The 100,666-nt window shown below is 29.5% G+C and carries 93 protein-coding genes, 4 tRNA genes, 1 pseudogene and 1 riboswitch (1 of these 99 cut by a window edge); of the genes and pseudogenes, 50 read left to right on the top strand and 48 right to left on the bottom strand.

Annotated features, from left to right (window positions below; all coding sequences use genetic code 11):
* Positions 1-1,256: phage tail-like protein (locus tag Q4586_RS09760; RefSeq protein WP_497007943.1), on the bottom strand; the 1,256-nt coding region annotated here is incomplete at its 3' end.
* Positions 1,257-1,931: 675 nt separating this feature from the next.
* Between Q4586_RS09760 and Q4586_RS14010 the strand changes: the two genes are divergently transcribed.
* Positions 1,932-2,030, top strand: a complete 99-nt coding sequence (locus tag Q4586_RS14010) for a DUF2520 domain-containing protein (protein ID WP_367997992.1) — start codon at positions 1,932-1,934, stop codon at positions 2,028-2,030.
* A gap of 420 nt (positions 2,031-2,450) precedes the next feature.
* On the opposite strand, the gene Q4586_RS09755 is transcribed toward Q4586_RS14010, so the two are convergent.
* Positions 2,451-3,329 carry a neutral zinc metallopeptidase gene (locus Q4586_RS09755; protein ID WP_141677659.1) on the bottom strand — a complete coding sequence of 293 codons (879 nt, stop codon included), beginning with the start codon at positions 3,327-3,329 and terminating at the stop codon, positions 2,451-2,453.
* A 1,357-nt stretch (positions 3,330-4,686) separates the two neighbouring features.
* On the opposite strand from Q4586_RS09755, the gene Q4586_RS09750 reads away from it, so the two are divergent.
* The 6 genes from Q4586_RS09750 to Q4586_RS09725 all read left to right on the top strand — a co-directional run bounded on the left by Q4586_RS09750 (position 4,687) and on the right by Q4586_RS09725 (position 10,094).
* Positions 4,687-6,138, top strand: a complete 1,452-nt coding sequence (locus Q4586_RS09750; RefSeq protein WP_303528681.1) for a site-specific integrase — start codon at positions 4,687-4,689, stop codon at positions 6,136-6,138.
* Between the two features lie 173 nt (positions 6,139-6,311).
* The gene (locus tag Q4586_RS09745) at positions 6,312-7,340 is read left to right on the top strand and encodes an RteC domain-containing protein (RefSeq protein ID WP_303528679.1); all 1,029 of its coding nucleotides are present in this window, start codon (positions 6,312-6,314) and stop codon (positions 7,338-7,340) included.
* A 98-nt stretch (positions 7,341-7,438) separates the two neighbouring features.
* Complete coding sequence (locus Q4586_RS09740) at positions 7,439-7,717, top strand: helix-turn-helix domain-containing protein (RefSeq protein WP_303528677.1); 279 nt, start codon at positions 7,439-7,441, stop codon at positions 7,715-7,717.
* Positions 7,718-7,723: 6 nt separating this feature from the next.
* Positions 7,724-8,992 carry a DUF3987 domain-containing protein gene (locus Q4586_RS09735; protein ID WP_303528675.1) on the top strand — a complete coding sequence of 423 codons (1,269 nt, stop codon included), beginning with the start codon at positions 7,724-7,726 and terminating at the stop codon, positions 8,990-8,992.
* Positions 8,993-9,512: 520 nt separating this feature from the next.
* On the top strand, positions 9,513-9,806 hold the full coding sequence (locus Q4586_RS09730; RefSeq protein ID WP_303528674.1) for a hypothetical protein: 294 nt from the start codon (positions 9,513-9,515) through the stop codon (positions 9,804-9,806).
* 3 nt (positions 9,807-9,809) lie between these two features.
* Positions 9,810-10,094, top strand: coding sequence for a hypothetical protein (locus Q4586_RS09725; protein WP_303528673.1), 285 nt, complete (start codon positions 9,810-9,812; stop codon positions 10,092-10,094).
* A 60-nt stretch (positions 10,095-10,154) separates the two neighbouring features.
* Here the strand turns inward: Q4586_RS09725 and Q4586_RS09720 are convergent, their stop codons facing one another.
* The gene (locus tag Q4586_RS09720; RefSeq protein ID WP_303528672.1) at positions 10,155-10,508 is read right to left on the bottom strand and encodes a DUF7222 domain-containing protein; all 354 of its coding nucleotides are present in this window, start codon (positions 10,506-10,508) and stop codon (positions 10,155-10,157) included.
* 684 nt (positions 10,509-11,192) lie between these two features.
* Between Q4586_RS09720 and Q4586_RS09715 the strand changes: the two genes are divergently transcribed.
* Both Q4586_RS09715 and Q4586_RS09710 read left to right on the top strand, forming a co-directional pair.
* Positions 11,193-11,615 carry a hypothetical protein gene (locus tag Q4586_RS09715; RefSeq protein WP_303528671.1) on the top strand — a complete coding sequence of 141 codons (423 nt, stop codon included), beginning with the start codon at positions 11,193-11,195 and terminating at the stop codon, positions 11,613-11,615.
* A gap of 352 nt (positions 11,616-11,967) precedes the next feature.
* Positions 11,968-16,542, top strand: a complete 4,575-nt coding sequence (locus Q4586_RS09710; RefSeq protein ID WP_303528668.1) for a sacsin N-terminal ATP-binding-like domain-containing protein — start codon at positions 11,968-11,970, stop codon at positions 16,540-16,542.
* Between the two features lie 5 nt (positions 16,543-16,547).
* Here Q4586_RS09710 and Q4586_RS09705 read toward each other — a convergent pair whose 3' ends face one another.
* From Q4586_RS09705 to Q4586_RS09675, 7 genes are all read right to left on the bottom strand, one after another.
* Positions 16,548-18,053 carry a hypothetical protein gene (locus Q4586_RS09705; protein ID WP_303528666.1) on the bottom strand — a complete coding sequence of 502 codons (1,506 nt, stop codon included), beginning with the start codon at positions 18,051-18,053 and terminating at the stop codon, positions 16,548-16,550.
* 46 nt (positions 18,054-18,099) lie between these two features.
* Positions 18,100-19,959 (bottom strand): DUF2075 domain-containing protein, encoded by a 1,860-nt coding sequence (locus Q4586_RS09700; RefSeq protein WP_303528665.1) that lies wholly within the window; start codon positions 19,957-19,959, stop codon positions 18,100-18,102.
* The gene (locus Q4586_RS09695; protein ID WP_303528663.1) at positions 19,956-20,285 is read right to left on the bottom strand and encodes a nucleotide pyrophosphohydrolase; all 330 of its coding nucleotides are present in this window, start codon (positions 20,283-20,285) and stop codon (positions 19,956-19,958) included. The genes Q4586_RS09700 and Q4586_RS09695 overlap by 4 nt, the downstream gene beginning before the upstream one ends.
* 2 nt (positions 20,286-20,287) lie before the next feature.
* Positions 20,288-22,255 carry a tetratricopeptide repeat protein gene (locus tag Q4586_RS09690; protein ID WP_303528661.1) on the bottom strand — a complete coding sequence of 656 codons (1,968 nt, stop codon included), beginning with the start codon at positions 22,253-22,255 and terminating at the stop codon, positions 20,288-20,290.
* Positions 22,256-22,420: 165 nt separating this feature from the next.
* A complete protein-coding gene (locus Q4586_RS09685; protein ID WP_303528659.1) occupies positions 22,421-23,206 on the bottom strand; it encodes an ImmA/IrrE family metallo-endopeptidase in 786 nt (261 codons plus the stop codon).
* Positions 23,199-23,543 carry a hypothetical protein gene (locus Q4586_RS09680; protein WP_303528657.1) on the bottom strand — a complete coding sequence of 115 codons (345 nt, stop codon included), beginning with the start codon at positions 23,541-23,543 and terminating at the stop codon, positions 23,199-23,201. The genes Q4586_RS09685 and Q4586_RS09680 overlap by 8 nt, the downstream gene beginning before the upstream one ends.
* Positions 23,533-24,216, bottom strand: coding sequence for an RNA polymerase subunit sigma (locus tag Q4586_RS09675; RefSeq protein WP_303528655.1), 684 nt, complete (start codon positions 24,214-24,216; stop codon positions 23,533-23,535). The genes Q4586_RS09680 and Q4586_RS09675 overlap by 11 nt, the downstream gene beginning before the upstream one ends.
* Before the next feature lie 174 nt (positions 24,217-24,390).
* Between Q4586_RS09675 and Q4586_RS09670 the strand changes: the two genes are divergently transcribed.
* The 4 genes from Q4586_RS09670 to Q4586_RS09655 all read left to right on the top strand — a co-directional run bounded on the left by Q4586_RS09670 (position 24,391) and on the right by Q4586_RS09655 (position 26,900).
* A complete protein-coding gene (locus tag Q4586_RS09670) occupies positions 24,391-24,564 on the top strand; it encodes a hypothetical protein (protein WP_303528653.1) in 174 nt (57 codons plus the stop codon).
* A gap of 74 nt (positions 24,565-24,638) precedes the next feature.
* Entirely contained in the window at positions 24,639-24,794 is a 156-nt protein-coding gene (locus tag Q4586_RS09665) for a hypothetical protein (RefSeq protein WP_303528652.1), read from the top strand.
* A 68-nt stretch (positions 24,795-24,862) separates the two neighbouring features.
* The gene (locus Q4586_RS09660) at positions 24,863-26,113 is read left to right on the top strand and encodes a hypothetical protein (protein ID WP_303528651.1); all 1,251 of its coding nucleotides are present in this window, start codon (positions 24,863-24,865) and stop codon (positions 26,111-26,113) included.
* Positions 26,114-26,648: 535 nt separating this feature from the next.
* Positions 26,649-26,900 carry a helix-turn-helix domain-containing protein gene (locus Q4586_RS09655; RefSeq protein WP_303528649.1) on the top strand — a complete coding sequence of 84 codons (252 nt, stop codon included), beginning with the start codon at positions 26,649-26,651 and terminating at the stop codon, positions 26,898-26,900.
* A gap of 152 nt (positions 26,901-27,052) precedes the next feature.
* Here the strand turns inward: Q4586_RS09655 and Q4586_RS09650 are convergent.
* The 4 genes from Q4586_RS09650 to Q4586_RS09635 all read right to left on the bottom strand — a co-directional run bounded on the left by Q4586_RS09650 (position 27,053) and on the right by Q4586_RS09635 (position 29,472).
* Positions 27,053-27,126: transfer RNA gene (locus tag Q4586_RS09650), tRNA-Arg, on the bottom strand.
* Between the two features lie 29 nt (positions 27,127-27,155).
* A tRNA-Pro gene (locus Q4586_RS09645) sits at positions 27,156-27,230 on the bottom strand.
* Between the two features lie 15 nt (positions 27,231-27,245).
* Positions 27,246-27,329, bottom strand: a tRNA-Ser gene (locus Q4586_RS09640).
* Positions 27,330-27,429: 100 nt separating this feature from the next.
* Positions 27,430-29,472 (bottom strand): HD family phosphohydrolase, encoded by a 2,043-nt coding sequence (locus Q4586_RS09635; protein WP_068703627.1) that lies wholly within the window; start codon positions 29,470-29,472, stop codon positions 27,430-27,432.
* A gap of 105 nt (positions 29,473-29,577) precedes the next feature.
* On the opposite strand from Q4586_RS09635, the gene Q4586_RS09630 reads away from it, so the two are divergent.
* Both Q4586_RS09630 and Q4586_RS09625 read left to right on the top strand, forming a co-directional pair.
* A complete protein-coding gene (locus tag Q4586_RS09630) occupies positions 29,578-30,753 on the top strand; it encodes an acetyl-CoA C-acyltransferase (RefSeq protein ID WP_068703625.1) in 1,176 nt (391 codons plus the stop codon).
* A gap of 16 nt (positions 30,754-30,769) precedes the next feature.
* The gene (locus tag Q4586_RS09625) at positions 30,770-31,540 is read left to right on the top strand and encodes a C40 family peptidase (RefSeq protein WP_068703623.1); all 771 of its coding nucleotides are present in this window, start codon (positions 30,770-30,772) and stop codon (positions 31,538-31,540) included.
* An 82-nt stretch (positions 31,541-31,622) separates the two neighbouring features.
* On the opposite strand, the gene Q4586_RS09620 is transcribed toward Q4586_RS09625, so the two are convergent.
* Together Q4586_RS09620 and gyrA are read right to left on the bottom strand one after the other, a co-directional pair.
* A complete protein-coding gene (locus Q4586_RS09620; protein WP_303528645.1) occupies positions 31,623-32,858 on the bottom strand; it encodes a tetratricopeptide repeat protein in 1,236 nt (411 codons plus the stop codon).
* 23 nt (positions 32,859-32,881) lie between these two features.
* Positions 32,882-35,383: a DNA gyrase subunit A gene (gyrA, locus tag Q4586_RS09615; protein ID WP_303528644.1), complete on the bottom strand. Its 2,502-nt coding sequence runs from the start codon at positions 35,381-35,383 to the stop codon at positions 32,882-32,884.
* 307 nt (positions 35,384-35,690) lie between these two features.
* Between gyrA and Q4586_RS09610 the strand changes: the two genes are divergently transcribed.
* Both Q4586_RS09610 and Q4586_RS09605 read left to right on the top strand, forming a co-directional pair.
* A complete protein-coding gene (locus tag Q4586_RS09610) occupies positions 35,691-38,240 on the top strand; it encodes an ATP-dependent Clp protease ATP-binding subunit (RefSeq protein ID WP_068703617.1) in 2,550 nt (849 codons plus the stop codon).
* Between the two features lie 176 nt (positions 38,241-38,416).
* A complete protein-coding gene (locus tag Q4586_RS09605) occupies positions 38,417-39,802 on the top strand; it encodes a TlpA family protein disulfide reductase (protein WP_303528643.1) in 1,386 nt (461 codons plus the stop codon).
* Positions 39,803-39,859: 57 nt separating this feature from the next.
* On the opposite strand, the gene Q4586_RS09600 is transcribed toward Q4586_RS09605, so the two are convergent.
* Both Q4586_RS09600 and Q4586_RS09595 read right to left on the bottom strand, forming a co-directional pair.
* Positions 39,860-40,660: a TIGR00266 family protein gene (locus Q4586_RS09600; RefSeq protein ID WP_303528642.1), complete on the bottom strand. Its 801-nt coding sequence runs from the start codon at positions 40,658-40,660 to the stop codon at positions 39,860-39,862.
* 48 nt (positions 40,661-40,708) lie between these two features.
* Positions 40,709-41,164 (bottom strand): DUF4442 domain-containing protein, encoded by a 456-nt coding sequence (locus tag Q4586_RS09595; protein ID WP_303528641.1) that lies wholly within the window; start codon positions 41,162-41,164, stop codon positions 40,709-40,711.
* 154 nt (positions 41,165-41,318) lie between these two features.
* Here Q4586_RS09595 and Q4586_RS09590 point away from each other — a divergent pair, with 154 nt between their 5' ends.
* From Q4586_RS09590 to Q4586_RS09565, 6 genes and pseudogenes are all read left to right on the top strand, one after another.
* Entirely contained in the window at positions 41,319-41,747 is a 429-nt protein-coding gene (locus tag Q4586_RS09590) for a DUF4870 domain-containing protein (RefSeq protein ID WP_303528640.1), read from the top strand.
* Between the two features lie 18 nt (positions 41,748-41,765).
* Positions 41,766-42,110, top strand: a complete 345-nt coding sequence (locus Q4586_RS09585; RefSeq protein WP_303528639.1) for a PadR family transcriptional regulator — start codon at positions 41,766-41,768, stop codon at positions 42,108-42,110.
* On the top strand, positions 42,103-44,070 hold the full coding sequence (locus tag Q4586_RS09580) for a PspC domain-containing protein (RefSeq protein WP_303528638.1): 1,968 nt from the start codon (positions 42,103-42,105) through the stop codon (positions 44,068-44,070). The genes Q4586_RS09585 and Q4586_RS09580 overlap by 8 nt, the downstream gene beginning before the upstream one ends.
* A gap of 9 nt (positions 44,071-44,079) precedes the next feature.
* A complete protein-coding gene (locus Q4586_RS09575; protein WP_245662324.1) occupies positions 44,080-44,586 on the top strand; it encodes a nuclear transport factor 2 family protein in 507 nt (168 codons plus the stop codon).
* A 217-nt stretch (positions 44,587-44,803) separates the two neighbouring features.
* Positions 44,804-44,995, top strand: a riboswitch (cobalamin riboswitch).
* Positions 44,996-45,183: 188 nt separating this feature from the next.
* Positions 45,184-47,498 (top strand): annotated as a pseudogene (gene metE, locus Q4586_RS09570) (5-methyltetrahydropteroyltriglutamate--homocysteine S-methyltransferase).
* Positions 47,499-47,561: 63 nt separating this feature from the next.
* Positions 47,562-47,948: an acyl-CoA thioesterase gene (locus Q4586_RS09565; RefSeq protein ID WP_068703607.1), complete on the top strand. Its 387-nt coding sequence runs from the start codon at positions 47,562-47,564 to the stop codon at positions 47,946-47,948.
* 46 nt (positions 47,949-47,994) lie between these two features.
* Here the strand turns inward: Q4586_RS09565 and Q4586_RS09560 are convergent, their stop codons facing one another.
* Positions 47,995-48,282, bottom strand: coding sequence for a hypothetical protein (locus tag Q4586_RS09560; protein WP_068703989.1), 288 nt, complete (start codon positions 48,280-48,282; stop codon positions 47,995-47,997).
* Positions 48,283-48,519: 237 nt separating this feature from the next.
* Here Q4586_RS09560 and Q4586_RS09555 point away from each other — a divergent pair, with 237 nt between their 5' ends.
* From Q4586_RS09555 to Q4586_RS09540, 4 genes are all read left to right on the top strand, one after another.
* Complete coding sequence (locus tag Q4586_RS09555; RefSeq protein WP_068703605.1) at positions 48,520-49,185, top strand: M15 family metallopeptidase; 666 nt, start codon at positions 48,520-48,522, stop codon at positions 49,183-49,185.
* A 96-nt stretch (positions 49,186-49,281) separates the two neighbouring features.
* Positions 49,282-49,959, top strand: a complete 678-nt coding sequence (locus tag Q4586_RS09550; RefSeq protein WP_068703603.1) for a hypothetical protein — start codon at positions 49,282-49,284, stop codon at positions 49,957-49,959.
* Positions 49,960-50,100: 141 nt separating this feature from the next.
* Entirely contained in the window at positions 50,101-51,096 is a 996-nt protein-coding gene (gene pdhA / locus Q4586_RS09545) for a pyruvate dehydrogenase (acetyl-transferring) E1 component subunit alpha (RefSeq protein ID WP_068703601.1), read from the top strand.
* A 3-nt stretch (positions 51,097-51,099) separates the two neighbouring features.
* The gene (locus Q4586_RS09540; RefSeq protein ID WP_303528633.1) at positions 51,100-52,734 is read left to right on the top strand and encodes a pyruvate dehydrogenase complex dihydrolipoamide acetyltransferase; all 1,635 of its coding nucleotides are present in this window, start codon (positions 51,100-51,102) and stop codon (positions 52,732-52,734) included.
* 53 nt (positions 52,735-52,787) lie between these two features.
* Here the strand turns inward: Q4586_RS09540 and Q4586_RS09535 are convergent, their stop codons facing one another.
* Genes Q4586_RS09535 through aroC form a run of 3 tightly spaced genes read right to left on the bottom strand, consistent with a single transcriptional unit; the run spans position 52,788 to position 54,990 of the window.
* On the bottom strand, positions 52,788-53,348 hold the full coding sequence (locus Q4586_RS09535) for a DinB family protein (protein ID WP_245662323.1): 561 nt from the start codon (positions 53,346-53,348) through the stop codon (positions 52,788-52,790).
* A gap of 37 nt (positions 53,349-53,385) precedes the next feature.
* Positions 53,386-53,919 (bottom strand): Crp/Fnr family transcriptional regulator, encoded by a 534-nt coding sequence (locus Q4586_RS09530; RefSeq protein ID WP_303528631.1) that lies wholly within the window; start codon positions 53,917-53,919, stop codon positions 53,386-53,388.
* 9 nt (positions 53,920-53,928) lie between these two features.
* Positions 53,929-54,990, bottom strand: coding sequence for a chorismate synthase (aroC, locus tag Q4586_RS09525; RefSeq protein ID WP_303528629.1), 1,062 nt, complete (start codon positions 54,988-54,990; stop codon positions 53,929-53,931).
* A gap of 321 nt (positions 54,991-55,311) precedes the next feature.
* Between aroC and Q4586_RS09520 the strand changes: the two genes are divergently transcribed.
* Positions 55,312-55,396, top strand: a tRNA-Ser gene (locus Q4586_RS09520).
* Positions 55,397-55,553: 157 nt separating this feature from the next.
* Here Q4586_RS09520 and Q4586_RS09515 read toward each other — a convergent pair.
* From Q4586_RS09515 to Q4586_RS09495, 5 genes are all read right to left on the bottom strand, one after another.
* Complete coding sequence (locus tag Q4586_RS09515; RefSeq protein ID WP_303528628.1) at positions 55,554-56,114, bottom strand: phosphatase PAP2 family protein; 561 nt, start codon at positions 56,112-56,114, stop codon at positions 55,554-55,556.
* A 1-nt stretch (position 56,115) separates the two neighbouring features.
* Complete coding sequence (locus Q4586_RS09510; protein ID WP_068703589.1) at positions 56,116-57,162, bottom strand: peptidylprolyl isomerase; 1,047 nt, start codon at positions 57,160-57,162, stop codon at positions 56,116-56,118.
* Positions 57,163-57,251: 89 nt separating this feature from the next.
* Positions 57,252-57,977 (bottom strand): BamJ family beta-barrel-assembly machinery protein, encoded by a 726-nt coding sequence (gene bamJ, locus Q4586_RS09505; protein ID WP_068703587.1) that lies wholly within the window; start codon positions 57,975-57,977, stop codon positions 57,252-57,254.
* Positions 57,978-57,990: 13 nt separating this feature from the next.
* Complete coding sequence (gene gldI, locus Q4586_RS09500) at positions 57,991-58,515, bottom strand: gliding motility-associated peptidyl-prolyl isomerase GldI (RefSeq protein ID WP_303528627.1); 525 nt, start codon at positions 58,513-58,515, stop codon at positions 57,991-57,993.
* A complete protein-coding gene (locus tag Q4586_RS09495; RefSeq protein WP_303528626.1) occupies positions 58,505-59,533 on the bottom strand; it encodes a DHH family phosphoesterase in 1,029 nt (342 codons plus the stop codon). Before Q4586_RS09495 ends, gldI begins: the two co-directional genes overlap by 11 nt.
* A 108-nt stretch (positions 59,534-59,641) precedes the next feature.
* On the opposite strand from Q4586_RS09495, the gene Q4586_RS09490 reads away from it, so the two are divergent.
* Both Q4586_RS09490 and Q4586_RS09485 read left to right on the top strand, forming a co-directional pair.
* Positions 59,642-60,061, top strand: coding sequence for a nucleoside-diphosphate kinase (locus tag Q4586_RS09490; RefSeq protein ID WP_068703581.1), 420 nt, complete (start codon positions 59,642-59,644; stop codon positions 60,059-60,061).
* A gap of 178 nt (positions 60,062-60,239) precedes the next feature.
* Positions 60,240-61,058 (top strand): DUF5694 domain-containing protein, encoded by an 819-nt coding sequence (locus Q4586_RS09485; RefSeq protein ID WP_303528624.1) that lies wholly within the window; start codon positions 60,240-60,242, stop codon positions 61,056-61,058.
* Between the two features lie 139 nt (positions 61,059-61,197).
* Here the strand turns inward: Q4586_RS09485 and Q4586_RS09480 are convergent, their stop codons facing one another.
* Positions 61,198-61,494 (bottom strand): DciA family protein, encoded by a 297-nt coding sequence (locus Q4586_RS09480; protein WP_068703577.1) that lies wholly within the window; start codon positions 61,492-61,494, stop codon positions 61,198-61,200.
* A 3-nt stretch (positions 61,495-61,497) separates the two neighbouring features.
* Positions 61,498-62,580: a DNA replication/repair protein RecF gene (gene recF, locus Q4586_RS09475; RefSeq protein WP_303528621.1), complete on the bottom strand. Its 1,083-nt coding sequence runs from the start codon at positions 62,578-62,580 to the stop codon at positions 61,498-61,500.
* 114 nt (positions 62,581-62,694) lie between these two features.
* On the opposite strand from recF, the gene Q4586_RS09470 reads away from it, so the two are divergent.
* The 8 genes from Q4586_RS09470 to Q4586_RS09435 all read left to right on the top strand — a co-directional run bounded on the left by Q4586_RS09470 (position 62,695) and on the right by Q4586_RS09435 (position 70,122).
* Positions 62,695-63,477: a tetratricopeptide repeat protein gene (locus Q4586_RS09470; RefSeq protein WP_068703573.1), complete on the top strand. Its 783-nt coding sequence runs from the start codon at positions 62,695-62,697 to the stop codon at positions 63,475-63,477.
* Positions 63,477-63,983 carry a 6,7-dimethyl-8-ribityllumazine synthase gene (gene ribH, locus Q4586_RS09465; protein ID WP_068703571.1) on the top strand — a complete coding sequence of 169 codons (507 nt, stop codon included), beginning with the start codon at positions 63,477-63,479 and terminating at the stop codon, positions 63,981-63,983. The genes Q4586_RS09470 and ribH overlap by 1 nt, the downstream gene beginning before the upstream one ends.
* A gap of 175 nt (positions 63,984-64,158) precedes the next feature.
* On the top strand, positions 64,159-64,443 hold the full coding sequence (locus tag Q4586_RS09460) for a riboflavin synthase subunit beta (RefSeq protein WP_303528618.1): 285 nt from the start codon (positions 64,159-64,161) through the stop codon (positions 64,441-64,443).
* Positions 64,443-66,296: a DNA mismatch repair endonuclease MutL gene (gene mutL, locus Q4586_RS09455; protein WP_068703567.1), complete on the top strand. Its 1,854-nt coding sequence runs from the start codon at positions 64,443-64,445 to the stop codon at positions 66,294-66,296. Before Q4586_RS09460 ends, mutL begins: the two co-directional genes overlap by 1 nt.
* An 11-nt stretch (positions 66,297-66,307) precedes the next feature.
* Entirely contained in the window at positions 66,308-67,033 is a 726-nt protein-coding gene (locus Q4586_RS09450) for a rhomboid family intramembrane serine protease (protein ID WP_303528614.1), read from the top strand.
* A 40-nt stretch (positions 67,034-67,073) separates the two neighbouring features.
* Positions 67,074-67,931 (top strand): rhomboid family intramembrane serine protease, encoded by an 858-nt coding sequence (locus Q4586_RS09445; protein WP_303528612.1) that lies wholly within the window; start codon positions 67,074-67,076, stop codon positions 67,929-67,931.
* A gap of 4 nt (positions 67,932-67,935) precedes the next feature.
* Complete coding sequence (locus Q4586_RS09440; RefSeq protein ID WP_068703561.1) at positions 67,936-68,952, top strand: endonuclease/exonuclease/phosphatase family protein; 1,017 nt, start codon at positions 67,936-67,938, stop codon at positions 68,950-68,952.
* Between the two features lie 30 nt (positions 68,953-68,982).
* Complete coding sequence (locus Q4586_RS09435; RefSeq protein ID WP_303528609.1) at positions 68,983-70,122, top strand: geranylgeranyl reductase family protein; 1,140 nt, start codon at positions 68,983-68,985, stop codon at positions 70,120-70,122.
* Positions 70,123-70,186: 64 nt separating this feature from the next.
* On the opposite strand, the gene Q4586_RS09430 is transcribed toward Q4586_RS09435, so the two are convergent.
* Genes Q4586_RS09430 through Q4586_RS09415 form a run of 4 tightly spaced genes read right to left on the bottom strand, consistent with a single transcriptional unit; the run spans position 70,187 to position 73,112 of the window.
* The gene (locus tag Q4586_RS09430; RefSeq protein WP_303528607.1) at positions 70,187-71,821 is read right to left on the bottom strand and encodes an ABC transporter substrate-binding protein; all 1,635 of its coding nucleotides are present in this window, start codon (positions 71,819-71,821) and stop codon (positions 70,187-70,189) included.
* Positions 71,778-72,290 (bottom strand): PaaI family thioesterase, encoded by a 513-nt coding sequence (locus Q4586_RS09425; RefSeq protein WP_303528606.1) that lies wholly within the window; start codon positions 72,288-72,290, stop codon positions 71,778-71,780. The genes Q4586_RS09430 and Q4586_RS09425 overlap by 44 nt, the downstream gene beginning before the upstream one ends.
* Positions 72,291-72,300: 10 nt before the next feature.
* Entirely contained in the window at positions 72,301-72,618 is a 318-nt protein-coding gene (locus Q4586_RS09420; RefSeq protein WP_068703555.1) for an antibiotic biosynthesis monooxygenase family protein, read from the bottom strand.
* Positions 72,615-73,112 carry a GNAT family N-acetyltransferase gene (locus Q4586_RS09415; protein ID WP_303528603.1) on the bottom strand — a complete coding sequence of 166 codons (498 nt, stop codon included), beginning with the start codon at positions 73,110-73,112 and terminating at the stop codon, positions 72,615-72,617. Before Q4586_RS09415 ends, Q4586_RS09420 begins: the two co-directional genes overlap by 4 nt.
* A gap of 127 nt (positions 73,113-73,239) precedes the next feature.
* Between Q4586_RS09415 and mtaB the strand changes: the two genes are divergently transcribed.
* The 4 genes from mtaB (at position 73,240) to Q4586_RS09395 (ending at position 77,037) form a co-directional block, all read left to right on the top strand.
* Positions 73,240-74,574 carry a tRNA (N(6)-L-threonylcarbamoyladenosine(37)-C(2))-methylthiotransferase MtaB gene (gene mtaB, locus Q4586_RS09410; RefSeq protein ID WP_303528601.1) on the top strand — a complete coding sequence of 445 codons (1,335 nt, stop codon included), beginning with the start codon at positions 73,240-73,242 and terminating at the stop codon, positions 74,572-74,574.
* Positions 74,575-74,613: 39 nt separating this feature from the next.
* The gene (locus Q4586_RS09405; protein WP_303528599.1) at positions 74,614-75,351 is read left to right on the top strand and encodes a DUF6438 domain-containing protein; all 738 of its coding nucleotides are present in this window, start codon (positions 74,614-74,616) and stop codon (positions 75,349-75,351) included.
* Positions 75,351-76,016, top strand: a complete 666-nt coding sequence (locus Q4586_RS09400) for an alpha/beta fold hydrolase (RefSeq protein WP_303528598.1) — start codon at positions 75,351-75,353, stop codon at positions 76,014-76,016. Before Q4586_RS09405 ends, Q4586_RS09400 begins: the two co-directional genes overlap by 1 nt.
* A gap of 121 nt (positions 76,017-76,137) precedes the next feature.
* A complete protein-coding gene (locus Q4586_RS09395; RefSeq protein WP_068703545.1) occupies positions 76,138-77,037 on the top strand; it encodes a lytic transglycosylase domain-containing protein in 900 nt (299 codons plus the stop codon).
* A gap of 219 nt (positions 77,038-77,256) precedes the next feature.
* Here Q4586_RS09395 and Q4586_RS09390 read toward each other — a convergent pair whose 3' ends face one another.
* Both Q4586_RS09390 and Q4586_RS09385 read right to left on the bottom strand, forming a co-directional pair.
* The gene (locus tag Q4586_RS09390; protein ID WP_068703542.1) at positions 77,257-77,454 is read right to left on the bottom strand and encodes a YwbE family protein; all 198 of its coding nucleotides are present in this window, start codon (positions 77,452-77,454) and stop codon (positions 77,257-77,259) included.
* An 88-nt stretch (positions 77,455-77,542) separates the two neighbouring features.
* On the bottom strand, positions 77,543-77,734 hold the full coding sequence (locus tag Q4586_RS09385) for a cold-shock protein (RefSeq protein WP_068703540.1): 192 nt from the start codon (positions 77,732-77,734) through the stop codon (positions 77,543-77,545).
* Between the two features lie 170 nt (positions 77,735-77,904).
* Between Q4586_RS09385 and Q4586_RS09380 the strand changes: the two genes are divergently transcribed.
* Positions 77,905-78,480, top strand: a complete 576-nt coding sequence (locus Q4586_RS09380; RefSeq protein WP_068703538.1) for a helix-turn-helix domain-containing protein — start codon at positions 77,905-77,907, stop codon at positions 78,478-78,480.
* On the opposite strand, the gene Q4586_RS09375 is transcribed toward Q4586_RS09380, so the two are convergent.
* From Q4586_RS09375 to nadC, 10 genes are all read right to left on the bottom strand, one after another.
* Positions 78,473-79,165: a phosphonatase-like hydrolase gene (locus tag Q4586_RS09375; RefSeq protein WP_303528595.1), complete on the bottom strand. Its 693-nt coding sequence runs from the start codon at positions 79,163-79,165 to the stop codon at positions 78,473-78,475. The genes Q4586_RS09380 and Q4586_RS09375 overlap by 8 nt on opposite strands.
* On the bottom strand, positions 79,165-80,322 hold the full coding sequence (locus tag Q4586_RS09370; protein WP_303528593.1) for a TIGR03364 family FAD-dependent oxidoreductase: 1,158 nt from the start codon (positions 80,320-80,322) through the stop codon (positions 79,165-79,167). The genes Q4586_RS09375 and Q4586_RS09370 overlap by 1 nt, the downstream gene beginning before the upstream one ends.
* Entirely contained in the window at positions 80,312-81,574 is a 1,263-nt protein-coding gene (locus tag Q4586_RS09365; protein WP_303528592.1) for a DUF5690 family protein, read from the bottom strand. Before Q4586_RS09365 ends, Q4586_RS09370 begins: the two co-directional genes overlap by 11 nt.
* Positions 81,575-81,642: 68 nt before the next feature.
* On the bottom strand, positions 81,643-84,480 hold the full coding sequence (locus Q4586_RS09360; protein WP_303528590.1) for a TonB-dependent receptor: 2,838 nt from the start codon (positions 84,478-84,480) through the stop codon (positions 81,643-81,645).
* Between the two features lie 185 nt (positions 84,481-84,665).
* Positions 84,666-85,358, bottom strand: a complete 693-nt coding sequence (gene folE / locus Q4586_RS09355; protein ID WP_068703525.1) for a GTP cyclohydrolase I FolE — start codon at positions 85,356-85,358, stop codon at positions 84,666-84,668.
* Positions 85,359-85,402: 44 nt separating this feature from the next.
* Positions 85,403-87,073 carry a histidine--tRNA ligase gene (gene hisS, locus Q4586_RS09350; protein WP_303528588.1) on the bottom strand — a complete coding sequence of 557 codons (1,671 nt, stop codon included), beginning with the start codon at positions 87,071-87,073 and terminating at the stop codon, positions 85,403-85,405.
* A gap of 162 nt (positions 87,074-87,235) precedes the next feature.
* Positions 87,236-88,165, bottom strand: coding sequence for a YihY/virulence factor BrkB family protein (locus tag Q4586_RS09345; protein ID WP_303528586.1), 930 nt, complete (start codon positions 88,163-88,165; stop codon positions 87,236-87,238).
* On the bottom strand, positions 88,162-88,731 hold the full coding sequence (locus tag Q4586_RS09340) for a pentapeptide repeat-containing protein (protein ID WP_303528585.1): 570 nt from the start codon (positions 88,729-88,731) through the stop codon (positions 88,162-88,164). The genes Q4586_RS09345 and Q4586_RS09340 overlap by 4 nt, the downstream gene beginning before the upstream one ends.
* Positions 88,731-90,836 carry a M3 family metallopeptidase gene (locus tag Q4586_RS09335; protein ID WP_303528584.1) on the bottom strand — a complete coding sequence of 702 codons (2,106 nt, stop codon included), beginning with the start codon at positions 90,834-90,836 and terminating at the stop codon, positions 88,731-88,733. Before Q4586_RS09335 ends, Q4586_RS09340 begins: the two co-directional genes overlap by 1 nt.
* Before the next feature lie 15 nt (positions 90,837-90,851).
* Positions 90,852-91,712, bottom strand: a complete 861-nt coding sequence (gene nadC, locus Q4586_RS09330; RefSeq protein ID WP_068703512.1) for a carboxylating nicotinate-nucleotide diphosphorylase — start codon at positions 91,710-91,712, stop codon at positions 90,852-90,854.
* 94 nt (positions 91,713-91,806) lie between these two features.
* Between nadC and rlmH the strand changes: the two genes are divergently transcribed.
* Both rlmH and Q4586_RS09320 read left to right on the top strand, forming a co-directional pair.
* Entirely contained in the window at positions 91,807-92,280 is a 474-nt protein-coding gene (gene rlmH, locus Q4586_RS09325; RefSeq protein ID WP_271406507.1) for a 23S rRNA (pseudouridine(1915)-N(3))-methyltransferase RlmH, read from the top strand.
* A 91-nt stretch (positions 92,281-92,371) separates the two neighbouring features.
* Positions 92,372-93,214 (top strand): coiled-coil domain-containing protein, encoded by an 843-nt coding sequence (locus Q4586_RS09320; protein ID WP_303528583.1) that lies wholly within the window; start codon positions 92,372-92,374, stop codon positions 93,212-93,214.
* Positions 93,215-93,282: 68 nt separating this feature from the next.
* Here Q4586_RS09320 and Q4586_RS09315 read toward each other — a convergent pair whose 3' ends face one another.
* Positions 93,283-94,065 carry a helix-turn-helix domain-containing protein gene (locus tag Q4586_RS09315; RefSeq protein ID WP_303528581.1) on the bottom strand — a complete coding sequence of 261 codons (783 nt, stop codon included), beginning with the start codon at positions 94,063-94,065 and terminating at the stop codon, positions 93,283-93,285.
* Between the two features lie 176 nt (positions 94,066-94,241).
* On the opposite strand from Q4586_RS09315, the gene Q4586_RS09310 reads away from it, so the two are divergent.
* The 5 genes from Q4586_RS09310 to Q4586_RS09290 all read left to right on the top strand — a co-directional run bounded on the left by Q4586_RS09310 (position 94,242) and on the right by Q4586_RS09290 (position 98,576).
* Entirely contained in the window at positions 94,242-94,820 is a 579-nt protein-coding gene (locus tag Q4586_RS09310; RefSeq protein ID WP_068703504.1) for a non-canonical purine NTP diphosphatase, read from the top strand.
* Complete coding sequence (locus tag Q4586_RS09305; RefSeq protein ID WP_068703501.1) at positions 94,821-95,849, top strand: FecCD family ABC transporter permease; 1,029 nt, start codon at positions 94,821-94,823, stop codon at positions 95,847-95,849.
* 2 nt (positions 95,850-95,851) lie between these two features.
* Entirely contained in the window at positions 95,852-96,649 is a 798-nt protein-coding gene (locus Q4586_RS09300; RefSeq protein ID WP_303528578.1) for an ABC transporter ATP-binding protein, read from the top strand.
* A gap of 55 nt (positions 96,650-96,704) precedes the next feature.
* Entirely contained in the window at positions 96,705-97,754 is a 1,050-nt protein-coding gene (locus Q4586_RS09295) for a M28 family metallopeptidase (RefSeq protein WP_303528577.1), read from the top strand.
* A 105-nt stretch (positions 97,755-97,859) separates the two neighbouring features.
* The gene (locus tag Q4586_RS09290; protein ID WP_303528576.1) at positions 97,860-98,576 is read left to right on the top strand and encodes a 3-ketoacyl-ACP reductase; all 717 of its coding nucleotides are present in this window, start codon (positions 97,860-97,862) and stop codon (positions 98,574-98,576) included.
* A 47-nt stretch (positions 98,577-98,623) separates the two neighbouring features.
* On the opposite strand, the gene moeB is transcribed toward Q4586_RS09290, so the two are convergent.
* A complete protein-coding gene (gene moeB, locus Q4586_RS09285; RefSeq protein ID WP_303528575.1) occupies positions 98,624-99,679 on the bottom strand; it encodes a HesA/MoeB/ThiF family protein in 1,056 nt (351 codons plus the stop codon).
* Positions 99,679-100,666, bottom strand: the 3' portion of a protein-coding gene (thiH, locus tag Q4586_RS09280) for a 2-iminoacetate synthase ThiH (RefSeq protein WP_303528574.1). It continues 134 nt past the right edge of the window; 988 of the gene's 1,122 nt are visible here — the last part of the coding sequence; its start codon lies off the right edge, out of view; the stop codon is at positions 99,679-99,681. Before thiH ends, moeB begins: the two co-directional genes overlap by 1 nt.

The raw sequence follows: 100,666 nt of genomic DNA, 5'->3' as shown, positions 1-100,666 counted from the left end.
AAATCTCCATCAACTCCCTCTGTTGTTGGAATAACATTTCCGTTTAGTATTGTTTTTCCTGAAGCACCTACAGCTCCCACCAAACTTACACCAACTCCCCATGAACCTGATACTTTTGGTCCATAAAACATATTTGTTGATGTGTTTACATAAAAATCTCCGTCAACTCCTTCTGTTGTTGGAATAACATTTCCGTTTAGTATTGTTTTTCCTGAAGCACCTACAGCTCCTATCAAACTTATACCAACTCCCCATTGACCAGCTCTCTTAGGCCCGAAAATTTCATTTGTAGTGGTATTAATGTAAAAATCATTGTCTCCACCTACTCCTCTTCCTGGGTTACCTATTCCGTTTAAAACTGTTTTTCCTTTTTTTCCTACTGGCCCAACTAAACTTGTTCCTAAACCCCATTGACCAGCTCTTTTAGGTCCGAAAATTTCATTTGTAGTGGTATTAATGTAAAAATCATTGTCTCCACCTACTCCTCTTCCAGGGTTACCTATTCCGTTTAAAACTGTTTTTCCTTTTTTGCCTGTTGGACCAACTAAGCTTGTTCCTAAACCCCATTGACCAGCTCTTTTAGGCCCGAAAATTTCATTTGTAGTAGTATTAATGTAAAAATCATTGTCTCCACCTACTCCTCTTCCTGGGTTACCTATTCCGTTTAAAACTGTTTTTCCATCCGCTCCATCTACACCTTTTTCTGTGACACTTATCCATATACTTCCATTCGAACTATATAAATTACCATTATCAACATCAATATACAAATTACCTGACAAAGGATTAATTGCATTAACTATAGGGCTACCCGCTCCAGTTAACACTTCATTTCTATTCAATAATGAAGACAAATCAACAGTTGCTGTACCTCCATTTTCAATTTCTATTGTTAAAATATTAGAATTATTTAAAAAAAAAGACGTTATCATCTGATTATCAGAGTGCGTTGTTATAAGATTTAAAACCTTATCTATATCAACTAATCTATTCCATTTATTTTCTGCCCAATAATAAAAACCTTTACCAGAAACTGTATTCGTATTATAAACTAATAAACTTTCTTCAACTACTTGGCTAGTTATAGGTGCTGTGGTATTTAAATCATCAATATTAACCCTGGGTATTAATACACCTTTATTATTTGAAGTAATTTCTAATTGGGATGATTCACTAGGTGTTAAAGTTCCTATTCCTACTTGAGAAAATATGTTTACACTTACCATAAACATTAATAATATAATTTTCTTTTTCATCTGTTATTTTTTTTGGGGGTTAAATATTTTCATCTTTTTTTATTAATAATATATCTAGTTTTTTAACTTTATATCAAAAAACAGAGCCTGCTATCAAATACACTTACTTTTTCTTTTCTCTATAAATATATAAATTACCAAATCAAAAAACAAACAAAAACACTAATAATCAACCTATTAAGAATAAAATAGATTTTATAAGATTGAAAATACTTTTTTATGGGAATGATGATTTCTCTCAATTCTAACTCTTTTTTAAAACAATATCTCACTTCTTTCAACCTAACGTTTTAATTTTTACATTCACTGTAAATATCATCCGCATCAAAATATTCTGATAAAAAAATTGAAATAAAAAAACTATTAATCTTCCGACTGATTAGATTTATTTGAATATTTGTGATGCTGTTTTGTGTATTAAACTGGCTGTTTACTATCTACAACTAAAATAGTTTAGATTTACAAAACTATTTTTTTATAAACACTTCAGGTAGAGATTTATTAAACTTATCAAAAAGTAAAAGCAAAAAAAGTATTTTTATTTACTGCAACGTTTTGCTATAAATATAATAGAAGTAAATTTTAATGAAGTTCCGTTTTATTTAGAAGTCGAAAAAAAAATGGATTTTTAAATTTTTCAAAAATTAGCGAAATCAATAGGAAAAAACATATGCTATTAATTCTGAGCAACGAAAAAAATTAAATGTTGCTACTGTTTTTGCAAACAATTTCATCAATACTATGTATCAAATTAGTGCAAGTTTTTATACTTAACATAATATATCTTTTGAAATTTTACATCTACTAATTAAAGAAACAACATATAAAATTATTATCTAAAACCCAGAAAATAGAAGTGATAAAAAACAATTTAAAATCATTTAGATTTATTAAATTGTAAGTTCAAGTAATAAGTGCAACAGATAAATTTATCAACTTATTTTAAAACAAATCTAAGAAAAATGAAAAAAGCTGTAAAGAACCATTTTCATAAGTTAACACTTTTATTTTTAATTTAGACGGTGTTTTAACGAACGGTTTACTAGTAGTATAAATCATTATTTTACATTTCATTGACTATCTTCCTTTAAATAAAGGGTATGACTTCATTAAAACCGATTATTGTATAATAAAAAAGAGAGGCATTAAACCCCTCTTTAAAATCATCAACCTTTTTTATTTTATTTATATTTTTTAGTTATTACCTAACTTAGCATATTCTTCTTCTGAAATTTTACCTGTATAAATATCATTTAACTCTTCTATTTTAGTTAACATAAATTCATGTAATTTTTCATCTATTTTTTTAGGTTTTTGCTCACCACTAGGTCTTAACTTACCTGGAAGAATATAACTATTATAGTAGTAAAAAAAGTTATAATCAAGGTTTGCGTTTGATAAAGCTCCGTTATTTGCTAATAACCATCCTAACCTTACTGAAGAACGTCTTTGTGCAGCTGTACCATGAGAAGACCCATTAGCCCCTGCTATAGATTGCGCAAAGTTATACGCAGGAATAACGTCAGACCAATTAGTGGTATAACTTCTTCTTAAAAAATATCCTGCAAAACCGTCAGCTTCTAATTCTGTATTAGAAGCACCTGTTACAGAAGGGTATCCTTGTCTAAACTGAATTTGATGTGCTACTTCATGTGCTACAATATATGCTACCGCAGATCTTCCGTAATTTAATGCACCGCTTAACATTTCTTCACCCCAAATAATATAATTGTTTGGAGGCCCATAAGAAAGCGCATTAAATGTACCACTTCCTGCAGCAAAGTAAAGAGGAACATTAGCTATTCCAAAAAGGTTTGACGCTTTATTATTTTGTTGTTTTAAAAAATTTGTTTCACTTGCGTTTACAAGCGTATTTGACCAATAAGAATTAGGCCCAAATTGAGATACCGTTGCACAGTTATGCGTTGTATTATGACTACCTAACTCACTTGGTAAAATACCTGATTCTGGAGCAATAGCATTTAAACTTAAGTCTTTTTCTACTTCTTGTTTATCACAACTTTGTAACGAAACCAAAATGGCTAACGTTATTAATTTAATAAATTGTTTCATTGTTTTCATTATTTGAAGGGTTTGAAGGTTGATTTTGTATTAAACGTCTATAATTATATATTATTGTTTACATCAAAATAAAAAAAACAACAAACCTAATTTATTAACAAAAAAAACAGAAATTTCATAAAAAAAACATCTTTAAACTACACAATAATTAATTATACGCATTTATATAAAACGTTACGCTTTTTGTTCACATTGTTTAATTGTATATTTAAAACAAAAACTATGCTTAAAAGAACCTTATTTTTTTACAAATAAATGCTCGTTAACTACCAAAAATGAATAATTACTAATTAAAACACCTATAAAAACGACTACCGTACCTATTGAAGATATTGTTTTTTTGGTAATTGAAAATCAAGAATTGTATATCTCAATTCCAACAATATCAAAACTAAGTAATAACAACGTAAGTGTAATTTTTTGCAACAACAAACACATACCTCAAAGCATGCTTTTAAATTTAGAAAGTCATCATATACAACATCAACATTTTAAAATCAAATTAATGCTTCTGAGCCTTTAAAAAAACAACTATGGCAACAAATTATAAAAGCTAAAATTAATAATCAGGCTGCGGTTTTAGAAATTTTAAACAAAAACAATAATCCTTTAAAATATTATGCTTCTAAAGTTTTAAGTGGTGATACTGATAATAGAGAAGCTGTTGCGGCAGCTTATTATTGGAAACATATTTTTGATTTTAAAAGAGAACGTAACGGAAACTACCTTAATTTTTTTTTAAACTACGAATGCTTCAAGTAAAGCTATTACATCTTTACAAGAAGCATTTTTTATTCACGATACATCACTTTAAAAACATGATAATTAGAAGTTAACAGCACAACTAATATCGTTTTTTCTAATTTTTAATCTTATCACAATAAGGTTATATGCCGTAGATGAAAATCTTAAGTCCTGCTTCGGTAGGACTTTTTTTTATAAAAATATAATCTTGTAAAACTGCATTAAACTTGTTATTGTTAAATTTTAAAGATTAAAGGGTGTACCTGATGTATAAATAGGGTGCCTAAAAGTGTACCTTAAAAGATGTTATTTGATTAATAAGTTGTTGTAATTAAATAATGAAGAAAAACTATAAAACACACTACAAGCATTACAAAACATAGGAAAACAAAAAAAGCCTCACTAATTAAAGTGAAGCTTTAAGTGAGCCCGATAGGATTCGAATATAAAACCCCAATAAGTTACATTAAATCAACACACCCCAATTAAATAAAGAGATAAAGAATTATTACTGTAAAAAGATTTAAAATAATCTAAAATTAAAAAACATTTTCGTACCAATTTTCGTACCAATTACTTACCTTTACATTATTCAAAAAAGCATATGGCAAAGATTACATATCAGTACAGAAGCACTAAAGAAACAGGAAATTTAACCTTAAGACTAACTCACGGTAAAGAAATAGATCTAAAGACCTCCTCTCCCATACAATCTAAAAAAGAATATTGGTTTAAAAGAACTACTAAAAGTGGAAAAACTAAAACTACACATATTCAACCAGAAAAAATATCAAATACACTTAAAGGTGCAACAAAACACAAACAGGAATTAATAAAACTAAAAAACAACATAGCAAACAAATTTATTAGTGACTACAACAAGGGAAAACCAATAGAGATTGAATGGTTTAAAAAAACAATTTTAGAATTTTCTTCAACTTTAGACACAAAAGACAAAATAAATGAAGTGCTTACTGTTAAAAAAAATAAACTAGAAAAAAAGAAGCAAAAAAAAGAAAGAATTAATAATGCCAATCTATTAACTTCTGCTGTTAAAAAAATGTTTATAAGACATGCAACCAACAAAAGTGAATTAGCTAAGTACAAAGTAACACTTAAACTTCTTTTAGAATTTCAAGAAGATCGTAACCAAATATTTAAAATTGTTGATTTAAACCAAGACTTTGCCAATCTTTACAAGAATTGGGGTTTTTTAGAAATGCGCTATCAAAAATCATATGTTAATGCACAATTAAAAAAGTTAAGAGCTTCAGCAGTTTATGCATATACAAATGATGAAAATAATATCATAAGCATTAGTAAAACCCTCAGAACTTTCAAAATGTTTAAAAATGTTTACAAAGGTAAAACCGTTAACACTTTAAATTACGATGAATTAGATAAAATTGACAACAAAGTAATCAAAGAAGAAAAACTACAAGACGCAAAAAAAGCAATACTAATAGGTTGCGAAACTGGATTACGATACTCTGATCAAAATAAATTAGTAGATGATAATATTAAAGAAACCGAAGGAATAAAATATTGGACATTCCGAACAGATAAAACTAATGCTGTAGTTCAGATTACTATTACCGACAGAATAAAATATTTAATTCAAAAATATGGTTTACCTAAAACTGACTACCCAACAAATGGAGTTAAATTAAATAAAGATATAAAGGAGGTCTGTAAACTCGCTAATATTGATGAAAACACAAAAGGGAGTCGAGCGCTTGTTTTAGAGGTTAAGAGTAAAAAAGTGATAAGAAATATTTTAGATAATTATCCAAAACATGAATTAATAACATCAAGAACTTTCAGGCGTTCATTTGCAACAAATTACTATGGAAAAATAGATACTTCTTTAATTATGTCTATAACTGGACATTCTACTGAAACACAATTAAGAGCTTACATCAATAATAATGATGAAACAAATATTAAGCGCACTAAAGAGCAGTCGGATACATTTCATGCAAAAAGAGATTTTGAAAAACAACAAGAGAAACGAAACCCAATCATGAAAATAATTAAAAACGGATCTAACGATTAATTACCCCATTTAAAAAACCATTATTAATATAAATTCATTATCTAAACAACAGAATTGCTATACAAGAGAGTATCGTTTTTATAAAAATTTACAAAACAAATATTTAGTATAATTCCATACTTTATTCATTAATAATAAAATAAATTGCATCTCGATAAAATTTCAACTTAAATATGAAGAAAAGAATTGACGGAGAATCATTAGAAAATTTAATTACAAATATTTTATTTGATATTGATAATTCATTACGTGCGAAAATATCAGATTACAAATTAGATCTAAGTACATTAACCAGTGAAGAAAAAAAATTGAAATATATAGATGATGAGAAATCAAACATAAGAAAATCTTTAAAGGAGACAGTATATAAAACTAGAGCAACAATAGATAAATATGCGGAATACCTTTCAAAAAAACCATTAAAAACTAGCTTAAGAAGAGCAGCTATAGACAATTTCATATACACTTCAATAGTTCTTTACGATAAAAACGAGTCAACTATCAATTTTATGAATAGTTATGATTACAAGAGGCAGCGCAAACTAGATATTATAAACAGTTTAGTAAAAAGAGCTTCGCTTTTAGAGTTCAATTCTTTTTTATCAGATGAAATTAACAAAATTGAACAAAAAGATTTTAAAAAAATAGATTCTGACAACAATAAATTAAATTGGTTAGGAACTCCTACCGAACTAATTGAATTATGTAAAGCTCTTGTTGTCAATAAGAGTATTAAAGGAACACAAAAAGAAATAATTAGAAATTTTTCTGGGGTCTTAAACGTTGATATAAAAGATCCTAAATCTCCACTACAACGTTTAGTTAAACGCTATGATAAAACAATATTTTTAGATAAATTAACTTCAAATTTAAAAGAGTTTGAAACTGAATTTGAAGCTAATCTTTTTTTATCAGATGAAATTGAACAAAAAGATTTCAAAAAAACAGATTCTGACAACAATAAATTAAATTGGTTAGGAACACCTATCGAACTAATTGAATTATGTGTAGCTCTTTTTGTTAATAAAAGTATTAAAGAAACACAAAAAGATATAATTAGAAATTTTATCATCTTCTTAAACGTTGATTTAAAAGACCTCAAAGAAACACTACAATGTTTAGCTAACCGTTCTGAAAAAACAATGTTTTTAGATAAATTAACTTCAAATCTAAAAGCATTTTATTATGAAAATTTAGCTTAACAAAAAATTATTTTTAGATACTAACTAGTTAGTATCCTGCCTACACGAACTAAAGCTTGCAATTTTGCCAAAGTATTTAAACTTAAAATATTTCAAAAATGCAAAAAGTACAATTAGTGGGTATAACCCCAGAAGAGCACAACTTACCAATCTTTAATTACATCGATAAAAAGTTTGATGAATTAAAAAAGCTTTTCCAACCAAAGGAACCAACCAAGTATCTGACACGTCAAGAGGTAGCAGAAATGCTATCAGTGGATATTTCTAGTGTTCATAATATGAGCAAAAAAGGAATCTTACAAAAATACCAGATTTCTGGTAGAATTCTTTACATTAGATCTGAAGTAGAAAGTTCAATTATTAAACTAAAAAAATAATTGGCTATGAAAAACTTAACACCTAACACCCAAAAGGCAAATCACTCTTTTCCAATAGAAATATTTCCAAATAGTATTCAGGAATTGATTAAAGATGCTGAAAATACAGAAGGACATAATCCAGACTATCTGAGCGCTGGAATTTTATCTAACGTAGCAACTGCAATGGGATCTAATTTCATACTAGACAATGGTTCCTATAAAAGTCAACCTATCTTATGGTTAGTTATTGTAGGACAATCTGGAGGTGGTAAAACTCATCCATTAAATTTTGCAAAAAAACCAATTGAAGAAAAAGACAAACAGAATTATTCAGTTTTTCAAACCTCAATGAAAAAATATAATGCAAGTGATGACAAAAAAGATAATAAACCTAATTATGTGAAATCAATTTTAAGTGACTTTACTCCAGAAAAACTTGCTGAAAATCTACAGCATAACGAAAAAGGAATATTAATATTTAAAGATGAACTCATTGGATGGATAAATAGTTTTGATCAATATAGAAAAGGTGCTGACCAACAACTGTACTTAGAATTATTCAACGGAGGAACTTTGTCTGTAGACAGGGTATCAAAACCATCAATAAGAGTAGAAAAAACTAATGTAAATGTTTTAGGAGGAATTCAACCTTCTGCATTGAAAGATATGGCTAAGAAAAATAGGAATGATGATGGTTTTTTAGCTCGATTCCTATTCGTTTATCCAACAAAGTCTAAACCTACTTTATTCTCTGGAAACAAAATACAATCTAAACACTCAGACGGCTATAGAAAATTTATTCACGATATCTACAATGCTGATAATCTAAACTTAAAAGCTTCTTCGAGTCAAATCAAAGTTTATCAAAAATGGCAACACAAAAAAGTTAAACTATATCATAATGATGGTTCTCAATCTAAAATACAAGCAAAATTGGAAACTTATGTTTGGCGTTTAGCATTAATTATAGAAATAATGGAGCAAACTAACTCTAACAAGTTTACAAATACAATATCCGATACAAGTATCGAGAAAGCAATAAAGCTTGCTGAATACTTTAGAATGACTGCAATTAAAGTGTACGATCAAATCTCACCTTCGAGTCCTTTAGATAGTTTACCAAAGAACAAAGCTGATCTCTACAAAGCTTTACCTAAAAAATTCAAAAGAAGCGAAGTATTACCCAAAATGGAAGAACATAATATTAAAGGAGGTACAATAAATCGTTTTTTAAGCAACAACGAACTTTTTATAAGATTAGATGGTAATGGAAACTATGAGAAAAGGGTATAGTGCGTTGACCATGTTTACCATAGTTGACCAAAACCGAAAAAGGCTACAACCCTTACCATCATTGATATTAACCAACATTACCACGTTTACCTCAACTGTATAAAAAACTAAAAAAAAGAATTAAAAAAAAAGAATAATATCCGAAGAAAAACACATGAGAATGTACAGTATTACTGAGGGTGTTTTAGTAAAAACAAATACTAACAAATAATTATTTCAAACAAAGGAAACCACTAAATGGAAATTTAAATCAATTGGACAAGAAAAATTGAAGATGTCAAAAATCGGGGGGTTCTTAAGTTATTATAAGAAAGAAAAGGGCTTCCCGATTTTTTTAATCTCAATCGCAGTGAGGGGTGCAAATGTGTTTTTTAAAATAAAAATCAAGATTTAAAAAATTATAAAACAGATTAGAAGAATTTAAAATTTTCGGCTATTTATTTGAGTTTAGTCTACCTACCATTTTACAAATATCAAAATGTAATTTCCATTTGAAAGAATAATTAATAATAAAAGAATCATGTTAAATACAAAAGAACAAAAAGTGGATTTATACCACAAAAAAACGAATCAATTACATTTTGAAATAATCTTTGCCGAGGTTATTAAAGCAAGAAACATTAAAGGTCATTCAATTTATCTAACAAACGAATTGGAATACGAATTATTTAAAAAAGATCCACTTGCATATTGCAATGCTGTTTTTAAAAAAGAAAAACCTAGCATATTCTATGAACTTGATTTATTCCACGCTCGCTTACTGCATAGAATCAAACCAAATTATATAAAATTACTAAAGCTCAAAGGTTATTAAATTATGATAGACTTCTGTGAAAAAATAGAAATGAACAAACATGTAAGAGAATTTACAAAAGAAATACATTGGCGAAAATTTATATATGTTTTTGAAGAAGCGATGAAATTTATACCAAACTCTCACAATAACACATTCGATTTTCAAAAAATACAATATATTAAATATGAAAAAAATCCTTTGGAATACATTGGATCCTTTAATTCAAGAGACAAATATTTAATATACTTTAAAATTTGGATTTATCAATTAGGAACTGCTCTTATTGAATATAATCACAATGGTTAACTTTACATAAAGAATAAAAGCAACAAGAAACGATTACCATTTCTTGTTGTTTTTTCTTTTTCATCTCTCCAAAAAAGATATAATTTCACTCATCATATTCTCCCATGCAAACCATGATAACCAATTAAAATAATTGGTTTCGTCTGTTTGACTTGGTTTGTTTTCTAGTTTTCCGCATTCATGTTCGAATTCTTCTAACATTTGTAATATTGGTAGATGATGCTTTTTTGCAAAAGCTACAGTATCCACATAATAAATCATACCAGATACAGATCCGCTGTTTGCTGTGTAATAATCTTGTGGATAATCTTTTATTAATGTCCATTCTACATCTCCTTGTTTTAGTAATTCCTTGTGAAAATTTGGAAATGTACTGTGATTTTCTAAAAAGTTTTTCTTTGTTAAGTTACTCATAATGTGTTTTTTATTATTCAACTATAAGGTTGTACTCAACAGAAAAAGACTCTCCATTTTACTTTTTAAGGAATAAAAGTCAATATGTAATTCCTTACATACTGACTTTAAATTTACTCGTAATTACGTTTTCTTATCCAGATAAATGCTAACTGACATCCGTCGCTAATAATTCTGGAAATTAATTCATTAGAATAATCTCTTTGTTCCATAATATTTGTTTTAATATTTCTATAAATAAGGTGAAAGTTAAAAATTTTAGATATCAGAGATCATGTTGTTTAGAGCGATTCATTGAGCCAATAACTCTTTGTAACCTATTCCTGTATTCTTCAGTTTATGTATACTAAGTATAGCTATTATATTCAATAGACATCTTCAAACATAAACGATAAAACAAAAAACCAGCTTTTCTTTAGTAAGGGTAAAACGGAATTTAATTTATTATATTCAATATGTAATAATAAAAACAAACATTAAACTCATACCGTTTTTCCTTTAACGATTATAACTAGCTAGCCAACAACATAGACTTTCTCATATTTAAATTCTAAATAAAAAAATAACAGTTAGTAACTAACTACTAACCTTTCCAAACATTTAAAAACCCTCAACTTTGCATTAGTTTAAATAACTAAATATTAAAAGATGAAAGAAAAATTAGACATGCGAGTACAGAAAAGAATGAGAAATAGTTTAACCAAATTTTTATGGAGAGAATTCCTAAATGGAAACTTTGATTTAATCAATTTACATCCATTCGACATATATGAGAATTGTAAGTTTACAGTTAGTATGAAGGTTTTGAATGAGTTTATTAGTAATTTTAGAATGAGACTTAGAGATTATTACATCGACTCTCAAATTGGTAATGATGGAAGCGATGAAAATTATATTAGAATAACTTTTTTTATCGAAAGATATTTTGATGAATCGAAATATTTTAAAATGAACAAAAAGGAATTAAGCTCACTTATTTACACATTTGAAAATGATATCTGTGGTGAAAAGGGCGAGAACTTTATTTCCGACCCCATCTTACGTGCAACCGTTTACATTTATTACTTATCTAGATTTGTAGAGGTTGAAAAATTCATTTGTGACTGATAATTAATTGGAAGTATGGGATTCTATACGAATTTTAACTACTCTTTCTTAAACTAAGAAAAAAATAAACCAACCTAAATAGGTTGGTTTGCTTTATTTAATGTAAGACATTTCGTCTTGTTCGCATCCAGATAAATAATAGCTGACATCCATCGCTAATCATTCTGGAAATTAACTCATTGCTATAATCTCTTTGTTCCATAATTATTATTTTTATTGTTCTATAGGTAAGGGTTTATTGATAAAGAAAAGACTTATAACAAATTAACTATGGAGATAATTCTAGTTTTTATTAATAAGTAATTATGTAATATAATACCAAATCATTTTACTATTTTAGAAGCAAAAAGAAATGCAAGAAAAAGAAAAAAGAAAATTTACTGAAGATATCCAAAACTTAATTAATGCAAATTACAATACCTATAAACATATAAGTAGAATTGAAGCAGATTTTAGAACAGAAAAAGGTACAACAAAGTCTTACAATGGTAGACAGGTTTTTGAGATGCTACAAAATGCAGATGACGCAAACACCGATATTGTTCGCATAAATTTAGATAGAGAAAATCACACACTATCTATTTCTAATAACGGGACTCCATTCACTGTAGAAGAAGGTATAGCTTCTTTAATGGTTGCTAGTACATCAAGTAAGAAAAAAGAATTTATAGGTAATAAAGGTTTAGGGTTTCGTTCTATTTTAAATTGGGTATCTGAAGTAAAAATTAGAACAAAGAAAGAAGTGGTTGTTTTTTCCGAAAAGATAGCAAAAGAAGAATTTAAAAAACTACCAATAAATTTTCAAGAAGAATTAATTCTCAATAATCAAAATCGTTTAAGAGATAACGAAGTACCTTTCGCCATACTTTCAATTCCCAGAGTATATCCAAACGAAGAAAATTCACAATTTGAGACTACTATAGAATTGATTTTTAAAGAAGAGGTTGATGGTCAGAAAATTATAGAAAAAATCGAAGAGCAATTAAGATTATTAGCACCAGAAATCTTATTGTTTTTAAACCACATAGATGGCATTAATATTATTGACAGTTCAGGTCTTTTGACAAAAAACATTATTAGAACAAACAATGAAGATCTTAATAAGATAACAATTAATGATTCAACATGGAACATTGAAGATTCTGGAGAAGTATTTTATAAAACAGTAAATGACAAAGACCAATATTTTAATTATAAAATTGCTTGGCAAGATAATTTAAGTGATCTAAAATCAGAATTATTCACATACTTCCCAACGCAAGAATATACTCATCTTCCATTTTTAATTCATGCCACTTTTGATTTAGATCCTTCTAGAAACTATTTAAATCCCTCTAAAGAAAATGAAGATTTATTATCAGAGATAGCAAAAGGAATTGGAAAAATAGCTGAAAGTAAAATTATAAGTGAAACTAGTGACTGGAGAGCTTACGAGTTTTTGTCTCCTAAAAGAATGAGTGATAATATTCAATTAGTGAAATTTTATCAAGATTTAGAAAAATTAAGAAATACGTTAGAAATTTACCCATGTGTAGATGGATATTATTGTAAATTAGAAGAAGCAATATATTATGGTAATGAACTTTCAGAATGGGTAATCAGTAATGATCTACAAAAACACTTTTCAAATCTCTTAATTCCAATTGATATAAATGCTAAAGTAAATACGAATCAAGAATATACTTTTGACGGTTGGTTAGAAATAATGAATCTAATAAAAGATAGGATTCCAAAGGTTACTCAAAGAGCATTATTAATTAAAATTCTAACGGCTGACTCTTTTATAAGAATTCATAATTCAGAAATAAAGTTACCTCTACTTATTGGAAAAAAAGAGATTTCCTTTACCGAAAAAACTCAAGTCTTCACAATAAAAAAAGAACATATTGAAGCTTATAAAATACAAGAATATGTAGATATTGCTTTTATGTCTAGCGATTTACTAGAAGAGCTGTTAAAAGTTTTTAACGACGAAATCACCAATATTTGGAATGGAACAGAAGATAAATCTAGACCTTTAAAAAAAATTATATCCAAAATAGTAAATATTGGCTCTAATGATATTACGGATGTAATTAGAAATATAGTTTCTTCCGCAGATAATCAAATGAAAGATGCTGAAAATGAAAAGCGTAATGATATTGCCATTGGCTTAGTTGAATCACTCTTTTCAATTTATCAAGAGAATCCACTGAGAAGAAATACTATTAGTCAAAATATACCTTTATTGAATAAAAATCTAGATTTAGTATCGGCAAAAGATCTATATTTAGGAAGTGACTATCATTCTGGAGTATCAACTTCAATTGTTTTTAAAGATATTCTAATTGATCAAGATTATTTAGTTGGCAATGATTTTTGGCAACTAGAAGAAGGTGGATATGAGTATTTAGAAAACTTTTTTAGCTGGCTAGGTGTTAATAGAATTACTAAAATCAACTCTAAATATGAAGAGTTGAATAGAGATCAAAATGATAATTACACTGACTTTGTTTTTAGTAAAATAGGGTCTCCTGAAAACAACTCTCATAAAAAATATTCAGTACTTGAAATCACCAATTTTGAAAAGATTTGTTCAAATTCAAGTTTTAGTTTAGAAGTATTAATAGCATGGCTTATTATAGATTCAAATTTATCAGATCAATTAGAAATAAATAACCACAACAATACTTTTAGTTATTCATACTACAATAAAGTAACACCCGTATACAACAACCCATCTTTTATCTATTATCAAATAAAAGAACTTTATCTTAAAAAACTTGACTCTAAGTTTATAGTTGATCTTGATTTTGCTAAAGAACTTGGGTATAACTCTATTGATTTTGATCATCAAATCTTTATAGAATTGGATATCCAAAAGGACAAAATTACTCCAATTTTAAATCAATTAAATATTAGTATTTCCTTTAACGATTTAGAACCTAAAGATGTATATGAAATCTTAAATAGACTATCCAAAATAGACTTAGAAAAGAAAGACGTTAGAAAATTATACGACTTGGCATTTAAATTCTTCAAATCGAAAGATACTTTAGATTTCTCTAAATATAAAAAAGACTACAGACTTTTAGCGAAAAGAAAGGGTAAGAAAGAATTCATCGAACTGGATAACGTATATTATAGTGATAACGCTACCCTACCATCTAAAATATCTGAAGAATTTTGGGTATTTGATTTCCCAACAAGACTTGGTGAAACTCAAATATCAAGATTTTTTGGTATAAAAACATTTAAAGAAATCGATATAAAGATTAAGTCAGACTCCATTCAAGAAAGTAATATATCTGATGAATTTCAAGAATGGTTCTCAAAAATTAAACCCTATATTTTAACTTATCGTATAAGCTCAATAAAAAAATCTAATTTAAAAACTGAATCTGATGAACTGAAAAATGTTGAAATAAGTATTGTTTCCTCATTAACCTATATTATTAAAGAAGGTGATGAAAAACAATTATTATCTGGTGAAGTACTTCCGAAAGAAAATGGCAAAGGATACTATCTATGTGTTCAAGAAAATACAAGTCTTGATATCATAAAAGATACACCTAACATTTGTGAAGCTTTTTCAGAAATACTATGTATGCTTTTTAAAGTAAATGAGCATAAAGATGATTACAGAGTAATTTTTAAAGACAAAAAAAAATTATTGGACACAAAGTATTTAATTAATATAAAGTCATTAAATGACTATTATAATATAGCCTTGGAATTATTAGGTGTTTCTAAAGATGAAATTAATTTTTGGTCAAAAATTTATAAAAATAAAAGTTTATCTTTCTCTAATTTCATTAAAGACAGTGATGAATTAAATGAATTGATTCTAAAAGATTTAAATTTTAACATTTCTAAAAAGCATAAAAATATTGATTATCAAAACTTAGATAATGAAAAAGGAATTTCGTTTTTAAATAGTTTAGTAGATAATTTGGATATTCCACTAACTGAAATATTCTCTAGAGATTCTCAAGGAATTTTAGCTTATCACTTAAGCCGTTTTGAAACCACCTTAATGGATTATGAGAACTTTTTCAACTCCTGCTTATGGAAAAAATTAAACAAAGATATAAGCAATCAGAAACACCTTATTTTATATCAAGAAATTTATGGAAACTTACATAATTCAGAAAAAATACAAAAGATTTTTCATCAAAAAAAATTTGAGTTAAAAGTTGATTATCTTTATATATTAAAGAATGTGGTAAAAAGAGAATTAGATATAGAAATAAATACTAGTAACAAGTTTCAAATTACAATTAAACCACAATACATAAAAATTTTAAAAGATAATAATTTAGAAGAGGTTGATTTAGAAAATGCAGAATTAAGGAGTTTACTATATTTTAATGGAAATGAAGATACTGTTAGAGAAATAGCGGTACTTAAAAATAAAGCTGATGAAGATTCCGAAGAAAATCCATCGGAGAAATTGACTGGACAATTAATCTTTAGTAGTACAAAAAAGGTTATTCCAAAATTATCTAATTCTAATGGTAGATCTGGGAGTTGGAATCATAGCAAGAAAGATATAAATCGTAATAAAAAAGCAGGTAGAAAAGCTGAAGAAAGAGTTTTTAATTCTTTATTAGAAAGCAAAGAGATAGAAGATGTTAAATGGGTTTCTAGTTTTTCCAATACTTCTGACAAATCTGACACGAAACACTATGACATTCGATACAAAACTGTGAATAGCAATAATTGGAAATATTTAGAAGTAAAATCATTTAATGGCTCTAACTTTCATTTAAGTAAATCTGAAAAAGAAGAAGGTTTTAGACGAGGTAAGGATTATGAAATAGCTTTAGTAATGGGAGAAGAAATTCATATTCTTCAAGATTATTTTAGGCAAGATATTGATTTTGAAAATAATAGTCTGTTTTATGCAACTCCTGCAGATTATTTAATAACGTTAAAAATAGAATAATAATATTATTTTCCAAATTTTCTAAATCCAGAAATAAATTGATAAATTAAATAACCTAAAACTATTTTGTTTGTAAAATCTAAAACTATCGAAAAAGGTTGCAATAGATCTTTAGAAACCATAAAATTACTTTTATGAGTAATATCTAAAAAGGAAAAATAGTTTGCTACCAAATTCCAATTAATAGATTCTCCAAATAGTAAGTTTAGTGAATTTAAATAAAGTAAATAGATAAAAATTGAAATAGGAATCAATAAAAATAAAGCTCTGAATGGTGAAATTCCATGTCTATTGGTTAATTTATTTAGAAATAAAATAGCTTTATCTAATCGGCTTACATCACTTACATTATTTAATGCATTGTAGGAAATACTTTTCATTTTTTGAGCTTCATAAGTATTACCTGTTTTAAGTAATGCCATTCTTAATTGAAGAAAAATTTCATACTGGTCTTTGTAATAAAAATCTTTCTTTTGATTTGGATAATGAATATTTTCTAATGATTGGAAACTCTTAAAATTGGTACTTGTTTTCGGAAATGTTGTAGAAGTAAATTTAATATTAGATAATGAGGATTTAAAAAATGAGACTAATTTATATTGATCTAATTGTACATTGTCAAACCAAGTATTCTCTAAATTCGATTCATGAATTTCAAATTTACCTTCTTTATTAATAGGTTCAATTTGATAAAATTTAAATTCATTTTGTGGAGAAAAATTATGAACAAATATTTCGTTAATTTTTGACTCTTCAATTTTAACTATTTCTGAAGGATTACCTTTTAAGGTTAGAGTATTAAGTCTTAAATTCTTGATTAAGGCAGTATCGTAAGCAATTGAGGTCTTAAAATTTAAACTAATATTTAGATTTAATAACTCTAATTCTTTTTCAGAAGGAATATAAGATATCTTGTAATTGGATATCATCTCTTCTCTCCTTCTAATCAAACCTCTCTTGGTTAAATTATCAATATTAAATAAATTAGAAAAAAAGTTAACCTGCTCACAAGAATTTATATTAAATGATGTTTTTATTTTAAAAATATTTTTCTCAACTTTAAAAATAGTTTTCCATAGTTCAGGAAAAATATTTTCTTTCGTAAAAGAAACATTTAATTTTTTTAAATTTTCTATAAAGTAACTTCCTAAACTGTTTCTTATATCTAAATTTATTTGTGGAGTTTGGGCACTTGTAAAATGCTTATTATAGCAACTGAAAAAAGATAAATGAATATTCTTAGTAATAAGTCCTGTACTAAAAGAATCAATATAGCAACCTCTAAACGATATTTGTGGTATTCCTATAACTTTTTCTGATGTAGTTATTGAAACTTCACTATTGAAAATACACTTATTAAAACTGAGTAGATTATTCTTTAAAGCACTAACTTTTGCTTTACTCCCAAAGGTCGAAGTTGGATCTATAATAATTCTTACAGGTGAATTATAAACTTTTCCTTCAATCAAATTATTCTCAAAAGCGTCAATTTCAATATGTGATAATCCCATAATTTAATTTTTAACTAAAAATAACACTTTAACCTTCATAACTTTATTAACTATTCAGAGCTTCCCTAAAATAACTGTTAGTTTCTGGATCAGTACAATAAATATAACAACCTTTCATACCTCTTGTCATTAATGTTCTATAGGTATTTTTAATAATAGCTTTAATTAGTGGCTTCCAGTGTTCAGAATTCTCTCTCATACCCTTTTTCCATCCAAAAAGCGTTCTATCCATTTTAGAACGAGCTGAAGGATTTACCAAAACTTCACCGTCACGAATTATTAAATCGTCTCCAATTATTACACCTACGTAATCAAGTTCTAATCCTTGTGCTGTATGAATACAACCAATTTCTGTAACAGATTCTGGTTCAATAATCCATTTACCACCATAATCCCTCATATTCCACTTCATATCAAAACCAAACTCATCAGCATTAAAATCATATAAATCTGGACTTTTATCACTCACCCAATCCCAACAATATCCTGCAACTAAACGAGCTTTATTGTTTATTTTATTCTTTTCATAAATTTCATTTTGAAGAGCTTTAGGTGTATCAAAAACTTTAAAATCAAATTCGTAATCTAATGATTCAAAATCATAATTAGCAGTTTCTCTTATTTTTAAAATATTATCTAACCAAGCTAAATATCCATCAGAACCGTTGCATCTAAATTGAGATTCTAATTTTAATCTATGCACTTTAATACCAAGTTCACTTGCAAATTGTTCAATTAAATGTATCTCACCATAATCTGCTGTCGAAACTTTTTGGTTTGCGTCTATAAAAAATACAGAACTTAAACTCGCTTTTAAAAGTTCTTGAATTTGATCATAAGATTGAGCGTCATACCTATTTTTTTTCATCAATCTATGAGCTTCATCTATAATTAGAGTATTGATAGTATTTTCTGGAACACGAGTAAAAGAACCAGAGCCTAAAAATAGGCTACGTAATTCTATCATTCTCTTTGTTCCTCTCAATTTCTCAAGAAAAACATCTCTTGGTGCAGAAGTTTTTGTTACGTATTGAGACATTTTACCTCTTCTATTTAGCTCTACAAGAAGATTTATGGCAACAACCGATTTCCCAGTCCCAGGCCCTCCTTCAACAATTAATACATTTTTATTCTCCTCGTTAGAGTTTAAAGCTAACTGCAAAGCCGTTTCGTAAACAACCTTTTGGTCATCTATCATTACAAACTCCATATTACCTTTAATCATGTTTTTTAGACTATCGGCAAGACTTTTAGTAGGTTTAATTTTACCATTATCAATTCTAAACATGATGTTTGAATCATCACCTTGCTTTATGTATGTCTTAATAAATGCTCTTAATTTAATAGCATCAGGTTTAAGAAAAACAGGAGCTTTCTTTAAATAATATGAATAGAAATCATTGGTAATATTTTCATCAGGATCATAATTGTGCAAATAAGCACAAGGATAAAGAGAAATAGATTCTTCGTCCACTGTCGCATTAAAAGAAGATAAAAGCGCTGAATACGACCAAGCCTGATAAGAAGGATGACTTGTTTCAGACTCACCATGTTGAAAACGTGTTTTAACAATACCATCTTTTTTGGTTAATTCTGCTTTTTGCCACTGCTTCAGCTCAATTATAATAACATTTTCCTTTTCAGCGTCCTTGCCCGTAATAATAAAATCCACACGTTTAGAAGTTTGTGGTAAATGATATTCTATGGAGATACCACAATCAACTGGTATCTCTGGGTCACTAACAACTCTTTCCATATAACTTAAGGAGTTCTGAAAAGACCTTATTTCGTTTGGAGACACTTTATTTCCTGTTTTCTCAAAAATATGTTTTGTAACTATATTCCCAATATCGTTAGACAAAATATCATTACTGAATTCGATTTTGGTTTTATTATATATTATCATAATTCTGTATACTTTTTCGAAGTTCCTTTTGCTTTTGAAACAGGATATTTCTCACTATTTTTTTTAATTTTTTCTAAAACAATTTCTTTAACATCAAAATCAAATTTTTCAGCAAGTAGAAATGCATAAGCAAAGACATCTGCCAATTCTTCTTTTATATTATCTATTTTTGCATCTTGGTGTTTTTTCCATAAAAACTCCTCTAAAAGCTCTCCTGCTTCAATATTTATAGCTAATGCTAAATCTTTTGGATTATGGAATTGTTCCCAATCTCTTTCGTTTCTAAATTTTAATAACTCCGTTGTTATTTTTTCTATATCTCCCATATTTAGAACTTTAAAAATTTAGTTGCTAATTCATATTCTTTATCAAAAGGCATTTGTAATTGTTGTAGCATTTCTGGAATAGCTAATGCCCAACTTACATAGTAATAAGCTAAAGTTTTATATCCAGAAAAACTACTATTTTCAATTGAAGGTATACAGTAGTTATTTTCATTAGGATCTATTCCCTGTGTTCCAATCGTTGCTATTTCAAAAGCTATTTTTTTAATTGTTTCTTTAGATAATGGTTTAAAGTATTTTAAAGCATCACTCATGTACATTGCAACAGCAGTATTTATTTCCTCTGAAGAATTCTCTTCGAGAAACTTTTTCATTTTACGCTCATTTTCAGGATTATTACTATTTAATCCTAAAGGATCATTTTGAATTTCATCCATAACAGAATCTATAGTTTTATTTCTGTATTCAGATTCTGGCACTAATTCGTAATAATCATCAAGATTTAAATCTTCTCCCCAATGTTTTATAAGTTCATATTCTTCAGCAGGTGCTTTATCAAACCTATATTCTTTAAACTCTGAATACATTTCATTTGCTCTGCTTAATTCATTCTTAGTTGGATTAAATTGATCTAATAAATCTACTTTATATAATTCTTTGAAATGTAAAGCGTTTATTAAATTGAAGATTTTAGATATAGAAAGAATACTTTTAGGAGTATTATCAACGATGTTTTTATCTGTGGTTGCTTGAATACCTTCTTGTATTAAAGATAATAGTGACAAAAACTGTGTTGGTTTTATCTCGTCCCAGTTTTTGTAGATTCTATCTTCTATAAATAAGTCTATTGGAGTATTAAAAATTTGACTATTTATTCCATTAAAAAGAGCTGTAAAATAATTATTAATATTTTCTTCAGAGACTCCTTTTTTCTTTAACTTTAAAATATCCTTATTAAACTTAGAAATAAAAAGAGATTTATTAGTGTCATTGCTTGTAAACAGTTCATTTAATCCTTCTTCCCTTGCTTCTAATACTAATTCTAAATGAGCTAATTCATGTAAAATCAAATGATTTACACCAATATAATTTGACTTGTGTTTTATCAAATGATAATTTCTATTGTAATTTTCAGCAAACTCAATTTTGGCAGTAGGCATAATAGACTCATCAACCTCAACTTTTATTTCTTTTTCAGATAAATAAGAAAGTTTTGCAGTATACTCCTCTACTATTTTATTGGAGCTCGAAGTTGAATTTAATTTAGTTGCCGAATCAATTGCTAAATTAAAAGAACTAGAATAAAGTTGTTTGTCAGCTTGCTTCTTTATTTTTGAAATAGCTGTTAAAGTTAATTCAAAGGCTTTTTTGTAATCTTCATCTTCATACGCTACTAAACCAAGACCATAATATGTGTTAGGATAATTATTGTCGGATTTTAAAGCTCTATTAAAATAAACCAGCGCTTCTTTTTTATTACCTAAGTGCATTAAATTAGCTCCAATATTATTTAGAGTAATGCAATCGTTAGGTTTTAGTACTAATACTTGATCATAATATTTCATAGCAGTTTCAATATCATTTTGATATTTTGCTAAAATATTACCCATCATCAATAATGCCCATTCGTTTTTAGAATTCCATCTTAATGAATATATTAAGGAATTTATTGCTTCTTCTTGGTTTCCTAATTCAGAGCAGATTTGACCATGAATTCTATGATATTCTGAATTTTCAGAATTTAATTCCAGTAATTTTTCCGCTAAAATTTTAGCTTCTTCAAAATTAGATTTTTCACAAAGAGAGATTAATTTCTGATAATCTTTGCTTTCCGATTCAATCTTAATATTATCGATTGTTATTTCTACAAAATTATCCTTAAATTTTATAATTGGCTTAATATTACCAACTGAATAAAACTTTTCTAATTCAATTTTCAAGCTCTCTTTGTTTTTCTCAATATTTGGAAAAAGAGTATAAATAAAATCGTTTAATTGATGAATTATTGTCATTGTACTTTTTTTTCTTCTGCTTTTAGATCTCTTTTTAAAACGGAATATACTGTAATTCAAATTTACTTCTAAAAAAATGATCTATAAAATTTCAGCTTAGAAATTCAGCTTTATTTTAAAGAATATTTTAACATAGGTGTCATTTTGCTTTTATTATTGGAAAAATTAATCTTCCCAAAAAATACTTAAAGCAGAACATTTATATGTTATACAGTGTTCATAAAATGTTTTCTGAAGGTCTTCATTTCTGACAAACTTGAAGCAATCAATAGCCCAGACTTTATCACTCTTGAAAATTTCTATTTTAATGTTTTTGAAATACTCACCCATGATCGTTTCTTCTGGAACTATATCGTCATTTATTAAATGTTTATATGGAAAATCATCACTATAATGCTTCCATTTAATTCTATTGTTCTTAGCGAAAACTATCATTAAGGGATGATGCCCAATATCAGAATATCTAAATGCACAAGCAGTCCTACTGACTTTGTATTGAGTTCTTAAATATTCAATCAATTCAAAATTAAATTTTTTCTTAAAAATATCTTTAGCATATCTCTCTTCAGGCATAAGTAAACAACTAGCAAAATAATCAGCTTGTCTTTCTATTTTATTAAATTGACTTTTATTTGTTTTAGATTGATGAGGTTCTAATAACCCATTCTTTAACCCTATCCTATGTGCATCAATAAAATAATGTCCCATTTCATGAGCTAATGTAAACCTACCTCTATCTGAATCTTTTTTATTGCCCATATCTAAATTAATATGAATGTAAAAACAACCAGCATCAAAGAAAGTCATTCCATCAAATGTATTTTTACCATAATTATCATAAAACACATTTAGTCCTTCATCTTCAATTATTTTTTCCAATGGAGTTGTTTTTATATCATACTGTAAAGCAATAAATTCAGCTAAACTTTTAATGTGAGACCATTTAGTCATTGTTAGGTTTCTTCTTATGTTTAGCTATCATTTTATCAATGATATGCTGAGGCAATCCAGATTGTCCTTTTCTTGCTACCATCTTTAGTTCACCAATATCGTTATCTAAATCAAATTTTTTAAAACTTAATATTTTAGTCTCAGATTTATATGTTCCATTAATGATTGCTTTTGCATCTATAGTGGCATTTGATAATTTGTATGGATAATCTTCAAACAGTTTATCAAATCTATCCAAATGTAAGTCGATAATTGGATATAAAAACCCAAGCGAAGTGAGCCAATCATTTAAGTTAGAATTGTCGATTTTTCCTTTATGCTTTTTACTAATTGCCATTTAATTGTTTTAAGTAATTGTCAATATGAGAATAAGCTTCATTTTTATAAACTCTAACCGAGTTTTGAGTTAAATCTAATTGTTCTCTTAGTTTTTTAGAAACTGAACGAGGAATATTTTTTCCTTGTTGTTTATAAGCTTTGTATGTGAGGTATATAATTTTATGCTTGGAAGATATACCATTAAATGCGCCTTCTAAAATTTCAAGTCTCATTCTAAGTTCTCTTTTCGCCTCTGGATTTTCAGTAGATGTAAAATTTGTAAGGTCATCAAGATTTTCTATAACTGCTAAATCCTCTTCCTCACTTGGCTCTATACAAGTGTTTTTATCTTTTAAAACAACTAATTGAGTGTAAAGAATTCTTGTTAACCACTTAACGATTCCTTTTTCATGTGTTTTCGAATTAATCTTCTTTAGATTAAAAGATTTTGCATACCTCCATACTCTATTGAAAGTGCAATGAGCTATTTCAAGAGCAACAATTTCACTATAGTTAAACCGTGAGGAATACACTTCAGCTTTTTTTATCATTATTGTTTCAAATCGTGAACAAAATTCAATAAAGGCTTTTTCAGCTTCGTTTGGAAAATCATTTTTCCATGAAATGTATTCAAGTAACTCCGTACTTAACACATTTGTAAAATCAATTTCTTTTTCAGTTTCTTTTTTCATCTATATACCAAAAAGCGTTACCTAACGGAATTAGTATGTTAGCGAGAAGTATACGCTTAATATTCAAATGTATAAATAATAGAGCATGAAATCAAAAAACTATACTAAATATATTCGGTTAAGTTTCTCCGACCGTGATGTGGAGAAAGTAATATTAATATAAACCATAAAGTTATGGCTACAAATCCGCCAAATGATAACAGTAGAATAGGTGCTGTTAAAAAACGTTCTCAAGTGTTTAATCCAAAGATTGGTAAATGGATCAAAAGAGATAAAGATTCTGGACGATTTATGGATGTTAAACAGTCTGATGATAAACCTTTCAAAGGCATTAGAAAAGAAAAGTGATAATACAGCTTAAAAATGGATTCGTCTAAATTTCTTGGTCGTAAATTAAGAAATGTAATTTAAAATATATGTTTATGAATAACATTACTTTTTCAAAAGATAAAGTGAGTTTATGCAGAAAAAACAAATGTATTAATGTTAAAGGTGATATTGCTCAAGCAATCACTTTTAGCATTGCTATTTTATTTGTTGTTTCAAGTGTAGCATCTTTAATCAAAGCCTCAGAATAGAGGTTAATAAAACTGATAGCCTCTTAATTCAGGAGCTATCTATTAAATAATTTAAAATTAATAATACAATGAGTCAAGAAGTTGGGAAAAGAGAAAATTTCTATCGCACAGATATACAAATAAACGATAATGGGGTTTTAGTAAAAAATGTTCTAAAACTAATTGAAGGAAGCCCTTATTATGAAGAGTTATATGAAAATATGTCAATCGATAAGATTAAGGATGAAGTTATACAAATTAGCGGTGCCAATAAATTGGTAAGTACAGTTTTGGCAATGGATAAAAAATTTTTAAAGTTTGATATTCATTCTGAACTAAAAAACGTAAAATGTAATGGATTGTTAGACAAAAAAAATGCTGTCATTGAAATTTCTGAAATAGAAGATGAAGCCATAAGAAAAATGATTGGTTCTGACATAGTAAAAGGAATAACAAAGTATTCTGTTAAATCAGATTATTTAGATAAGATTTACCACGCAGATAAATTTCTCAATTATTGTTACGATAATGAATACGAAGAATTTATTAAAAAAAGTTTAGATTTTATTGAAGAAAATAACAAGAGAGGTGAACTTAAAAAGCAATTTAGAATGCTTAAAGATTCTAAGAGTAATTATTTTGTTAGAGCAATAACCTCAGTTGAAAGTTATAAAAATTACAATATTAATTTCTCTGTTTTTGTAGCTCTTATTTCATTACACAAACTTTCTAAGTCATCCAAAGATATTTATGATGTTAGATATTGTAGTGTTAGTGAATCAGATGTTAGAGTTGTTTTTAGAAGGAATAGTTATAAATCAATAGGTAAAGATTTGAAAGTTGGTTTTGAATTAGAATTGGTAAATGATGAAATAAAAAGAGAAGCAGTAAAGTTTAATGGTCTTTTCAGTATTTCTTATTCTAATGATAAAGTAATATCTATAAAACCAGATATTAATGCTAAAATCATTAATTTTTCTCATAGAGTTGGTGTTAAGAAAGTATGGCTTTTATTAAGTGGTTTATCAGATGCAATTGATGATTTTACCCAAGAGATGTACAAAGATATAGAGTTAATAAAAAAATCAGAGTCACCTGAAGAATTAAAGAAAGCTCTTTATATAAAAGTAAAAAATGCCCAACAAAAGGAGTTTAGAGAAAATTACAAAAAAGAAGTTCAATTAATTTTAGAAAAAGAAAATGTAAGTACTTTTTATGAACTTCTTGATCTGATGAATAAGGTTGATTTATTGATAGATGATTCAGATATTAAAGCAAAAGATTATTGGAAATATAAGTTGTACGAGGTTTTAGTGAAAGGAAAGAATGAAAAGAGATAATAGAATAAATTATTTTTTGGATGAATTATATTTTATGAGGAACATTTAAAAACGTGAATTCTTTCTCTTAAAATATAATTTTTACTTAATCCCACTTTCTATTTAAAATCCAGAAAGCAAAAAGAAGTGCTGCTGGTTGAAATAGTAATAAAAAAAGTAATGCATTAAAAAATGAAGTATTTTTATACACAGCCACAAAGTTCCATATTAAGCATATACTTAAAACAATTAAACCTAATTCTATAGATAAGAAACAAATCAATATACTAATAACTAACCGAAGTATAACTCCAATATTAAATACGTTATAACCATAATTTTCTCTAGAACTTTTCCAAAAGAAATAACCAAAAATTAAAGATATAATCACAATTATTAGCGGTAAGAAAAAAAGCATATTTTTTATTTTTAGTTTCACCTACTTCTTTTTAAAGTCCTTTTTCAGTTAGTTCCGACTATGGTAACAAAATTATTTACACAAATGTAGTATTTTAAGATTACATAATAACCATAAGTTAGTTACATTTTAGTGGTCGTGGAATCACTAACTGAAAATCAAATAAAAAAAATAAAAAAAAATACTCCAATTCTCATTGGAGAAAGAATTAGATTTTTAAGAAATCAGTTAGGTTTAACCCAGACTGAACTTTCGGAATTGGTTTTAAAAGATCGTCAATATCTATATAAAATAGAAAAAGGAATAGTTACCCCAAATATCTCTACAATTACTATTTTATCAAAAGCAATGGAAATTCCTTTAAAAGAGTTTTTTGATATTGAAAATTAACTACTTGATAGTTCTTGCAGTACGATAGTTATTTTTTCTTATAATAGATACTTACAAAATCATAATCGTACCAATTATCGTACCAATTAATGTAATAATATTTAAAAAAAACAAAAAAGCCTTCAAAACCAATAGGTTAAGAAGACTTTAAGTGAGCCCGATAGGATTCGAACCTATGACCGCCTCCTTAGAAGGGAGGTGCTCTATCCAGCTGAGCTACGAGCCCGTAGTTTTTATGTTTCTACGAAAACAGTGTCGGGGTGGCAGGATTCGAACCTGCGACCTCCTCGTCCCAAACGAGGCGCGATGACCGGGCTACGCTACACCCCGAGTGCAATTTAATTGCGGAGAGACAGGGACTCGAACCCTGGCGACAGTCACCCGTCGACAGATTAGCAATCTGCTCCATTACCACTCTGGCACCTCTCCTTGAATTGTTAAACTACTTAATAAATAAGAGTTTTAAATTGCGAGTGCAAATATACAACGACTTAAGAGTTTTCACAAGTATTTTTTTAAAAAAATTACCCTAATCTGGGTACTCAACTCGTAAGTGATAGATACTCATTAACTTATTCTTAATAATTTTTTTTATTTTTTCTATTTCTCTAAACGTGATATCTGAATTTGTAAACTGATTGTCATTTTTTTGTTTCTCAATAATCTTATCTATTAAATTATCGACTGATTGAGCTGTAGGATTTTTTAAACTTTTAGAAGCTGCCTCTGCCGCATCACACATCATCAAAATAGCTGTTTCTTTTGAAAACGGAATTGGCCCTTGATATTGAAACTTTTTAATATCTACCTCAAGATTACTTTCTAATTCTTTTTTATAAAAATAATACGTAACATTTGTTCCATGGTGTGTTCTTATAAAATCAATAATTCGGTCTGGTAATTTGTGCTTTTTAGCGATTTCAATTCCATTAATTACATGATCTAAAATTATTTTTGCGCTGTCTTTAGGTGATAAATCATTATGTGGATTTACCCCTGTTGATTGGTTTTCTGTAAAGTACATTGGATTTGCCATTTTACCAATATCATGATACAAAGCCCCGGTTCTTACCAGCATTGAATTGGCACCTATTTCATTCGCTGCTGCTTCTGCTAAATTAGCTACTTGCATTGAGTGCTGAAAAGTACCTGGTGCTTTTTCATTTAAATCTCTTAACAACTTTGAATTGGTGTTCGAAAGTTCTAATAAAGTTACGTCAGAAACTAAGCCGAACAATTTTTCATAAAAATAGATAAAGAACACTGCTAAAAAAGACAACAACCCGTTTGCAGCAAATAACCCGAAATACAACCAGTTTATTTTACCTGCATTCCCTTCTTTTAAAATAGAAAATGCAAAATAAGTAATCATATAAATTAAAGTTATCTGGCCTATTGACATAAATAAGCTAGCTCTTTTGTACAACTCAGAAACGGTTAGTATTGTCACAATTCCTGCTATTATATGTAAATAAATAAACTCAAAACTATTTGGCACTATAAAACCCAATAACAATACGGTAAGAACATGCGTAAACAAACCTAACCTAGCATCAAAAAAAGCTTTTAATACAATTGGCAAAATACTTAACGGAACTACATACAAGTACTCGAAATTATATTTAACAACTAATGTTTGGACTAAAATCATTAAAAAAACATTAAAAAAGATAAAGGTTACTTTATTATTGTCGTTAAAAATTTCGAAACGATATTTCTGAAGAAAAAGCAACAACATCAATAAAGCCAAAGCAACTAAAATAGTGTACCCAAAAACAATCCAATAATAATTAGATTTTGTCCAAATTTGAGAACTTGAGGCCGTTTCGTACGATTTTAAAACATTAAATTTTTGCCCCTCAACAATATCACCTTTTAAAATTATTAATTCACCTTTAGATATTTTTCCTTTAGCATGAGAAATGTTTTTTATTGCTGCGTTTAATTCTTTACCACTATATTTTACATCGTAAGTTACATTTGCTCTAACAACTTCAGATAACTTATTTAAAAGTATATTTTGCATGGATACTTCAATATTCTTACTGTTATCTGAAATGTATCTTAATATATCTTTTGATTGTACTAATTTAGAAAAATACATATCATATGTAGAGTTTCCTTTTCGTAAAATCACAAGTTCTTCTTGCCTTGCTTTAGTAACACTTTCATCATCTAAAAAGCCATATTTATATATCCTTTTTATAATCTGCCCCCCTTTCTTTTTTAAAATTTCTTTATCATTAGTTGATAAGGAATCTAAAAGAGTTATTTTTTGTTTATATAAATTTAAAACCTGTTTTTCTGTTTGTTGGTTATAAACAAAATATTTTTTGGCATTTAATCTGATTTCTTCAGTTTCTTCTTCAATTTCTTTAGCTGTTTTTTGAATTGCAAAATCAAACGGTGCATAAAAATTATCATAATGCCATGGTTTTCCTTGTGGATAATCATACTTAAATCTCCCACTTTTTGGAAACAAGTATACAATTGATACAACGGTAATTAAAAACAATAACACCTTGTAAATAATTGCATTATTTTTATATAATTTATTAATAAAATCGTTCATTTTATATATTTAAAAATGTAAATATAACCTTTCTCTATTATTTGAGTACTTGTTATAAAATCGTTATTTTCGCAAAACAAATCTTAACAAAATATACCCAAATATATGAAAGAAGTAGTTATTGTATCAGTAGCAAGAACACCAATTGGTAGTTTTTTAGGAAGTTTAGCAACGATACCTGCACCAAAATTAGGTGCCGTAGCAATAAAAGGAGCTTTAGATAAAATCAATTTAAAACCTGAATTAGTTGAAGAGGTTTTTATGGGTAACGTAGTTTCTGCTGGAGTAGGACAAGCACCTGCTCGTCAAGCTGCTATTTTTGCTGGAATTCCGAATACTGTACCTTGTACTACTGTAAATAAAGTATGCTCTTCAGGTATGAAATCTATTATGTTAGCAGCGCAAACAATTGCTTTAGGTGATGCTGAAATTGTAGTTGCTGGTGGTATGGAAAACATGAGTATGATTCCTCATTATCAACATGCAAGAACAGGGTCTAAATTTGGACCAATAAAGATGGAAGATGGGATGCAAAAAGATGGTTTAGTTGACGCTTATGAGCAAGTAGCAATGGGAGTTTGTGCTGATGAATGCGCCACTGAATATAATTTTTCTAGAGAAGATCAAGATGCTTTTGCAATTGAATCATACAACCGTTCATCAAAAGCATGGAGCGAAGGTAAATTCTCTGATGAGATTGTACCGGTAGAAATACCTCAACGTCGTGGTGAACCTATTATTTTTTCTGAAGATGAAGAATACAAAAACGTAAAAATGGAAAAAATTCCTGCTTTACGTGCTGCATTTACTAAAGAAGGAACAGTAACTGCTGCAAATGCCTCTACAATTAATGATGGTGGAGCTGCCTTAGTTTTAATGTCTGCTGATAAAGCTGCAGAATTAAACTTAACTCCTTTAGCTAAAATTAAAGGGTATGCTGATGCTGCTCACGAACCAAAATGGTTTACAACTGCACCTGCAAAAGCATTACCAAAGGCACTAGCAAAGGCTGGAGTTACAATTGATGATGTAGATTACTTTGAATTAAACGAAGCTTTTTCTGTAGTTGGTTTAGCAAACATGAAAATCTTGGGATTATCTGCTGACCAAGTTAACGTAAATGGAGGAGCGGTATCATTAGGACACCCATTAGGTGTTTCAGGAGCGAGAATAATCATTGCCTTAACATCAATACTAAAACAGAACAACGCTAAAATAGGTGCTGCCGGTATTTGTAACGGTGGTGGTGGTGCTAGCGCCATGGTAATCGAAAGAATTTAATTTAAATATTTAATTAATGTCTTTCGGAATTTGTAATCTTTCTATTGTACCTCTTAGGCTTGAACCTTCTGACCCTTCAGAAATGGTAAATCAAGTGGTTTTTGGAGAACATTTTGAAGTTTTGAAAAAAACTAAAAAATGGAGTAAAATACGTTTAGCTTTCGATAATTACGAAGGCTTTATTGACAATAAACAATACGAGGAAATTACAGAAGAAATTTATATTTCTTTATGCGAAGAAAAAATGAGTTATGCTGGTGAATTGATCGATTTTATTACTGACAACAATCATAATTTAACTACTATTCCAATGGGAGCCAGACTTCCTTTTCTTAAAGACAACAACATTAATATAAATAATACCAGATATACTTACAACGGAAAAGTATGCGGTAACAAATTAGAAAAATCAGCAATTATTGATACTGCTTTTCTTTTTTTAAATGTACCTTATCTATGGGGAGGTAAATCTCCTTTTGGTATCGATTGCTCTGGTTTTACACAAACCGTATATAAATTATGCGGCTACAACTTACTTCGTGATGCTAAAGAACAAGCCACACAAGGCGAAGTTTTAAGTTTTATTGAAGAAAGTGAACCTGGTGATTTAGCTTTTTTTGACAATGATGAAGGTAACATTACACATGTGGGTATTATTATGAATGATTATAATATTATTCATGCACATGGTAAAGTACGCATTGATAAACTAGATCATAGTGGTATTTACAATATAGACACACTTAAACACACTCATAAATTAAGAGTCATAAAGCGTTATATTTAATTTTTAAATCTTTATTTAAATCAAAAAAACCGAAACTATTTAAGTTTCGGTTTTTTGATTTTCAAAATATAGTTTCCTAAATTTATTTCATTGATTTATAGATAGCTCTATACTCGGTAGCTTTATCTTCCATTTCTAAAACTTCATACAAGTTCATTAATGTTTTAACTGTACTTATGCTTCTTTTTAAAGAGTCTGCTTTTTCTAAAAAAGGCAATGCTTCTTTATAAACCTCTTTTTGTTCTAATGCCAATGCATCATACTTTTTAAAGTTTGATAAATTTTTATTCATTTCTTCAACAATCTTTTTATCTTTATCTAAAACAACAACTGCTATATTCATGTATGCATCACTGTAATTAGGTTTTAGCTCGATTGCCTTTTCATAATATTTTTTAGCATCTTCTACCCTACCCTGATTAAAATTAACAACACCTAAGTTGTAATAAAGTGTTGGGTTTTTAGGGTCTAAAGCAATTGCTTGATTCATTAACTCCCCAAACTTATCCATTTTTTCAAGCTTAATATACATATCAGCTTCATTTAATAATAGATTCAAATCCTTTGGATTAGCCTTTCTTGCTTCTGCTAATGCTGCTATTGCTTCATCAGTTTTACCTTGTTCTTTTAATAATAAAGCTATATTTTTTACAATAACAGCTGTTTTTGACTCAGAGGCTTTATTTTCAGGTTTTATATATTTCTTAGACTTTACTAATAAATCTCTCTCTTTTTTAGAACCTAAATCTTCCGCTTTACCTGTTAACTTATTTGTTGCGTAATATTTAGTTTGAATACCTGTATAACCTACTGATCTTAATTCTTTATAATATTTAATAGCCGTATCATATTCTTTAGCTTGTGTAGCTGCAACAGCCGCATTAAATACAAAAGAAGTATCTGTAGGACTTAATACATAGGTTAAATAAAAATTATCTGCTGCATTTTTATAATCTTTTTTATTATTATATAAATTTATAGCCTTATCTGAAACCTCTTGAATCATTTGATTTAAGATAGGTTTAGCTTGTTCTGAGTACTTACTTTCTTTCATTGCTAGTAACTCATTAAAAGCTACTGCTGAGTTTTTATAATCTTTTTTAGCTGCTAATGCTTTACCTTTTAAAAAATAAAACTTAGATTTATATTTATCTTCTCCATTCATCATTACAGCTCCTTCAACATTATTTAAAGTTGTAATAGCTGTTGTAAAGTCTTGTTTTTTTATTGCTTTTTCAGCTGCTTTTAATTCAGATTTTTGAGCCATTAATCCTAATGACATCAATCCTAAAGAAAAGGTTAGTATTTGTTTTTTCATTTTTGTTACTTTTTAATTTATTATTATTCTTGCTCTTGGTTTGTTATATCTTCATTTTCAATTTCCGTGCCATCTTCATCTGTTTCTTTTTCATGCATAACTTTTGCAACAGCTGCGATACTATCAGACCCTTTTATATTAATTAAACGTACCCCTTGTGTTGCACGCCCCATAACACGTAAATCTTCAACAGCCATACGAATGGTAAGACCTGATTTATTTATAATCATCAAATCATTTGAATCATCTACATTTTTAATTGCAACCAATTCTCCTGTTTTTTCTGATATATTTAATGTCTTTACTCCTTTTCCACCACGGTTAGTAACACGATAATCCTCTAATTTTGAACGCTTACCATATCCTTTTTCAGAAACTACTAAAATATTACTATCCATATCATTAACAGCAACCATACCAACTACCTCATCTTTATCATGTTGTAAGGTTATACCTCGTACTCCTGAAGCTGTACGTCCCATTGGGCGTGTTTTCGCCTCTTCAAAACGGATAGATTTACCTGATTTTAAAGCTAACATTACTTGACTATCACCTGTGGTTAGTTTGGCTTCTAAAAGCTCATCACCATCTTTAATAGTAATAGCGTTAATACCGTTTGTTCTAGGGCGAGAATACTGCTCTAAAGGCGTTTTTTTAACCTTCCCTTTTTTAGTAGCCATGATTACAAAATGATTTTTGATGTACTCTTCATCTTTTAAATCCTGTGTAACTAAAAATGCTTTTACTTTGTCATCTTGTTCAATATTGATTAAGTTTTGCATTGCTCTTCCTTTGGTATTCTTTCCTCCTTCTGGGATTTCGTAAACACGCATCCAGAACACCTTTCCTTTCTGGGTAAAGAACATCATATATTGATGATTGGTACCTATAAATAAATGTTCTAAGAAATCTTCATTACGAGTTGTTGCTCCTTTTTGCCCACGTCCTCCTCTATTCTGAACTTTATACTCGTCAAGATTTGTACGTTTTACATAACCTGCATGTGAAATAGTTACCACAACTTTAGAGTTTGGTATCATATCTTCAATACGCATATCTCCTCCTGCATAATGAATTTCAGAACGACGTTCATCTCCATATTTATCACGAACGTGAATTAGCTCATCTGTAATTATTTGATAACGTCTTGGTTCATTTGCTAAAATATCTTTTAAATCAGCAATCGTTAACATAATTTCATCAAACTCTGCTCGTAATTTATCTTGCTCTAGTCCAGTTAACTGACGCAAACGCATTTCAACAATTGCTTTAGCTTGAATTTCAGTTAACTCAAAACGTTCAATTAACTTTTCGCGGGCTTCATCTCCATTTTTAGATCCACGGATAATTTTTATAACCTCATCAATATTATCTGAAGCGATAATTAACCCTTCTAAAATATGTGCTCTAGCTTCTGCTTTTTTTAATTCAAATTCTGTTCTACGCACAACAACTTCATGTCTATGCTCAACAAAGTGATGAATTAACTGCTTTAAGTTTAATTGTTCTGGTCGCCCATTAACAAGTGCTATATTATTTACACTAAATGATGTTTGTAATTGCGTGTATTTAAATAGCTTATTTAATACAATATTAGGAATTGCATCACGCTTTAAAATATATACAATACGCATTCCGTTTCTATCAGACTCGTCACGTATGTTAGATATTCCTTCTAATTTTTTATCATTTACTAACTCCGCAGTTTTTTTAATCATTTCTGCTTTGTTAACTTGGTAAGGAATTTCGGTAACAACAATACACTCTCTTCCTTTAACCTCTTCAATCGTAGCTTTAGCACGCATTACAATACGTCCACGACCGGTATGAAAAGCATCTTTTACCCCATCATAACCATAAATGGTTCCTCCGGTTGGAAAATCAGGTGCTTTAATATGTTGCATTAATTCATCGATTTCAATATCTCTATTTTCGATGTATGCTATGGTACCATTTACAACCTCCGTTAAGTTATGCGGCGCCATATTTGTTGCCATACCTACGGCTATACCTGAAGCTCCGTTTACTAATAAGTTTGGAATACGCGTTGGTAGTACGGTAGGTTCCTGTAAAGTATCATCAAAATTTAAACGGTGATCTACGGTATCCTTTTCAATATCAGCCAACATATCTTCTGATATCTTTTGCATTCTTACCTCAGTATAACGCATTGCTGCTGGAGAATCTCCATCTACCGAACCAAAGTTACCTTGCCCGTCAACCATCATATAACGTACGCTCCAGTTTTGCGCCATACGCACCATAGAATCATATACAGAGGTATCTCCATGTGGGTGATACTTACCTAATACTTCCCCTACTATCCTTGCAGACTTTTTATATGACCCTGTTGCTTTAATTCCTAGCTCATGCATACCAAATAATACTCTTCGGTGAACTGGTTTTAAACCATCTCTTACATCGGGTAATGCTCTTGATACGATAACCGACATAGAATAATCGATATACGCTGATTTCATTTGCTCTTCAATGTTGATAGGAATCAACTTTTCGCCATCTGCCATATATGTTTTTTTAAAATATTAATTCTCATTTTCGTTAAAAAAGTGAATCTTACACTTGATAAAACTCACTTCTAAAATACACTTATATTAGCTGTACTTCTTAAAACATTGCAAGATAATATAATGACTTCTTTTACACAAAAAATAAACTTACTGTTTTAATCATACTTATCAACAATTTTAACATTTTTTAAACATAAATTTTATATCTTCATCTTGCCATTATGTCTACTTAAAACTATTGGCATCTTTTTTGTAATTTTTAATAAAAAAACTTACTAACTTTACATTTATACAAATTAAATTTATGGACGATAATTTTTCACCACAAGTTAGAGATGTAATCACTTTCAGTAAAGAAGAAGCCTTACGACTAGGGCATGATTTTATTGGAACAGAACATCTATTATTAGGTTTGATAAGAAAAGGAGACGGAAAAGCCATCGAAATATTAACTACGTTTGATGTAGATTTAAATTTGATGCGCAATAAATTGGAAAAATTAAATCCGACTTCACCATCAATAGCAAGCGTCGAAAAAAAGAGCCTGCACCTTACTAGACAAGCTGAAAAAGCGATAAAAACTACTTTTTTAGAAGCTAAATTATATCAAAGTAACGCTATAGACACAGCACATTTATTATTATGCATTTTACGTAACGAGAACGACCCCAGCACAAAAATGCTTCAAAAATATGATGTAGACTATGAACAAGCAAAAGCATTATACAAACAGTTACATGTAGATGATACTTTTCTTTCTCCATCTGCAGAAACCCCTTCTGACGACGCTTTTAGCGAAGAAAAATCAAATCCTTATGGACAACAAAATCCAAAAGGAAAACAAGCTAAAAAATCCAAAACTCCTGTTTTAGATAATTTTGGACGCGACTTAACATTACTTGCTACCACCGGAAAGTTAGACCCTGTAGTAGGAAGAATCAAAGAAATTGAACGCGTTTCACAAATTTTAAGTAGAAGAAAAAAAAACAACCCAATGTTAATTGGTGAACCTGGTGTTGGTAAATCTGCCATTGCAGAAGGTTTAGCTTTACGGATTGTTGAAAGAAAAGTATCACGAATATTATTCGACAAAAGAATTGTTTCGCTAGATTTAGCAAGCTTAGTTGCTGGAACAAAATATAGAGGTCAATTTGAAGAGCGCATGAAAGCCTTAATGAATGAACTAGAAAAGAATGACGACATTATTCTGTTTATTGATGAAATTCACACCATTGTTGGCGCTGGTGGTGCCACAGGGTCTTTAGACGCCTCTAACATGTTAAAACCAGCCCTAGCTCGTGGCGAAATTCAATGTATCGGAGCCACTACTTTAGATGAATTTAGAACCAACATCGAAAAAGACGGCGCTTTAGAACGTCGTTTTCAAAAAGTGATTGTTGAACCTACAACAGTTGAAGAAACTGTTCAAATTTTACATAATATTAAAGGTAAATACGAAGCGCATCATCAGGTATCATTCACCGACGAAGCTATTGACGCTTGTGTAAAATTAACAAATCGTTATATGACAGATCGTTTTTTACCAGACAAAGCTATTGATGCTTTAGATGAAGCTGGATCTAGAATTCATATTACCAATATTGTTGTTCCGCAACAAATTTTAGAATTAGAAGCTAAGCTTGAAGGAATTCGCGAACAAAAAACAAAAGCTGTAAGCGGACAAAAATATGAAGAAGCTGCAAAACTTCGTGATGATGAAAAAAATATTGAAACAGCTTTAGACTCAGCACAAAATCAATGGGAAGAAGACGCTAAATTAAACCGAGAAATTGTTACCGAAGATAACGTAGCCGAGGTAGTTTCTATGATGACAGGAATCCCTGTTAACAGAGTTGCCGAGGCTGAAAGTAATCGTTTGGCAGACTTACCTAGCATGATAAAAGGTAAAGTTATTGGACAAGACGAAGCTGTAACTAAAGTCGTAAAAGCTATTCAACGAAATCGTGTAGGGCTAAAAGACCCAAACAAACCGATTGGTTCTTTTATTTTCTTAGGATCTACCGGAGTTGGAAAAACTCAACTAGCAAAAGTACTGGCTCGTGAATTATTTGACTCTAGCGACTCTTTAATTAGAATCGATATGAGTGAGTATATGGAAAAATTTGCCATTTCTCGTTTAATCGGAGCACCTCCAGGATATGTAGGTTATGAAGAAGGTGGGCAATTAACCGAAAAAGTTAGAAGAAAACCGTACTCTGTAATTCTTTTAGATGAAATTGAAAAAGCACATCCAGATGTTTTTAACATGCTTTTACAAGTTTTAGATGACGGACATATAACTGACAGTCTTGGTAGAAAAATAGACTTTAGAAATACCATTATTATAATGACATCTAACATTGGAGCTCGTAAAGTAAAAGAGTTTGGTGCAGGAGTTGGCTTTGGTACCTCATCAAAAAAAGAACAAGAAGATGCACATGCAAAAAGTATCATTGAAGGCGCATTAAAAAAGTCATTTGCTCCTGAGTTTTTAAACCGTATTGATGACGTTATCATTTTCAACTCATTAGAAAGAGAAGATATTCATAAAATTATAGATATCGAGTTAGAAAAACTTTTAAGTCGTATTGCCGATTTAGGTTATAAATTAATTTTGAGTGAAAAAGCTAAAGACTATATAGCAAACAAAGGTTTTGATAAAAAATACGGAGCAAGGCCTTTAAAAAGAGCTATTCAAAAGTATATTGAAGATGCTTTAGCTGAAGAAATTGTAAATTCAAAGTTAGACGAAGGAGACACAATCTCAATGAATTTAGACGAGAAAAGCAATAAACTCATTATAAAGATAAAAAAAGGGGACAAACCTGAAGAGTCACGTACCGAAATAGAATAATTACAATTTTTAAAAGTTCCTAAATGCATTTATTTAGGAACTTAACTGTTAATTCATAAAAAAATAAAAGCTAAAATAATTGATATTCTATTAAATATTTTGTCAATTTCTTTGATAAAAAAGCTAAAAAAAGTAACTTCGGCGCCTTAATCCCTTATTTAACTAAACAACAAACCATGAAAAAATTAATATATTTTGCCCTTATAGGACTAACTATTACTTCATGTAAAGAAGAAAAACCTGTAAAAGATTATCTAATTTTATCAGGAAAAATTGAAAATTTTAAAAAGAGAGACGTGACCTTAACTGGTTTTAATTTCGATAAAAAAATAAAATTTGATAAAAAAACAGGGACATTTTCAGACACCATTAGAATTAAAGAAAGAGGATACTATACTTTATCCTTAAATAAAAAACCTATTAGTCTATATCTTTCTGACACTGTCGACACAAAAATAACAGGAGATTATAAAAAATTAAATGAATTTAAGTTCAAAGGAACCAACGCTAACATTAACCGTTATTTCATTCAAAAAAAGGAAAAATTTTCTGAAATTTTAGTAAACGCAAAGAATTTCTTCTCTTTAGAAGAAGAAGCTTTTTTAGATAAAATGGAAGAATATAAAGACGCCTTAACCGAGTTATCAATCGCTAATAATTTACCTTCTGAATTCTTAAAAAAAGAAGTAAAGAACATTGAATATGAATATTTAAGAAACTTAAGTAATTATCAAGATTATTATAGATATTTAAACGAAGAACAGGATTTTACTGTTTCTGAAGACTTTCCTGACCCTCTTGAAAACTTTAATTATAGCAGCAGTACTGATTATGTAAATTCATATTCTTATCGCAAAATATTAGAAACTCAATTAGATCTTATTGCTAGGGAAAAAGCTAAAGACGGAGGTGATCGTTTTTTATCTTATTTAGAAACTGTTCAAACAAAAGTCAAAGACACCATAGCTAAGAATGATTTATTATACAAAAACGCTAAAGATGGTATAACCCTTACATACAATTTAAAAGAGTTTTATAACAAGTTTATGGAATACTCTACCGATAAAATCCACAAAGAAAAAATATCTAAAACTTATAACATTTTAAAAACAACAGCTAAAGGGCAACCCGCTCCTAAATTTAAAGATTTTGAAAATTATGCTGGCGGAACAACTTCTCTAGATGACCTATTAGGTAAAGGAAAATATCTATACATTGATGTTTGGGCTACTTGGTGTGGTTTCTGTAAAAGAGAAATTCCTCTATTAAAAAAACTAGAAGAAGAGTATCACGGAAAGAACATAGAGTTTGTTAGTATTAGTGTTGATGATAAAAGTCAACATGAAAAGTGGAAGCAAACAATTGTTGACCGTGAAATGACAGGAATACAATTATTTAGTGGTAAAAAACAATCTGAATTAGAATGGGCCAAAAAATTCTTAATAAAAGGATTACCTAAATTCATAATCATCGACCCTGATGGAAACATCGTAAACCCTAATGCACCAGCACCATCTCAAGGTGAAAAATTAATAAACATTTTTGACAAATTAAATATCTAATTTGAAAACAAAAAACCGCCAATAGGCGGTTTTTTGTTTTTATATAACTAACTTAATTTAAAATCGATTATCTCCATCTAAAAGATCACCTAAGCCCCCTAAAACACTTCCCTCTCCTTTATCTCCTCTACCTGTTTGTGGTGCCATTGCTAATACACGTCCTGCTAATCTACTAAATGGTAAAGACTGAATATAGACTGTTCCTGGCCCTTGCAATTTTGCAAAAAACAAGCCTTCTCCTCCAAAAATAGTATTCTTAATTCCACCCACAAATTCAATATCATAATCTACATCTTGTGTAAAACCAACAATACAACCTGTATCAACTTTTAAAACCTCTCCTGCTTGCAAAACTTTTTTTGCCATTGTACCGCCAGCATGTACAAAACCGATACCATCACCTTCCATCTTTTGCATTATAAAACCTTCACCACCAAACAAACCTCTTCCTAAACGTTTAGAAAACTCTATTCCTATAGACACACCTTTTGCAGCACATAAAAAGGCATCTTTCTGACAAATAAACTTTCCCCCAAACTCAGATAAATCAATCGGAATTATTTTTCCTGGGTATGGTGAAGCAAATGAAACTTGTTTTTTTCCTTGACCATCATTTGTAAAAACAGTCATAAACAAACTTTCTCCAGTAAGAATTCTTTTTCCTGCCGAGAATATCTTACCTAATAACCCTTTTTCTTGATTAGAACCATCGCCAAAAATAGTATTCATTTTCACCTCAGCATCCATCATCATAAAACTTCCACTTTCTGCAACAACTCCTTCTTGCGGGTCTAATTCAATTTCTACATATTGCATTTCCTCTCCAAAAATGCGGTAATCTATTTCGTGTGCGTTCATAGTTTAATTATTAATATTCAATAATTAGACGTTAAAAACTCTCATTTGTTACGCTTTCACTTTTAAACTCCATTCAAATTCAAATTTAGACACAGAAATTCCGTCTTTATTTACGCCCTCTGAAGTTACCTGAACAGTTTGTCCCTCGCCTGTTACTACCGATTTTTGAATTGCTTCTTTTATCGCTATTCCATCATTACACACAAATACAATTCTACCTGTCGCTTTTTTAGTAAACGTCGCATTCATATTTGTAACCAACATTGATACCTTTTTATTTGATCTATCAATAGCTTGCATTACTAAAATGCCGGTAGTTAATTCTGCTGCCATACCTTGTACTGCCCAAAACATACTCTTAAAAGGGTTTTGATTAATCCATCTATGCTTTACTGTTACCATCGATTTCTCTTCTGTAATCGACTTTACTTTAATTCCGCATATATAAGCAGACGGTAATTTAAATAAGGTAAAAAAATTAATTTTTCGAGGTGTAAACTTCATTTTATCAGTATTTATGGGCAATTTACAGCTTTTTTATAAAACTTCACAAAAATAAAATATGTTAAATAAATGTTAATTAAAGTACTATGTATTGCATAATACCTTTTAAAAGAAATATATTTGCATAGTACAGTATTATATAAAATATTTAACCATGCAACAAAACAAAGAAAACACCAACGCTTTTTTAATACATATATCTGCATTCGCAGGATATTTATTTCCATTAGGTAGTATTATAACTCCTTTAGTTTTATGGCAAACTTTAAAAGATAAAAGCAATTTTTTAGATGAGCATGGAAAAGAAGCTGTAAACTTTAACATTAGCTTTGGCTTGTATATATTTATATTAAGTGCTTCATTCTTCTCTTTCTTTTTCGGAAGTTTTTTAGATATTTTTAACGGAATAGATATTGACTTTGGAGGACATCATTCATACAATGGCTTTTTTAGCTTTATTGGAATCGCCTCTTTAGTAAGTGTTATTTCACTTATTAAAATAGCTTTAATAATTATAGCTGCCATGAAAGCCAATAAAGGAGAAGAATATAAATATCCTTTTACAATTAATTTTATAAAATAACCTCATAAACCGCATTATATGAAGATAGAAAATACAAAAGCACAAATGCGTAAAGGTGTTTTAGAATACTGCATTTTATCAATTTTACAAAATGGTGATGCTTATACTTCTGAAATACTTTCAACATTAAAAAGTGCAGAAATGATTGTGGTTGAAGGAACTATTTATCCGCTACTAACCCGCTTAAAAAATGCAGGATTACTAAGCTATAGATGGGAAGAATCAACCTCTGGACCTCCAAGAAAATATTACGTTTTAACAGAAAATGGCGGAATGTTTTTAAAAGAATTAAACAAAACCTGGAGTAATTTAGTAAACGCAGTAAACCTAGTAACAAGTACAAAATCAACTAACAATGAATAAGACAATAAATATAAACTTAGGTGGATTCTTCTTTCATATAGATGAAATTGCTTATCAAAAATTAAAACGTTATTTAGAAGCCATTTCGCGTTCTTTAAGTGATGATCCGCAGGGAAAGGATGAAATTATTTCAGATATTGAAGCACGTATTAGCGAACTTTTATCTGAACGTATTACCGATGCTCGTCAAGTAATAAATGAAAACGACATTGAAGAGGTTATCACTATAATGGGTCAACCAGAAGATTATGCTGAAGCTGAAGGCTCATACAATGAAGAAACCTCATATAAAAACCGAAAAAGAAACCAATCTTCAAAAAAATTATTTAGAGATGGAGATGATAAATTTTTAGGTGGTGTTTGTGCTGGTATTGCACATTATTTTAATATTGATGTTATTTGGATTCGCATTGCTTTTATCGTTTTAGTTGCTTCTGGATTTTCTCCTTTAGCTTATGTTATTTTATGGGTGCTATTACCTGAAGCAATAACAACTTCTGAAAAATTACAAATGGAAGGTGAAGCTGTAAATATTGATAACATCGAAAAAAAAATTCGTGACGAGTTTGAATCTTTTTCAACAAAAATAAAAGATGGAGCAACAGGAATTTCAGAGAAAATTTCGAGTGCCGATTACGAAAAAATGCGAGCGCAAACAAAATCAGGTTTTCAAGATTTCATAGATACTATGGGTAAAATATTGCTAACCCTTTTTAAAGTTTTTGGTAAATTTATCGGAATACTATTAATTTTTATTGCTGGTATTACCATTATATCATTGCTTTTAGGTATATTTTCAATAGGTAGTTTAGAGTTTTTAAATGTTGATAGTGATTTTGTGCATTATCCTCCATTTTTTTACGATGCTACTTTACCTAAATGGCTATTATCTACTGCATTATTTGTTTTAATAGGAATTCCGTTTATCGTATTATTTATTTTAGGATTACGAATACTATCACCTAATATTAAAAAATTAAGCACCGCTGCTATTTTAACATTATTAGGAATTTGGTTAGTATCTTTATTAGCTGTTGCTTTTTCAGGTATCGAATACGCAACAACACACGCGTATAACGGCACAAACGTAAGCAAACATAGTATTAACTACATTAAAGAAGAACCTTTAAAAATTAGAGTTGTTAATAATGATAACATTCATTATAATCATAATTTACGTAACAGAAATAATGCAATATCAGTTTATATTAACAATAAAGAGTTAAAATACTCAAACGATATAAATATTGACGTTCGTAAAAGCGAAACTAACAACGCTTATATAGAAATTAAAAAAACATCAGAAGGCAGAAAACGTAATAATGCCAATGATAATGCTAAGGCAATTCAGTACAATTTTAAAACAGCAAAAAACACCATAGTTTTTGATGCTTTCTTTTTAAGTGAATATAAAAATATTTGGAAAGATGAAGAAATTAAAGCTACCGTATTTATACCTGAAGGAACCATAGTTTATTTTGAAAATTCTTCACGTAGATTTTTAGACGATGTTAAAAATACAAATAATATTTACGACCGCGATATGGCTAACCATTATTTCAAAATGACCTCAAAAGGTTTTGAATGTACTGATTGCTCTATTAATGAAACCGATACTAATAATTGGGATTCGGATAACGATGATGAGATTAGTTTTATGTTTAACAGCACCATAAATGAGGTGAAATCAGAACTTATTATCACAAAAGAAACCACCAGAAACGAATTAAAAAAATTAGCTCGCTGGTTTAAAGACCGCAAAAATATTGATATTGATTTTTCAGAATCAAGCTTTTATGATAACGGAAAGATAAAAACATACTCCTTAAAAGTTGATTGTAATGATGGTTTTAAAGGAAAAACAAAAAAGCTTACAAAAAGTATAATTGTTGGTAATAGAAAACATGGTTTTACAAGAAGTTATAACGAAAATGATTCTATAACCTTTAAAATTTGGTAAATTAAAATTATGGGAACTATTTTTGATTTTTTCTTTAAAGGTAATTTTTTTCTAAAACTCATTACCCTTTTGTATACGTTATTATTTAGTTGGATAACCAACGGACAAGTGCATGAAATTCCTAATTACAAAGCTGTAGACATTGGGTTACACAATGAAATTGTAAAAATGGACAGTATTTATTTTACCGCATACAATACTTGTGACATGAAAACCCAAGCAAATTTTTATGATAAAGATTTAGAATTTTTTCATGACAAGGCAGGTTTATCAACATCTAAAGAAAATCTTTTAAAAGCTTTAGAAAAAAACATTTGTGGTAAAGTAACCCGAACTTTAGTAAAAGGAAGTATTGAAGTTTATCCGATAAAAAATTACGGAGCCATACAAATTGGTTATCATAAATTTTATAATAATCAACAACCAAACGAAAAATCAGTTCCTAGTAAATTTATTGTAATTTGGAAACAAGAAAACAAACAATGGAAAATAACAAAAGTTATTAGCCTACATTAAAATATAGTTAACCCTAAAAAAATTAGGTCATTTGTTATAGCTAACTCCAATGATACTAATACTTGGTTTTATTAAGCCAAAGCTTTATTGCTTTTGGCTTTTTTATGCTATTTACAAAAAACACAACTTATTAAAAAACTAATTTATACTTATCCTAAATAAAAAAAGCTATTCTTTTAAAATTATAGTTACATTTGATCCCAATAAGTTCTTTACATACTTCATCAACCGGAAAGGTTTTACTTAGCTGTAGATTAATAGGGAATCGTGTGCAAATCACGAACTGTCGCGCAACTGTAAGTAACACACCAAAGGTTTTATTACTAAAAATCCACTGTTTTTTAATTAAAATGGGAAGGAAAATAAAACTGTTACAAGTCAGGAGACCTGCCTATTCCGAATTGACAATGCTTTCGCGATTTGAAGCTTTTAGTCAGACAGATGCATCTTTTACAAGCCAACTACTTGAATAGGATAGTTATGCCTTGTTTGCTCCTAAATGCATTTTCTTTCTTAATTTTTCTCTCAAAAAAGCATTGCGAAGTGCTTAAAAAAGAGCTTTTAACTAATTTATTAATCATTTAAAGTTAAAAGAAAATGCAAACGCACAATCTTGGCTATCCGCGAATTGGTAGCAACAGAGAACTCAAAAAAGCCTGCGAGCAATATTGGTCAGGCAAAATTTTAGCAGATGAATTGCTAAACGTAGGAAAAAATCTTACCATTAAAAATTGGAAAACTCAACAAAAAGCAGGAATCGATTTAATTCCTTGTAATGATTTTTCTTATTATGATCAAGTTTTAGACATGTCGTTAACCGTTGGTGCTATTCCAAAACGATACAATGAAATAGCTTTAAAAAAATCGACTAATGAACTCGATTTATACTTTGCCATGGCAAGAGGGTATCAAAAAGATGGTATTGATATTACTGCTATGGAGATGACCAAATGGTTTGATACCAACTACCATTACATAGTTCCTGAATTTTATAAAAATCAAGAATTTAAACTTTTTTCAAACAAAATCATCAACGAATTTGTAGGAGCAAAACAAGTTGGTATAAACGCTAAACCTGTAATTATTGGACTAGTTTCGTATTTACTTTTAGGAAAAGAAAAAGAAGAAAATTTTGACAAACTCGATATAGTTGAAAATCTTTTACCTGTATACATTAACATCTTAAAAGAATTATCCGCAAAAGGTGCCGAATGGATTCAATTTGATGAGCCTTTTTTAGCATTAGATATTAATGAAAAAACAAAAAAAGCGTATCAACATGTTTACGCAACGTTAAAAAATGAGTTTCCTAAATTAAAAATATTGGTAGCCACTTATTTTGATGGTTTAAAGAACAATGTATCCTTAGCAACCTCATTACCTGTATGTGCTTTACATATTGATCTAGTTCGTAACCCTGAGCAATTAGCCGATGTTTTAAATACATTCCCTGAACAGTTAAGCTTATCTTTAGGTGTTGTTGATGGTAGAAATATATGGAAAAATGATTTCGAAAAATCGCTATCTTTCATCAAAAAAGCGATTGATAAAATTGGAGAAGATCGTGTATTAATTGCTCCATCTTGCTCACTTTTACATACTCCATGTGATTTAGATTTAGAAACTGATGAAAAAACTTTATCATCAGAAATTAAACAATGGATGGCTTTTGCTAAACAAAAAATAAGTGAAGTTGTAGTTTTAAAAACATTAAGCGCTAAAAATGTAAGTAAGGAAGCTAAAATTAAATTAGCAGCTAATAAAGAAGTTATAAAAAACCGCGCCACCTCTAAACTTATCCACAACACAAAAGTAAAAGATAGAGTAAATGCAATAACATTAAAAGACGCTACAAGAAATAATCCTTTTTCTGTTCGTAAAATATCACAGAAAAAAACACTAAACTTACCTTTGTTTCCAACCACAACTATTGGTTCTTTTCCGCAAACAAAAGAAGTTAGAAGTTGGAGGGCTCGATTTAAAAAAGGTGAACTTTCTAATTCAGAATACAATGCTTTACTAAAAAAAGAAACCGAAAAATCCATTCGCTGGCAAGAAGAAATTGATATTGACGTGCTAGTTCATGGAGAGTTTGAACGTAATGATATGGTAGAGTATTTTGGTGAACAATTGGCTGGTTTACTTTTACAAAAAAAGGCTGGGTACAAAGTTATGGTAGTAGGTGTGTGAAACCTCCAATTATTTACGGAGACGTGCACAGACCTAATCCAATGACTGTTTATTGGACTAACTTTGCCCAATCTTTAACAAAAAAATTGGTAAAAGGAATGTTAACAGGACCTGTTACCATTTTACAATGGTCTTTTGTTCGTAACGACCAACCTCGCAACATAACCTGTAACCAAATAGCTTTAGCAATTAGAGATGAAGTGATTGATTTAGAAAAAGCAGGCATCAATATTATTCAAATTGATGAACCTGCAATTAGAGAAGGTTTGCCTTTGCGAAAAAAAGAATGGCAAAACTATTTACAATGGGCAGTAAATGCTTTTAAAATATCAGCTAGTGGCGTAAAGGATGAGACTCAAATTCACACCCATATGTGCTATTCTGAATTTAATGATATTATTAAAAATATTTCAGACATGGATGCTGACGTAATAACCATTGAATGCTCTCGTTCGCAAATGGAGTTATTAGATGCTTTTGCTGATTTTAAATATCCAAACGAAATTGGTCCAGGTGTTTATGATATTCACTCTCCAAGAATTCCATCAAAAAAAGAAATGGTACTACTTTTAGAAAAAGCAAAAAAAGTTATTCCTGGAGATCAATTATGGGTAAATCCAGATTGCGGTTTAAAAACACGTCATTGGGATGAAACTAAAAAAGCTTTAATTGAAATGGTTGCTGCCGCAAAAGAAGCACAATTAAATTATCACAGTAAATAATCCCTGCCCAAGGTGCAAACCCATCCCCAAAACTAGTGCACCTTGGGTTATTTATATATTAAAATGACTTTTAACGAAAAAATTAAAAAATCAGAAACACGTATTTTTAAAGCTGTTTTTCCTAGCACCACAAATCATTACGATACTCTTTTTGGAGGCACTGCATTACATCTTATGGATGAAGTTGCTTTTATTACCGCAACCCGTTTTAGTCGGCAAAAAATGGTAACGGTTAGTAGTGATAAAATTGATTTTAAAAAACCTATTCCCGCCGGAACGATTATAGAATTAATTGGTACTGTTATTCACGTAGGAAACACCAGCTTAAAAGTAAACGTAGCTATTTATATTGAGCAAATGTATAGTAAGCAAAGAGAAAAAGCTATAGAAGGATCATTTACATTTGTAGCTATTGATACGGATAAAAAACCCATTTCTATAAATTATTAACTTTTCACAAAAAAAACTCACTTTATAAAGTGAGTTTTTTTGTTATTTAAGCGACTCCTAAAATTCTTTGTAACGGAATAATAGTGGCTTGTTTTAAGATTACCGATTTATCAGTTAATCCCCAAATGGTAGTTTCAACCATTTTTAAACCTGTATCATCTACAAAAGTTATTTTTACTTTTTCTTTTTCTAAATTACCAAGTGCCAAAGCTCTTTTTAAATCTAAAATTCGATTAAGTCTTTCTTCTTTTCTTCCTAAAACTTCATTTTTTGAAAAAGTTAAAAATTTAATACACTCTTTTTCAATCACTTTAATATCATTAATTGTATTCATATAATTGGGGGTTTTATAGGTTACATAACTCATTACTTAAAATTATGCTTTTAGCACAAAAACAAATAATATTTTGTGAATATACACGTTTTAACTAAAAAAAACAACACAAATACCTATTTTTAAACCCATAAAAACACAAAACACACAACATCTACTTTTGATAAAACGCGTTATACATTTTAAGTATCTTACCCTTATTCGTTTTCTTTAAATCTATTTTATTATTTTTATCTAATGAAACAGCTTTTTTACTTACTAATACTATCATCATACATTGTAAACGCTCAAAAACTCCCAAAAGGTTTTTCTTATATAAACGATATTGCACCTAGTATTCAGCAAGAACTAAGATACTGTTCAAACAACAATTTTATTGGCACCTCCATAAATGGCTATCAAGAAAGCAAACTTATCATTACTACAGTAGCTGCTAATGCTTTAAAAAAAGTACAAAATGAACTTGTAAAAAAAGGTTTAAGCCTTAAAGTTTTTGATGCTTACCGCCCGCAAACTGCTGTTAATCATTTTGTAAAATGGGCACGTGTTATTAACGACACCTTAAAAAAACAAGAGTACTACCCTACTATAAACAAACGTCATTTATTTAAAAAAGGATATATTTCATCTAGGTCTGGCCATTCTAGAGGAAGTACTGTCGACTTAACTATAGTTAATATAAAAACAAATAAAGAATTAGATATGGGAAGTCCGTTTGATTTTTTTGGTGTATCATCTCATGTTGCTTACCCTAAATTAACCAATCATCAGAAAAAAAACAGACAGTTATTGCAAACAATAATGAATAAAAATAATTTTAGGTCATATAGTAAAGAATGGTGGCATTTTACTTTGCGTCACGAACCTTTTCCTAAAACTTATTTTAGCTTTCCTGTTAAATAAACTATTTATATTTTTTATTTCAACAAACTAATTTTTAACGCTTTGTTTAGAAAAACAAAAAACATCGGCATTATATTTGCTCATATTTATTTTGATATGAAAAAAAGCTTAAATTATTTTTTATTTATATGTGTACTTTGTGTAAACTCTTATGGTTTTGCACAACTAGATAGTGGTTTTGGAAATAAAAAAAGTAATAACACATCCTTTGGTATTGTATCTTCTTCATCAAAAGATGTAAAAAAACCTAAATCATTAGATTTTAAAAATAATAATGGTTTTAAAAACGCTCATAGAGAAGAACAAAAAAAAATTAAAAAAAAACAAGCTGAAAGTAATTTTGAGAACAAAGGTATTTTAACCAAAGCTAAAATAGCTGAACAACAATACTTAAAATCTTTTCAAAAAATAAATGGACTATACAACTACCCTGTTATCGATCAAGATTTAGGTAGTTTTAGCACAAAATCTAAAAATGTAAATATTATTTGTCGTGATTTTCAATATCCAGACGGAGATAAAGTAATGATTCTTGTAAATAATATTCCAGTAGTTAGTAGTGTAACCCTTAAACAAAATTATCAATCCTTTAATATTCCTTTAGATGATGGAATAAATACAATAGATATTATAGCCCTAAACCAAGGTTCGTCTGGACCCAACACTGCGGGTTTTAAGATTTTTAATGATGCCGGAATGGTAATCTCATCTAATCAATGGAATTTAGCTACAGGAGCCAAAGCTTCAATTATTATAGCTAAAGAAAAGAAATAATATTAGAAGTTTTAACTTTATAAAAAGCTAGCAATAATTTTTCAAAAGAACTTTTTTAAAATTACCAAAAACTACTTACTTTTGTAGTTACGTTTTACAACAATAAAAACAAACAAACTTTAAATAAACAACTAATATATAATGAATAAAATAACCAAAGAAACCTATATCAATTGGTATAGAGACATGCTATTTTGGAGAAAGTTTGAAGATAAACTAGCAGCTGTTTACATTCAACAAAAAGTAAGAGGTTTTTTACACTTATATAACGGTCAAGAGGCTGTTTTAGCAGGTTCATTGCATGCAATGGATTTAACTAAAGACAAAATGATTACCGCATATCGTAACCACGTACAACCAATTGGTATGGGTGAAGATCCTAAACGTGTAATGGCAGAATTATATGGTAAAGTTACTGGTACCTCTAAAGGTATGGGTGGGTCTATGCATATTTTTTCTAAAGAACACCGTTTTTATGGAGGTCACGGAATTGTAGGTGGTCAAATTCCATTAGGAGCAGGATTAGCTTTTGGTGACAAATTTAAAGGTAATGATGCAGTAACTTTATGTTATTTTGGTGATGGAGCTGCGCGTCAGGGTTCTTTACATGAAACTTTTAACATGGCAATGAACTGGAAATTACCAGTGATTTTTATTGTTGAAAACAACGGTTACGCAATGGGAACTTCTGTTGAAAGAACTGCAAACCACACAGATATTTGGAAACTTGGTTTAGGATACGAAATGCCTTGTGGTCCAGTTGACGGAATGAACCCTATTAAAGTTGCCGAGGCTGTTGATGAAGCTATCCAAAGAGCTCGTCGTGGCGAAGGACCAACTTTCTTAGAAATGAAAACATACCGTTATAGAGGTCACTCAATGTCTGATGCACAACACTATCGTACAAAAGACGAAGTTGAGGAATACAAAAAAATTGATCCTATTACACAAGTTTTAGACATCATTAAAGAAAATAAATATGCTTCTGAAGATGAAATTGAAGCTATAAAACAAGAAGTAAAAGATTCAGTAAAAGAATGCGAAAAATTTGCTGAAGACTCTCCATATCCAGAATTAAATCAATTACATGATATGGTATACGAACAAGAAGATTATCCATTTATAAAATCTAAGTAAACCATGGCTATAATTATAAACATGCCTCGCTTAAGCGACACGATGGAAGAAGGAGTGGTAGCTTCTTGGTTAAAAAAAGTAGGCGATAAAGTTGAAGAAGGTGATATTTTAGCCGAAATCGAAACTGATAAAGCTACGATGGAATTTGAATCTTTTAACGAAGGTACTTTGCTACATATCGGTGTGCAAGAAGGTGAAACATCTCCGGTAGATACGTTATTAGCCATTATTGGTGAAGAAGGTGAAGATATTTCTGCTCTATTAAGCGGAGCAACTGCAACCGAAACTACAGAAAAACCGAAACCTGAAACAACCAACAACCAAACTACAACACAAAACGATACTGTAGCAATGCCAGAAGGAGCAACTGTTATTAACATGCCTCGTTTAAGTGATACTATGGAAGAAGGAACCGTAGCTTCTTGGTTAAAAAAAGTAGGTGATAAAGTTGAAGAAGGTGATATTTTAGCGGAAATTGAAACTGATAAAGCTACGATGGAATTCGAATCTTTTAACGAAGGTGTTTTATTACACATCGGTGTTGAAGAAGGAAAAACCGCACCCGTAGATAGTTTACTTGCCGTTATTGGTAAAGAAGGAACAGATGTAGCTACTGTATTAGCCGCTCAAAGCTCAGGAAGCAACATTGCTGCTAATACATCTAAAGAAGAAGAAGAAAACAAACCAACTCCTAATAAAGAAGAGGTTAAAGCTGAAACTGTAACAACTAATTCTTCAGGAGGAAGAATATTTGCTTCTCCTTTAGCTAAAAAAATAGCAAAAGATAAAGGAATTAATTTAGCAAATATTAACGGCTCTGGTGAAAACGGACGTATTATTAAAAAAGATGTAGAAAACTATACTCCAGCTACAAAAACTGCTACAACGCAAGCTGTTTCTAGCACCACTTCTAATGATGCCTCTACAACCGTAACTAATTTTGCAATTGCTGGAGAAGAAAACACTTCGGAGGTTAAAAACTCTCAAATGCGTAAGGCTATCGCTAAAGCATTAGGAAACTCTAAATTCTCTGCTCCTCATTTCTACTTAAATATTGAAGTAGATATGGATAATGCAATGGCTTCTCGTAAAACAATCAATGCGATTCCTGATATAAAAGTATCATTTAACGATATGGTTGTAAAAGCTTGTGCTATGGCATTAAAAAAGCATCCAAATGTAAATACTAGCTGGACAGATAATAACACGTTATTTCATAGTCACATCCATATTGGTGTTGCTGTAGCTGTTGATGAAGGCTTAGTTGTACCGGTAGTAAAACATACTGATGCTTTAAGCTTAACTCAAATCGGAGCTTCGGTTCGTGATTTAGCAGGCAAAGCAAGACACAAGAAAATTACACCAGCTGAAATGCAAGGAAGTACTTTTACGGTTTCTAACCTAGGAATGTTTGGTATTGAAAGTTTTACATCAATCATTAATCAACCTAATTCAGCAATTTTATCGGTTGGAGCAATTGTGCAAAAACCAGTTGTTAAAAACGGAGAAATTGTAGTTGGTAATACCATGAAGTTAACTTTAGCCTGCGACCACAGAACCGTTGATGGTGCAGTTGGAGCTCAGTTTTTACAAACACTAAAAACTTATATTGAAAACCCTGTTACTATGTTAGCATAGTTTTTAAAATAACACTCTATAAAAAAAGCTCGCAAATTGCGAGCTTTTTTTATTTAAATCAATGCTTTTTTAGCTTGCACTATATGTCGTTCATTATGATGAATAACAAAACGTAAAGTATCACCTAGTTTAAATTTCACTAAAGGCAAAGTAGTTTTTGTTTTTATTTTATCTACGTTTTTATTTTTAGCAACCTCTAATAAGTCTAGTAATTCTTCTTGAAGCGCTATAAAATCAAGCAATACTTTTTCTTTATTTAATTTTGAATTATTAGGGTTTTTACTTTTAAAAGTATTCATTGTTGTCATTCCCTCTTTAGGCAACATATCATTGGCAAATTTATTACCTAAAAAACCGCTTTTAAAAGTCTCAGAAAAAGGTAATGATGATGCGATCATTTTTTTATTGATCTCAATATTATAAAAAAATGCATATCTATTTAAATGCTCTAAACATTCTAAAACACTCCATGATTTAGATGATTGTTTATGCTGTAATTTTTCACCAGAAACTTCTACTAATTTTTTTGCATAATTAATATGCGATGTAGTCATCAATATTAAATCTTTAATTACTTCACTACTATTATAAACCATAATTTTATTTTTTTTCAAAATTAAAATGCATCTTAAATATAAAACTTGATTTAAATCAATACTTTTTGATAATTCTAGACAAGGTTTCTGGCGTCATTCTTAAATAAGAAGCAATATACTTTTGAGGTATTTCCTGAAATAACTGTGGACTCCTCTTAAACACTCTTTCAAATCTTTTTTGAGGAGAATTAATAATTAAATCATTTTCACGCTCTATTTGCTGATACACAAATTCCTGTAAAAGTGTTTGCCATATTTGTTGATTTTCTTTAGATGCGTTTATACACTTTAAATAATTTTCTTTTGAAATCACCTTAAGTGTACATTTTTTTATTGCTTGTATATAAAAAACAGTTGGAATATCTTTTAAAAACGAATCTAATGCTGTTATAAATGAGTTTTTATAACCAAAACGAATAGTATGTTCTTCAACGTCACTTTCAACAAACACTCGTAAACTTCCGTCAACTACAAAATACATATTGGTATTTACATCACCAGGAACAGCTATAAAATCGTTTCTTTTCAGGTCAATTTCTTGCTCCCAAAAAGGTAACAACGCCGCATATAACTGTTCAAGTAAATTCATAAATAAACGCTATATTCTCCTTGTTTTATTCAATAAATAAAAATCAGCTAAAACCAATGCCGTTAAAGCTTCAACAATTGGTACAGCTCTTGGAACCACACATGGATCATGACGACCTTTACCCATAATCTGGGTAAGGTCACCTTCTGAATTAATCGTTTGTTGATTTTGCATAATTGTAGCCACTGGCTTAAAAGCTACTCTAAAATACACATCCATTCCGTTTGAAATTCCTCCTTGAATTCCTCCCGACAAATTTGATTGTGTAGTTCCATCTTCATTAAAAACATCATTATGCTCAGACCCTTGCATTTTTGCACCACAAAAACCACTTCCAAACTCAAAACCTTTTACAGCATTTATTGATAACATTGCTTTACCAAGCTCAGCATGTAATTTATTAAAAATAGGCTCACCTAAACCAACTGGCATATTTTGAGCTACACAAGTTATGGTACCTCCAATAGTATCACCAGCTTTTTTAATTTCTTTAATTTTAGCGATCATTTTTTCTGCGGATGCATCATCAGGACAACGAACGATATTATCTTCAATTTTAGAAAAATCTACTTCCTGATAAGGTTTCATCATAAAAACATCACCTACTGATGATGTAAATGCGTTTATATTAATATGTTTAATTAATTGTTTTGCTAAAGCACCAGCAACTACCCAATTGGCAGTTTCACGAGCAGATGTTCTACCTCCTCCTCTATGATCTCTTACACCATATTTTTTATCATATGTATAATCGGCATGTGAAGGGCGATATACATTTGTATTATGATTATAATCTTTACTTTTTTGATTGGTGTTTTTAATTTGAAAACCAATAGAAGCTCCTGTTGTTTTACCTTCAAAAATTCCTGATAAAAACTCAACCGTATCTGGTTCCTTACGTTGCGTTACAATTTTAGATTGTCCAGGTTTACGACGATCTAATTCTTTTTGAATTGCTATTAAGTCAACATCTACTCCTGCAGGAAAACCATCTATAACTCCTCCAATTGCAATTCCGTGCGACTCACCAAAAGTGGTCAATTTTAAAATATTTCCAAACGAATTAAACATACTTTCACTATTTTAAACGAAAGTAATTTATTTACAATAAAAACTATCACTTTTACATGATAATTACATGATTTTAAAACCAACATTTACTTAGAACAATAAGCAAATGTTATTTTATTATAGATAAAAAAACATGAAAGGAGATTTACAGAAAATAAATTTATTTTTATTTCAAACATAACTACCTGATAAAAAAACAATTACACTGCAAACCCTTTATTTACGGTAAATTTTAATAAAAAAAAGTGTCATTTTTTTTTTAGAAGTGAAAAATGGTTGTATATTTGCACCCGCAATCAGGGATTACTTGATAGCATGCCTGGAGAAATGGCAGAGTGGTCGAATGCGGCGGTCTTGAAAACCGTTGTCTGTAACAGGACCGGGGGTTCGAATCCCTCTTTCTCCGCAAAGCCGAAGCTAACGCTTCGGCTTTTTTTTAGGGGATTATTAAAGAAAAAAAGCTTACAGATGTAAGCTTTTTTCTATTTTATAAATACCTATACTACAAAAATAGCCATTCAACTTATTAAAATTGAATGGCTATATAGATTAAAACTCTTAAACTAATTAAATATCTTTTTTACTAAAAATTGATATAACTTAAATGCTGAATAACCTATTATTATTCCATTTACAAAACCCACTAATATATCTATAGGAAAATGCACTCCTAAATACAATCTACTATACGCAAATATTAAAGGAAAAAACACCAAAAACTTAACCCATTCAATATGTTTTTTTAAGAGCATAATCAAATACACTGATACTACTGTAGATGTAGTAGCATGCCCAGAGGCAAAACTATAACTCTGTGGTCTTATTAAAGTTCTTAACAACTCTTTTATCTCTGGATCATTATTTGGTCTTAACCTTTCAAAAACACCTCTTATAACGTTTGTAAGTTGATCTGAAAAAGCAACCAATACAGCTATAAATAACATCGTAAACAGTCCTTTTTTCCATCCTAAATACTTAAACACTAAAAACAGCATTAATAAAAATAATGGTGTCCAACTAAATTGATTGGTTATTACCAACCAAAACCCATCCCATTGCTCGCTTCCTAAATTATTTAAATAAATAAGAAGCTCTTTATCTTTTTGTATAATTCTTTCTATCAAACTATTTTCCTACTTTTAATACTTCTACTTCAAAAACTAAATCTGACTTTCCTAAAATTGGCCCTAAACCTTCTTCTCCATACCCTAAGTAATAAGGAATAAAGAATATTGACTTATCACCTTCTCGCATTGTTTTTACACCTTCTTTCCAACCTGGAATTAAAGGTAATTCAGAATTATTTATTGTAAATACAAAAGGTTCTTTTTTATCAAGACTTGACGCTACTTTTTTTCCACTATCTAAATACAATGTATAATGAACTGTGGTAGATAATGCCGGATTTACTTTTTTGCCATTTCCTTTTTGCAATTGCAATACTTTTAAACCCGAATCTGTTGCAATTGCATTTTTAATCCCTTTATCTTCCTGAAATTTACGTTTTGCTTCCGCTATTACTCTTTCACGCTCTGCTTTTCTTTCTTCTTCTTTTGACAACTCATATTCAAATACAGTGGCTGCTTTAAATTTTTTAGCCTCGCTACCAACTCTAATTATATTAACTTCTTTAATATAATCGTTTTTCTGAATTACATCAACAATGTTTTGACCAATTAAAACTTTTCCAAAAACTGAATGCATACCATCTAACCAAGGAGTTTCTTTATGAGTTATAAAGAACTGACTAGAATTTGTTGCTTTACCTGAATTTGCCATCGATAAAACCCCTGCACTATCGTGCTTATAAATCAATTCTCCGTTCTCATCCATAGGAAATTCATCTCCAAACCTATACCCAGCATTACCTGCTCCGGTACCTGTTATATCTCCTCCTTGAATCATAAAATCTTTAATTACCCTATGAAACTTCGTACTATTGTAATAAGGTTTCCCTTTTAAAGAATCTGTCATTTTAGGGTTATCACCTTCAGCTAATGACACAAAGTTTGCCACCGTCATCGGCACTTCTTTTTCATGCAACTTTATTAAAACATCTCCTTTATTTGTTTGAATATCTGCATATAAACCGTTTTCTAAATCTGGGTATTTCACCGATTTACATGCTGAAAACAACACAACAATTGCTATTAAAATTTTATAAATTTTCATTCACTTATATTTTTAGATTCTCTTATAAACAATTAGTTAGGTTAACACAATGTGTTAACCTAACTAATTATTTATTATTTATATTTTTATTACTTAACTTCAAGCAATTCTACTTCAAAGACTAAAGCTGAAAAAGGTTTAATTTTTGCACCTCTTTGCTGTGCTCCGTAAGCCAAATCTTGAGGAATAAAAAACTTAAATTTAGCACCTGGCTTCATCAATTGCAACCCTTCTGTCCAACCTTTAATAACTTGGTTTACTCCAAACTCTGTTGGTTCTCCTCTATCAACAGAACTATCAAAAACAGTTCCGTCTGTTAATGTACCATGGTAATGAACTTTAACACGTGAAGTAGCCGTTGGCGCATCTCCCTTTCCTTCTTTTAAAACAATATATTGTAAACCAGAAGCTGTAGTTTTTACACCGTCTTTTACTTTATTATCTGCTAAAAATTTTTCTCCTTCTTTTTTATATTCTCCAAACTCAGCTTCAGCTTTTTTTGCTTGTGCTTCTTGTTGTTCTTTCATTTTTTCTTGTTGTTGCTTTTGAAAAAAAGTTCTTAAGATATTATTAATATCTTTAGATTCAACTAAAAGGTTGGTAGAATCCATTCCGTTTTTAAATCCTTGCACAAATAAATCTTGATCTAAATCTTCAAAATTCATTTTAATTTTATTTGCCATATCTAAACCTAAACTATAGCTTACTGAATCTACTTCTGTTGCTAATGAACTTTTTGTTTTAAATTGGCTATTACCACATGATACAATTGATAAGGTTACAACTGCTACTGCTAAAAATTTAGTTAATTTCATTTTTATTTATTTGTTATTTAATTTCGATTAATGTTACGGTACTTTGTATTGGTTGATTTACTTTTATTTGATTTCCATCTCCAGTTACTCCAAAAGCACTATATGACGGAATTACAAATGTAACTGTTTCTCCTTTTTTCATCAACTTTATTCCTTCTTGTAATGCCGGAATAAAATCTTCTTTATCTATTTTATAATTTCTTTCTTGCTTTGGATAAATAATATTTCCTGCAATATCTGAAATATCATAAGAAATTAAAACAATATTATCAGTTTTTGGCTTCTGGCTATTTACAGAGTCTTTAACAATATATCTATACCAAAATCCGTTTTCAGAAACGTTATACTTATTTATAGTATCTTTAGCTATCCAATTTTCTAAACGTCTTTTTTCTAAAGCATTTAATTTTTTATTCTTTTTAATTACTTCATTATAAAAATTAACGGTTCCTTGTTTTTTAGGTCTTCTTGCTTCAGGTTCTTTACACGAAACCAACCCTAAAAACATTGATAATAAAAAAACAACTTTAAACTTCATAAGACACTTCTAATTCTTTTTGATATTTAGGTAATAACGCTGTAAATGTTGCAATCGTATCTTCCATCGACTCTAAACTTTTACCACCAGCTGCATTATCATGCCCACCACCATTAAAATGATTTCTAGCAAATTGATTTACAGAAAAACTTCCTTTACTACGAAGTGACATTTTAATAATACCTTGCTCTTTATCTTCAATAAAAATAGCAGCAAACACAATTCCTTTTAAAGAAAGGGCATAGTTTACAACACCCTCTGTGTCTCCTTTTTCGTAATTGAATTTTTTCTTTTCTGCTTCTGATAAAGTTATAAATGCTGTTTTATATGCTGGTAATAACTTCATATTACTCAACGCTTGTCCTAACAATAACAAACGACTATATGAATTTGCATCTAACACATTGCTATGAATCTTATCATTTTCTGCACCTTTATCAATTAAATCTGCAATAATACGATGCGTGGTACTTGTGGTTGATCTAAAACGAAAAGATCCAGTATCCGTCATAATGCCAGTATACAAACAAGTAGCTATGTTTTTGTCAATCAAAGCAACATCTCCCATCATTTCAATAAAATTATACACCATTTGACAGGTTGATGACATGGTGGTATCAGAGTACATATATTCAAAATCATCGGGTTGTTGATGATGATCTATCAATGCAAAATCATTTGTATACTGCTCTAATGTGTTTTGCATATCGCTACCAACTCTGTGCAAGGCATTAAAATCTAACAAAAAAACTATTTCTGAGTTTTTTAATGATCGTACACTTTGTTTATTTTGACGATCAAATCGATATACGGTTTCAGAACCTGGTATCCAATGTAAAAAATCAGGATATTCATTAGGCATTACAACCTGAACGGTATGTCCTTTTTTATCTAAATAATGCTTTAACCCTAAGGTTGAACCTACTGCATCTCCATCAGGGTTTCTATGACCTATAACTACAATGTTTTTAGGTTTTGATAAAAATTCTTTAAGTTCTGTAAATTGTTTTAAAATCATAAGTGGCGAATATACAATTAAATTAAAAAAATTATGTAATTTCGCGCCGATTTGTGCGAGGTGCGCACTTACATTTTTTATTTACTTTATTTATAGAAATTTATAGCAATGGCAACAAATAGAACTTTTACAATGATTAAACCAGATGGTGTTGAAAACGGACACACTGGTGCTATTTTAGACAAAATTAATGCTGCTGGTTTTAGAATCGTAGCAATGAAGAAAACTCAAATGACTAAGCGTGATGCTGAAGCTTTTTATGCTGTGCACAACGAACGTCCATTTTTTGGTGAATTAGTTGAGTTTATGACTCGCGGACCAATTATTGCTGCAATTTTAGAAAAAGACAACGCTGTTGAAGATTTTAGAACTTTAATTGGTGCTACAAATCCTGCGGAGGCTGCTGAAGGAACTATTCGTAAAATGTTTGCAACTTCTATTGGTGAAAACGCGGTTCACGGATCTGATTCTGATGAAAACGCTGCTATCGAAGGTGCTTTCCATTTTTCTGGTAGAGAAATGTTCTAAGAACACACTTCTTTAAAATATATAAAAAACTCGTTACATTTTATGTAACGAGTTTTTTGTTTTAAAATTTATCTTGATTCTTGGTTTAAATTCTAATAACTTCGCTAACTCCTGATATAACGAATTCAAACTCGACATATCAATAAAGTTGTGCTTAATTCAAAAAAACTTATAATTAATGAAAAAACTTATTATATCCATTTTAATATTTTCTTTTTTTTCTTGTAATTCAGAATCAAAAGTAGAAGTAAAAAAAGAGAATGAAACAGACAAAGTAAGTGTTTTAAATTTTGGTTCGGTTCATTTGAGCGGAAGTTCTGATGCCTATTCTTCTATTTCAGATGTAAGTAATCCAAATGTTAAAGCGGATATAAAAAAAATAGTTGACCGATTAGCGAAATTCAAACCAACTATAATCTGTGTAGAAATACCGCCAGAAAGCACAGATTTTATAAATGAGACCTATCAGAAATATAAAATTGACCAGAGTAAGAGAATTAACTACTCTGAAGAAGTGAATGTAATTGGGCTTGAAGTCGCTCGTTTGAGTGGAACAAAAAAAATATATGGAATTGACAATCCAATAAGCTTTGACTATCCTAGCCTCATTGAAATGGCGAATAAAAATTATTCCGATAGTTTATATGTTCAAAAAATTATGGAGAGTTATGCAACTCTAAACAAAAAAACACTACTTGAACAATTCACCGAAATAAATACTACTAAGTACAAAATGGAAACATTTAACTTATATAATTTTCTAGCAACTATGCACAACCCAAATAATTTTGAAGGCTCAGATATTATAGCGGATTTCTACAAAAGGAATTTGAGGATGTACACAAATTTTTCAGATATTCCGTTAACAAAAAACGACCGAGTTTTAATCATTATGGGAGCAACTCATACAGCATATTTTGATATATTCATTGGAAATAACCCGAAATATATTTTGGAAAATTTAGATAAATACACAAACTTTACGGAAAAGAACTAAGCACAATACAATATATAATTTATTGCTAATTATGGCTCACTTATGAAATCCTTCGGACTTCTTGCCGTTCGTTTTTTATTTAGTAAATTATGTGCTCAAACCACGCAACTAAACTTATACAAACACATTAGCAAAACTATTAAACCAACATCAATTTATTAACCAATATTTCTCCCATCTCTTCATTAATCATTTTTATAATTTTATCTTTACCATAACCTAATTGCTCTCTTAAAGCTGATGATGTTAAACGAACAATTAAAGTTCCGTTTTGTAATTTCACTTCACTTGTGTACGACACAACACCTGGCCCCATCATTTTTGCCCAAGCTTCATCAATATGAATTTTTTGAAACCCTTTATTTAAATTCCCCTCTTTTATATAACTCCCCAATAAATCTTTAATTGAAAAGCTATCGTTTTCTCTCTTTGCCATTTCTTACCCTAACTTAAAAATTTGATATTCTTGGTTACTATTTTTTAATACATTCTCAGTACGATTAAAATGTGTATCAGTAATAAATATTTGCCCAAAAGCATCATTATTTACTAAATCTACTATTTGCGCAACTCTATTTTCGTCCAATTTATCAAAAATATCATCTAATAATAAAATCGGTGTCACGTTTGATTGTTTTTTAATAAACTCAAACTGCGCTAATTTTAAAGCGATAAGATACGATTTTTGTTGCCCCTGAGATCCAAATTTTTTAATAGGATACTCCTCTATCTCAAAACTCAAATCATCTTTATGAATTCCTGACGATGTATATTGCAACATTCTATCTTTTTCTAAACTTTGGGTAAATAAATCAACCAAAGAAGTATCGTGTAACTGGCTTTTATAACGCAAATCCACTGTTTCTTTTGCGCCCGATATAATTTGGTGCTTTTCGTTAAAAATAGGCACAAATTCTTCTAAAAAAGCCTTTCTCTTGTTATAAATCACGGTTCCGTATTCAACTAATTGCTCATCATATACTTTTAAATTTAAAGCATCAAAAGTTCTGTTAGCTGCAAAATATTTTAACAAGGCATTTCGCTGACTTATAATTTTATTATACGCAATTAACCCTTGTAAATAGTTTTTATCTTGTTGTGAAATAACACCATCAATAAACTTTCTACGTGTATCGCTTCCTTCTACAATTAAATCTCTATCTGCAGGCGATATTATCACCAATGGTAACTGCCCTATATGTTCAGAAAACTTTTCATAAGCCTTTCCGTTTCTTTTTAGTATTTTTTTTTGCCCTCTTTTTAAAGAACATAAAATTTTTTCATTCCGATCATTTAATAGGTAATCTCCCTCGATCATAAAAAAATCTTGACCGTGGCGAATATTTTGCCCAGCGACCGAATTAAAATAACTTTTTGCGAAAGACAAATAGTAAATAGCATCTAACACATTGGTTTTTCCAATTCCGTTATTACCTACAAAACAATTTATTTTCTTCTGAAAATCAAAAGATTGTGTTTCAATATTTTTAAAATTTACTAATGCTATTTTCTGCAAATACATGAATGAAGATTATTTCAAAAAAGAAAGCGCAAATTATAGTTTTTTTTACGAATAATCGATTTTTAAAATCCAATTTAAAAAGCTATTTTTGTCGCCACTAATTTTTAAGCAATTATGGCTACATACAAAAAAAGAGGTTACAAACCTAAAAAAGAAAAGTTTGCACAAGAAGTTGAAGAAAATTTTGACGAGTCGCAAAGTACTACTGCTGAAGTATTTAACACTTTAGATGATACAGCGAATAAATCAGAGCAATGGATTGAAAATAACAGCAAGCCATTATTTTATGGTTTAGTTACTATTGCTGCTTTAATTTTAGGTTATTTGGCATACACTAGTTTTGTTTTAGAGCCAAATGAAAAAGAAGCTTCAAACGAATTAGCTTACCCAAGAACTTTTTTTGCTAAAGCAAGTACTTCTGCTGGAGTTGCAGCTGATTCTTTATATAATTTAGGATTAACTGGAGGTGATGGAAAATACGGATTTACGGATATTGCTGATGAGTTTAGCGGAACTAAAGCTGGGAATTTAGCCAATTACTATGCAGGTATTTCTTACTTAAAAATGAAAAAATACGAAGAAGCAATTGAATATTTAAGTGCTTTTAATTCTGATGATGAATTACTAGGACCAACTGCTTTAGGTGCTATTGGTGATGCTTTTGCAGACATCAATCAACCAGAAGATGCTTTAACATACTATGAAAAAGCCGCTAATAAAAAAGACAACGAATTTACAGCTCCTTTATTTTTATTCAAAGCAGGTCAAATTGCAATGAATTTAAAAAACTATAGCAAAGCTGAAAAATTATTTTCAACCATTAAAGAAAAATATGCTACTACTGATCAAGGTAGAGATATCGAAAAATATATCAATAGCGCAAAATACGCTCAATAATGGCTACAACAAATTTATCTTATTACGATAAAGCTTCAATCCCAAATGCGAAATCTTTTCGATTTGGGATTGTTGTTTCTGAATGGAATCCTGAAATTACAGGCAACCTACACAAAGGTGCTATTGAAGCTCTTTTAGATTGTGGAACGCAAAAAGAAAACATTGTTTCTTGGGAGGTACCAGGAAGTTTTGAATTAGTATACGGCTGTAAAAAAATGATAGAATCACAAAAAGTTGATGCTATTATTGCCATCGGAAATGTAATTCAAGGAGAAACAAAACATTTTGATTTTGTTTGTGAAGGTGTTACACAAGGAATTGTAGATTTAAATATTAAATACGATGTTCCGGTAATTTTCTGTGTTTTAACAGATAACACCAAGCAGCAATCAATAGACAGATCTGGCGGTAAATTAGGTAACAAAGGTATTGAATGTGCCATAGCCGCTATTAAAATGGCTGCCATTAAAAACACAGATAAACCTTCTGGTTCTTTAGGGTTTTAAAACATTTACAAAACTAATACAATATCAAAGCATCAAAGTGTTATACATTTTGATGCTTTTTTAACTTTAATTTAGTTATAATTTTTGACCACTTATTGATAATTCAGTAACTTTGAATTTCGTCTTATTTTGGTGTGATTTTTGTAGCACTACAGTATTATAAAAGCTATATTTTATGGGATTTATTAAAAGAGAAAATAAAAAATTTGATTACAAACCTACCTACTATAAAGGAGAAGGAAACCCGTATCAAGTAAAACATAAATTCGACGAATTTCGTACAACAGTAGGTAAAACCAAAGGTTTAAAAGGAAAATTTAATGCAGCTTTAGATGAATTTAAAGCTTCAGAAAATGGTGGTTTTAATAAAACAATTGTTATTTTAATTGCTTTTTTCGTGTTTTTATTTTTAGTTTTTATCGACTTTGATCTTTCTATATTTTTACCTAAAAACAACTAATGTCAGATATTATACAATTGCTACCTGATCATGTGGCAAATCAAATAGCCGCAGGCGAAGTAGTACAACGCCCTGCTTCTGTAGTAAAAGAATTGGTTGAAAACTCTATTGATGCCGGAGCAACCTCTATCAAACTCCTATTAAAAGATGCTGGTAAAACCTTAATTCAAGTAATTGATGATGGTAAAGGTATGAGTGGCACCGACGCCCGTTTAAGTTTTGAACGCCACGCTACTTCAAAAATTAAAGATGCTCAAGATCTATTTAACTTAAATACCAAAGGTTTTCGTGGTGAAGCCTTAGCTTCTATTGCAGCTATTGCACATGTTGAGTTAAAAACAAAACAAGAAAATGAAGAACTTGGTACACAAATAAAAATAGAAGGAAGTAAAATTGTTTGTCAGGATGCCATTTCAACATCAAAAGGAACTAGTATTGCTGTTAAAAATTTATTTTATAATATTCCTGCACGACGAAATTTTTTAAAATCAGACACAATTGAAACTCGTCATATTGTTGATGAATTTCAACGAGTAGCTTTAGCACATCCTAATATTTCGTTTTTACTACATCATAATAACACCGAAGTTTATCATTTAAAAAAAAGTAATTTACGCAAACGTATTGTAGCTATTTTTGGGGCCAAAATGAATGAAAAATTAGTTCCTATTGCTGAACAAACTGATATTATTACGATAAACGGATTTACCGCTAAACCAGAGTTTGCAAAGAAAAAACGTGGCGAACAGTACTTTTTTGTAAACAATCGTTTTATAAAAAGTTCGTACTTAAATCATGCAGTAGTAAATGCTTTTGAAGGATTACTTGAAAACGGATCACATCCTTCTTACTTTTTATACCTTGAAGTTCCGCCAAGTAGTATTGACATAAACATACATCCCACAAAAACGGAAATTAAATTTGATAATGAAAAAGCTTTATATGCAATATTACGGGCAACTGTTAAACATAGTTTAGGGCAGTACAATGTAGCACCTGTATTAGATTTTAATCGTGATGCAACGCTTGACACACCTTATGATTATAGCAAAAAAGAAACTTTATCGTCTCCTTCTGTTCCTCCGATTACTGTAGATCCTACATTTAATCCTTTTAAAACTGAAACAAGTTTCGAATCAAAATCAAATAATGCTGGTAAATCAAGTTCGGTAAGTTATCAATCTAACCTTAAAAAAGATACTGGTAATTGGGAAGCTTTATATACAAATACCGAATCGTTTGAATCTACAAAACAAGAACAACTTTTTGAAAGTCAACAAGAAACTGAAACAGGCAAAACCTTTCAAATTCAACGAAAATATTTATTAAGTTCAATTAAATCAGGAGTTGTGTTAATAAATCAATCGTTAGCACATCAGCGTATTTTGTACGAAGAATTTTTAGAAAACATCACCGTAAAAGAAGCTAGTAGTCAACAACTATTATTTCCGGTAAGCATTTCTTTTTCTAAAGCAGATATTGAAATGATTTACACCATAAAATCAGACTTAGAAAGCGCTGGTTTTATGTTTGATGAATTTACTAAAGAAAGTGTTGTTATTGGTGGAATACCAACTTCAATTATCGAAAGTCAAATTACCTTAATTTTAGAACAACTTTTAGACGACATTAAATTAGAAGTACCAGATACAAGTTTTAGTCATTTTGATGTAATGGCAAAATCTTTTGCAAAATCATTAGCCATAAAAACCGGAACCGTACTTGCCGTTAAAGAACAAGAAAACTTAGTGGATGATTTATTTTCTTGTAAAGAACCTAATACATCACCTTTTGGAAAACCAACATTTAAAACTTTGGCATTAAACGAAATTGACGCTATTTTTAATAAATAAAAAATAAAACTATGCCTAAATTAACAAACGCTATAAAACATCTGATAATCATTAACGTGATTATGTACTTTGCACCGCAGTTATTAAAATTAGACCTTACCAACATTTTTGCATTACATTATCCACAAAACGAACATTTTGGTGTGTGGCAGTATGCCACCCATACTTTTATGCATGGAAGCACAATGCATTTAATTTTTAACATGTATGCTTTATGGGCATTTGGTACACCTTTAGAGCAAATGTGGGGCAGAAATAAGTTTTTATTTTTTTATTTTTCGGCAGGTATCGGTGCAGGGCTTATTTATACTTTGGTAAATTATTATCAATTTAACGGAATTTATGAGCAAATAGCTGCACTAGGAATTTCACCTTCAGAAATACAAAACATTTTAAATACAGGGCAATACAACGATACTTTAATAACACTTTCTAACAAAACAATGAGTGAGTTTTACAGTCTGTATCACACGCCTGCTGTTGGAGCTTCAGGGGCTGTTTATGGTATTTTAGTTGCCTTTGGGTTAGCTTTTCCAAATGCAAAATTGGCTTTAATTTTTTTCCCCGTACCTGTTGCTGCAAAATACTTTATCCCTTTAATGATTTTTGGTGATTTATTTTTTGGCGTAACAAAGTACTCTATTGGAAATGTAGCACATTTTGCACATATTGGAGGTGCTATTATCGGTTTTATTATTGCTTGGTATTGGAAAAAAAATCAGTTTAAAACTCTTTAATTTAGTATCTTTAGTTTCTGTTAAGAAAAAGAAAATTTAAATGAACATTTTAGAAAACTTAAAATATCGATTTAAAAACGCTGGTATTGTAGAACAATTAATTTATGTAAACCTTGCTGTTTTTTTACTCGTTTTTATTAGCAACACTTTTGGTTTTTTATTTCAAGCCAACACTAATTTATTTGTTGAATGGTTTTCTTTACCTGCCAGTTTTAATGATTTTTTATCAAAACCGTGGACAATTATTACTTATGGTTTTTTACACACCAGTTTTTTACATATTCTTTTAAATTTAATTGCCTTATTTTATATTGGGCATTTATTTAAACAATATTTTACCGCTAAACAACTCCTTAATTTTTATCTTTTAGGAACGCTTTTTGGAGGAATTATTTTTATTACTAGTTATAATTTTTTTCCTGCATTACAGCGCGTTGCAGACAATAGTGTTTTGTTAGGGGCCTCTGCCGGAATTTCGGCAATTTTTATAGGAATTGCTACTTACATTCCTAATTACGAATTAAAATTTCCACTAATTGGTTATGTAAAACTTTATGTTTTAGCTTGTGTTTGGATTGCCGTTGATATTATTCAAATACCAGCTGGTAATGCTGGTGGCCATCTTGCTCACATTGGCGGTGCACTTTTTGGTTTTTTATATGTGGTTAAGACTAGTAATAAAGAATTGGAAATTTTAAAACCTTTAAAAAAGTTTTTTGAAAAGAAAGAAAAACCTTTAAAAACAGTATATAAATCAGGAAAAAAAACAAAGAATACCACCTCTAAAAAATCAGAAAATCAACAAGAAATAGATGCTATTTTAGACAAAATAAGTAAATCTGGTTATGATACGTTAACTAAAACCGAAAAAGATTTCTTATTTAAACAAGGTAGATAAATAAATGAAAAAATATTCGATCATACATAAGTTATTATTCTTTATCAATTCAGTTTTCGCAACTGTTTTGTTACTATCTTATATTTTACCGCTTATATCGCCAAAAACAATTCCTGCTGTTGCTGTTTTTAGTTTATTTGTACCACTACTTGTAGTTTTAAATACTATTTTTTTTGTGTATTGGCTACTTAAGCTTCATAAAAATGCCTTACTATCACTACTTGTATTGGCAATTGGATGGTTTAGCACTCCACCACTTATCAAATTTTCAGGTAAAGAAATTATCTTAAATAAAGATTTAAAAATAATGAGCTACAATGTTCGCTTATTTAATCATTATAAACACATAGAAGATATTACTACTGAACAAAAAATATATGAATTTATTAATGATGAAAACCCTGACATTATTGCTATGCAAGAGTTTTATCAGTCGAATTTATTAAACATAAAACTTCCTTACAAGTATATTAAAACTAAAACCAAAGCTAATAAATTCGGGCTCGCCATTTATTCAAAACACCCAATAGTAAATTCAGGTTCATTAAACTTTAAAAACAGTGCTAACAACACCATTTTTGTAGATATTGTTAAAAATAAAGATACCATACGCGTATACAATGTACATTTAGAATCTTTAAAAATAAATCCTGAAAAAGTAAATTTTGGTGAACAAGATTCTGAACGTCTATTTAAACGCTTAGCAAATGGTTTTGAAAAGCAAGTAAGCCAAACTGAACTTATTTTACAACACGAATATTCATGGAAAGGGAAAAAAATTATGTGTGGTGATTTTAATAACACGGCATATTCATGGGTTTATAAAAAACTTTCTAAAAACAAAAAAGATGCTTTTTTACAAGCTGGTACTGGCTCAGGAAAATCTTTTAGGTATATTTACCCAATGCGTATTGATTTTATTTTTAGCGATGCAAAAGCAATTATAAACCAATATAAAACATACGACAATATTAAATTATCAGATCATTATCCTATAATGACACGTTTACATTGGAAGTAATCTGTATATTACAAATTCAAACAATCAACTATGAAACATTTTGATGTGGCAATTATTGGTAGTGGACCATCAGGTGCTTCTACCGCATTTCATTTAGCCAAAAACGGAATATCAACCGTATTAATAGAAAAAGAAACATTACCCAGGTACAAAACCTGTGGAGGCGGATTTGTTTTTAGAGGTAGAAAAGATTTACCTTTTGATATTTCTTCTGTTGTTGAAAGAGAATTTAATACAATAGATATATACTTAGGCGAAAAATTACATTTTCAAACACATAGAGAAGATCCTACTGTTACCATGATTATGAGAGATTCTTTTGATCACCTAATTGTAGATAAAGCAAAAGACCTTGGTGTTACTTTATTAGAAAATCATAAATTAAATAAATTACATTTTTCTGATGATAAAATTAATTTAGAAACATCTCAAGGAAACTTAACTGCAAATTTTGTAATTGCTGCAGATGGTGCTTTAAGTCCTACCGCTAAAATGGCTGGTTGGAAAGAAGACACAAGAAAACTAATCCCTGCTTTAGAGTATGAAGTAGAAGTTTCTGAAGATGATTTTAATCGCTTAAAAAATGAAGTTCGATTTGATATTGATGCCATACCTTATGGCTATGCTTGGAGTTTTCCTAAAAAAAATCATTTATCAATAGGTGTTGCGTCAGCAAGAAGAACAAAGATAAATTTAAAGAAATTTTACAAAGAGTACATGGAAACACTTAAAATTACTAACGTAATTAGTGAATCGCAACATGGCTTTCAAATACCAGTATCACCCAGAACTGATGGCTTTGTAAAAAACAATGTTTTTTTAATTGGAGATGCTGCTGGTTTTGCTGATCCTATTACTGCTGAAGGTATTTCAAATGCTATTTATAGTGGTAAACTAGCTGCTGAAGCAATAATTGAAAGCCAATTAAACTCTAAAGATGCTGAAAAATTATATCTTAATAAATTAGATGAAAAATTACTACCAGAACTAAATACTGGCTTGTGGCTTTCTAAATGGTTTTATGAACAAAAAACAATCCGTAATTTATTATTAAAAAAATATGGACAACGATTTAGTGAAGCAATGGCTGATGTTTTTCACGGTAAACGTTCTTACCCTAAAGACATTAAACAAACCATTAAAAATAAGATAAAATCGTTAGTTTCTTAATCGATAGTAAATAAAAAGACACCATATAAATAGTTTAAATGGTGTCTTTTTTTTATGATTAATTTTAATCTTTTTTAACTCTTTTTAAATTCAATAAATCAATTGGGTTAATCCCTAATCCTTGAATGTTTTTTTGACTAAAACGTATTACTTCATCATAATATAATGGAACAATTGGAGCCTCTTGAATAATGATACTATCCATTTTTTGATACAATTGATAGCGTTTTTCAACATTAATTTCTTTTATAGATTGCTCATATAAATCATCAAACATATCATTTTTAAAATGTGTATAGTTTGGTCCATTGGGAGTAAAATTTTTACTATAAAATAACGACACATAATTTTCTGCATCAGGATAATCAGCAATCCAACTCGCTCTAAAAATTGGCAATTTCCCACTCGACTTTCCTTGTCTTAAAGTTGATGGTGGAATTACATCTACTTTTGTTTGCAAGCCAACATTTTGTAATTCTCGCTGAATAAATTCACATAAATCTAAATAATTTCCGTTGGTCGTAATCGTAATTTCTGGGTTCTTATCCCCTGTTTCCTTTACATATCTGGCAACTAGCGCTGTTGCTTTTTCTGGTTGATATGAATATCCTTTTTGATTATTAAACGATGGTAAACCTTTTGGTATAAATCCGCTTGTGGCTGGTGTACCAATTCCGTTTCTTAAAAATTTAATCATTTTTTTTCGATCAAATCCGTAATTTATTGCCTGTCTAATTAATTTTGATTTTGTTGGATACTCATTTTCGTTATCTAAATAAATCCCTAAATATTCAGTATTTAAATACGCTCCAGTTTCCATCTTAATTTTACCTACGTATTTATCTTTTAAGGTTCCGTTTGTATTTAAAATATCATCTTTATAAGAAGCGTCTAAGCTTTTCATAAAATCAATATTCCCTTGAATAAACTGTAAAAATTCACTTTGCTTATCTGGTAAAAAAGTAATGGCAACAGCTTCTAAATAAGGTAATTTATTTCCTTTGATATCTTTTTCATAAAACAACGGATTTTTACGCAATACCAACTTCGTGTTTTCTACCCATAATTTAAATTTAAAAGGCCCTGTACCAATTGGGTTTGCTCTAAAATTATTCCCAAAAAATTCAATTGCCTCTTTAGGAACTACCGAACAATATTTCATTGCCAACAGCCCTAAAAAAGGAGGAAATGGTTGTTTCAAATTGATGGTAAAAAGTGAATCACTTACTGCTTTAAAATTTGCTACATTTTGTAAAACCCAACCACCAGGAGAAGCTACATTTTTAGCTAACAATCTATTAAATGAATATTCAAAATCATAAGCAATAACATTTCTTGTCGAATCTTTTCCAAACAGCGAATGTTTATGAAACTTCACATCTTTTCTTAAAGGAAACTTATATGTTTTTCCATCCTCAGAAATTGTCCAACTTTTAGCTATATCTGGTTGTACATGTAAACTATCATCTAACTGCACTAAACCATTAAACAACTGATTTACCGCCCAAATATTTCGTTGATCTTTTGCAAAAGCAGGGTCTAAAGAGGTTATATTTGAATGCTCATTGTAACGAAAAACTTGCGAGTCGGTAAATTTATTTTTTTTCTTAGTACATGAGTATAAACCGAAGAAAACAACCAATAAAACAAGTATGCTACTTTTTATTCCGCTTATTTTTATAGTATGATTTATTTGCAATGTATATAGTTTTAGAAATCTCGGCATATATAACAGAAGCTTCTTTATTTGTAATATTAATTTCTTTTTGCAAGTCTATTTCTTGCTCGTTTTTTACACGCTCTTTTATTTGTTGAATTTCATTTACTGTGAAAACAAAATCAACATACGATGTTTCTCTTGCGGGTCTTTTAAACTTAATATTGGCACTTTTATCCCAAACTACATAATCATTTCCTAAAATATTCATCAGTTGAATCATAAAAATAGGATCGGTAGCTGAAAATAAACTTCCACCAAATACAGAGCCTACATAGTTTTTATTTTTATAACTAATAGGAATTTTAACTTTTACGTTAAACAAATCCTCTGATACTTCAATAATTTTACCGGTAGATCTTCGATACATTGGCGAAACATTAAATCCATATTTAAAAATAGTACTTTGCTTTAAAAAACTACTTAAAATCTTTGATATTGCTGCGTACATTTAGTTGTCTTTATTTTTCAAATCCATACTCACGCTCAACTTTACAAATTCGAAGTTGGTATTTTTTATACCATTTTTCGCGTCCTAAGTTCCTTGCTTCAATATGCAATAAATTGTTTTTCCATAGAGTGATAGATTCCAAACTTCTCCAATAAGAGACCGTAATTCCTACATCCGATCGAGCTGATTCAATCCCTAAATACCCTTCTTGTTGTTTTGCTAAAGCTTCCATGCTGTTAGCCATATCAGTATATCCTGATAAATCGTCAGTTAAAATAGTGGTAAAAATAACTGCGTAATAAGGTGGTGTTAATCCGTCTTCTATCATAAAAATAATTCGTATTTGGTTTCTGGCAAGCCGATATCTTCGCTTATAAACTTTTTTACTTCTGTAAAATTAAATCGTTTTAATATTTTAGCAGAAGCTATATTTTTATCAACCACATAGCCTACAATTTTTTTCATCCCTACGAGTTTACAATAAGAAATTAAGCCTTCACAAATTTCAGTAGCATATCCATTTCCCCAATAATTTTCAATAAATCGGTAGCCTATTTCATCATCAATAGTATCTTTTACTAAAGCTACAGTTCCTATAAAGTTTTTATCCAATTTTCGCTCAATTGCATAAATCCAAAAATCATTTTTAGGTTTATAATACTTTTCTATCAACTCTTTAAGTTCTACTTTACATGCAGCCATTGTTTTCACATTTCCTGTTGCATATTGCAAAACCTTCGGGTTGCTTTCTAAATTAAAAAAATCATTTACGTCTGTTAATTTTAGTTTTCTAACAAGTAAATTTTTGGTTTCAAAAATCATGATTATTATCGTATTTTTGCAGTTGATAAATACTGTTTTAACAGATTTATAAAAATATACCATACGAACTTCTAAAAAATTAAAGACTTACACAAGCCTTTTGCTTTTTATTAAGGATATTAAAAGAATGAATGTAGATAAAAAAGTAGCTTTTTACACTTTAGGATGTAAATTAAATTTCTCTGAAACCTCAACCATTGCTCGTAATTTTGTGAATGAAGGTTTTAAACGGGTTGAATTTGATGAAAAAGCAGCTATCTATGTAATTAACACTTGTTCGGTTACTGATAATGCTGATAAACGTTTTAAATCGATTGTAAAATCTGCTTTAAAACAAAATGAGGATGCTTTTATTATTGGCGTAGGTTGTTATGCACAATTAAAGCCTGAAGAATTAGCTAATGTTGATGGAGTTGATTTAGTTTTAGGTGCTACCGAAAAATTTAACGTTACTAGTTATATCAACGATTTAACTAAAAATGATATTGGTGAGGTACATTCGTGCGAAATTGAAGAAGCAGACTCTTATGTTGGCGCTTATTCAATTGGCGATCGTACTCGCGCTTTCTTAAAAGTTCAAGATGGTTGCGATTATAAATGTACCTATTGTACAATTCCGTTAGCACGAGGGATTTCAAGGTCTGACACCTTAGATAATGTTTTAAAAAATGCCAAAGAAATATCAGCAAAAGGAATTAAAGAAATCGTTTTAACCGGCGTAAATATTGGTGATTATGGTAAAGGAGAGTTTGGTAATAAAAAACACGAACATACTTTTTTAGAATTAGTTAAAGAACTTGACAAAGTTGATGGAATTCATCGTTTACGAATTTCATCTATCGAACCTAATTTATTAAAAGATGAAACGATTGATTTTGTATCAAAGTCTAACACTTTTGTGCCTCATTTTCATATTCCGTTGCAATCTGGTAGTGATGAGTTATTAAAAAAAATGAAGCGTCGTTACCTAACACAAACCTATACAAACAGGGTTACTAAAATAAAAGAAGTAATGCCAAATGCTTGTATTGGGGTTGATGTAATTGTTGGTTTTCCTGGCGAAACAGATGAGTTGTTTTTAGAAACTTACAACTATTTAAACGAAATGGATATTTCGTATTTACATGTTTTTACTTACTCTGAAAGGCCCAATACAGAAGCTGTTGATATGGATGGTGTAGTTGCTAAAAAAGTGCGTGCAAAACGAAGCAAAATGTTACGCGGATTATCTGTTAAAAAACGTAGAGCTTTTTATGAAACGCAAATAGGAAATACTTTAACAGTACTTTTTGAAAGCGAAAATAAAGAAGGTTATATTCACGGATTTACTCAAAACTACGTAAAAGTGAAAACACCGTGGAATCCTGAATTAGTAAATACGTTACATACAATTACATTAACCGAAATTGATGAAGATGGTATTGTTCGTTTTAACTTTGTTAAAGACCAAGTTATTGCTTAAATTGTGGATATTATTTATTTGTTATTAAAATAAACAACTATGAAATATTTGCTATTCACTTTTTTTGCATTGCTATTAGCTTGTAATGTTCCTAAAAAAGAAATTGAAAAAAAAACGAACACCCCAAAAAAGGAAAAAACAATAATCGTAAAAGAACCTAACTTAATTAAAAACGAATTAATTGTAGTTTTTAAAAATCCTAAAAAAATTGAAGATGCCAAGTCATTACTTAAAAATAGTGGTTTAAATTTTCATAAAATGGCATATGATAAACAAAATTATAAAATCGGAATTGTTAGGATTCCCGAAGGAAAAAGAACTTTTTGGCTAGATAAATTACAAAAAACAAAAGCCTTTAAAGAAGTTGCTATCAATACTAAAAACACACTGAAAAATTTAATAGAAAAAGAAGAAAACACGCTTATTAGCATTCGTAAAACACCTTGTTTTGGCGACTGTGCTGTGTATACTTTAACGATTGATAAAAAAGGAAATGTAATTTATAATGGAATAGATTACGTATTAGAAAAAGGAATTCGTGAATTCACACTTCCTGAAATAGCCTTTAAAAAACTTACTAAAATGCTTGCTGAAAAAGATTTTAACGAGTTTAAAGATGTGTATGACGACCCAAAAATAACCGATTTACCAAGTACATATATTATAAGTAATGGAAAACAAATACAAATTAGACTATGGAATAATATTCCGGATGAACTAATTAATATTCACGAATATATTGAAGGAATTTTACTTGATAAAAAATTCATTGACTAATGACTAAAACTCACCTCTATTTTATGCCTGGTTTAGCTGCCAGTTCTAAAATATTTGAGTATCTTTCTTTACCAGAAAAAGTTTTTGAAATTCATTTTTTAGAATGGCTCATTCCTAACTCAATAAATGAAAGTATTGAAACATACGCACAAAGAATGTGTGCCAATATACAGCATAAAAATCCAATACTGATTGGGGTTTCTTTTGGCGGAATTTTAGTTCAAGAAATGAGTAAAATTATTCCTTGTAAAAAAGTCATTATTATATCAAGTGTAAAAAGTAATAAAGAGCTTCCTAAACGATTAAAATTAGCTTTAATTACTAAAGTTTATAAACTTTTCCCTTCAAAAATTATCGCAAATATTGAAAAATATGAGCATTACTTTTTTAATGATTATTTAAAAAAGAGAGCAGAATTATACAAAATATATTTATCTGTTAGAGACCCAAATTATTTACAATGGGCAATATATAATGTATTACATTGGCAACAAAATAAAGTATTAGCCAATATTGTACATATTCATGGAAAAAAAGACGAGGTTTTTCCTATAAAACATATCAAAAATAGTATCGAAATAGAAAATGGCACACATGTAATGATTTTAAATAAAGCTAAAAAAATTTCTAAATTATTAGAAAAGGAATGTTTTTTGATTGATTAATTTAAGGATCAATATTTAGAATTTAATTTAGTAATTAAACAATTTATATTACAACAAGATACAGTTAGAGTAACACAAAAATTAAACGAGAAAAAGAATCAATTATAAAAATTAAAAGAAAATGAATAAATCAATACGTTTTTTATCAATCATAACCGTAGTATTTGTAGCGGTATTATTTACCAACACCATTAGCCAATCTAACGAACCGTTAATTAAAAATGTAGCTGAAAGTTATCAAATAAAAGCTGTAAAATTACCAGCTACCTTGAATTTAGCTGGCGAACGAGTTCCGATAGAAAAACACGACATTAAAGAACGTATGGATAGAGAATTACTCGTAAACACTTACTGGCAATCAAACGGGTTATTACTTATAAAACGTGCACATAAATATTTTCCTATTCTTGAACCTTTATTAGTAAAACATGGTTTACCTGACGATTTTAAATTTTTAGCTTTGGCTGAAAGTGGTTTTATTGATGAAACCTCATCTGTAGGAGCTGCAGGTATGTGGCATTTTATGAAAAGAACAGGTTTAGAATATGGTTTAGAAATTAATAAAAATGTAGACGAACGTTATCATATAGAAAAATCTACCAAAGTCGCTGCCGAGTATTTAAAAAAAGCTTACAAACGTTTTAATTCATGGACCCTTGCTGCAGCTGCTTATAATGCAGGAAACCACGGTGTTGGAAAAAGATTAAAAGCACAGGGTGTAACTAGTTATTATGATGCTTTATTACCTGATGAAACCGAACGTTATGTATTTAGAGTTTTAGCTTTAAAAGAAATTATTTCAAACCCTAAAAAATATGGTTTTGAATTTGATGAAGATGATTTATATACTTTACCTTCAACTCATATTGTTAAAGTAGATACTGCCATTACCAACATTGCTTTGTTTGCTAAGAAGCACGGAACTACTTATAAAGACCTTAAACTTCATAATTCATGGTTACGCGAAAATAAATTAAATAATAAAAGTAGAAAGCTTTACGAAATTAAAATACCAAATTAATGAAAAAAGCGATTCCTTTTATATACATAACATTTGGTAGTTTTATTTTAATTGGAACTTTTTTTCAATTTTTTCAAAATCAAGAAAGCTATAGGGTCTTATTTAATTTTAAAACAGAAAACAAATATATTTTTCTATTAATAAGACTCTTATTTTCGTATTGGTTTATTGTAGATGGGATAAAAAAACTAAAACAACAAAAAGAAAGTTAATTTCAATTTAATCTTCAATTACTTTTACCCGCCCAACAATACCAGATTCTAATTGTACCTTTATTCCATGTGGATGCATTGCTGATTTTGTTAGCAACCTACTTACAATACCCTCGGTTAACTTACCTGTTCTTTGATGATTTTTTTGAACAACCTTAACCGTTGCTCCTATGGTAACATCTTTTCTATTTGTACCGTTTTTCATTTAGTAATAGTTTTTTAACAAAAGTAAAGAAGCCTATCAATAAATTGATAGGCTTCTTATTAAAAAGTTTACTCTGGTAAAATATATATTATAATACTCTTACGTTAACAGCGTTTAATCCTTTTCTTCCATCTTGTAATTCGAATTCAACTTCGTCGTTTTCACGAATCTCGTCGATTAATCCTGAAACATGTACAAAATGCTCTTTGTTTGATCCTTCTTCAGTAATAAATCCGAATCCTTTTGATTCGTTGAAGAATTTTACAGTACCTTTATTCATTGTAAAAAATTATGTGTTACTTGCTTAAGTGCCCGCAACGTTTATTATTATGCAAATGTAATGCCAAAATTATTAATATCAGCTTAAAAAACATTTTTTATTTATTTTTTTTTAAACTTAAGAAAACCCATCCATTTTGTATATTTTTATATTGTTAAACTTATTTATGCATGAATAATTTTTTAATAGGAATTGGTAAGCGTATCAAAATAATCAGAAAAAAACAAAAACTTACTATTAATGAGGTTGCCACAAACGCTGGTGTATCTAACGGTTTAATTTCTAGAATAGAAAATGGTAGAACAATACCTTCCTTACCTGTTTTACTAGAGTTAATAAGTGCTTTAAAAATTGATGCAAGTACTTTTTTTAAAGATATAGAAAATTCTCAATCAAGAAAATATATTCATATTTCTAAAAAACAACAGCAATTAATTGAAAAAGAAGTTGAAGCTGAAGGTTTTACTTATCATCATATTTTTAGTAAAAGTTTATCTGCTATAGGTTTTGAAGCTGTTATTTTAAACATAACACCAAACTCAAAAAGAGAAAAAGTAGTTACTGATGCTTGGGAGTTTAAATACATAATTAGTGGCAGTTGCACTTATTATATTGGAGAAGATAAAATTATTGTAAACAAAGGTGATTCTTTATACTTTAATGGAAAAACACCTCATTTACCTTATAATCATACAGCACAAGATTGCACAATGCTTGTGCTGTATTTTTTTATTGATGCTAGTTAAAATTATTTAAAACAATATCCTTTAAACTAACCAACGATTCAAAAATATATGTTGGTTTTTGTTCCTCCAACTGCTCTTTCGTTTGTGCTCCAGATAAGACACCTACTGTAATACCGCAACCTGCGTTTTTACCTTCCTCTATATCAATAGCTGAATCACCCGCTTTTAAAACCTTTGAAACATCAGTAACATTTAACAGTTCCATTGCTTTAAATATCATATCAGGATGTGGTCGTCCTTTTTTAACATCTGTTGCAGTTACTAGAGCATCAAAATGTACTTTTTCATCCCATTTAAGTTTTTCTATTAACAAGGTTGCTGTTTTTCTATCATAGCCTGTATTTAAAACTACTTTTATTCCCTCCGACCTTAAATCTAACAAAAATTTTTCAACTCCCTTTATAGGTTTAACCTCTAGTGTAGCATAGGCAATACTCAATAATTGTTTAAAATTATTAAATATTAATTCAGATTCTTTTATTTTATCAGACTTTAAGTACTTTAAAATATCTTTAATTGCTTGATGCTTTTCCTTTCCTGCACCATATTTTAAAACAGTTTCTAAACTTACCTCAACATTAGCTGCTACAATTGATTTATGTAATGTTTTATATACAACATTTTGCTCATCTACTGTTGTCCCTGCCATATCAAAAACAACCATTTGTAATTCTTTTTTTATCATTACTTATTAAAAATTTTATTAATGTTAACCTTTGAAAACCCTGCGCTTCCTGTCATTCCCTTACCTCCTATACCAGTTATAACATGTACATTATCGCTTACATTATATTCAAAAATGTCTTTTTCTTTACATTGACTATAAAAACCAGCCCACTTATATTGAATATCATAAGTTGGTAAATCAATTATTTTTTTAGCTTCTGCAATCATGTAATCATCTATTTTTTCATTTAAATCAAACCCTAGGTCGTTTATATTTTGGGCTGATGCATACTCATGTGAATCACCTATTATAACAGAACCATCAGTAGCTTGTTTAAATAAAATATGAATACCATATTTTTCTTGAAAACTATTAGGGTCTTCCTTAGCTTTTATCTGCTTCCAAGAAGCGCACTCTTCAAAAGCTTCATATCTTCGGATCGTTAAACCTGTTAAAATAGAACCATCTAAAGTGTAGTTTTTTTGAGGTTTCGTTTGCATCATTTGCAATTTAGAAACTACTAAATCGCTATTGTTATAAATTGATGGATATAATATTTTAAAATCTGCTCCATTACAAATAATAACTTTAGATGCTTTATAATCAATGCCGTTTGAAGCTGTCACAACAACATGGTTATTTACTTCTTGCGTGTTAATTACGGTAGTATTGTAATTAATTTGAATATTATTTTGTGCTGATAAAAAAGTGTGTAATCTATTTATCATCGTTTTAGGCTCTACTGTAACCTCATCCGGAAAAAATAATCCAGCTTTACAGTAATCTGATCGCAAACCAGCATACTTATCTAAACATTGCTTTTTATTTAATAATTGCGATGTGTAATTATTATTTTTATTTATTTGATGTAGTTCTTCAATCAACTGTACTTCTTCATCATTTGAAGCTAAATATACAGTTCCATTTTGTCTAATAGTAATATCAAATTGACTTTGAATATCTTTATAAATAGACAAAGTTTCTCTTCCAAAATCTTGCCATTTTTGATTCATTCCTGAAGGTACAACTTGTCCAAAATTACGTACTGTAGCTCCTTGAGGCCTACTATCTCTTTCTAAAATTGCCACAGACAATCCTTTTTTTGCTGCATGAAAGGCATGAAAAGTTCCTAAAACTCCTCCGCCAACAACAATTAAATCATATTTATTGTTCATATACTAATTTTTGTATTTCTATTGGTTTTTTATATTTGTTTTTAAAAAAATGATAGCAATAAACTGATACTCCTAACCCTATAATTGCTAATAAATAAAGTGCTTGTATAAAAAACGAGAGCCATGAAATATCACCTTTCCCAAAATTTTTATATAATAAAATAAGTATGCTACCTAAATAACCGAAAGCATCTGCTATGTAAATTAAAAAACCTACATTTCCTTTTATTTTAAAGGTGGCTATCATTCTATCAAAAAAGATTCCATTAAAAGGCACATAACAACTATACAGGCCTAAACCTGAAACAACCATCCAAACTAAAGGGGTAATTATCTGCTGTTGGTATAAGTAAGTTGATACTAAAATTGAAAAACAACCTACTATTAATACATAATGATAATATATAAATGCTTTATAATTTTTAGTTACACTACCTATCACCCCTAAAACAACTAGTACTATTATTGCTATTGGTATTTCAGAAATACTGTATATTGTAGCATCTGTATAGCCTAGTGCATCCCATATTTCTCTTGCAAAGTTGTCTCTAAAATCTCTTATTGAAGTAAGTAACATAAAAAAGAAAACAATTAAACTTAAGGGCAAAGCATAGTTTTTAAATAGCTGTTTTCGCTCTTGTTTATTTAATGGTTTTCTTACAGCTCTTAATAGTTTGTCTGTTTTAGTTGGAGCTGGTAACTTTTCTAACATCCAGGCAAAAAACAATAAGGGTAAAATAAAAATAACTCCTGTTACAAATGGCATCCAAAATTCATTAATTTGAAATTTATCAAGTACCAATTTTCCTATTGTTTTAACTGCTCCTGAGGATACAATAAAACTTGATGATAAGATTACCCCTAGTAACTCAGTTGCTTTTCTTCCTTCTAAGTATGAAAAAACAATTCCCCAAATCATACCTAAAGGTAATCCGTTTAAAAACAGAAAAATTATATTATAAGGTGCTGGTACAACCGCAAACCCCAATAAAGAAAGCTCTGCAAAAAGAATGAAACCTATTAAATAGTACATTCTTTTATTTGATTTCATTTCTGAAATTACTTTTATGCCTACAAACTTTGATAATGTATATCCTACAACCTGAGCTATTATTAATAATATTTTATAGTTTATACCTAAAAAAGCTAAGTTTTCAAAAGTTGCAACTGTAAATGGCTTTCTAAAAGCATACATGCAAAAATAAGTACCAAATGCAGCAATAGAAGCTTGTAATAAAAAACGTAAACGCATATATTATTTTTTTATATAGATTTAGCTCTCAATTTCTTGAGAGCTAAATTTTGCACTTAATTCAAATATTAAAGAGAAAACTTAACACCAATACTTCCTTTGACTCCGTAGTATTCTACTTGCTTAGGCCTGTCTTGGCTATTACCATAATGATAAATCAGGGGATTATTTAATATATTATTTACATCTGTATAAATTGTCCATTTGTTTCCTATTTGATAAGATGCTGAAAAATCTAATGTATTATACTTACCATAATACACGTCATCTATATCTCTTTCACCAAAAGCAATTGCATATTTTCCTTTATGATTAAAGGCTAATCTTGTGTTAAAGCCTCCTTTTTCAAAAAACAATTGCGCATTAAATAAGCTTTTTGCTTGGTATGGTGTAGTTACTTTTCTACCACTAGGCTTAATCATTTCTGAATCCATAAACGTTGCGTTTAAGTTTGCTCCAAAATATTGTAAAAACCCTGGTAAAAAGTCAAAACGTCTATTTATACCTAACTCTACTCCACCAATCCAAGCATCAGCTCCGTTTATAGGTGTGCTAAATTCTACTCCTTGTATACCATTATAAGGACCTTGATAAGTATCATTAAATATTGGGTTGGTAATAGATTTATAAAAAACACCTGCATTTATAACTCCTACATTTTGAAAGTAATACTCTCCTAATAAATCAAAATTCCATGAAAAAGTAGGGTCTAAATTAGGATTACCTCCTTTAAATTCGTTGTCAAAAGAAATAAAAGTTCCAGATGGTGAAATGTCTCCAAAATTTGGTCTTGAAAAACTTCTTGTTGCTGCAAAACGAATGTTTAAATCTTTTTTAGGAGAATACTTAACGTGTAACATTGGTAAAACAGCCCAGTATTTTTTTGTTTTTACTGATTTGGTTAAAACATCATTTTCAACTACATATCCATCTACTTTTGTTGTTGTTTTAGTAGCTCTTAAACCTGCTAAAATTGTTAATTTTTCAGTAGCTTTTAAAGTTCCCATTCCATAAAAAGATAAATGAGTTTCGTTAACATTAAAATTACGTCCTAACCCACTATTATATTGTAATGCAGAAGAGTCATCTTCTAAAACAGCTAAATTAGTTTTATTAGTGATCCAAAAATTTTGCATCCCTTGGGTAGACAAAACACTTCCAAATGACGTGTTTATACTTGTATTCATTTCTTTCAAATAATCTGCCGCTCCTGGTTGATTAATTAAGTATTTAGAGTAATCTGATAACACAGGTGTATCTCCTGCTCCATTCCAACCATAATATAAATCTTCAAAAGTAGCGGTGCGCTCTTTATCTCTATATTTTGTTCCTACCTTAATTTTAAAAACGTCATTAACAGTATGCTCATAATTTAAAGAAGAAACTATGTTATCTTTTTCTGTTATAGCTATTTTGTATAATTCTAAATCATAAAACTTCATTTTGGTTGGATCCATTTTAAAGTTATCGTTGCTAAAAAAACCAAATAAAGCATCAGTGTCATTATAATCTAACTTTCCACCATCTGCTTTCCAATATGCCCTATGATCTCCTGCCGATGGCCTAACATCTAAATAATTACCATTAATACCAACACCATCTTGTTTAAATTTTACTACAAAATAACTTTTATCTTCAGGAGTTGGAATGTTTCCATACCTAAACTCATTTGCGTAAGAAGCAATACTCCAATCTAATTTTCCATTTTCTAAATTGTGCTTTCCTCCTATTTCACCACCAAACATTTCTGTTATTAATTCATTGTGAATATTTTGTAATTCTACCCTAGCCGTACTAGATGTTTCATCAAATTTATCAAAACGTATTCTGTGTTTATAATGTTCTTCAGTGTCTGACAAAGTTCCATAAACTCCTCTAAAATACATTTTATGAGCTGGCGTAAAGTTATATTCCATTGCTCCGTTTAAGCCAGTAGTTACTCTTACACCGTTGTAATCTCTAAGTTCTATTCTAAAAACACCTTCATCTCCTTTTCTACGCGCTTCAAAATTATCAGTTCCCCAACTTCTATTCCAATATGAACCGTTGATAATATACCCAAATTTACCATCTTCACTTTTGTTTCCATAAGTTATAGATGCATTGTAAATAGGTGCTCCTGATTTTTCGTTAAATCCACCGCCTATATTTACATTTAAAATTTCTTTTGTTGGTGCTGTTTGTGTTATAAAATTAACACCTCCCGCAATACCATCAGCTTCCATATCTGGAGTGTAAGCTTTAGCTGCTTGTACGTATGATATTAATTCTGAAGGAAAAAAATCAAATGCTGTGGCGCGCGATGTAGTTTCTTCTTCAGCAGTAGGAATTCTATTTCCATTAATTGTTGTAGATGTCCAATATGGCGGTAATCCTCTAATTGATACAAAACGCCCTTCACCTTGATCTCTTTCAATTGACAATCCTTGAATACGCTGTACAGTTTCTGCTGCATTACGATCAGGTAATTTCCCTATACCATCTGCAGCGATAACATTCATAATACTCATTGATTTTTTTTGAATACTTAAAGCCTTTGCTTCTGTATTTCTTCTAGATTTAGCATTTATATGCACAACTCCTAATACTTCTGCTGACGGTAGTAAAGCTATTGTACCCATGTTATTATTTGTAGTACCTGTTACAACAACATCTAATACTTTTGTTTTAAAACCAATGTAAGATATTTCTAACTTTACATCTCCTTTTGGTATTTTACTTAATACAAAGTTTCCATCAAAATCTGTATTTACTCCTTTTGCTGTTCCTTTTACAACAACACTTGCTCCTGGTAAAGGGTAATTACCATCACTTACAATACCCAAAATTGTAGACTCTTGAGAGTAAGTTGTATTATTTATAATAAGAATTAATACCGTACTTATTAAAAATTTTAAATTATTCATTTTTATAGTTTTACAATAGTTAAATTATACACTGCAAATCAAATGTATTTTTTACTATTTGTAAACTTTTGAATATTAAGAAAACTTTTTCATAATGCTATTTTAGTGTAATAAAATTGTTACGTAATAAAAAAACCTTAACTATTTAGTTAAGGTTTTTTGCTCTTTTTTAATAATAAAAAATACTAATCAAATTTAGTATCCATTTTTACGTAATCTAAAAACTCACGTTTAGTGTCTTTATTCTTAAAAGCTCCACCAAATTCAGCTGTTACAGTACTACTTTCAATATCTTTTATTCCACGCGAATTTACACATAGGTGTTTTGCATCTACAATACAAGCAACATCTTCAGTACCTAATGCTTCTTGCATGGCTTGTACAATTTGCATTGTTAAACGCTCTTGTACTTGTGGTCTTTTAGAAAAATACTCTACAATACGATTCATTTTAGAAAGTCCAATAACTTTTCCGTTAGATATATAAGCCACATGTGCTCTTCCTATAATTGGTAATAAGTGATGTTCGCAGGTAGAATATACAACGATATTCTTTTCTACTAACATTTCTCCATAATTATAGTTATTGTCAAATGTAGATGCCTTTGGCATATTTTTAGGGTTTAACCCCATAAATAGTTCATTAACATAAGCCTTAGCAACACGTTTAGGCGTTCCTTGCATGCTATCATCTGTTAAATCCATTCCTAAAGTGATTAAAATATCTTTAACACTTTCTTCAATTCTTGCTATTTTTTCTTCATCAGAAATATCAAAAGCATCTTTACGTATTGGCGATTCTGCCGATGTCGCAATGTGATTCTCTCCTATTTCGTCTATTCTCTCGTCATTCATTTTGTTGTTGTTCACTTCAAACATTTCGTTCAATTATTAAGACGCAAATTTACAACTTTGTTGCTAATTTACTGTACTTTACTTATCAATTCGTTTAAAGAGCAAGTAATTTGCTCACCATTTGTCATATTTTTTAAAACAAATGTATTATTATCAACATTAGTTACAACAAATTGTATGTTTCTATTTGTAACATATTTCCATTGTTTTTTTTGTTGTTTATTACTTGTTGCTGTATCAGGATATAATTCTGATTTTATGTTGTTTTCTCTTAATGTTTTTATTGCTTTTATTTTTGATAAATTTTCACCCTCATCAAAATTTAAAAATAATACGCGTGGTTTTGGCAACTCAACCTCTTCAAATAAATTTAATTCTTCCATTACCAAATAAATTCTATCCAATCCAAAAGAAATACCTACACCACTCACATCTTTTAACCCGAAGATACCTGTTAAATCATCATAACGACCTCCACCGCCAATTGACCCCATTTTTACACCTTCAGGAGCGCTGACTTCATAAATAGCTCCGGTATAATAATTTAAACCACGAGCTAAGGTTACATCTAAAGTTAAGGTTGCTGAGGCTAAACCAATCTCTTCAATCATGTTTACAACGGTACGTAATTCTTGTACACCTGCTAAGCCTTTATCCGAAGTTTGTAACATTTCTTGCAAAGAAACTAGCTTATCTTGATTACTTCCTGAAAAATTAAACAACGGAGCTACTTTTACAATAGCTTCTTCAGAAATTCCTTTTTCAAGCATTTCTTTTACTACACCTTCTTTACCAATTTTATCTAACTTATCTAAAGCAACTGTAAAATCGATTAATTTATCCGAAGCTCCAATTACCTCAGCTATTCCAGATAAAATTTTTCTGTTATTTATTTTGATAGTCGTACCAAGTAGTCCTAACTTACTAAACACGGTATCATATAATTGTACAAACTCTACTTCCTGTAATAATGATTTGCTTCCTACCACATCGGCATCACATTGGTAAAACTCTCTAAAACGTCCTTTTTGTGGACGATCAGCTCTCCAAACTGGTTGAATTTGATACCTTTTAAAAGGAAAAGTAATATCGTTTTGGTGTTGTACCACGTAACGCGCAAAAGGCACTGTTAAGTCGTAACGTAAGGCTTTTTCTGAAATTAGTGATGTATTCTTTTTTGAATCTAAAACTTTTACATCTTCAATAAACTTACTATAAAATTTTTCAAAATGACTTGTTTTCTTTGCTGAAGATTCTTCAAAAAAAAGATTATCTCCTACAAGAGTTTTTAATGCTCCAAAATAATTTATCATATCTTCTTTATTTTCTTCATAAAAATGATATAAAAAAGCCCTATTTGAAGAATTTATGCTTTTATTATTATCTATTACTTCTTTTATATTATCTATTGTTTCTTGACCGATTTCATTTCCTCTTTTAGTCGTTTCAATTAGGCCGTCAAATATCATAAAAAGAATTGCTGACAAATTAGCAGTATCAATTACATTTCTTTTTACATCTTTTAAATAATCTCCAGAATTTAAAATCTTAAAAATTAAACGATCGCCTTCTTCTCCATATTTGCCCATTAAGGTTGATGAGTTTTCGAAACTTGGAGTTTCGATAGGTTGAAATCCAAAATTTTCAAACGAGTGTTTTATTATATTAAAAATATAATTTCTTTTTGCTACTTCATTTGATGAAAAATCTCTGGTTCCTTTTGGGATTGATGGTTTCATGTAAATAATTATGAATTATAGATTCTAAATTATGAGATTCTTCTCAAAACTTAAAATACTTATTTTTTTAAACGTTTGTATTCTGTTACTTCAAATTAAGTTTTTATAAGAGTAAAATACTTAATCTAACTTAGTTGGCAAATATCTGAATTTATAGGCGAATTACGAAGTTTTATTTATTCGTTTTAATCTATATAATGATGCATTTAACTCAAAGCCTAAAAGAAGTATAATTGAATTTAACCAAACAAACAACATTAATATTAAAAGTGTACCTATTGAACCGTATAATTGATTATAAGTAGCAAATTTATCTACATAAATACCAAAAAGGTAAAAAGAAAACAACGACAATATTGTTGTTAAAATTGCTCCTACTGAGAAAAACTTAACTTCTTTTCCTTGCTTGGTTCCGAAACGAAATAATAAGGATACAATGGTAAAAATCATTATTAAAAATAACAGACCTCTCCCCCAATAAAGTAAGTTTAAATCACTTGTATTTAACCAACTAATATTACCTATTCTAATTAAAGCTAACTGATAAAAAATAATAGCTATTACTGTTATTATTAAAAACAAAGACATTAACAACGAAACCCCTAAAGAAACAATATACGCTAAAAAAACACTTCTTATTTCTGTTACATGGTATGAGTACTCAAATCCTCCAAAAATAGCATTTACACCGTTTGTCATTAAAAAAATAGACGCCAAAAACCCAAAAGACAACAATCCGCTATATTGATTATTAATAATATCTTTTAACACCAAATCCACTGCGTCAAAAGTTTTTGGAGGCAACATCTCTTGAATTAACCAAAAAAGATTGTCTTGAAATCCTTCAATTGGTATGTATGGAATTAAAGATAGTATAAAAAGCATAAACGGAAAAATTGCCATAAAAAAACTGAATGCAATTCCGCCTGCACGCGTTGTTAAAGCTCCTTTTACAATACCTATTACATACATTTCTATTACATCATATAATGACATACCTTGTAAACCCGGAATTTTTATTTTCTTCCCGAATTTTACCAAGAGGTTTATTACTGGTATTTTTTCTAGGTTATTTTCTATTTCTTTTATCATCCAATAATAATATTATACTTCTGTAATAATCCTATTATATTTTCTTTACTAAACTGTGCTCCTTTTAGTTGATTTGTTTCAGGATTGATTGTAAAATTAACTGCTGTTCTAAAATTTGATTTTTCTATAATTGAACGATCAAAAATTGCGCTTTTTAAATCACAATTATCAAAAAGTGCACTCGTAATATTTGTTTCGGTAAAATCTACTTCTTGTAAACTACAGTTTGTAAATTTTGTTTTCGGAATTTTAAGTTGATAAAACGATGAAAAATTTAATTGACAATCTTTAAAACTAAACTGTAATAAAAACGAATCACATTTATTAAATTTTACACCTATCATTTTACAATTGATAAACGATACGTCTTTAAAAGCTGTATTTGCTACAATTGCATTGCTAAAGTTACAGTTGATAAATTCACAGTCGACAAACTGAATATTAGATGCATGTACGTTCTCGAAATTACAATCGGTGAACGTACAATTATCATATTCTCCTTTTTTGATTTTTGCTACCGAAAAATCAACTTTATTAAATGTTTCACTATCAAAATAATCATTCATTATTTTAATCCTCTAGCTTTTAACATTGGTGCTGCTTTCGGGTCTCTTCCTGCAAAAACATTATACATCTTCGCATAATCCATCGTATTTCCTTTTGATAACACTTCTTTTCTAAACTTATCTCCGTTTGCTCGTGTTAACAATCCGTTGTTTTTAAACCAATCAAAAGCATCGTGACTTAACATTTCTGTCCATAAATATGAGTAATATCCAGCAGCATAACCACCACTAAAAATGTGTGCAAAATAAGTAGAACGATATCTTGGCGGTACTTCAGATACTTTTAATTTCATTTTTTCTAATGCCGCTGCTTCAAACTTAGCAACATCTTCAATTTTTGTATCAACAGAAACTGTATGCCATTTCATATCTAAACTAGAAGAAGCTAAGTTTTCAATCATTGAATATCCTTGATTAAAAGTTCCGGCATCTTTAATTTTTTGTAATAATTCGGCAGGAATCACTTCTCCTGTTTTATAATGTACTGCGTAATTATTTAAAACGGCTGGATGTGTTGACCAGTTTTCATTAAACTGCGACGGAAACTCTACAAAATCTCTCGCCGTACTTGTTCCTGAAATTGATGCATATTGTTGATTACCAAACAAACCGTGTAATGCGTGACCAAACTCGTGAAACATCGTTTCTACCTCATCAAAACTAATTAAAGCAGGTTCTCCTGCTGCTGGTTTTGGCGAATTACATACATTATAAACCACCGGTTTTTGGTTACGTAATTTTGATTGTTTTACAAAAGCACTCATCCAAGCTCCGCCACGCTTGCTATCTCTTGCAAAGAAATCACCATAAAACAATCCTAATTTACTTCCGTCTTCTTCAAACAACTCATATACCACAACATCTGGATGATAAACAGGAATATCGGTACGTTTTTTAAAAGTGATTCCGTATAATTTTGTTGCTGCAAAAAACACTCCTTTTTCTAAAACATTTGTCAATTCGAAGTAAGGTTTTATTGCTGCTTCGTTTAAATTGTATTTAGATTTACGTACTTTCTCAGCATAATGATTCCAATCATATGCTGTTAATTTAAAGTCTTTTCCTTCTTTATTAATTTCAGCTTGAATTTCTTTAGTTTCTGAGGCTACTTTAGTTAAAGCACCAGGAATTAAACCATCAAACATTTCAAAAACTTTAGCTGGTGTTGATGCCATAGTGCCTTGTAAGCTCCAACTTGCATAATTATCAAAACCTAAAATTTGTGCTTTTTGAGCCCTTAAAGCCACCATTTTTTTAACCAATTCGCTTGTATCGTATTCTCCAGCATCGGACCTATGGATTGACTTTTCGAATAACTCTTTACGAACTTCTCTGTTTTCTAATGTTTGTAATGATGGTTGTTGTGTGGTATTTATCAACTGAATTTCAAACTTATTATCTTTTGCAATCGATTTAATTTTTTCTTCAGAAAATCCTTTTAATTTTTCTTTATCAGCAACTACAACACCACCTTTTTTACTGGCATCTAATAGTTTTTTACCAAAATCGTTTGATAAGGTTGCTATTTCAGAATTAATCTTTTTTAGTTGCTCTTTTTTATCTTCTGATAAATTAGCTCCAGCTTTTGTAAAGTTTTTATAATACTCCTTTACTAAATGTTTTGATTCTGCGTCAAGTTCTAATCCTTCTAAATTATCATAAACTACTTTTAACTTAGCAAACAACTGCGTGTTTAATAAAATATCATCGTTATGTTTAGAAAACTTAGGCGCTAACTCTTTTTGAACATCTTTAATAACATCATTGGTGTTTGCTCCAGCTAAAGCATAAAAAACAGCAGTTACATTATCCAAAGTTTTGCTACTTTCTTCTAAAGCTAAAATGGTATTTTCAAAGGTTGGAACATCAACATTTGATACAATTTTATCAATTGCTTCGTTCTGTAATTTCATCCCTTTTAAAATAGCAGGCATAAAATGTTCATCTTTAATTTTAGTAAAATCTGGCGCACCATAATCTAAGGTGCTTTTTACCAATAACGGATTTTCTACAACCATATTTGTTTTTGATTCTTTTTTAGTTTCTTTAGTATTACAAGAAATTGCCAATACTAAAGTTGCTACTATAATTATATGTTTTTTCATTTTAATAAAATTAAATTAATCAACTGCTTTTAAACTTAAATCTAAATTATATACAGAGTGTGTTAAGGCTCCTGATGATATAAAATCGACTCCACAATCGGCATATTTACGTATGGTTTCTTCGTTAATTCCTCCCGAAGATTCAGTTAAACAAGTATCACCAATTAAAGCAACAGCTTTACGAGTATCTTCGTAATTAAAATTATCTATTAAGATTCTATACACGCCTTTGTTTGATAAAATTTCTTTAATTTCTTCTAAACTACGCGCTTCAACAATAATTTTAATATCTAAATTTTTTGCTGCTAAATATTTTTTTGTTTTAGTAATTGCTTGGGTAATTCCGCCTGCAAAATCAATATGATTGTCTTTAATCATTACCATATCGTATAAAGCAAATCGATGATTTTCTCCACCTCCAATTTTTACTGCCCATTTTTCTAATGCGCGAATACCTGGCGTGGTTTTACGAGTATCTAACACTTTGGTTTTTGTACCATCTAATAAATTAGCAAAAAACTTTGTTTTAGTAGCAATGGCACTCATACGTTGCATAGCATTTAACACTAAACGTTCTGCCATTAATATTGATTGTGATTTACCGGTAACATAAAAAACAATATCTCCATATTTTACTTCATCTCCATCATTAAGTAATGTTTCAACTTGTAAATTAGCATCTACATATTTAAAAACCATTTTAGCAAACTCAACTCCAGCAATAACTCCGTCATCTTTAACTAATAATTTTGCTTTACCTGTTGCATCCGAAGGAATACAAGAAAGTGAAGTATGATCGCCATCGCCTATATCTTCACGAATGGCATTTGTAATTATTAAATCTAACTCTTTATTAAATTGTTCTTTTGATATCATATTTTCAATAATTATGACGTAAAAATACTATTTTAATTATGAATTACGAATGATGTATTACCCAATTAATACATTTAATTACTAATTTTGGCGCATGAAAATAAAACTACTTGCCATTGGTAAAACTGATGATAAAAATTTGGTTCAATTGATTCAAAATTATCAGAATAGATTAAAACATTATGTGAAGTTTGAGTTAGAAATTATACCAGATATCAAAAATGTTAAAAACCTTAGTGAACCACAGCAAAAAGAAAAAGAAGGTACTTTAATTTTAACAAAACTTCAAAACACTGATCAACTAATTTTATTGGATGATAAGGGAAAGGATTTCACCTCTGTTGAGTTTTCTAAGTATCTTCAAAAAAAGATGAATTCGGGTATTAAACAGTTAGTTTTAGTGATTGGTGGACCATACGGATTTTCAGATGCTGTTTATAAGAAGGCACAAGGAAAAATTTCATTATCAAAAATGACTTTTTCTCACCAAATGATTCGATTATTTGTTACTGAACAGATTTATCGTGGATTTACAATTTTACGAAATGAACCATATCATCACGAGTAAATTTATCCTTATTTCTTTTATTAATTTATAAAAAAACTGTAATTTTGTCGCCCGAAAAAAATACTTGAAACACCCCAATAAACAAATCAAAATGAATACATTAAAATTTTTATTACTTACTGTTTTTTTTATAAACATAATTGGAACACAGCAAATAAATGCTCAAAATGATTTTAAAGAGTTAAAAACTCAGATAAAGGTAAAAAAAGACCAAGTTAGCGCTAATGAAGAGATTTTAATGAGCGGAATTAAAGCTTTAAAAAGAGTTACAGCTAATTTAGAAGACTTTAAAAAGAGCAAAAAAGCTACTAAAAATGAGGTTAATAGAAAAGAAAAAATCGTTGCAAACATGCAAGATAGACTAACAAAATTAAACTCTCAGATTGATAATCAAAAAGAAAATCTAGCTTCACTTGAAAGAAAACTTGCAAGAAAAACAAAGAAGAGCACTCCTAAAAAAACGGCTACTCAAAAAGCTAAAAATAATGTAGAAACTCCTATAAAAGATAACGTAAGTGAATTAGCTATACGTAAGCAAAAGCTTGAAGAAGCTCGCAGAAAAATAGAAGAAAGCCGTAAAGCTAAAGAAATTGCATATTTAAAAGAACAGGAAGCTTTGCGTTTAGAGGTTGAAAAATTAGAGCAATTAGATAATCAAATTAAAGCTGAAGAAAAATCTATTATTAAAGAAAAAGGAACTTTAATTAGCGATTATGAGGATGACATTAGTATTAATGAAGAAATTTTAATTAGTGGTAAAGAAGGTTTAGCTAAAATGAAAGCAAAATTAGAGACTGCTAAAAAAGACCCTACTACTTCTAAAGAAAGTATTGCTCGTAAAGAAGCTATTATTGTTAAAATTCAAGAGCGTTTAAACAAAATTCAAAACGAAATAAATACTAAAAAGGTAGAGTTAGCAAAACTAAAAGCATAATCACTTTTTAATTATTTTATAAAAAAAAGCGAAATTTAGAATAATCTAAATTTCGCTTTTTTATACTACTAGTTTTTAGCCAACTTATACAGTACAATTACCTCAATAATAATAGTAGGTATTAATAAAAACAATCCTAAAGTAGCCAAAATAACCGTTGTTAAACAAATACCTGTTACAATTTCTACAATTCCGTTTACTTGAATTAAAGTTCCCAATTGTTGTTTTAATTGCAATAAACTTATTCCGAAAATTATTTGAACAATTCCAAAAACCAATAATTTAACAACAATTGATATTGCAATAATTTCATCTGATAAGTTTACAAGAAACACGTCATATACTGCAAAAAGAACATAAGTAACCATAAAAATTAACACAATTATTTTTAATAATTTATGTGAATATAGTTTCGCTATTTTTAAAAACCCTCTAAAAAAAAACACAAACGTTAATGCAGAAACAGCTTTAACACCTGTATATAAAAAATTATTAAAAATAGCAGTATCTTTTGCAAACTGAAACACATCAGCTATAGCCTCTATAAATCCAAAAATAAAATAAACGATTCCAAAAACCCAAGCTAAATTCAACACTTTTTTATCTTGACTATTTATTTCTACATCGTTTAAAAAACTTTCATCAATATTAGTATCCAATGCTTCTAAAATAACCTTAATAGTAAAACTCCTCGGTGTGGTTTCTCCTGCTTCTATTCGCTGAATTGTTCGCACATTAATATTACATTTTTCAACTAACTCTTCTTGTGTTAATCCTTTTTGTTTTCTTAATTCAAAAATCTTTTTTCCTAATGCTGGTTGTTTCATGGTAAGTAAATTTTTATTTTCCATACAATGTTACTTTTGCTTTTTGATTTGATAAAGTTTTTTAATTGATTTTAACCCGACATTATAACGACAATGCACTATAACCAATACTTACAGCAATTTTTTATTTTTATAAATAATTAAATAACTACTTACAAAGATGATAAAAATTGATACATTTGTTAGTAAAAAATTGATTAATGAAACTTGTATTTGCTACAAATAATTTAAATAAACTAGCCGAAGTACAAAAAATGCTTCCTAATACTATTGAGCTACTTTCTTTAAAAGATATTAGTTGTTTTGATGACATTGAAGAAACTGCTAGTACTCTGGAAGGTAATGCTAAAATTAAAGCAGATCATATTACAAAAAACTATGGCTATAATTGTTTTGCTGATGATACTGGTTTAGAAATTGAAAGTTTACAAGGAGCTCCTGGAGTATATTCTGCTCGTTATGCTGGTGAACCTAGTAATTCGGAAAAAAATATGCAAAAAGCATTGACCGAATTAAACAAAAAAGAAAATAGAAACGCACAGTTTAGAACCTCTATTTGTTTAAATTTAAACGGAAAACAATTTCTATTTGATGGCATTTGTAAAGGTGTTATTTTAACTCAAAAACAAGGAGAAAAAGGTTTTGGCTACGATCCAATTTTTCAACCAGACGGATTTAACACCTCGTTTGCTGAAATGACCTCGGATGAAAAAAATAACATTAGCCATCGTGGATTAGCAATTCGTAAATTAGTTGAATTTTTAAAATCAATCAACTAATTGAATACTTCTAACAACAATAATTATTTTATTATTTTATCGGTTTTACTGATATTATTTTTCTTTTTAAACACCAGTCTGGGTTCTGTTTCAATTCCTTTTAAAGATATTTTCAATTCACTAACAGGCGGTGTTGCATCTAAAGATAGTTGGCAAACTATCATTTTAAACTTTCGCTTACCCAAAGCAATCACAGCTATTATGGTAGGTTCAGGCCTGTCTATTTGCGGGTTATTAATGCAAACTTTATTTAGAAACCCTCTTGCTGGACCATTTGTATTAGGAATATCATCTGGAGCTAGTTTAGGAGTTGCTTTGCTTATTTTAGGAACGAGTTTATTTGGAGGTTTGTTTATTTCAATATCTTTTTCAAATTGGGCAATGGCTATCGCTGCAAGTTTAGGCTCGTTTATTGTTTTAACAGCAGTAATTATAGCTGCTAGTAGAGTTAGAAATACCATGTCTATTTTAATTATAGGGTTAATGTTTGGCTCTTTAACTTCAGCCATAATAAGTGTTTTATCGTACTTTAGTGAAGCCGAACAAATTCAACAATATATGTTTTGGAGCTTTGGTAGCTTAGGTAACTTATCATGGACAGAACTTACTGTTTTCGGGTTTATTTACCTTATTGGCATGTTAAGTACATTTACCATTATAAAACCTTTAAATAGTTTTTTATTAGGTGAAAATTATGCTAAAAGCCTGGGTATAAACATTAAAAAAAGTAGAAATATTATTTTAATAATTACCAGCTTATTAACTGGTGTTATTACAGCCTTTTCAGGACCTATTGCTTTTATTGGTATTGCCATACCACACATTGCTAAAATGATTTTTGTAACTTCTAATCACAAAATATTACTCCCAGCAGCCGCACTTATTGGTGCTATTGCTTTATTAATTTGCGATTCAATTGCTCAGTTACCTACAAGTGAATTTACCTTACCTATAAATGCAATTACATCATTATTTGGTGCACCTGTTGTTATTTGGTTATTAGTGAGAAAAAAGAAAATTTATGTATAAAATTGAATAACCTTAAAAAACATATCGTTCTTAAAGCTGATAAGCTTTCAATAGGTTATCAAAATAAAAAACAACAAACTGTTATTGCTGATAATCTTAATTTTTCTGTTGAAAAAGGAAAATTTGTAGCCTTATTAGGTAAAAACGGAATAGGGAAATCTACCTTATTACGTACACTATCTAAAGTACAAAATCCGTTAAGCGGAATTATTGAAGTTAATCAAAAAAACATTCTTAAATACTCTAATCAAGAATTAGCAATATCATTAAGTTTAGTATTAACCGAACGTTTACCACAAAGCCAACTTACCGTTTTCGAATTAATTGCTTTAGGTAGGCAACCTTATACTAATTGGATTGATAAATTATCAGCAAAAGATCTAAAAAAAGTTCTCTGGGCTATCGAACAGACAAATATCGATCACTTAAAGAATAAACGTTTTTATGAATTAAGTGACGGACAATTACAGCGCGTTCTTATTGCTCGTGCTTTAGCTCAAGATACCGAAATTATTATTTTAGATGAGCCTACCGCACACTTAGACATTCATCATACCTTTAAAGTTTTTTCTTTATTAAAGCAATTAGTTGAAAAAACAGGAAAAACAATCATTATTTCTACACATGAAGTAAACCTTGCTATTCAATTAGCTGATGAATTTATTTTACTTTCTGAACAACAAATTTATAATGGAACTGCAAAAGAGTTAATCAATCAAAATGCTTTTGACCAATTATTTCCTAAAGAATTAATTAACTTTAACAAAACATTAGAACAATTCGTCATCAAGAAAAATTAAATTTGGCTAATTATAACAATATGTTATTTTTGAACATCAATCAAACCTTAAATTAATGAAAAAATTACTTTATATAGCAAGTGCAATAGCACTTACTGCTTGTGGAGCAAGTAAAGACACTGCAAATAATGAGCATAAAAATGATACTAATATAGATTACGCTGCTAAATATGCTAAAACAATTACCGCTAAAGATTTAGGTAAACACTTATTTGTATATGCTTCTGATGAGTTTGAAGGACGTGACACAGGTGAGCCTGGGCAAAAAAAAGCAGTCAATTATTTAAGAGATTTTTATAAAAATGAAGGTATTATATCTCCTTTAGGTAACAATAATTATTTTCAAAAAGTCCCTTCTGAATATTTAAGTAATAATCGTAGAGGAATGAAATTAAAAGATTCTGAAAATGTTGTTGCTTTTATTGAAGGAACAGAAAAACCAGAAGAAATTTTAGTAATTTCCGCTCATTTAGATCACGAAGGTGTAAAAAATGGAAAAATATACAATGGTGCTGATGATGATGGATCTGGAACTGTTGCTATTTTAGAAATTGCAGAAGCTTTTAAACAAGCTTATAACGAAGGTAAAAAACCAAAACGTTCTATTTTATTTTTACACGTAACTGGTGAAGAAAAAGGATTATTAGGTTCTAAATATTATACAGAAAACCCAATTTTTCCTTTAGCAAATACTGTTACCAATTTAAACATTGATATGATTGGTAGAGTTGATGATCGTCATAAAGGGAATCCTAATTATGTATATTTAATCGGCGCTGATAAATTAAGTACTGAGCTACATAATATTTCTGAAGCTATAAATAAAAAATACACAAATGTTGCTTTAGATTATAAGTATAACGATGAAAACGACCCAAACCGTTACTACTATCGTTCTGATCATTATAACTTTGCAAAAAATAACATTCCTGTTATTTTTTATTTTAACGGTACTCATGATGACTACCATCAACCAACAGACACACCTGATAAAATCAACTACGAGATGTTAGAAAACAGAACTCGTTTAGTTTTTCATACTGCTTGGGAGCTTGCAAATCGTGATAATCGTGTTATTGTTGACAAAGGGGAAAAAGCAAAGTAACAAACATATTTCTTACATAAAAACTCGCCATTTGGTGAGTTTTTTTTTAACCTTTTAATTACATCAAAGACTAAAAAATCAATATCTTTCACTAAAAAATAACACATGGAAAATTTAACTAACAAAAAAGCTATCATAACTGGAGGTGGTAGAGGTTTAGGAAAAGCTACCGCAATTGCTTTTGCTAAAAAAGGAATAAACGTTGCTATAACTGGTAGAAATGAAGAACGTTTACTTAGCACTGTTAAAGAATTAAAAAAATATAACATACAAGCAACTTACGCTGTTTTTGACGTAAGCAATTACAACGAAGTTCAAAAAGGGATAAAAGACATTATAACTACTTTTGGCACTGTTGATATTTTAGTAAATAATGCAGGTATTGCTGCTTTTGGTTCGCTAAACGAAATGCCCGTTGAAGATTGGACACAAATTATACAAACCAATTTAATGGGAATGTATTATGTTACCAAAGAAGTTTTACCTTATTTAATTGAAAAAAACGAAGGTGATATTATTAATATTGCTTCTACTGCAGGCTTAAACGGAAATGCAACGACCTCAGCATATTCAGCCTCTAAATTTGCTGTAATCGGAATGTCCGAATCATTAATGAAAGAAGTTCGTAAAAACAATATTAGAGTATGCACTCTTACCCCTAGTACAATTGCTTCTGACATGTCTTTAGAATTAGGTATTACCGATGGAAATACAGAAAAAGTATTACAGCCAGATGATTTCGCCGAGTTAATTGTAGCTGGTTTAAGTTTACCTAGAAGAGCTATGCTTAAAGGTGCATCTTTATGGTCAACCAATCCGTAAAAATTATTAGAGGTTTTCTTTACAAGTAAAAGAAAACCTCTAATAATTTAATTCAGTCCATTTTTTAGGTTCAAAAAAACAATATTCTTAAACTGTTCTTCTAAAAAGGTAATTGCTTTTTTACTTCTTATTCCCGATTTACAATACACAACTAAAGGTTTATCAATATGCAACTCTTTAAATCGATTTGATAATTCTCCCAAAGGAATATGCTGTCCGTTTATATGATGTTGTTCACGCTCCCAATTTTCACGCACATCTAATAAATTATATTTCGGTAAATCATTTTGAAGTTCCTCAAAAGTAATTTCATTTTTCACAGCTTTTATTCCACAGAAAAAATCATAATCTTTTTCTAACGCTGTTACAATAATATTACTTGATTTCTCTAATTTTAAAATCATTTGGCGCATAGTCAACGTATCATACATCAATAATTTATTAGCAAGTACTTCTCCTATTTCACAAATAATTTTAATTGCTTCGTTTGCTTGTAAACTTCCTATAATTCCTGGTAAAACACCTACAACACCTATTTGAGAGCAATTTGGAGATTCATCTGGTTTTGGTGGCGTTGGGTATAAACATCTATAAGTTGCACTTTCTTTATAATTAAAAACACTTACTTGGCCTTCAAACTTAAAAATTGCACCATACACTAAAGGCTTATTTGTTATAACCGCTGCATCGTTGGTTAAATAACGGGTCGAAAAATTATCACTTCCATCTACAATTACATCATATTTATTGAATAATGAAATGGCATTTTCTCTCGTCAATTTTTCTTTATAAACAGAAAAATTTACAAAGGGATTTAATTTTGATAAACGTTTTGCTGCTGTTGCTGCTTTCGACAAGCCAATATCATCAATGGTATATAAAATTTGACGCTGCAAATTACTTTGATCAACTACATCATCATCTATAATTCCGATGTTTCCAACACCCGCTGCTGTTAAATATTGTAATACAGGGCAACCCAATCCGCCAGCACCAATCACTAAAACTTTTGCTCGTTTTAATTTTAGCTGCCCTTTTTCTCCTATTTTATCTAGAATAAGATGGCGATTGTATTGTTTTTGTTCTTCGTTACTTAAATTCATTAGTTTTTTATTGACTCAAAATGTGCCCAATCTTTCCAAACCACTTCTAAACCTCTGTCTTTTAACATTTTCACCACTTGTTCTGTATTTCGTTCATCAGAGATTTCAAATTGCTCTAAAGATTGTGGTTCTACTGAATATCCTCCAGGATTTGTTTTAGATTCGGCACTAATAGACGTAGCTCCTAAATTAACAATATTATTTCTAAAAACTTCACTTTCTCTGGTTGACATTGACAATTCAACATCTTCATCAAACAAGCGAAATGCACAAATTAATTGTACCAAATCAGCATCAGTCATTTCAACCTTTGGTTCTAATCCTCCTGAGTGTGGTCGTAACCTCGGAAAAGAGATAGAATACTTTGTTTTCCAATATGTTTTTTGCAAATATTTTAAATGTAATGCTGTAAAAAAACTATCAGCACGCCAATCTTCTAATCCGAATAAAGCACCTAAACCTATTTTATGAATCCCTGCTTTCCCTAATCTATCTGGTGTATCTAAACGGTAATCAAAATTAGATTTTTTTCCCTTCGGATGATGTTTCTTATACTCATCTCTATGATACGTTTCTTGATAAACTAATACAGCGTACAATCCTGCTTCAATTAACGATTCATATTCATCCTGATCTAAAGGTTGCACTTCAATCGTAATATTTGAAAATTGCGAACGTATTAATTCGATTGCATTTTTAATATAATTAACGCCAACCGTTTTATTTGCTTCACCAGTAACCAACAAAATATGATCGTATCCTTTTTCTTTTAAAAAAGCTACTTCTTTTAAAATTTCAGCGTCGGTTAACGTTCGTCTAGGTATTTTATTAGTCATACTAAAACCACAGTATGTACAAATATTTTGGCATTCGTTACTCAAATACATTGGCGCATACATTTGTATTGTGTTACCAAATCGTTTTTTAGTAAGTAAGCTACTTTTTTGTGCCATTTGCTCGATATACGGGCGTGCAGCAGGAGATATC

Source organism: Tenacibaculum soleae, assembly GCF_030549005.1.
Lineage (GTDB): Bacteria > Bacteroidota > Bacteroidia > Flavobacteriales > Flavobacteriaceae > Polaribacter > Polaribacter soleae.
Note: the sequence above shows the minus strand (reverse complement) of the source record. Positions and strands in the feature narration are given on the sequence as shown.

Coding starts and splice junctions, on each gene's coding strand:
- Q4586_RS09755 (WP_141677659.1), bottom strand. CDS start 3,329: ATGAAACAATTTATTAAATTAATAACGTTAGCCATTTTGGTTTCGTTA.
- Q4586_RS09750 (WP_303528681.1), top strand. CDS start 4,687: ATGGCAAAGATTACATATCAGTACAGAAGCACTAAAGAAACAGGAAAT.
- Q4586_RS09745 (WP_303528679.1), top strand. CDS start 6,312: ATGAAGAAAAGAATTGACGGAGAATCATTAGAAAATTTAATTACAAAT.
- Q4586_RS09740 (WP_303528677.1), top strand. CDS start 7,439: ATGCAAAAAGTACAATTAGTGGGTATAACCCCAGAAGAGCACAACTTA.
- Q4586_RS09735 (WP_303528675.1), top strand. CDS start 7,724: ATGAAAAACTTAACACCTAACACCCAAAAGGCAAATCACTCTTTTCCA.
- Q4586_RS09730 (WP_303528674.1), top strand. CDS start 9,513: ATGTTAAATACAAAAGAACAAAAAGTGGATTTATACCACAAAAAAACG.
- Q4586_RS09725 (WP_303528673.1), top strand. CDS start 9,810: ATGATAGACTTCTGTGAAAAAATAGAAATGAACAAACATGTAAGAGAA.
- Q4586_RS09720 (WP_303528672.1), bottom strand. CDS start 10,508: ATGAGTAACTTAACAAAGAAAAACTTTTTAGAAAATCACAGTACATTT.
- Q4586_RS09715 (WP_303528671.1), top strand. CDS start 11,193: ATGAGAAATAGTTTAACCAAATTTTTATGGAGAGAATTCCTAAATGGA.
- Q4586_RS09710 (WP_303528668.1), top strand. CDS start 11,968: ATGCAAGAAAAAGAAAAAAGAAAATTTACTGAAGATATCCAAAACTTA.
- Q4586_RS09705 (WP_303528666.1), bottom strand. CDS start 18,053: ATGGGATTATCACATATTGAAATTGACGCTTTTGAGAATAATTTGATT.
- Q4586_RS09700 (WP_303528665.1), bottom strand. CDS start 19,959: ATGATAATATATAATAAAACCAAAATCGAATTCAGTAATGATATTTTG.
- Q4586_RS09695 (WP_303528663.1), bottom strand. CDS start 20,285: ATGGGAGATATAGAAAAAATAACAACGGAGTTATTAAAATTTAGAAAC.
- Q4586_RS09690 (WP_303528661.1), bottom strand. CDS start 22,255: ATGACAATAATTCATCAATTAAACGATTTTATTTATACTCTTTTTCCA.
- Q4586_RS09685 (WP_303528659.1), bottom strand. CDS start 23,206: ATGACTAAATGGTCTCACATTAAAAGTTTAGCTGAATTTATTGCTTTA.
- Q4586_RS09680 (WP_303528657.1), bottom strand. CDS start 23,543: ATGGCAATTAGTAAAAAGCATAAAGGAAAAATCGACAATTCTAACTTA.
- Q4586_RS09675 (WP_303528655.1), bottom strand. CDS start 24,216: ATGAAAAAAGAAACTGAAAAAGAAATTGATTTTACAAATGTGTTAAGT.
- Q4586_RS09670 (WP_303528653.1), top strand. CDS start 24,391: ATGGCTACAAATCCGCCAAATGATAACAGTAGAATAGGTGCTGTTAAA.
- Q4586_RS09665 (WP_303528652.1), top strand. CDS start 24,639: ATGAATAACATTACTTTTTCAAAAGATAAAGTGAGTTTATGCAGAAAA.
- Q4586_RS09660 (WP_303528651.1), top strand. CDS start 24,863: ATGAGTCAAGAAGTTGGGAAAAGAGAAAATTTCTATCGCACAGATATA.
- Q4586_RS09635 (WP_068703627.1), bottom strand. CDS start 29,472: ATGAACGATTTTATTAATAAATTATATAAAAATAATGCAATTATTTAC.
- Q4586_RS09630 (WP_068703625.1), top strand. CDS start 29,578: ATGAAAGAAGTAGTTATTGTATCAGTAGCAAGAACACCAATTGGTAGT.
- Q4586_RS09625 (WP_068703623.1), top strand. CDS start 30,770: ATGTCTTTCGGAATTTGTAATCTTTCTATTGTACCTCTTAGGCTTGAA.
- Q4586_RS09620 (WP_303528645.1), bottom strand. CDS start 32,858: ATGAAAAAACAAATACTAACCTTTTCTTTAGGATTGATGTCATTAGGA.
- gyrA (WP_303528644.1), bottom strand. CDS start 35,383: ATGGCAGATGGCGAAAAGTTGATTCCTATCAACATTGAAGAGCAAATG.
- Q4586_RS09610 (WP_068703617.1), top strand. CDS start 35,691: ATGGACGATAATTTTTCACCACAAGTTAGAGATGTAATCACTTTCAGT.
- Q4586_RS09605 (WP_303528643.1), top strand. CDS start 38,417: ATGAAAAAATTAATATATTTTGCCCTTATAGGACTAACTATTACTTCA.
- Q4586_RS09600 (WP_303528642.1), bottom strand. CDS start 40,660: ATGAACGCACACGAAATAGATTACCGCATTTTTGGAGAGGAAATGCAA.
- Q4586_RS09595 (WP_303528641.1), bottom strand. CDS start 41,164: ATGAAGTTTACACCTCGAAAAATTAATTTTTTTACCTTATTTAAATTA.
- Q4586_RS09590 (WP_303528640.1), top strand. CDS start 41,319: ATGCAACAAAACAAAGAAAACACCAACGCTTTTTTAATACATATATCT.
- Q4586_RS09585 (WP_303528639.1), top strand. CDS start 41,766: ATGAAGATAGAAAATACAAAAGCACAAATGCGTAAAGGTGTTTTAGAA.
- Q4586_RS09580 (WP_303528638.1), top strand. CDS start 42,103: ATGAATAAGACAATAAATATAAACTTAGGTGGATTCTTCTTTCATATA.
- Q4586_RS09575 (WP_245662324.1), top strand. CDS start 44,080: ATGGGAACTATTTTTGATTTTTTCTTTAAAGGTAATTTTTTTCTAAAA.
- Q4586_RS09565 (WP_068703607.1), top strand. CDS start 47,562: ATGACTTTTAACGAAAAAATTAAAAAATCAGAAACACGTATTTTTAAA.
- Q4586_RS09560 (WP_068703989.1), bottom strand. CDS start 48,282: ATGAATACAATTAATGATATTAAAGTGATTGAAAAAGAGTGTATTAAA.
- Q4586_RS09555 (WP_068703605.1), top strand. CDS start 48,520: ATGAAACAGCTTTTTTACTTACTAATACTATCATCATACATTGTAAAC.
- Q4586_RS09550 (WP_068703603.1), top strand. CDS start 49,282: ATGAAAAAAAGCTTAAATTATTTTTTATTTATATGTGTACTTTGTGTA.
- pdhA (WP_068703601.1), top strand. CDS start 50,101: ATGAATAAAATAACCAAAGAAACCTATATCAATTGGTATAGAGACATG.
- Q4586_RS09540 (WP_303528633.1), top strand. CDS start 51,100: ATGGCTATAATTATAAACATGCCTCGCTTAAGCGACACGATGGAAGAA.
- Q4586_RS09530 (WP_303528631.1), bottom strand. CDS start 53,919: ATGAATTTACTTGAACAGTTATATGCGGCGTTGTTACCTTTTTGGGAG.
- aroC (WP_303528629.1), bottom strand. CDS start 54,990: ATGTTTAATTCGTTTGGAAATATTTTAAAATTGACCACTTTTGGTGAG.
- Q4586_RS09510 (WP_068703589.1), bottom strand. CDS start 57,162: ATGAAAATTTATAAAATTTTAATAGCAATTGTTGTGTTGTTTTCAGCA.
- bamJ (WP_068703587.1), bottom strand. CDS start 57,977: ATGAAATTAACTAAATTTTTAGCAGTAGCAGTTGTAACCTTATCAATT.
- gldI (WP_303528627.1), bottom strand. CDS start 58,515: ATGAAGTTTAAAGTTGTTTTTTTATTATCAATGTTTTTAGGGTTGGTT.
- Q4586_RS09495 (WP_303528626.1), bottom strand. CDS start 59,533: ATGATTTTAAAACAATTTACAGAACTTAAAGAATTTTTATCAAAACCT.
- Q4586_RS09490 (WP_068703581.1), top strand. CDS start 59,642: ATGGCAACAAATAGAACTTTTACAATGATTAAACCAGATGGTGTTGAA.
- Q4586_RS09485 (WP_303528624.1), top strand. CDS start 60,240: ATGAAAAAACTTATTATATCCATTTTAATATTTTCTTTTTTTTCTTGT.
- Q4586_RS09480 (WP_068703577.1), bottom strand. CDS start 61,494: ATGGCAAAGAGAGAAAACGATAGCTTTTCAATTAAAGATTTATTGGGG.
- recF (WP_303528621.1), bottom strand. CDS start 62,580: ATGTATTTGCAGAAAATAGCATTAGTAAATTTTAAAAATATTGAAACA.
- Q4586_RS09470 (WP_068703573.1), top strand. CDS start 62,695: ATGGCTACATACAAAAAAAGAGGTTACAAACCTAAAAAAGAAAAGTTT.
- ribH (WP_068703571.1), top strand. CDS start 63,477: ATGGCTACAACAAATTTATCTTATTACGATAAAGCTTCAATCCCAAAT.
- Q4586_RS09460 (WP_303528618.1), top strand. CDS start 64,159: ATGGGATTTATTAAAAGAGAAAATAAAAAATTTGATTACAAACCTACC.
- mutL (WP_068703567.1), top strand. CDS start 64,443: ATGTCAGATATTATACAATTGCTACCTGATCATGTGGCAAATCAAATA.
- Q4586_RS09450 (WP_303528614.1), top strand. CDS start 66,308: ATGCCTAAATTAACAAACGCTATAAAACATCTGATAATCATTAACGTG.
- Q4586_RS09445 (WP_303528612.1), top strand. CDS start 67,074: ATGAACATTTTAGAAAACTTAAAATATCGATTTAAAAACGCTGGTATT.
- Q4586_RS09440 (WP_068703561.1), top strand. CDS start 67,936: ATGAAAAAATATTCGATCATACATAAGTTATTATTCTTTATCAATTCA.
- Q4586_RS09435 (WP_303528609.1), top strand. CDS start 68,983: ATGAAACATTTTGATGTGGCAATTATTGGTAGTGGACCATCAGGTGCT.
- Q4586_RS09425 (WP_303528606.1), bottom strand. CDS start 72,290: ATGTACGCAGCAATATCAAAGATTTTAAGTAGTTTTTTAAAGCAAAGT.
- Q4586_RS09420 (WP_068703555.1), bottom strand. CDS start 72,618: ATGATAGAAGACGGATTAACACCACCTTATTACGCAGTTATTTTTACC.
- Q4586_RS09415 (WP_303528603.1), bottom strand. CDS start 73,112: ATGATTTTTGAAACCAAAAATTTACTTGTTAGAAAACTAAAATTAACA.
- mtaB (WP_303528601.1), top strand. CDS start 73,240: ATGAATGTAGATAAAAAAGTAGCTTTTTACACTTTAGGATGTAAATTA.
- Q4586_RS09405 (WP_303528599.1), top strand. CDS start 74,614: ATGAAATATTTGCTATTCACTTTTTTTGCATTGCTATTAGCTTGTAAT.
- Q4586_RS09400 (WP_303528598.1), top strand. CDS start 75,351: ATGACTAAAACTCACCTCTATTTTATGCCTGGTTTAGCTGCCAGTTCT.
- Q4586_RS09395 (WP_068703545.1), top strand. CDS start 76,138: ATGAATAAATCAATACGTTTTTTATCAATCATAACCGTAGTATTTGTA.
- Q4586_RS09390 (WP_068703542.1), bottom strand. CDS start 77,454: ATGAAAAACGGTACAAATAGAAAAGATGTTACCATAGGAGCAACGGTT.
- Q4586_RS09385 (WP_068703540.1), bottom strand. CDS start 77,734: ATGAATAAAGGTACTGTAAAATTCTTCAACGAATCAAAAGGATTCGGA.
- Q4586_RS09380 (WP_068703538.1), top strand. CDS start 77,905: ATGAATAATTTTTTAATAGGAATTGGTAAGCGTATCAAAATAATCAGA.
- Q4586_RS09375 (WP_303528595.1), bottom strand. CDS start 79,165: ATGATAAAAAAAGAATTACAAATGGTTGTTTTTGATATGGCAGGGACA.
- Q4586_RS09370 (WP_303528593.1), bottom strand. CDS start 80,322: ATGAACAATAAATATGATTTAATTGTTGTTGGCGGAGGAGTTTTAGGA.
- Q4586_RS09365 (WP_303528592.1), bottom strand. CDS start 81,574: ATGCGTTTACGTTTTTTATTACAAGCTTCTATTGCTGCATTTGGTACT.
- Q4586_RS09360 (WP_303528590.1), bottom strand. CDS start 84,480: ATGAATAATTTAAAATTTTTAATAAGTACGGTATTAATTCTTATTATA.
- folE (WP_068703525.1), bottom strand. CDS start 85,358: ATGTTTGAAGTGAACAACAACAAAATGAATGACGAGAGAATAGACGAA.
- hisS (WP_303528588.1), bottom strand. CDS start 87,073: ATGAAACCATCAATCCCAAAAGGAACCAGAGATTTTTCATCAAATGAA.
- Q4586_RS09345 (WP_303528586.1), bottom strand. CDS start 88,165: ATGATAAAAGAAATAGAAAATAACCTAGAAAAAATACCAGTAATAAAC.
- Q4586_RS09340 (WP_303528585.1), bottom strand. CDS start 88,731: ATGAATGATTATTTTGATAGTGAAACATTTAATAAAGTTGATTTTTCG.
- Q4586_RS09335 (WP_303528584.1), bottom strand. CDS start 90,836: ATGAAAAAACATATAATTATAGTAGCAACTTTAGTATTGGCAATTTCT.
- nadC (WP_068703512.1), bottom strand. CDS start 91,712: ATGATATCAAAAGAACAATTTAATAAAGAGTTAGATTTAATAATTACA.
- rlmH (WP_271406507.1), top strand. CDS start 91,807: ATGAAAATAAAACTACTTGCCATTGGTAAAACTGATGATAAAAATTTG.
- Q4586_RS09320 (WP_303528583.1), top strand. CDS start 92,372: ATGAATACATTAAAATTTTTATTACTTACTGTTTTTTTTATAAACATA.
- Q4586_RS09315 (WP_303528581.1), bottom strand. CDS start 94,065: ATGGAAAATAAAAATTTACTTACCATGAAACAACCAGCATTAGGAAAA.
- Q4586_RS09310 (WP_068703504.1), top strand. CDS start 94,242: ATGAAACTTGTATTTGCTACAAATAATTTAAATAAACTAGCCGAAGTA.
- Q4586_RS09295 (WP_303528577.1), top strand. CDS start 96,705: ATGAAAAAATTACTTTATATAGCAAGTGCAATAGCACTTACTGCTTGT.
- Q4586_RS09290 (WP_303528576.1), top strand. CDS start 97,860: ATGGAAAATTTAACTAACAAAAAAGCTATCATAACTGGAGGTGGTAGA.
- moeB (WP_303528575.1), bottom strand. CDS start 99,679: ATGAATTTAAGTAACGAAGAACAAAAACAATACAATCGCCATCTTATT.